This is a genomic window from Cohnella lupini (assembly GCF_003386205.1).
Classification (GTDB): Bacteria; Bacillota; Bacilli; order Paenibacillales; family Paenibacillaceae; genus Cohnella; species Cohnella lupini.
The window spans coordinates 57,672-173,014 of record NZ_QRDY01000009.1 but is presented as its reverse complement, the minus strand read 5'-3'; the positions used below and the strand labels follow the sequence as shown (position 1 = coordinate 173,014).

Here is a 115,343-nt window from a genome sequence, read left to right as displayed (position 1 = left end):
GGGTTGGTTAATTTGAATACGCGACTAAAGCTGTTGTACGGGGAAGAGGCGGAGCTGGCCATCCGCACGGACGACAAGGGAACGGAAATGGAAATGCGGTTACCGCGGGGGAGTGGCAGCTATGTATAACGTTCTGATCGTCGACGACGAAGAGCCCTTGCGCGAAGCCATACGCATCTTGGGAGATTGGACCGGATTGGGAGTAGGGAAAGTACTGGAGGCGACGGATGGTCAAATGTGCTTGACCGTTCTGGCGGAAAACAAGGTGGATGTCGTTATCGTCGATATGAAGATGCCCGTGTTGAACGGCGTCGAGCTTCTGCGGATCCTTGAACGGGATCATCCCGATTTACTGACGATCGTCATAAGCGGGTATAACGATTTCGAATATACGAGACAAGCCATTCACTCCAAGGTCGTGGATTATCTGTTAAAGCCGGTCAACCGCGCCGACCTGAACCAGGCGCTGGATAAGGCGTTTAATCTCATCGCTGCCAAACGCCTGGTGGATAACGATTTCATCAACAAAAACATAACGCTTAATATGTCTTTGCCTAAGCTGAAGGAAAAGATCTATTTGTCTATTATCGAGCGAAGCACGAAAAATCAACTAAGCGAAGCCATGATGCCGTTAATCGGGGCGGACGACAAAGAGAACCGGTTCGCGGTCATTGTGTTGCGTATCCTTAACCTCGAAGAGATCGGCAGGCGTCGGTTCCATGACGACGTGGACTTGCTTCATTTCGCGGTGGCCAACGTCATCAATGAAATCGCCGGCGACCATTTCCATTGCTTCAGCTTTCCGAATCCGAGAAGGGAGCGGGAGCTGATCACCGTCGTCACGATGAAAGGCGGATACAAGGAGGACATGGCTTACCGATCGATTCATCAGATGAATAAGGTCGCATCGACCTTGAACATGCTGTTCGGGGCCTTAATTCTGGTTGGAATCGGCGACATACGAAACGAGGTAATGGGAATATCGGGTTCCTACGAGTCGGCCAAGGCCGCGATCAAAGGCATCGATCTGCTGAAGCTGCACGGCTCGGTCGTGGTCGACGGCTCCGAGAAAAGCTTAAATGCGGACAATCATTCATGGGTGGGGCGAATTCCCATGATTCGAAGCGCTTTGGAAAGCGGAAATCTCCAACATGCTAGAAGCATCATATCCGACTACTCGAAAAAGTGGGGCTCTTCCGAGAGCTTCCGTATCGGCGAAGCAGACCGGACCCTTCATGATTTCGTTACGTTAATGAACGATATGGCAATGGATTTAAAGGCAAACCCCGAACGATTGCCCTTGACCGGCGAGAACGCGCTTCGAGAGATCGGAATCCTTACCGATTACACGACCTTCGGGCAATACGAGGAGCTGTTTCTTCGCTTGCTCGACTATTACGGCGAAGAGATTCGCAGGTCCCAAACGGCGAATAGACCGTTCGAGGTGGGAGATATTAAAGCGTATATCGACGATTACTATTACGAGGACATCAAAATATCGATGTTCACGGAGAAGTATTACTTAAGCAGGGAATACTTGATGAGGCTGTTCAAGCAGCAATTCGGATTCGGAATTCACGAATACGTGCAGAAGGTCCGAATGGACAAGGCTAAAGTTCTTCTGGATGACCCGGCCCTGAAGATTCAGGATATCTCTTCGATGCTCGGGTTCAAGGACAAAAATTACTTCAGCAAGGCGTTCCGGACTTATTACTCCGTCTCACCGTCCGAGTACCGGGAAAATCCCAAGAACGGTTAAAAAGCGCACAAACGGATCCCGCCGCTTTTTTACCCTTAACATTTCACTTATGTACATTCTTATCTTGCCGTCGATTCTTTAGAATGATCATCGTAGACGAATATTCAACTTACGAAACGGGGGCAATACCATGTTAAAAAGATTTGGGGCACTTTCCATTAGCTTGGTTCTGATGATTGGAATACTTGCCGCATGCGGTAGCAACAGCGATAACGCCGGCAACGGAAATGCCAGTCCGTCCGGAACGTCCGCGGCATCGGGCGAAGGCGATTCCTCGAAGCCGGTTACGATCAACATGTTCACCGCCTCGCCGGAATACACGGAAGCGTTCAATGCATACATCGCCGAATACAAGAAGGTTAAACCGAACGTTACGATCAACCTGGAAATCATGCAGGCGGATTACAACACGATTCTGAAATCCAAAATCGCTGCGGGTAGCACTCCTGACGTATTCCAAACGACGGCAGGCGGAGATATCGATACATTCGCCGAATACAGCGCGGATTTGACAGGCGAACCGCTTGCCGCAGCGATGACCGATGCCGTTCGTTCGAACATGAGCTCCACCGACGGCAAGGTGCTTGGCCTACCGGTTAAAGGAAACCTGTTCGTAATGATGTACAACAAGAAATTGCTTGCGGATGCGGGCATCGCGACTCCTCCGAAAACGACGGCGGAAATGGCGGACGCGGTAGCGAAGCTGGAAGCGAAAGGAATCACTCCATTCGCCAATGCTTATAAAGAATGGTGGGTATGGAAGCATATCGCTCAGCATTTCGTCGATGCGGCGGCTCAAGACGCCAACATTACTCCTAAAGAATTGGTCGATCAATTCATCGCGGGCGATACGACGTTCAAAGATCATCCCGTGTTGTACAATAACTTCTTCGACTTTATCGATCTAACCGTTAAACACGGTACGGACAAACCTCTGGAAAGAGACAGCAATGCGGAAGTCAGCGACTTCGCTTCCGGCAAAGCGGCTTTCATGACGGGTAAAGGCGCTTGGGACGAAGAAGCGATTAAGAAAATCAACCCCGATTTCCAATTGGGAATCATGGGTTATCCGGTTAGCGACAAAGCCGATCAATCGCTCATCATTACGGGTGCGGATCAAGCGCTTCGCATTAACAAGGATTCCAAGGTTGCCAAGGAAACGGTTGAATTCTTCAACTGGTTGTATACTTCCGACTACGGTAAATCTTGGTTCTCCAACGTAGCTAAGGTTATTCCTCCGATCAAAGACGCTCCGATGCCGAACCTTGACATGCCGAAGCAAATGGAGGAAATTCTGAAAACGGAAAAGTCCGGAGATCTTTCGGTTAACTATTCCCTCGACACTTTCCACCAGAAATTCGGCGAGTTGATGCAGTCCTATATCGGCGGCAGCAAATCGAAGGATCAAGCGGTCGATGAAATTCAGAAAGCTTGGATTCAATTCGGTTCCGCGCAATAAGCTACGCCATCGCTTCGAAGATGCTTTAGGGACGATAGAGCCTCCAAAACCACCTTACTAGTGGGGTTGGAGGCTCTCGTTATTTACCAATACCGAGCTGAAAGGCGGAATTCATACATGAGTAAACGTATTAACGTGGCAGAAAACGGGCTTCATTTGGTTTTCGAAGTAACGGAGGGCGGCGACGTAAGGCTGCTTCATTTCGGGACGGGGCCTCTTCGTGGCGAAACGATCAAGGATGGACAATTGCCGGGCTTTCGGCTGATGGAGCTTCAATTAACGGGGGAGGATCGGGCCGAATATCACGGGCGGACGCATAGGGCCTCTTATCCGGGTCTTCGAATGGCGTACGAAGGGCATACCGATTTTGTTAACGACTTAGGCCGAAAGCTTGAGATCGGACTGAAAGATCCGGTTACGGGATTACTGGCGGTTCAGCATTTTCAGTTTTACAACGGAATTCAAACCGTTCGCAGCTGGTCCGTTCTGAAGAACGCGGGAGATTCGACGGTCGGAGTGGAGTATGTATCATCTTTCGCGTTAACCGGATTGGACAAGGAGGGCGACCAAGACCGCGACGTGAAAATGGAGCTGTCGATCGCCCATAACGGCTGGCAAAGCGAGCTGCAATGGAGAACGTACAAGCTGCCCGAATTGGGCATGTCCCACGTCATCGATCGGGGATCCAAGCGAGTATCCTACAGCAATACGGGATCGTGGTCGGCCGCCGAGCATATTCCGATGGCGGTGCTCGAGAATAAGGAAGCGGGAACGAGCCTGTTCTGGCAAATCGAGCACAACGGCTCCTGGCATTGGGAGATCATCGAGCAGGTCGATTTATTGACCGTATTGATCAGCGGGCCGACGGAGCACGACAACCATTGGTGGAAAAGGCTGCAGCCGGGAGAAGAGTTCGTCTCCGTTCCGGTCGCTGTCGGAGCGGTACAAGGAGGCTTCGAACAGGCGATCGCGGATCTAACAGCATATCGTAGAAGAATCCGCCGGGAAAATGAAGACAACAGCAAGCTGCGGGTCATATTCAACGATTATATGAACTGTCTCTGGGGAGATCCGACGACGGCGAAGCTTCTTCCTCTGATCGATGCCGCGGCGGATGTGGGCTGCGAATATTTCTGCATAGACGCGGGCTGGTACGCTCCGGGCGAATGGTGGGACGGCGTCGGCGAATGGTTGCCTTCGGCGGAAAGATTTCCGGAAGGAATCAAATACGTGCTCGATTACATTCGCGGCAAAGGGATGATTCCTGGACTATGGCTGGAGCTCGAAGTCATGGGGATCAATAGCAAGAAGCTTGCGGATACCGATAACGGCTGGTTCTTCATGCGACATGGGGAACGGGTGAAGGATCGGAGCCGATACCAGCTGGATTATCGCAATCCCGCCGTTATCGCGCACGCGAACGAAGTGATTCGAAGGTTGGTGGAGGATTACGGCGTAGGCTACATTAAGATGGATTACAACATTAATGGCGGCATCGGCACGGAGACCGGAGCGGACAGCTTCGGAGACGGACTGCTGCAGCATAATCGCGCCTACCTGGGCTGGCTCGACGCGATATTCGAGCGTTACCCGGATTTGGTTATCGAGAATTGCTCGAGCGGGGGCATGCGGATGGATTACGCGATGCTCAGCCGGCACAGCATTCAATCTACGAGCGACCAAGAGGACTACGTGAATTACGCGGCCATCGCAGCGAGCTCTCCGGCTGCGCTAACGCCGGAGCAATCCGCGATCTGGTCTTACCCCTTGAGGGAAGGGGACGACGAGGAGGTCGTGTTCAACATGGTGAACGCGCTTCTGCTTCGGGTTCACCAAAGCGGCCATCTAGCGGAATTGAGCCCGCGGCGCAGGGAATTGGTCAAGGAAGCGCTGGATTATTATAAAACGATTCGGACTGATATTCCCGAAGCCGTACCTTTCTGGCCGATCGGGTTGCCGACGCAACAAGCGGACTGGATCAGCTTCGGGCTGCGCCGGGATAACCGGATATACTTGGCTGTGTGGAGAATCGCCGGCGAAACGTCGGAAATCAAGCTTCCGCTAGGGGGGTTGGTCAATCAAGAGTTAGACGTTAAACGCGCCTACCCGCACGAGAACGATAGCGAGGTTAGCTGGCATTCCGAGGAAGGTTATCTCGCCGTTCGAATGCCTAAGATCAGAACGGCGCGGCTGTTCGAGTTAAGTGTTCAGAAGATCTAAATGTGTAACCACCAAATCCCGGCGCATTCGGGCAAGCGCACGAGATTTTGTTCGACGACCCGGTCCGCGAGCTCGTCTCCGAAGAAGAAGCGGGTTAGCCGCTCGGCTTGTCCGATGCTCTCGAACTCGTAGTCGGCGCGGATCCAACGAAAAGAGAAGCCATACTTGTCTACTAAGGCAGCATAGTAGGGTAACAAGAAATCCGGAGGGTTAGGAGTCTCGAAGCCGGTGCCCATCGTCTCGAGTATGACAACCGTTCCGCCGGGGCGTAGAATGCGTTTGATCTCTCGAATGACCTCGTCCAGGTTGTGCTCCCATTCGGGAATGTTCTTGTTTGTTAAGTAGCAGATACTCCAGCCGGAGACGACGACATCCGCGCTTCGGTCCGGCAGAGGGAGTTTGCGGTGATCGGACACTTGAGTGGACCCATTGCGCAATCCGGCGACGCTTAACCGTTCTGCCGTGATTTCCAGCATGGCGGCGGAGGCATCGAGCGCGATAATGGAGAGGGATTCCGGGGCGAATACCATCGTTAGCCTACCCGTCCCAGCTCCCAAATCCACGATATCCAGTCCTTTTATTGGCCTGATTTCCTCGATGACTGTTTTTAAGTCCGGTTGTTTAGCGATTAATTCATGATATTGGGCTGCTTCTTGTCTATATACTTTCTCGTGATCAGGCATGCTGCCGACCCTCCTTATTGGCGTTGACGATATGGAGCAAGTCGTTAATTTGAATGGTTTCCACCCGATACCCGTTAACTTCGAACCAGCGGACCAACGTTCGGAGTTCCGGGTAGTGGGGATTATCGCTAGCGCTTCCGCTTCGAGCATCCGAATTTATTAAAGCCGCTATGCTGATTCGTCCGTTAGGCTTGGACACCCTGCGAATTTCTTCTAACGCAAGGAGCTGTTGGTCGGAGTTCAGATGGTGAAAGGCGAAGCTCGACGCGACGAAGTCGAATTGCTCTTCGAGGTAGGGCAAGGCCAGGAAATTGCCGATTCTCGTTTCCAGCGCGGGAAGCTTCCGTCGGCATTGCCGAAGCATTTCTTTGGATTGGTCGATCCCCGACATCGAGGCTCCCCGCTCCATAAACTTGGCCGCCAAATTTCCGGTTCCGGTGCCGATATCGAGCCCCTTTTCTCCGGCTTGCGGAGATACTGACCGGACGATCAGATCCAACGCATGATCGTAGTCGGCATACGTCCCCGAGTTTGCGGCTACCCGTTCATCGTGCGTAGGCGCTTGCTCATTGTAATTCCACTTGTCCTTCCAATTGCCGCGCTGTTCTCGCAGTTGCTTCGACTCCTCCGCCAACCGAAAAACGTGCCCGAGCGGCAACGTTTTTTTCGTTCCGAGCAATTCGATCATATGATCCGTCGTTTCGATAACTTGCTTAATCTGCAACCACTCCGACATCATGACGGATCTCTGCAGCTCCAGGTAATAACGGAGTTCCTCCGTATTGTCGTCATCGGACTGCTCCAGAGCCGGTCGAATATCCGCGACGGGCATTCCCGCCTCCCTAAGAGAAATAATGGTCTGAAGTCGCCAGATATCTTTCTCCGAGAATGACCGGTAGAGGTTACCCGGCTCTTTGGCAGGAGAGATCAACCCTTTCTCCTCGTAGAAGCGTATCGAACGCGGCGAGATTTTGAGCCTCTTCGCGACCTCATTGATTTTCATGTTCATCACCTCCGTTTGCTTATTGTAAACCTTCACGCAACGTGAATGTAAAGCGGGGAAAAGATAAAACCTTTGAATCTTAGGCGCACAATCAAAAAAACGGCAGCTCGAGTTTTCGCTCGGGTCTGCCGTTTCGATTCAAATATATAGCCTGCAAATTGCGCCGGAGATAGTCACCCATGGGCCCAATGCGCAGAATTAACGAAGAAAGCTCGATAACTCCGGCACCCACGGGCCCAATGCTCAGAATTAACAAAGAAAGCTCGATAACTTCGCCACTCACGGGCCCAATGCTCAGAATTAACAAAGAAAGCTCGATAACTCCGGCACTCGCGGGCCCAATGCTCAGAATTAACAAAGAAAGCTCGATAACTCCGGCACTCGCGGGCTCAATGCGCCGAAATAACGAAGAAAGCTCGTTAACTCCGCCATCCGCAGCTACCCAGCCCACTACCCGCCAGTTGCCCGCCGTCCGCCGTCTCTCTAACTAACCCCGTACAAAGAGCGGTACTCCTCTTCCAGCATAGCCATCATAATCATGTCGTGAAACTCCCCGTTCTGATACAGGGCGTCGCGCTCGACCCCTTCGCGGCGGAAGCCGAGCTTCTCGTACACGTGAATCGCGCGCGGATTGAAAGCATACACGCCCAAGTGGATACGGTGTAACCGTAGCGTTTCGAAACCGTGCCGAAGCATATGAATCATCGCTTGGGTCCCGTATCCTTTGCCTCGATGGGAATTCCCTTGGATGGCAATGCGAATGTTCGCGCTGCGGTTGTCGGAGTCGACCTCGTTCAGCACGACTTCGCCGATCACTTCATCCGTATCCGCAAGCGCGATTACGAAATCCGCCCGATCGTCATTGGGCACGCTAATTTTTCGAATCCATGCCGTTATCTGCTCGGTCGTGAATTCCGCTTGCGAGCCCGTTAACCGACTCATCTCGGGATCCCGCAGGAAAGCAAGGTAAGACTCCAGATCCGACTCCCGCGCATAGCGCAAAACAATGCCGTCTCCCTCGATTCGAGGTGCTCGATTCTTCAAGGTATGCGGGATTACATCGGCAAGACTAGCCACGATCCTAATCATCCCTCTCAGCGGAACATAGCCTAAGCTCTGGTTAATGCGCAGAATGGGAGCATTCGTAGAGTCGTTGTCCGTGCGGATATAGGCCGCGTCGCGTTGCCGGGCAAGGCGGATGGCTTTCAGCTTTAATGCCCGGGCGATTCCGCGTCCGCGGTAATTCCTGCCGACGCCGGTATACTCATGGTACATGCCGTTCGTCGTCTTGTTGTGCAGGACGTTGGTTACCCCTGCGTATTTGTCTCCGGCCACGGCGATGATCACCTGTTCGGGGGCATAACCATCCGCCTGCAGATACCATTTCCGCCATTCGTCGATCACCGGTACTTCGCCGGTAAATCCGGGAATGTCGACAAGCGTCCCCTTATAGAGCTCGTATAGCTTCAGCTCGCCGTCATCGGGTTCATCGGCCAATGTCGAGAACCGCACGCCGTCGCTCGCCAGCCGAGCGAAGAGCTGATCGTCGCCGATGTTCTCGAAGTCTATTTTCCCAAGATCCAGCACCGATTGGTAAGATTGCCGCTCCTCCGTGAATCCTCTGCGCTTGACGAATCCAAGAGAATCCGGACTGTCGTCCCAAATCTCGGCATAGAGCTTCGTCGCTCCAAGACCGGTTCCCCATTCCGCGGCATGCCGGAGCAGAAGCTGACCGACGCCTTGATTACGGTAAGACTCGGCGACAATAAGCGTATTGTTGAGAGCCCCGGGCTCCGTCCAGGGAGCTCGCCAAGACCAGACGAAGCCTACGATCTCGTCCTGTTCCGTCACCGCGACGTATCGGGTACGGTCATATCCGGCGAGTTGTCCGTTATCGTCCTTGTAAGTAACGCCAACCTCGTACAGCTTGGCGTCATCCTCTTCCAGCCTCTCCGCCGAAGTAGGCTCGGACCAATGGGTGTTCAATAATTTCGCCAACGCCGAGTAATCGTCCGGTAGCCGTAGCGGTCTTAATGTATTCGTCATGTCCAATCCCTCGTTTCTCCTGCAAGCTTCATGCCGAATCCGGATGATCGGACCTGCAAACCAACTGCCAATTTCACTCTTAGCTCTCGCAACCATTCGGGCTCGTTAGCCCATATTTCCGATGCCGATCTCAGAATACGAACGTAACCGTACAAGTTCGCGAACCTCCCGCATGCGGGAAGAATGGTCTCATAATCATCCATAACCTCATATTCCGCCAGATAGCCATCCATGAAGCATTGTTTTTTGCTAGGGAATCTTTCGTCTGAAAAATGCTCCCGGATGCAATCGAAAGCTTGCTCCAGATCCATCGCATACCAATGATACATGGAATCATCGAAATCGATCACGTTGCAGGCACCTTTTTCCGGATCATAAAAGACGTTGTCGAATTCGAAATCATAATGGATTAAACCGAAATTATGGCGGGTGACCGGAACGGTGGAGAAGTATTGCTTCAGCAGATGAATTTCCTCTAACGCTACCGTTTCCTCGGGGAAGCCAAGCAAAACTTCCTGCATCCAGCAAAGGGCATCGCTGTACGACCACCTTACATGGTGCGCAGGCGAGTACTCGCTTGATAGACGATGGAGTCGGCCTAATGCTTGCCCATAGCTGCGAATGACGGCATCGCCAAGATCGGTTTTGTCGAGCTGCTCGCCCGATACGCGCCGGAAAACGCTGGCGTAATACTCACCCCACGGAGTTCCTGTCTCAATCAGCTCCATACCTTCAAGGGAGGGAACCGATTCAAGCGCAGCATAGTTCCGCGAACGCAGATAAGCGGTGAATTCAAGCTCGGCCAGAATTTGATCCTTGCGCTTCTCCGACTTCGGGGCAAATCTTAGTAGCCGAGCGCTGCCCTTGCTCCGGAAGGGATATACGGCGTTGGACGAGATTCTGTAATAACGGAGAAGATCGATCGAAGCCTCGTCGAACTCCCAGTTCTTCAAAATCATTTTAGCTAGATCGGCATTGTCGAATAGGTACTTCAATTGTAGCACGCACCACGTCTCCTCGTTGTTTGCTGGTAAAATCCCCTTATTTGCGCACAAAAAAACCGCCAGGCTATGCCTGCGGTGAGCGGCTTATCCTTCAGGGGTCGCAGACGGATTCAACCCGCCCGCAGCATTCAGTTGTCGATCACCTTAATCGTAAAAGTCGAAACCGTAGACAAGCTTTGCATGCCGTTCACTCCCTTCAATGTAAGTAACTCCCATTTTATCTCGGAAGAGCAGATGATTGCAAGCGTTTTCTTGGTCTGAGTTTTTAAAATTGAGGATACCTGCTATTATGAGGATTGAGAGCGGGTATCCGTAGACGTATAATCGAACGATAAATAGATAGTTACCTGGAAAGAGCGGGGGAATGGGCATTGCAGGCTAATCCGTATCAGATATTGTCCATTCTGCTGATAGTGCTCGCGTTAGGGGCAGCCTTGTCCATCGTGTACTATAGTTGGAAGAACGGCATCTCGCCGATGCCTACGTCGAGGCGGGTTCGTCGAGCCGTCGCGGATGAGGTGAACCGGTTCTCCGGACCGGGCTTGCTCGTAGAGGCGGGCTCGGGTTGGGGAACGCTAGGCATCCATATTGCACGGTATTGCAAAGGCTGGCGGTTGGTCGGCCTCGAGAATTCGGCAATCCCCCTGCAGGCGTCGAAGATCCTGGTCTGGCTGACTTACGGGGTTTCGATGCGAGGGGCAGACAGGACGTCGGATTCACGGACAACGGTAGAGTTCCGTAAAGGAGACATTTACAAGTATTCTTACGAGGATGCGAGTATCGTCGTCTGCTATCTCTATCCGGGGGCAATGAAGAGGTTTGGCCCCATCCTGGAGGATCGGATGAGGACCGGCGCCCGCGTGATCAGCGTGTGCTTTGCTTTGCCCGGCTGGGAGCCGGAGCGGGTAGTGACCTGCAAGGATTTGTATCGGACTAAGGTTTACGTGTATGCAGTAGCGTAATGGATTGACATAGAAAGAAGAACTGGCAGACCCTAAAGGAATGAGGTCTGCCAGTTCATCTGTTTGCCGAATTCATAACGTTGCACCATCACTCTATTTTTCGAAACAGTAGGACTACGAGGTCGTTAGAGTGATGGGGTAACGTTATCTTGCCAATTCTCCGTTGCTTGCGAGTGCGATTGGGGCAATAGAGTGATGCCGTAACCTTAAGATCTCGAGAGTGCGCACATGAAGTCAAATAAAGTTCTACCGTAACGTTATTACTTAATGACCGAAGGATGGAATTGCTCGGACTCGATCAATTCCTCGACCGTGACGAATTCATACCCTTTGGCGGTAAGATCTTTAATTATGGACGGAAGCAGCTTAACCGTATGCTCGATCGCATGCTTGCGGCCGCCAAAGGAGTGCATAAGGATCACGCCGCCTTTGTGGGTATTGGACATCACGTTCTCGTGCATGTTCGATACGGAAGCTCCGTCCCAATCCAGCGTATCGACGGTCCAATACACATGCTTTAGATGCATCGAGTGAATGGCTTTCAGCACTTTATCGGAGATTGCGCCATAAGGAGCGCGAACGACCGCCGGGGTAACGCCGGTGGCGTCGAAGACGGCTTGTTGCGTTTTGTCTATTTCTACCGCGAGCTTCTTATCCGACAGCTTGGTCAGATCGCTATGACTCCAGGAATGATTGCCGATGGTGTGGCCTTCTTCGATGATGCGTTTCGCGATGTCCGGAAATTTCTTTACCTGAGGACCGACGACGAAGAAAGTGGCTTTTGCTTTGTATTCTTTCAAGATATCCAAAATTTGAGGCGTGTATTTCCCGTCGGGTCCGTCATCGAAGGTCAGCGCGATTAGCTTGCGGCCTTCGTACTTGTCGCCGTGCGTGCCGGTGTTCCCGGAATTCGGCTTAGGCGTTGGACTAGGATCAGGTTTAGGTGTTGGACTTGGTGGCGGGCTCGGGCTCGGCGTCGTGCTAGGACTAGGTTTAGGCGTCGGAGCCGTTACCTCGGGCTCAGGAGTCGTGCTCGGCGAAGGCGATTCGGTGGCCGGATTGGACTCCGTTGGTTCGGATGTCGCCGTCGGTGCGCCGGAATCGGCGTAAACCTCCCCGCCTATCAATCCGTTGATGTTCCATCCCTGCTGTACGGACAAGCCCCATAACCCCAATGCAAGCGCAATGAAGAAGAGCATACCCGATAAGGTACGTTTTTTAGTCTTTCTTTTCGGTTTTCCCCGCATTGCAAGTTCCTCCACAGCTCCGCTTTCCAATTCAGAAACGAGAGGCGCTTGGGGATGGTCCAAGCAGGAGGGATCCCCATCCCCGCCCGATTGGACCGATTTCGCTGTCTGTTCTCTTTGGTTAACTAATAGACGTTAGACGAAGGAATAAAGTTTGATGGTTTCCGTCGGTTTTTAAACATTTATGTCGGAGCTTCGCTGGGAATATCGTCAAGACTATGCGATAATATCCATTCCTCCCGGAATTCAGAAAAAAGACTTAAAGAAGCCGCGTTTTCTGGCTGGAGACGAAGCTTGTCCGAGGGGTTGACCGGGGGCGGGGAGACGGAATTCTTCTCGCGGCATGTCCGACTTGGAGCTTGTACCTTGGAGATTCTCCACGGATGCGGCGAGCTGGGCGACCATCTGGCGCAGTTCGTCCAACTCGGAGCGATGCTGCAATACTTGCGCGGAGACGACCTCGTCGGCTTTCTGGGTCAGCGAGCGCTCGACCTCGCGAATACGGGACAAGATTTCAGGCTCCTCGAGCTCGAACAAGTCGACCTCTGATCTGCGCGGCTCGCTGGCGGAGAGGGGGACGGGGAGCACGATCTGCTCCAAAGCGTTTCCTTGATCGACCTCGTCCTTGATATATAGAAGCAAGCTGATCTCCCGTTCGGAGAAGACGTAATGTCCCAGACGATCCTTAGGGAAGGAAGAGGGGTATTGGGAAGCCCAGCGTTTGACGGTCGTCTGGCTGACGCCCAACCGTTCGGAAGCTTCCTTGGTTTTGATAAGTCTCGCGTTCACGGCAATCACTCCATTCGCAAGTATTATTAATGTAATTCGAGACGGAATCGCGGCTCCCTGCGACGGTGACAAAGGTAGTGCCGATTCGCTAAACAAAGTGGTAAACCGGGGATGGAACCGCGCGATCCGCGCAAAAAGATTACAAATAACCGCTCATCGGATAATAGCGGCATGAAACTATTGGGTACAATAAAGATAAACGATCTTATAAAGGGGTCTATTTTTCTATGACAACCGATCAAATCTCTCAGTTCGAGAAGAAGATCATCATCCGCAACATTGAACGCAAAGACTTCAATAACATCATCGAGCTGCAAAATATTTGTTTTCCGAACATGGGACCATGGAAAATAGACCAGTTGGAGAGCCATATCCGCACGTTCCCAGACGGTCAAATCTGCGTCGAGCTGGACGGTGAGATTATCGGATCCTGTTCAAGCCTGATCGTGAACTTCGACGATTACTTGGAGCAGCATACCTATTCGGAGATCACGGACAAGGGCTATATCCGCAACCATAACCCGCGGGGCGGGAATCTGTACGGAATGGAAGTCATGGTGCATCCGGATTACCGGCGCATGAAGATCGGACGCAGGCTGTACGAGGCCAGGAAGCGGCTAGCGGAGAAGTTGAACCTGAAGAGCATCATCGTCGGCGGGCGCATCCCGGGTTACCATAATTACAGCGACAAGATGTCGCCGAGAGCCTATGCGGAGGAAGTGCTGCAGCAAAATATCTACGATTCTGTTCTCACTTTCCAGATGATGAACGGATTTACGCTGAAACGGATCATCACCAATTATTTGTCGGACGACGCGGATTCCAAGAACTTCGCGGCTTTGCTAGAATGGAATAACATCGAGTACAGGCCGAGCATCAACAAGACGCATTATAAAATGTCGTTCCCCGTACGGATTTGCGTGATCCAGTATATGATGAAGAAAATCGATTCCTTCGAGGAATTCGCCACGCAGTGCGAGCATTACGTGGATGTAGCGTCGGATTACAAATCGGATTTCGCGGTCTTTCCAGAGAACATTACGATGCAGTTGCTCTCCTTCCTGGACGAGCGCTCGCCGAGCTTGGCCGTACGGAAGCTGACGACGTTCACGACCAATTACGTGGAGCTGTTCACCGAGCTTGCGGTCAAGTATAACGTAAACATTATCGGCGGATCGCATTTCGTGGAGAACAATAACCGTATCTACAACGTGGCCCATTTGTTCCGTAGAGACGGCACGATCGAGCAGCAATACAAGCTTCATATCTCCCCGAACGAGCGCAAATGGTGGGGGATCAACGGCGGCTCGGAGCTGGGAGTGTTCGACACGGACTGCGGCAAAATATCGATCCAGCTCAGCAGCGATATCGAATATCCGGAGGTTTCCCGGATCGTCGCGGAGGAAGGGGCGCAGATCATTTTCGTGCCCTTCTGCGCGGAAGATAGGCAGACGTTCTTGCGGGTAAAATATTGCGCGCAGGCCCGGGCGATCGAGAACCAAGTGTTCATCGTGACGGCCGGGACGGTCGGGAACCTGACGCACGTGGATAACGTGGATATTCAGTACGCCCAGTCCGGAATTTACACGCCTGCGGATTTCGCGTTCTCCCGCGATGGAATAGCCGGGGAGTGCAGCGAAAATACGGAAACGGTCATCATGGCGGAGGTAGACATGGAGACTCTGGAGAGGTATCGTAAATCGAAGGATGCCTTGTCGTTCCAAGATCGGAGAACGGATATTTATTCCTTGCAAATTCGTTCCTAACATACAGAGGTGCATATGAAAAAACTAACGATCGCAACCGCCCAATACGGATTAGCGGATATCCTCACGCAGGAGCAATTCTGGACGGGAATATCGGCGAAAATCCGGGAAGCCGCCGAGAGCGGCGCCGCCATGATTATTTTTCCCGAATACATGACCGCGCATCTTCTAAGCGTCGTGCCGTCCATGCTTCACGATGACGCTTGCCACTTCCTGGACCAGCTGACGGACGAATACGTCCGGTTCTTCACGGAGCATAGCCGCGAGTCGAATATCGCGATACTCGCGGGAACTCACATTTGCAAAGAAGGCGAGGAGGAAGGCGAATACGCGAACAAGGCGTTCCTCTTCTTCCCCGACGGCCGAATCGAGACGCAGTGCAAGGTGCATCTGACGCCGGAGGAGCAGATTCGCTGGCCTCTGATCGCGGGCGACGAGCTGAACGTGTTCGATACGGAGTGGGGCAAGATGGCGATTCTCACTTGTTACGATATCGAATTCCCGGAGCTGGCAAGGGCGGCGGCGCTTAGAGGCGTAGAGCTGATCCTTTGCCCGTCGTACACCGATAGCGCATATGGATATTATCGCGTACGTCATTGCTGCCAAGCGAGGGCGATCGAGAATCAGCTGTTCGTCGCGCTGAGCGGGCTGGTCGGATCGTTGTCCGAGGATCGGCCGCAAGTGGATACGGGGTATTGCCAAGCAGGCGTGTTCACCCCATGCGACCTTCCCTTCGAGGCGGACGGCATCTTGCGCGTCGGCGAAGTGAACGAGGATATGACGGTACTTTCCGTAATCGACTTCCACAGGCTCCGCGAGAATCGCGAGCGCGGCGCGGTCGCGCCTTTCTACGACCGCCGGCCGGACGTATACGAGCACGAGCATGGGAAAACGCAGGTTTAAAAAGACGATTGCCCTTCTAAGATGAGGAGGCGATCGTTTTTTTATCCAGGAGCGACGTTCGAGCAAATAAGCCGCGAGGCGGTTACTACTTAGGTGCCCGCTATTCAGTACACTTCTCGGCGGTACTATTTGACTTAAAGTAGCCTAATGAAGTAAAAGCGCGCGACGATGAGCAATATGCCTGCCCAAAATTTAAAATCTGCTATTAATTGGCGTAGCAACGGTTGTGATTCTAGGTAAGTAGGATGGTAATCATCGTTATTCAAGCTAATGAGCCATATTGAAACCAAAGTAGTTTGAAGAACATCGCTATTGATCGAATATTCGGAGGGAATACACTAAATTTAGAACAATAGCGATAATAAACATCCTTATCCAGCTTATTTTTGGACCATGTATTGAAATTACATTGAATAGCATCACTATTGGATATCTACCCAAGAGAGCTGCCTTTTACAGACCTAAGTAGTAACCGCCAGGCCGGGACTAATCACTCACAGGAAGCGTCTTCCCGCTCCTTTTTGTAAGTTCGGGCTTCTACCACCTATGATCCGTATATGTAGTTGCCTCCCGGCGGATACATCCTCGATCGGCTAGGACTTCTCCTTTGCGGTAACCCCCTTCTTATAATAGATAGTCTCTTTCGTTACGTCGTAATAGTAATTGAACGACAAGAAGAAACATAGGAATACTCTCGCCAAGAACCGCGAAGATGGAGCCTCCATACTGCAACGCGATGTCATTAATCGGAATGGAGGAGATCAATGTACAGTTGCAGGTTTCCATCCTCAAACCAAGATACTCTGTTGTCAAAAATAATTAATAGATAAACAAGAATAATATATGGAAATGCTAACGCTACATACTTAAGTCCCGACCTTTCAACGGACTTAAGTGACCATCTCCATAAGAAATATATCGACACTTTTGCTGCAAGTATTACTAAGGGGAGAAGGAATATCCCAATCATGAAGTATATTAGCATCACGGAGAGAGTGTACGCCAAAGAGAAAAGTACAGACCCTATTGAGAAATATAGGATGTACCTAATGTAACTTTTAGCTTTATCTTTGCTATGAATTAAAGACACAGAACTCATCACCTTTCACCTTTCGTATTAACCGAATGATTACGAAAAGACAAACTATACCAATAAATTATTAATACCAACATACAGAAATTCCGCTGAGAACCGCCCGATTACTCCATAACCGGAGGAAACCAAATCGTCCGAAGATTGACCCAGCCCTGCGAGTTGAAGGTCACTCCACGCACGGACGGGAGATAAGCGGTAGGTAGCGGTCTTTCCGATAAAATGCACAGATGATGATCCCGGATAAGCGACTCTTCGACATGCTTAAGGTGGGCAGCCCGGACGCGCGCGTCGGGTTCTTTGACCGCAGCGGCGAGAATATTCCCGATATCGATCCGATTGTGGGCATCGACGTGCTCGGCGATCGTGAGATACAGGTCGAACAAGCGAAGCTGCTCGTCCTGATCGCGAATGAGCGAGAACACGATCAGGTCGGATTCCAGCCGGATATCCCCTTTGAATTCTTCGGGCGAGGGGGAGACGACCTTGCATGCATAACCGGAATGCTCGAGCGACTGAGCTAAAGCCTCCGCATCCTGCCGGTATTGGGGGATGGTCGCGATCTGAAGCACGCGATCGCCTTCGTTGTTCGGGGGAACGACTGCAGGCTGGTTCGTATCGCTTCCCCGAAGGCAATCCAATACGTGAGCCCGAACGGTCGGATCGTTTAACGGTCCGGCCTTTTTGGTGTTGCAGGTGACGAATTTCCGTATGGTCGTGCCGGAGTGGATCTGGCTCCAGTTGACTTCGGCGGCGGAGGGACTGTGGATGACGTGAAAAGGCGAAAGAACCTCTCCGTGCGAATTCTCCGTCTCCCACGGTACATGCACAATCTCGACCCGATCGAGGTGCGCCCTGGCTTGGAAGTAGGGAGCGAACACTTCCAGCACGCAGACGCTCTCGCTCATCTCCGTCACTTTGAATGGCCCGGTGCCCATCGGCATCGACCCGAAACGGCCGGTGCCCATTTGCCCGAGATCCTTGGGAACGATAGCGGCGCGGCTGGTGCATAGGAAGGGCAGGAATAGCTCGTTGGGCTCCTCCAGCTCGAAACGAACGGTGGTCGGAGTTAGGGCGCGCACGGATTTGATAGGTTTATAAATAAAGCTGTACAACGTTCTGCGAGAAGAGCGGATCAAGCGCTCGAACGAGTAGACGACATCTTCGGCCGTCATGATTTTGCCATGGTGGAAGAGAACTTCCTTGCGAAGATGGAAAGTCCAGACGGTCCGGCTTTCATCCGCTTCCCAAGCATGAGCGATGGCGGGGAGAATCTCGTCCGGCTTATCGGTTCTCCGCGCCAAACCATCGAACACGTGGCTGGAGACGAAGGATTCGGCGAGCAAATTCATGTATAGGGGATCGAACGTGTGCAGCTTCTGACGGATCGGAATTCGTAAAGTATCGATCTGCTTGTCGCTCTTGATCTCGGAGTGGTGGCCGAAGTAAGAGAGTAGCCAGCCTTGAAGGTGCTCTTGCAGCGTAGACGACCGCCTATGGGCTCGAATCTGCTCGATCGCTTGCGACATATCCTTTCGGTTGATCGCCTGCATCATAGATTGCACGGCGATTTCCTCGGGCTGCACGAGAAACCGCAACGTCGAGCGTCGTCCGCGTCCGCGATAAGCATCCCAAGCGATCCAGCCGTTGTCCGACATTTTCCGAATAATATTCGTCGCGTTGCGATGCGTGCATTCCAGTCGCCCGGCAAGCTCGTCCAAAGTGACGACGGCGGATTCCAAGCTCCCGTAAAGGGAGTGGAGCTTAAGGAATTGTTGGTTCAACTTCATGGGAAACGCGCCTCCTGGCGTAATCCGATTCACGAAACTTCGCACCGGACCTGCCTTCATTAAAATAGGAAATTAATCGCACGGTTGTTTCTCTTTATTTTCCTATTTTAACATCTACAATAGGCTTTAGGAATAACGGGAAACGGGGGTTATGGAAGTGGATCCAACAAGAAAATGGACTATAGGGCGTTCGTTGGTCGCGCTGATCGGCGCCTTCGTTCTGGCTATCGTTCACCAGTATCTGTTCTACGGCAACGTGCCTGGGGTATCTTATCCCCTATTCATGCTACTGTTATATGTCTATCTGTTCCACGATATCAGAAACCGATTAATGGAAATCCATTGGTTCGGGTGGTTCTTGTTCACGGTCGTTATGCTGCTCTCGATGACTTTCGTGCTGTACGACAACTTGGTTTTCTATCTGCTCAATATGCTGGTTATTCCGCCTCTCGTCTTCATTCATCTCGCTTTCGTCCGAGGGTCGAAGAAGTTCGATTGGTGGGACATCCGAATCGTGGGGAGCGCGCTGAACCACTTAATTCCCCAAAGCTTGCGGCATGTGCCGACGGTATTTCGGATCTTAAAGGTCCTAACCGCAAGAAGGTTGGGCGATCGTCAGAAGAGCATCATGAGCAAAGTGCTTATCGGCCTAGCGATCGCATTGCCGCTTCTGATCATCGTCGTGAACCTATTGGCCTCGGCTGACGGACTGTTTAATCGGTTTCTGGCCGGACTTCCGGAGTGGTGGAACGATCTATCGCTCGGGAATAGCTTTGCCCGTTTTATATGGATCGTTATCTTCGGAGTGCTGTTCTTCGGTTACTTCTGGGGCTTCGTGAAACCGAAGAACAGTCGTCCCGAAGTCGGAATTGTCGGGAAGGCGGTTCAAGAGGATAAAGGCTTTAAGATCGATCCGATCATTATGGCCACGCTATTGATTTCCGTGAACGTCGTTTACGTGCTTTTCGTGCTCGTTCAATTTACGTACCTCTTCGGGGCATGGGATGGAGCGCTGCCCGATGGCAAAACGTACGCGGAATATGCCAGAAGCGGGTTCTTGGAGCTCGTGACCGTTTCGATGATTAATTTTGCCATACTCATGACGACGTTGGTCTATGGAGGGGGCGAGGACGGGTTATTGAGGCGGATGAACGCGATCCTGCTCTATATATTGGTAGGGTGTTCGGGGGTCATGCTCTATTCCGCGTACATGAGGCTCATTCTGTATGAGGAGGTTTATGGCTATACGTATATTCGCTTCCTCGTTCATGCGTTCATGATCTATTTGGCCATTTTGCTTATCATCGCGGCTCTTCGGATACGCAGCATCAAGATCCCGCTGGCTCAATGTTACATCGTCATTAGCCTGGCTGCGTACGTGATGGTTAACTATGCGGGGATGGATCGCATCATCGCCGAGAAGAACATCGAACGCTACCGGGACAGCGGGAATATCGACGCTCCGTACTTGAGCACGCTGTCCGTCGACGCATTCCCGCTTCTGGTCGAGTTCAGCAAGAAGGAATATCCGGCTATGAAGCCGCTACTGGAGAAAAAACGGGTTTCTCTATCTAGCGAGGACCGGAGATGGCCTTCGTTCAACGCTTCTCGATACCGCGCGGAGAAGCAGTTATCTCGTTTGTTCGGAGAAGCGGAGAGAGTATCGCCTCGCCCAACCTCGTCCCCGTTCCCATAACCGTGTATAATAAACATTCATAGACGCAAGCGGACATAGGAAGGAATGACGAGCATGCTTACGATCGCGGAATACAGCGTGGAGCTGGTGAAGGATCCTTTTCAAATTCTATCGGGCAAACGGTACGAATTTCTGCTGGACCTGGAGCTCGACGAGGACGACGAGTTGTACTCCGTGCAGGGGATAACGATTAAGCTGGTGTATAAAGTGGACGGAGAAGAAGGAGCCATCGTGAATTACGATTTGATCGAGAAATCGACGGAGCGCTACTTGGATCTCGACTTGGAAGCCGAAGAAGAGGAAGCTCTGGCGGCTTTCTGCAAGGAGCATTACAACGAAGCGGAAGAATAGTCCGCGGAATAACCCCCCGATTCGCTCAACAGCAACGAAACGACAACAGGACCCTTCGATTATCGCGCACAGCGATCGTGGAAGGGTCTGTCATTCCGTCCTTAAAATTTCGGAAGCACGTATTGAGCCAAGAAATACAGAATACCTAAAGTAATCGCGACGTATGCGGCGTACTTAATGAAAGTGGAAGCAACTTGGCTGGAATCTATTCTTTTCTCCACGTGCCGCTCTTCGATTTCCATGTTGCGGTGCTGGACCGTCATCTGAACCACCCTCTCTCCCAAGATTAGGGAATAGTTTCGTTGACTATTGTTACCCGGAGCCAGTCGCGGTGAATCAGTCGCCAACGGGCGAGAGAGGAGTTCCGAACGATGTAAGTATATATACGGGTTACCCAAGGAACTGTAAAATCAGGAAGAATCTATTATGACGAATTTCGGATTCGTCTTTCGCAAAAAGGAGGAAAGCACTTGTCTTTCGTCATTCGATTAAAATGGTTTTTCAAGGATAGAGGTTGGAGCTACGCCGTTGCGATCGCGTTGATGGCTACGGTCAGCCTATTGTCGATGATCCCGCCCAAGCTGATCGGGGACACTATCGATTCGATCAAAACAGACACGCTAACCGCATCGGGGCTCAGTCAAACCGTTCTCTGGCTCGTTTGCCTCTCCGTGTTCTTATACGTGATGGTGTACACATGGATAACGACCCTGTTCGGCAACTCCGCGCTCATCGAGAAATTACTTAGAGGCCGCCTGCTGACTCATCTCTCCAAGATGAAGCCGTCATTCTTCCAACGCAACAGCACGGGGCAGTTGATGGCGCTTGCGACCAACGATATACTGGCGATCGGGCAAACGGCCGGGTACGGCGTCATGACTTTGGTCAATACGCTCGTGGGCGCTTCCGTCGTCATTGCTATGATGCTCGCATACATAAGCGCCAAGCTGATGATCGCGGCATTGCTTCCCTTACCTCTTCTCGTACTCGTCATAAGCAGACTGGGCAAGCAGGTGAGAAACCGATTCATATCCGCTCAGGAATCCTTCGGCAAAATGAACGATCACGTTCTGGAGTCCATCTCCGGGATCCGCGTCATTCGTTCTTACGTACAGGAGAATAAAGATCTTCGCGCTTTCGACGAGATGACTTCGGAAGTCATGAACAAGAACAAGCGGGTGTCTATTCTGAACGCGCTCTTCCAGCCTTTGATTTCGATCATCGTCGGAGTCAGCTACTGCATCGGAATCGGGTACGGCTCGTATCTCGTGTTCGAGAACGAAATATCGCTTGGACAGCTGATCTCCTTCAACATTTATTTGGGCATGCTTATCTGGCCCATGATCTCCTTCGGAGAGTTTATTAACGTGCTTCAGCGGGGAAGCGCCTCGGCGGACCGCTTGGAGACGGCGCTGACCCAGCAGCCGGATCTGCGGGATATCGAGAGTCCCATCCAGGTCCAGGCGCCGACGGTTATCGAGTTGAAGCGGTTGTCCTTCACGTACCCGACGGCTACTCGCCCGAGTCTAGAGGAGATTTCCTTTCGGCTGGAGCGCGGGGAGACGCTTGGCATCGTCGGCAGGACGGGGAGCGGAAAGAGCACGCTGCTTAAGCAGCTTTTGCGCCAATATCCGGTCGATCCGGAAATGCTCTATATCTCCGACATTTCCGTCGAGAATATCGCCCAGGAACAAGTGAAGCGCTGGGTGGCATACGTTCCGCAAGAGCATTTGCTGCTGTCCAAATCCATTCGCGATAACATCGCGCTCGGCAAGCCGGACGCGACGGCGGAGGAAATCGACCGCGCGGTGGAGATGGCTTCCTTCACCCAAGACATCGCCCAGATGCCGGAAGGGCTTGGGACGATCGTGGGCGAGAACGGCGTCATGCTATCGGGCGGGCAGAAGCAGCGGCTTGCGATAGCGCGGGCGCTGCTGATCGATTCGGAAATTCTGCTCCTCGACGATTCGTTGTCGGCCGTGGATGCCAGGACGGAAAGCCGCATCGTGCATCAGATCCGTCAGGAACGCGCAGGCAAGACGACGCTCATTACGACGCATCGCCTCTCCGCCGTTAGTCATGCCAACTGGATTCTGGTGCTGGACGAAGGCCGAATACGGGAGCAGGGAACGCATGAGCAATTGATGCTTCTCGGCGGCTGGTACAAGGAGCAGTGGGAACGCCAGCAAATGGAAGCGAGTTTGGATGAGTAAGGTTAGCGAGCAAGCTGCCCGCCACGATGCAACCGTTCCCTTTCACCGAAGGTGACTAGGGCGGATGTCACTCTATAGAAGGAGGCTATCGATCGACATGAAGCCCCAACCAACCACGGCGCGAAGGCTTCTCGCCTACGCGCTCGTCTACAAATACAGAATCCTCGGCTCGTTGCTCGTGTTGTGCTGCGCGGTAGGAGCCGAGCTCGGCGGTCCGTTCATTATCAAGACCATTATCGATAAGCATTTAACGCCCGATACGGGAAACCTTGCGCCGGTGTTCACATTGCTCGCGATCTATATCGGGCTGCTGCTGATAGCCGGAGTGAGTAACTTCACGCAATCGTATACGCTGCAATCGACGGCTTTACAGATCATCAAGAACATGCGGATGGACTTGATGCGGCACATCCAGCGAATTCCGCTGCGTTACTTCGACAATACGCCGATCGGTCAGGTCGTCTCGCGCATAGCGAACGACACCGAGGCGATTCGAGACTTGTTCATGAGCTTCATGGCGACCTTTATCGTGAGCTTCATTCAGTTGGCGGGCATATTCGTCGCTTTGTTCATTTTGGATGCGCGCTTGGCTTCTTATGTGCTAGTTCTGCCGCCATTGTTCGCAATTATCATGTACGTCCATCTGAAGTACTCGAAGAAGTACATCGCCGTCATGCGCGCACGGCTTAGCGACATGAACGCCATGATCAATGAATCCATTGTGGTTATGCCGATTATTCAGGCGTTCCGTCGGGAGAAGGTGACATTAGAGGAGTTCGGTGTCCTCAATGAAGATCGCTACGTAAACCAAGTGAAGCAATTCCGCGTATTCTCCTTGTCTTCCCGCAATATCGTAGGAACGATAGGAAGTCTGGTCACGGCTTACGTTATCTGGTACTTCGGTAACCAGTCGTTGCTCGAAGCTTCGATCTCTTTCGGAGTTTTCTATGCCTTCATCGATTATTTAGGGCGTATCTTCAATCCCATAATCGGGATCTTCGATCAGCTCACGAACGCGCAGAGAGCTTTCGTGTCCGCGGAGAAAGTATTCGTTATTCTTGATTTGGAAGGCAAGGAAGTCGAAGAAGCGGATAAGGTGAAGCGTCCTGAAGGTATCGTGAAGTTCGACGACGTCACGTTCGCCTACAATGATGGGGACAACGTCTTGAAGGGCATCAACTTCGAAGCGCGCAAGGGAGAGACGGTGGCGCTGGTCGGCCATACGGGCTCGGGCAAAAGCTCGATCATCAACTTGCTGCTCGGCTTCTACGAACCTGGAAGTGGCAGCATCACCGTGGACGGAACGGACATTCGGACAATATCCAAGCAGGCGCTGCGCAAGCATATGGGCATCGTCCTTCAGGATCCTTATCTCTTCGCCGGCGATATCAAATTTAACGTAAGCTTGTATAACAAAGACATTTCGCTGGAGCAGGTGAAAAAAGCGTTAAGCGACGTCGGAGCCTCAGCCTTCATCGAGCAGCTTCCGAATGGTTACGACGAGCAGGTGGTGGAGAGGGGAAGCACGTTATCTTCCGGTCAACGTCAACTCATCTCCTTCGCAAGGGCTCTTGCGTTCGATCCGTCCATCCTCATTCTCGACGAGGCGACGGCCAGCATCGACAGCGAGACGGAAGGCTTAATCCAGCAGGCGCTCAAGGTCGTCAGCGAAGGCCGGACGACGTTAATCATCGCGCATAGGCTCTCCACGATCAGGGATGCGAACCAGATTCTCGTGCTCCATCGAGGAGAGATCGTCGAACGTGGCAATCACGATCAATTGATGGCGCTCGGGGGACGCTACTTCAAGATGTATCAGCTGCAAAAAGGAGAAAAAGCATCTTTGCCTGTTTAGGCGAAGATGCTTTTCTTTATCGGCAACCGTTATTTGGCGTCCTTGATGATTCCTTCGATCGTTTCCAACCCTTTGAATTGGCCCATCGCCAGCGGGCCGACGATCTCGGTGTCCACGATGAAGAGTTTACCGTTCTTCACGGCCTTCAGATTGTTCCAGACGGGGTTGGTCTTGAGATCCTCGACCTTCATTTCAGCGGTGTTCGTAAAGTCCTCTCCAAGGAAAATATAGTCGGGATCCACGCTGCTGACGCTTTCCAAGCTAAGCTCGCCCCAATCCTCCATGTCTTTGAATTTGCCGAAGCCTAGCTTCTCGTAGTATGGCGCCATCCGTTCTCCGCCGTAATAGTTAAATCCTTTACCCCACGTCATCATGAAAATGGCGGTTTTGCCTTTTTCGCCGGTTTGGTCCATTTGACTCGCAAGCTCTACAAGCTTGTTATTATAGTCGTCCATATATTGCTGCGCTTTGTCTTCCTCGTTAATCAGAGCGGCGACTTTGGCGATCGTGTCCTGCCAATTCTCGGTTTGATTGATGAGGACTGTCGGAGCGATTTTGGACAGCTGGTCGTAGATTTTCTCGTCATCCTGCCATGCGATGATCACATCGGGATTAAGCGCCGTAATTTTCTCTAAATTGGGCGTATCGCCGAGATCGGCGATCCTTCCGTCCTTCGTGAACGGGTCATACACGGGGAAGTTTTTCAACGAGCTTAAGCCTACGACTCCGCCGACAACGGCTTGCTCGCCGATTGCGAAGAGATGCTCGGCGAACGGGAAGTAAGTAATGGCGATAGTCTTCGGCTTCGCCTCCAGCACGGTTTCGCCTTTATCGTGCACGATCGTCTTGGGATAAGCGGATGCTTGCTCGGATGACGGACTAGTTTGTTCCGTTTCCGTAGCCGGAGAGCTAGCGGAGTTCTCGGATGCGTTGTTGTTCCCGCATGCGGAGAAGATGGCGATCAACAATATAGCGATGATACTTACTGAAAGGCTTCGATAAACGCGGTTGCTAGCGAACATTCTATTTTCCTCCACAAGTTATAATTGATAATGATTTTCATTGTCATTAAAAATTATAAACAAGAGGTATCCTTTTGCAAATAGACAATTCCTAAATAGAGGGTGGATAATTACCCTGCGTTTGACGGAACAGGGTCGGGGAGCAACCGACGTGTATCTTAAACAATCTGCTGAAATAATGAGCATCGGAGTAGCCGACGCGGGTGGAGATATCGCGAATGGTGCAGCTGCTCATGGCTAGCAATTGCTTGGCGTGCTTCATCCTCTGCTGGATGAGATAATCGATCGGGAATATCCCGCAATACTTGCTGAAGTGATACGAGAAAGGCTTTATTTCCATTCCGGCTATGCCGGCAAGCTCGTTCAAGGAAAAAGAATTCATGTAGTGGCTATGAATATAGTCGATGACGCGTTCGATGGCATGCTTGCTGTCCCTATTCGATTGGCTCCGGGCGGAAGAGAGCATCTCGTGGAGGATGGAGTAGAACAGCCCCTTCGCTTCGAAAGCTTCGATATTGCCGGGAGTGGCCGACGTCTGATTCAATCGGTGCAGCAGCTCCACGATGATCGGGTTTTCGCCAGTATCTAGCGCGTAGTGATGCATGGAATACCCTGCGCTCGCGCCGGATGAGGGGATTAACGCATAGTGAATAAGAATATATTCGAATCCGTGAGGACCGACCTTTAGATTCAAGGTCATGTTCTTGGCACCATGCGCGACTCGTCCCGGCGAAAGCTCGTAAGAAATTCCGTCGAACTCGAATACGGCTTGTCCCCGAAGGGCGAATACGAAGCTGGTATTCTCGGTAGGGTAGGCTTTGGTATGCCCTATATAATCTCCCGGCTCCCATCGCGCCTTGTAGACTCCGCGCACGGAAAGGGAACCGTTATTCAACTGCTTGGCCAATTCGTTAAGATCGATCATTTGCATCACCTATGTTCAATAAAACAATACGGAAGCCTTCGGGTCAAGTGTAGAAAAATATAGACTTTACAATAACTAACACATGTAATATTATTATTACAGGTGATAGAAAATAAAAACATGGAGCAATGGCTTATGGAAACGCCCGGAAACAAATGGTTGCAGGTGTTCGAAGCCTTGGCCAATCCCCACCGTCTGCGTATAGTCGCTTGCTTGAGAGTGAACCGGATGTACGTAAGCGAGCTGGCGAGAGAAGTAAGGATGAGCAGGCCGTTACTGTACATGCATTTGCAGAGACTGGAAGCCGCCGGATTGATAACGGGAAATCTGGAGCTGTCCGATGACGGCAAAGCGATGAAGTATTACGAATTGACGGAGTTCGAGTATGTCGTAACACCCGAGTCGATCACGGAGGCGGTCCGGACATTAACGGACAAAGCCGCTCCGGAGACTCCCCATACGAAGGAGGATAATTGAATGGATGAGCATTTTTACGGGTATTTGGGAATGGGCTTCACGTTTATGATTTTACTGGGCGGCATAACGGCCTACAGCATTACGATTCAGCAGCGCAACAAGACGAAGCAAATGCAATTTGCTAGCGACGAGCATTACGCCAAGCTGGTGGAATCCTCCATGGATCTTCAGCGGCAGGTCGTGGAAGGTCAAGACAGATTGTTAGGCGAGTTAGAGGAGATACGGGGAAGGCTAACGTCGGTCGAGAAGCTCCTGAGGGAAGTCGAATAAGAAAAGAAACGTCCGTCATCCATGAAATCCATGGATGACGGACGTTTCTTTTTTGAGGGGACGCGTCAACGCCGAATTAACGAAGGAAGTTAGCTAATTATGATCGCGGCGAGGAGAAAGCGGCGAATTAGCGAAGGAAGTTAGCTAACTATGATCGCAGCGAGGAGGAAGCGGCGAATTAACGAAGGAAGTTAGCTAATTATGATCCCAGCGTGGAGAGAGCGCCACTCGTCGCAGTCGAATCGAGCCGAGATAGTAACGAAATCGGACTAACTCCGCCCGCCGCGGTCGAATCGAGCCGAGATAGTAACGAAATCGGACTATCTCCGCCCGCCGCAGTCGAATCGAGCCGAGATAGTAACGAAATCGGACTAACTCCGCCCGCCGCGGTCGAATGGAGCCGAGATAGTAACCAAATCGAACTATCTCCACCAGCCGCGGTCGAATGGAGCCGAGATAGTAACGAAATAGGACTATCTCCGCCCGCCGCGGTCGAATGGAGCCGAGAAAGTAACGAAATCGGACTAACTCCATCTCCCTCTATCCACCCACTCCGCCCAGCTCCACTATTAACGAGGTAACGGATACCTCGATCCTAGAAGATTGGCCGCATTCCGAATAACATCGGGATGAGGTAGCCGCACTCTCACAAGTTCATCGTTGGAGGAATTAGCCGCGATCGACGAAATGTCGGCGAAGGTCCGGTGCAACGCTAGCTTAAACCTCTCAGTCGCTTCACCATCCTGATCTTCGAAAATGCGCCGTTCCTCCAAACTGGACATCGTAGAGGGAACGACGAGCGGATAAGCGCCGGGCTTGGCGCCTATTCCCGCGCGGTCATAGAACGCTTTGACCAGCTCGGCCCGGGCGATCCCCGATCCGCCCGCTAGAACGAAAGCCTGAATAATCATGGCCTTGACCTGCCTACGTTGGGCAATTCCGCAAAACTTCAAGCCGTCGATATGCAAATCATAATCGCCGGGGCAATAAGAGCCTTCTACTTCTCCTCTATTAACCGTGGCGCCGAATCCGCCAAGCGTCCGACTAATCAATGCGTACATTCGCTCGAAGTCGTCGCGAAACCCGCCGTAAACGGATTTGACGGCCACGGGCATAATCAACGAAAGATTAACCACGCCCGAATCCAGCGGAACGGCCGCTCCCCCTGAATGGCGAACGAGCACCTCGTAGCCTTCGGATTCCAACCAGCGACAAGCGTCCGCGGCTCCCGGTAGCCGGCTATCCCTCGTCCCCATTACGAAGGCGCGCGGATGACGCCAAATATGGCATATCGGCTGACCGCCTTCGCCGACCTGCTTGCACAGCAACTCGTCTATCGCGAATGAATAGCTAACATCCCGGTCGGAAGCCTCGTTCGCGCGGTCCAGCAGAAGCATATTTTCAGCCCAAGTAAAATCATGATCTCTCATCTCATACGCTCCAAATCCGGTTTCAATTACCTGCTATTGTAGAATGGCCGAGGCTTCGCGCGCAAGAACTTGTCTCGGTATGTGCTAGTTTTCCCGCGGAGTGGTACACTAGGGGGGAGCCTTTATCATGAAATACCTAGGAGGGAATAAGAGCATGAACGCTTTTGAATTGTACAACCCGACCAAGCTTGTGTTCGGAGCGGACAAGGTTAACCAGCTAGGAGAACTGATCAAACCTTACGGTAAGCGGATCTTGCTCGTATATGGCGGAGGAAGCATCAAGAAGTCGGGGCTTTACGACGACGTATTATTCCAACTGAACGGAATCGGAGCGACCGTGCGCGAGCTGTCCGGCATCGAGCCGAATCCAAGGCTTACGACGGTGAACAAAGGGATCGATATCTGTCGGACCGAGAAAATCGAGTTCGTGCTCGCGGTCGGGGGAGGCAGCGTTCTAGACGCGGCGAAGGCGATTGCGGCAGGAGCGCTATACGACGGAGACGTCTGGGATTTCACGGTTCACAAGGCGATCATTCAAGAGGCGTTGCCTATCGGAACGGTGCTGACGCTTGCGGCAACGGGATCCGAGATGAACGGAAACGCCGTTATCTCCAATTGGGAAACGAAGCAGAAGCGTGCCTTGGGCAGCAAGCACGTCTATCCGAAGTTTTCGATCCTCGATCCGAAACTTACATATTCGGTGCCCGTCGACCAGACGGTTAACGGCATTGTCGATATTATGTCGCACGTGTTCGAACAATATTTTAGCTTAACGACGGATATTCCGCTGCAGGAGCGGTTCGCGGAGTCGATCCTGCTTACGGTGATCGAGAACGGCGAGAAGGCTCTTGCCGACGGCAGCGATTACGACGCAAGGGCTAACTTACTTCTGGCGGGGACGTACGCATTGAACGGAACGTTGCCCAACGGCGTAACGACGGATTGGGCTACGCACGGAATCGAGCATGAAGTTAGCGCCATCTACGATATCGCGCACGGAGCCGGATTGGCGATTATTTTCCCGAACTGGATGAAACACGTCTACAAAGAACGGGTCGGCAAGTTCGTGCAATACGCGGTGCGGGTGTGGAAAATCGATCCTGCCGGCAAAAACGATAACGAAATCGCGCTGGCGGGCATCGAGGCGACTCGCGAGTATTTTACGCGCATCGGCGCTCCCGCCACGCTCGGAGAGCTCGGCATTAACGGCGAGCAGTTGGAACGGATGGCCGAGGAGGCGACTCAGTTCGGGTCGATCGGTACGTTCAAGCAGTTGGCGAAGGATGACATCGTTAGCATCCTCGCGGCCAGCCTATAACCTGGCATCAACTAAATAAGTCCCGCTCGGATTCGCTCGAAGAATCCGGGCGGGACTTTTTGTTTGCTCATAAGAATAGGAGGCGATACCCATGTTCTGTACGGAATCATCGTCGTTAGAAAGGAAACCGCGAGCCGGGGAGAGAATTAAGCAGTATGAAATCATTCGTATTCGTAATATAAATGGCATAACCTCAAGGAGGAGCTTATGACGATAACGCTAGAGGAAGTCATGGTCGAGCTGGAGGAGATGGGAAACGAGCAGACGAAGAATACGTTTCTTCGCCATGGAGCTTTGGAGCCTATTTTTGGCGTACGCGTGGGGGATATGAAGAGGTTGGTCAAGGACGTGAAGAAAGACCAGGAGCTGGCACGAGCTCTTTACGCTACGGGAAACAGCGACGCGATGTATTTAGCCGGTTTGACCGTGAATCCGAAGACGGCGACGAAAGAAATGCTTCAGGAGTGGGTAACCCAAGCATGCTGGTATATGATCTCTGAATATACCGTCGCTTGGATCGCAGCGGAAAGTCCATACGCGGTTGAACTATCCAGGGAGTGGATCGAGTCTCCCGAAGAACAAATCGCGACTTGCGGGTGGAGCGCGTACGCGAATTATGTATCCATAACCCAAGACCGTCAATTGGATTTGGATGAGATTCGCGCGCTGTTGCTCCGCATAGAAGAAAGCATCCACGAGGAACGGAATCGGGTGCGTTACACGATGAACGCTTTTGTCATCGCCGTCGGCGCTTATGTGGTTCCGCTATTCGAGAATGCTCATAAAGTCGCCGGGAAAATCGGTAAAGTGGATGTCCATATGGGGCAGACCGCTTGTAAAGTACCCCTCGCAACCGAATATATCGAGAAAATCGAACGGATGGGCAAAACGGGCAAGAAGAAAAAAACGTGCATTTGCTAGCGTTGAATTCACCGAAATTGATGGCAATCGATCTTCCGAATAGACGATATGCGGAGGTTATTCCATGAGACAAAGGTTTCTCAATTCCCCGATGATGTACGCGTTCGGGATGCTGGCGATGATGATTCCAAGCCAGGCTTTCAGCTCCTTCTATAGTTATTATTACGTAGACAAGCTGGGACTGAGCATTGGCCTGGCCACGCTGGCTCGCACGATTTTCCTCATTTGGGATGCGGTCAATCAACCGCTCTTCGGTTATTGGTCGGATAGGACCAACACGAAGTATGGGCGACGTCGTCCATGGATCTTCGGTGCGATCCCATTCTTCATGCTGTCTTTCATTCTCGTATTCTCGCCGCCTCAAGGATTGTCCGAAATGGGCTTGTTCACTTGGTTTCTCATAGCCTTGGTCATATACGAGGCGGTGGCGACCGTTATCTGGGTTAATTACGGAGCGTTATTCCCGGAACTGTTCAAGGGGGACCGACTTCGAGCCAAAGCTTCGGCGGTGCAGCAAGGCTATCAGATCGTCGCCTTGCTGATAGGTACGGCGCTAACGCCTATCTTGTTCGATGCTATGGGCTTCGGCAAGATGTCCATCATCTACGCGTTAGTATTCGGCGTTCTAATGCTGATCTTCCTGAGAAACGTGAAGGAAGACGAGCAGGCCATGTTATCCCCGCAGCTGGGATTCAAAGAGGCATTCCGTGAAACGTTCAAGAACAAGACGTTCTGGCTCGTCAATATCGCCAACTCTTTCGCCCAAACCGTCAATGGATTGCTGAGCTCGATGATTCCCTTTTACGCGAAATACGTGTTGAAAGTTCCCGAAGCCCAGAATGCTATTCTTCTAGGCTCGATATTCGTCTCGGTCATTCCGCTCGTCGCCGTCTGGTTCTGGTTAATTCGTAGATTGGACCCGGTAAAGGGTTGGAGATTGTCGTTCGTCGCGTATGCATTATCGGTTATTCCCTTATGGTTCGGCACAAGTCTTGTAAGCGGAATCATTGCGGGGGTGTTGGTAGGCTTCGGACTGGCCGGCTTCCTCGTTACGCCGCCGATCGTGAATAGTATCATCATCGATCAGGATTTCGCGAAGACCGGTAGCAGGAGGGAAGGGATATATACTGCTGTCAGCGGATTCATCACGCGTTCGAGCGGGTTGATTTCCGCCTTGGCCTTCTTGATAGTCGGCATCATATTCGGTTACGAGGACGGGGACAACCCGGGTCCTGATCCTGAATCCACGTTCCGCTACTTAATAAGCGTCGTTCCGTTCGGCCTGCTTGTCGTCTCTATCTTCCTATCCTTCTTCGTCAAAATAGAAAGGAAACCCGCCGATGAATCCTAGGTATCTGATTATTAACTGCGATGATTTCGGACAAAGCAAGCCGATGAATGAAGCAATCATGCAGCTGTTGGAGGAACGAAGGGTTTCGTCGGCGACTTTGATGGCCCCGGCTCCCGGTTTCGAGGAAGCCGCGGACTGGTGCAAGAGAAAAGGGCAGACGAATGTCGGATTGCACCTTACGCTGACTAGCGAGTTCGACGCCGTAAGGTGGGCGAGCCTGACCGGGCATCCATCGCTTCACGACGAGAGCGGACATATGCACAAGACGGTCGAGGCGTTCGAAAGACATGCCGATACGGGAGCCGTCATGAAGGAGCTGGCCGCCCAATATGAGGCGCTTAGGCGATTCGGCATTCAACCGACTCATGCCGATAATCACATGGGGAGCTTATATGGGATGGCTACGGGGAGAAGCCATATTCCTCAAGTATTGCGGCAATGCGCGAAGTGGAAGCTGCCCTTCCGATTGTTTCGGAAGGTACACCCTGCGGATCCGCTGTTGTCATCCATTCCCGGAGTCGAAAGAATCGTCGCGAAAGCTTCTTCCCTGGCCGGAGTGATGGGCGTTGCCATTCCCGACTATCTCTTGTCCCATCCTTTTCACATCGAGGAGGGCGAAACCTACGAACTATTTAAACAATCCATGATTGGGAAAATGTACGATCTTCCGGAGGGGATCAGCGAAACCTATATCCATCCGGCCGTCGAGGACAGCTTCATGCTGGAACGGGTGCCTCATTGGGAGAAAAGGGTATGGGAGCATAAACTGATGTTGGACGACGATTTTTCCTACGCGGTTAAAGACGCTGGCATCGTATTGACCGACTATGACTATATTCGCAAGTATGGCCGGGCTTCGAGAATCGGGTCGGCTTTCATTTTGATTCGCGAGCTGTTGAGAAAATAGCACAAGAAAGGCATATCGAATTTTGTAAAATTTTGTGGAAATTTGTCGCGGTTTGAGGTATATTCTGTAAAACGAACCTAGATTGATGTTGATAACGGAGCGGAGCTGACGGGGGAATTGTCTCTTGATCGATTACTTGGCAAAAAGTCGAAGCACGATGTTCTGAATTCGGTAGGACTCCTACTTCTACCAGCGCGGGTAACCATTGACGCGGGATTCATTCGTCTTCTTGAACAGCATCACATCCATGAATCCGATATCCTGGTTATGGACGAAAGATCGGACGGCTTTCCCGTCGAAGCGCCGACGGATATCGTGCGCGAAGCCGCAAGCCAATCCAAGCAGTTGTTCGACCAAGCGAGAATCACGAAGAGACTTCCTTTGAACGAGATCACGAACGAGCTGCTTCCCATCGTTCGGCAAGTGTCGTCGCATCCGGACATCTATCAGTTGTTCGAGTCGGTAAAGGCGAAGGACGAATATACGCACCAGCATAATATAGGAGTCGGCGTGCTGTCGACGCTGATCGGCAGGTGGATGAAGCTCGGCGAAGAGGACCTAGCCCTACTGTCCTTGGCGGCAACGCTTCACGATGTCGGTAAAATCAACATATCGGACGATATCCTGCTTAAGCCAGGCAAGCTCTCGGAGGCCGAGTACGAGGAGATCAAGCGACATACGACGTATGGTCATGAGATCTTGAAGGGAACCGAGGGATTGGACCCGAGGATTGCCTTGGTCGCCCTGCAGCATCATGAACGGATCGACGGACGAGGATATCCCTTTAAGTTATTGGGCCACGAGGTGGATCCGTTCAGCAGAATCGTGGCCGTGGCCGACATTTTTCATGCCATGTCCTCCAAACGGCCCTATCATGAGCCCCTTCCGTTTCACGAGATTGTCAATGAAATGCGCAAAGGCTCCTTCGGAGAGCTCGACCCGGAAGTCGTCTCGGTATTTCTTAAGATGATGATTCGTCACCTCATCGGGAGCAAGGTAAAGCTTACGGATGGCAGATGGGGAGAAGTCGTGTACATTAATCCGCACGACGACGTTCATCCTCTGGTCAGAATCGATGAAACGTTTCTCGACTTGAGCCAAGAACGCCATATTCATATTCAAGAAATCGTCGTCGTATGATCGAGAATTAACGATAAAATGAGTTGGTCGAACAACCCTCGGAGTATTCCGCCCAAGCGTTCAGGACGCGTCTCTTGAGGGTTTTTTTGGCGTGTTCGAGCGAGGTGCTGCGGTTCGCATAACTTTTCCGTGCATAGGAAAACGTAGAGGAGTCGATATACATAGCTTCTCTGCAAGTCAGAAGCGAGTATGGAGAAAGTCGCAAGGAAGTCCGGATAGAAATGAAAATATGGAGATAGTAAGATCGGTGGAAAAAAGCAAAACGACTACGAGGAGGATTTTCGAGCATATGGAAAAAGGAAATAAAAGCGGCGCTTCGCATCGTTCACGGTTCTTATTAACGGCTGGTAAATGGTTCGGCGTAGCCGTACTCGCTATCGCGTTGATGGTAAGCTTGCCGAAAGTCAGCTTGGCGGTAGGTAAAGGCGCGCATGGTCCGGACGTATACGTCATTCAAGGGATGTTGAAATCGCTGGGAAGCTATTCCGGTCCGATTAACGGTTATTACGACACCGCAACGGTTCGAGGCGTGAAATATTTTCAGAAGAAGCATGGCATGAAGGCTACCGGCAACGTGGACAAAAAAACCTTCACGTCGCTCGTATATGCCTATTCGAACAAAAAAATAGGCGTTAGCGGCGGTGGACGAAGCGGCGCTAAGAGTATTGGACGAGCAAAAGGCATCGGCGGCGGCGGTCAAGGCGGCGGTCAAGGTGGAGGAATGGGCAAAGGCGGAGGAATGGGTAACGGTGGCGGTCAAGGCGGCGGTATGGGCAACGGCGGAGGAATGGGTAACGGTGGCGGTCAAGGCAACGGTGCGGGCAACGGCGGGGGAATGGGTAATGGCGGAGGAATGGGTAATGGTGGCGGTCAAGGGCAAGGAATAGAGGAAGAAGATCAAGAAGGTCAAGACAAAGCCAGAGAAGAAGATCAAGGCAAAGCCAAAGAAGAAGATCAAGGCAAGGCTAAAGAGGAAGAAAAAGGCGAGATCAAAGAAGAAGCTCCGGAGAAGGTCAAAGAAGACAAAGGCAATGGCGGCGGTGGCGGCGGCAATCTGCAGCCTCAATCGACCCCGGAAAAATCCGAAGGGTCCGATATTGGCGGCGGCAAAGGCAAAGATTCGGACTAACGCGAACGAGAAATTAAAGAACGCTTCGTCTCTTTATGGGACGGGGCGTTTTTTGACGTGTTTGGTGAATGAGGCACTTTTGGAGGAAATAGAGCAGCGCCGCCGCTTTAAATCGATGAACGAGGCACTTTTGGAGGAAATAGAGCAGCGCCGCCGCTTTAAATCGATGAACGAGGCACTTTTGGAGGAAATAGAGCGGCGCCGCCGCTTTAAATCGATGAACAAGGCACTTTTGGAGGAAATAGAGCGGCACCGCCGCTTTAAATCGATGAACGAGGCACTTTTGGAGGAAATAGAGCGGCACCGCCGCTTTAAATCGATGAACGAGGCACTTTTGGAGGAAATAGAGCGGCGCCGCCGCTTTAAATCGATGAACAATGCCCCGCCGAGCCCCCATCGAGCATGTTCCCATTTGCAATTTGGCGTTAAATTTCATAGTGTTAAGTCGTACAAGAATGTTGCCGAACGATGGCCGTGAAAAGAGGAAGAGAGCCCTTGTTAATCGCAATTATTATCTTAGCAGCCATCCTGTTGACCGGATATCTGGTGCTGAAGTATTATCCCGCCCTTGGGGGCAGGCAGTCAGAAGCGAGTGTACGCCGCATGGAAGCTTCGCCCAATCGTTCGCAAGGAAAGTTCTTGAACCAAATTCCGACGAGCATGAACATGGGCGTTAGTCAGACGGTTAATGTTCTGATCGAGATGATTAAAGGGAACCCGAAAGGAAAGCCGAGCTCTCCTCTGCAGGCCGTGCCGTTAGAACTCGACAGCTTGCTTTCCGCGGATATAGATTCCGTGACCTGGTTCGGCCATTCTGCGATTCTCATGCGCTTAGACGGCAAAACGCTATTCATCGACCCGATGCTGGGCCGTACCCCGTCTCCTTTTCCCATCTTCGGCGGCCGTCGTTACAGCGATCGCTTGCCTGACGAGATCAACGAATTGCCTTCCATCGACGCGGTTATTCTCTCCCACGACCATTACGATCATTTGGATTACGGTTCCATTAAAGCGTTGATGCCGAAGGTGAAAAGGTTTATCGTCCCGCTGGGTGTCGCGGCCCATTTGATTAGATGGGGAGTTAATCCAGGCATCATCACGGAGCACGATTGGTGGGATGACGTAGAGTTCGAAGGGATTCATTTAACTTCCGCTCCGGCGCGCCATTTCTCGGGTAGAAGCATGGGGGATAGGAACTCGACGTTATGGTGCTCGTGGATTATTCAAGGTCGCAAGGCTAAGATTTTCTACAGCGGCGATAGCGGTTATGGACCTCACTTCAAGGAAATCGGCCATAAATACGGCCCGTTCGATCTCACGCTCATGGAATGCGGGCAATACGACGAGCGCTGGCAGGCGATTCACATGCTGCCCGAGGAAACGGTGCAAGCCAATCAGGACGTCGGCGGCCGCGTGATGATTCCCGTCCACTGGGGTGCTTTTACGCTTGCGATGCATGATTGGACGGACCCGGTCGAACGCGCGACTAAAGCCGCGAAGGATCGAAATGCGGCGATAGCCACTCCGAGAATAGGGGAGACCGTCGTCATTGGAGCGACGTCCTTCCCAACGCTGTCCTGGTGGAAGTAGGGGGAGCCGAGGTATATCGCCCATAAATATGCTAGAATGAGCTTACATGTCTGTCAATTGGAGGAGTACGCGATGAATGATTTTTCCAGCACGGAAAATGGGCTTCAAGCGACCTTGCAGAGCGACGACAACAAGAGAATTAGCCATTACGAAAGCATAAGGCAGGATATAAGAGAAGAGATAAAGCTGCGAATACGCCAGAGGGACAAGTTCGCCGCGCAAATGGTCGCGCTGCTAACGCTGATATTCGCATTCTCGTTCACGGAAAGAAGCGGCGCTCTGGCGCTGGCCGTCGCTCCGTTCCCTTCCGTGTTCTACACGTGGATGATTCTGCACAGCTACAGAAAGCAAGATTGGCTGAACCGTTACATGCGAGAGGTAGTCGAACCTGAATTAACGAGATTGTGCCGATTGGATCCTGCGCGGGAATGGGAAACTTATCACCATGCGGCAAGGGGAAGATCCGGAACCCGGAGATCCTTCTTCCTCTGGGCGATGTGGGTCGTTAACGCCGGATCGATGACCTATCTCTGGTTTCAAGCGGAAACCGGGTTCCGGCCGGTCTTCTATGCGATCGCGGGGGTTTACTTAACGGCGACGATTTGCGCGACCGCAATCTTCGCGTTCGATACGCCGGGGCGGAGACATAGCAGGCACAAAGGAACAAACGCGGCCTATGCTTCGGCTACGGGAGCATATTTATCTTAGAAAGCAGGGCAGAGGAATGAACCCGTTTACGGAACGAGTCGTCGAGATTATCAAGAGCATACCGGAGGGCTTCGTCATGACGTACGGGCAAATCGCGGAATGCGCGGGAAGCCCGAGAGGGGCCAGGCAGGTCGTGAGAATCTTGCATTCGCTAAGCGCGAAGCACGGGCTACCTTGGCATAGAGTCGTTAACGCTAGAGGAGAGATCGCGATTCAAGAGGGAGAGGGGAAGTATATGCAAACCCTGTATCTGGAGAACGAGAACGTCGAGATCGGATTAGGCGGACGCATCGACCTCGACGTCTATCGGTTTACTCCGCCGCCCGACTCTCGAAAAGCTTAATGATCTCGATGATCACGTTCGTAGCCTTGATCATGGTATCTACGGATATGTATTCGTATCGGCCGTGGTAATTCTCGCCGCCCGTAAAGATGTTCGGCGTCGGCAATCCCATGTAGGATAGCTGAGAGCCGTCGGTACCCCCGCGAATCGGGCGAATGATCGGCTCGATCCCCAGACTTACCATCGCTTGATGGGCAATATCGACGATTTCCTTCACCGGCTCGATTTTCTCGCGCATATTGAAGTACTGGTCCTTAATCTCGAGCAAGATTCGCTGTTCCCCGTAAGTTTCCTGCAATTCCTCGACGATAGCCGTCAGTTCGGTTTTCCTCGCCTCGAATCTTTCCCGATCGAAGTCCCGGATGATGAAGTGCAGTTTAGTCTCTTCCACGTCCCCTTGAATGGAAATGAGGTGGAAGAAGCCTTCGTAACCGTCAGTGTATTCCGGAGCTTCTTCAGCCGGAAGCCGGTTGCTGATTTCCATCGCGATCTTGGCGGAGTTGATCATTTTTCCCTTGGCGGTACCCGGATGAACGATTTTGCCCGTGCAAGTGACTCGCGCCACCGCCGCATTGAAGCTCTCGTATTGAAGCTCGCCTAGAGGTCCCCCATCCATCGTATAAGCATAGCTGGCATCAAAGGCTTTCACGTCGAAACGGTGAGGCCCTCTTCCTATTTCTTCGTCCGGAGTGAACGCGACCCTGACCCGTCCGTGCTTGATTTCCGGGTGCTTGATCAAGTAAGCCATGGCGGTCATGATCTCCGTTATTCCGGCTTTGTCGTCGGCTCCGAGCAAGGTCGTTCCGTCCGTCGTGATGAGAGTCTGTCCCTTGTATTCGGCCAGCTCGGGAAACTCCCGTGGAGACAGTACGACGTCTTGCTCCCGGTTAAGAACGATATCCTGACCGTCGTAGTCTTCCACAACCCGGGGTTTAACGTCTTTGCCCGAAATTTCGGTAGCCGTATCGATATGAGCCAGGAACCCGATAGTGGGGATGGATTTATTCGTGTTGGATGGAAGGGTGGCCATGACGTATCCGTTGGCATCCATGGTAACTTCCTGCATTCCGATTTGCTTCAGCTCGTCAACCAGCATCCGTCCAAGGGCAAGCTGACCTTCGGTCGTCGGACAGGTTTGGCTGCTTTCGTTGGATTGCGTATCGACTTGCGCGTAGGTTTTGAATCTTTCTATAATCTCGTTCTTCATTTCGGTCATTATCGTCAGCTCCTTGATGCTATTTTACCAAAGATCCGGTCGGGATTGAAATGATGTTCGAAAGTTTGCCGCGGTTGGGAGCGGGGTTGGATGGCGGCCGAAGCGGGGAGGGGGTATACTATTCCATATCCACGCTTAGAAAGAAGGATCACCATTGCCGCGTCTCGCCTATATCGCACTTATACTGCTCAGCCTTATTTGGGGCGGATCTTTTTATTTTATGAAAATATTGCTGAACGACTTCGGACCGTGGACGATCTCCTTCCTGCGCTCGGGCTGCGGGTTGATCGTCGTTACCGCCGTCATGCTTGCGTTCAGGAAGCCGTTCGGATTCCGGACGATTCCGTGGTTGTCGGTGATCGTAATGGCTTCGATCAATACCGCCATCCCGTGGACTCTGATCGCTTACAGCGAAACGCATTTGAGCAGCAGTCTGGCTTCCATCCTGAATGCCGCGACTCCGGTATGGACGATCGTCGTCGGAATCGCTTTGTTCAGACATAAGTCTACCCGCAATCAGTGGATCGGTGTAGGAGTGGCCACCATAGGGCTGCTCGTCTTGCTCGGGATCAAACCGGGATCGTTCATCTCCGTAGATCCTGTCGGTCTGGTCTGCATGATAGGCGCGACGATCTGTTATGCTATCGGTTCCCAATTGTCCAAGAAGCTTCTAACGGGATATTCGATGTACCAGATTAGCTTCGGCACCTTGCTCACGAGTATGGTCGGTAGCGGTAGCTTCGCCTTTGCCACCGAATCGATCGATGCGGCGGATCTCGTATCCGCGTCGAACCTCCCGATGATTATCGGTTTGGGGGCTTTCGGATCCGGATTCGCTTATATCTTGTTCTATTACATGGTGCAGAAGGGGAGCGCCGAGTTTGCCTCCATGGTCACGTATTTGGTCCCGGGAACGGCTTTGATTTGGGGATTCACGCTGCTTGACGAAGAGATTAAATGGAACATGCTGTTAGGTCTGTTTATCATTCTGGGAGGCGTGTTCTTGGCCGGCAGGAAGAGCAGGAAAATGGCGGGATAGCGGGCGGGAGGTTCCGTTGTATTGATCTTGATTCCTTTGGGGTAGTTTAATACGGTGTTTCGAACAAAGCCGTACCTAAAGGAGAAGCGCATGGGCAACGATTACAAACCGGCTCGCATAGGAGAAAATCGCAAGCTAGACCGACAGACCGTGCTCTTGCTGGCGGTTAACGTATTGTTCTTAACGGCAACGGCATTATCGGCTACCTTTCTCGGGGTATATATTTGGAAAGCGACGAACGATTTCGTCGTGATCGGTTGGTTTACGTTGCTAACCCATCTTTCCGCGGCATTGACTTTCTGGATCGCCGGCAACGGCGTCAAGGAAGGGAACAAGATGATTTGCCTAAGGATCGGAATAGGCGTATCCGCGCTGTTCTACGCTATCGTGCTCTTGCTTGGCAAGAACGCTTTTCATTACATAGAATTGCTGGGGGTCGTGCAAGGAATAGCGAACGGTTTATTTTGGATCGCTTTTAACGTGATTTATTTCGAATTGACGAATGCGGATAACCGGGATCGGTTTAACGGTCTGATCGGCGTATTCGGTTCGCTTGTCGGAATGGTCGTTCCGTGGTGCTCGGGCGTCCTCATCTCTTCGATAGGCGGCGAGAAAGGATATCGCCTAATCTTCCTGATCTCGTTCGTTATTTTCATAGCGGGGATGGGCTTGAGCTTCCTTGTTCGCAATCGCCGCACCGACGGCAGCTATGATTGGTTCTTGACCCCGCGCGTCTTGCGCAAGCCTAAGACCCCGTGGTTGCCCGTCTTCGCCGCGCTTGCCGGACAAGGGGTTCGCGAGAGCGTATTCGGCTTGATGATCGGTTTGTTGGTCTATATCAGCACGGGCAGCGAACGGCGGCTAGGAAGCTTTACGTTGATCGTATCCGCGGTGGCGTTCATCGGCTTCTACGCGGTCGGCAAATGGTTGAAGCCGGTATGGCGAAGCAAGGGGATGCTGATAGGCACGATCGTCATGACGGCTGTTATCGTTCCTTTCTTTACCGGCGTGACCTATACGACATTGTTGATATTCGGCATCGGTGCTTCGTTGTTCTTCCCGTTGTTCGCGATACCTATGACATCGGCGGTGTTCGATTTAATCGGCTCGAACGAAGATAGCGTTCGTCAACGGGTTGAATACGTGGTGATGAGGGAACTGGCCCTCAACGCCGGACGAATCGTCGGAATGGTATTGTTCATCGCGACGTTGTCCTGCAGCCGTGCCCCGCTGGCCATCCATATTCTGCTGCTCGTGACGGGCAGCGCTCCGCTGCTGAGTTGGCGGTTCATTCGTAATTTGCTTATTCCTCAGCACAAGCAGGGTTGATCGCTCAGTCAATCGTCGCTTGATTGCAGTTCGCGAGAATAGGTTGGTATGAAGCGGAATATAATGTAAGCGCAATCATATTGAGGCCTATTCCATGACATAGGGGGCGATAGCGATGGGAACGCGTTTACTATCGGAATATTTAATCAAGAAGCATCATCCTCAGCTCAGATACGTAAGAGTTCATACAAGTGGAAAGAACCAGGCCACTTTATATGCGTGGAATGACGATTTACAGTTGCCGGAGAGGGACGTCGATACCTTGAAAAGGTTCGTGTCCGGTTATTTGCCGCCGCATGTGTGTTTTCAAATCAAGGCGTATTCGATGGTTCAGATGGACGGTGTGCCAAGGGAGTACGATCTGCCGGAATCGATCGTTCGAACGGCGATGAAGCGGGAATTGGACCAATACGGCATCGTCGCCAGCATCAACACCATGCTGGATAGCGGAGGAATGGCGTTCAGCAGGTACGATTTCAATTCGGGGACGCTGTATTTCAACATTCACATGACGACCGTATTGATGGATATCGAGAAGGAGCTCATTCGCATGTACTTGTCGGAGATTATTCCGCTGGGCTCCAAATGCAACGTGCAATTCGAGTATAGCTTGGCAGCGCGATAAGGCGTTCGGAGCGTCTGGAATGTACAAGCTTGGATGAAGCTGAAGAAGAGACTGCCCGTTAAGCTCGGATGAGCTTGCGGGCAGTCTCTTCTGTTCGCAACGGTGGAGTTAGCGTATGCGTCGTGGCCGCGCTAATTCGGCTGAAAGCGGCTTGTTCGTCGATTTAAAGCGGTATCGCCGCGCTAATCCGGTCCGAAGCGGCTTGTTCGTCGATTTAAAGCGGTATCGCCGCGCTAATCCGGTCCGAAGCGGCTTGTTCGTCGATTTAAAGCGGCATGGCCGCTCTAATTCAGTCTAGGCAACTATAGAGGCGAAGGTAACGGCGATGGGAACTGCGCGGGAAGCGGATACTTGACGACCGGCCACTTCTGCTTGCGAAGGGCTCCCATCAACTCGGGACCTACGTGCAGATTGTTGGCCACGAGCGGATACGGAGTTAACGCCATCCATTGGTTTAACGACACGTCCGCGAAGCGGTTGCTCTTGAACATCTCCAGAAACCATACGCTCGTATTCCCCGTGTTCTGCACGTAGTGACCGAATGCGAACGGTACGTAACCCACGTCTCCGGCCCGATAATCGAAGGTGCGGGCGGTGCCTTCGCCCCCGAATACGGTCATGCGCGCCGTCCCGGACAAGTAATATTGCCATTCGTCGTTATTGGGATGCCAGTGCATTTCCCTCATCCCGCCGGGTTTAATCTCCACGAGCGCGGCGGCTATCGAGGTAGACGCCGGGAAGTTGGACGAGTCGACGATCCGGACGGTTCCCCCGGGCGTGACGATCGGTTCCTGAGCCAGCAAACGATGGGTCAAGCTCAGGGGAACCGTTCCCATCGGGTCTTCGACCTTCTGGCTCTCGATCGGACCGGGAACGCTATCCTGATAGATGTAGCGCTGATGATTCGGAATTCTCGCAAAGGCGCTCTCTGGGACTCCGAAATTGGCCGAAAGCACTTCCTTCGGCGTATGCGCGAACCAGTCGGAGAGAGTGAGGGTGTTGAGATCGGAGAATGCGCCATCGTCGAATACGAGCAGGAATTCGCAACCTTCCTCGAGGCCTTGAATGGAATGCGGAATTCCCGGCGGGAAAAACCAAAGATCTCCCACGCCGATATCCCCGATAAAGTTTTTGCCGTTCTGATCGACCGCGGTAACGCGAGCCCGACCCAAGATCACGAATGCCCACTCCGCTTGCTGATGCCAATGCATCTCGCGGACTCCTCCGGGAGTCAGCTTCATGTTCACCCCGGCTAACGTCGTGGCGATAGGCAGTTCCCTTTCCGTGATCTCCCGCGACCAGCCCCCGTGATTTAATTGCATATGGGTGTCCGAGAAGGAAAATCTCATATTCGGCATGGATCCGGCATCGGTCGTCGGGGAAACCAACAAATCGGGGTTCTCGAGATCCCGCATGACGTCGCGGGGACCTTCGTCCGTCGCTCCCGCGCCGTCTTTGCGGATGGGCTGCGGAACGACGCCGTTCCAAAAGGGAATCCGAGGGTCGTTTGACATAACACCATACTCCTCTCAACGAGATCGATGAAGAGAAATCTCCATCATCATTGTAGTAAGGTATGAACGAGATCCGGCGCTAATGTCTGATTTACCTTTATGCGAATCTCTGCCGGTATTGCCGGGGCGAGATCCCTTCCGTTCTGAGAAAGCAAGAACTGAAATAGGCGGCTTGGTTAAAGCCGACCTCCTCGGCGATTCGCGCTATCGTGTAATCGGTTTGCATGAGGAGCAGCTTGCTTTGCTCGATCCGATAGCGAAGCAAATAATCCATCGGCGACAGTCCGTACTCCTTGTTCATGCATCGCGCGATGTAGACCGGATGGAAATTCAGATTTTCCCCAAGGGCGTGGGCTGTGATATTCTGCTGATAATGGCTACGTAAATAGGCTGCGGCTTGTTCGGCGCAAATCGTTGCGGGAGTGGAGCGACCGGAATCGATGCTGGAGGATAATTGCCCGATCGTCTCTTGGAAGAGGATCTGCTGTTTAAGCCGGGAAGCGCTCAAATGACCCTCGGGGCCGAGAGCTTTAATCTGCATTAATGTTTCCTCCAGCTTGCCCGGCTGTGCAACCTGCGTGAATTGAGGCAAGCCCAGGGGGAACGTCCTTGCATCGAACTGCTGCGATTCGACGATAGCGTCGTAGGGCTCCGGCGTTCGCCGAGGCGGCACGGTATCCGTCACCTTCCAATGTCCGGTCGTCTGGAAATGGAGCCAGTAGTATTCGGTCGGCTCTCTGCAAGCTTCCGTCGAGTAGTGGTAACAATCGGGACGAAGGACGAGAGCGGAGCCTGCCTTCACCTCGTATCGCCGCTCTTCCTCTCCCATGTAGAGACAGCCCCGGGTGACCGCCAGAAGATCGAATACCCGAATGTTGCGTCTGCTCACATGCCTTTCGCCGGCACTGAACCCATTGTGTCCGCAGGCAATGAAATGGAGCAACGGAGGTACGGTGAATTCAAGTAAATTCAAATGCCAGCACTCCTCGATTAAGTTTGTAAATTGAAAGTTTCGGTTTGAAAACTAACACATCATTTTCGATATTCCTACTATAATTTGTTTTGGATATGAAGTCGAACCTGAGCATTAATGTAAAATATAGAAGTCGCATCTTGTAACGACCGGGAGTTGGAATTATGAAATCCGAAATTAATAAATTCGGTTTATGGGCTTTGGCGTGGCCGATATTCATCGAAGTTTTCCTCCAGACTCTACTAGGAACCGTCGATACGATCATGGTCAGCCGAATATCGGATGATGCGGTCGCCGTCGTCGGATTGGCCGGACAGCTGCTTAACGCGCTAACAACCGTCTTCATGACGATCGCGGGCGGAGCGGGTATTCTCATCGCCCAGAAGATAGGGGCCAAGAAAGGCGAGGATGCCCGAACGATCGCCATTATGGGCTTAACCGTTAGCACGGCCATTGGAATCGGGATTAGCATTCTTTTGATCGTCCAATCCCATGCGATAGCCGGGCTGCTCAATTTGTCCGAGGAGCTGCTGCCGTTGTGGGATGTATACGTATCGCATATCGGCGGAGGGATGTTCCTCACGGCCATGATAGCCGCGATGAGCACGGCCATAAGAAATACAGGCAATACGACAGCGCCGATGTACACGGGAATCGCCATGAACATCCTGCATATCGCGTTGAATTACGTACTCATATTCGGAGCGTTCGGATTCCCGGAATGGGGGCTGTTCGGAGTAACGGTGTCGGGCAACATTTCCAAGTTCCTTGCCGCTCTAGTTTTATTTTACGTATTCGCCTATTCTTTCGAACGTAAAATCCAATTCCGCGATCTGCGGATATTCGATCCGAAGCTGTTCAATGAAATCATTCGTATCGGATGGCCGCTCGGCGTCAACATGTCGGGCTGGGTTTTCTCGCAGTTGGCTATTTACTCCTTCCTGGCTATGCTCGGAGCCAAAGAATTGGCCGCAAGAACGTACATGAACACGATGGAATCGTTCTGTTTCATGCTCGGATACGCGTTGGCTTTGGCCACGCAAATCCAAGTCGCTCACCTCTATGGAGCATCCAAGACGCACGAGGCGTATTCGGGAGCTTTCCGCGCGCTTTACATCGGGCTCGCCGTCGTGACGGCAAACGCGTTGCTGCTCTTCCTTCTTGGAAGTCATATGCTCCGCATGTTTACGACCGATCCGGCCATACTGGCGATGGGACAGTCGTTGCTAGCCTTGAATCTGATCCTGCAGCCGGCCAAGGAACTGAATATGGCGATGAATAACGCGCTCAATGCGGTCGGCGACACCCGATACCCGATGGTCATAGCCATCCTGTCGATGTCGATCATTGCCACAGGGTGTTCCTATTGGTTCGGGACGCAAGCGGGTTGGGGGTTGATCGGAATCTATTGCTGCATGATCGCGGACGAGCTCATCCGAGGAATTCTGGTTCTGCAACGTTGGCGGGGGAAGAAGTATTTGCTTAAAGCGGAGAAGGGAGCGAACCATAAAACGGGCGGCGAGGCGTTACAAGATACCGCGCTCCCGATCTAAAGAAGTCCCCTTCATCCAATCTTCATCGAACCTTCATGTTATGTTCATGATGGGAACTGATCCTCGTGTTAATATTAATTTATATTTAGATTAAATATAAATTAATAAGGAGGAACAACCCATGACCGCAAACTCAAACGTAATTACGAACGAGAACACGGCGAAGATTAGCGCGGTGCTCAATCAACAGATCGCCAATTGGAACATCCTTCATATGAAGCTGCACAACTTCCATTGGTATGTAAGAGGGCCTCAATTTTTCACGTTACACGTGAAATTCGAGGAATTGTACACGGAAGCAGCCTCGCATATCGACATATTGGCGGAAAGGCTTCTGGCAGTGGGGGGAAATCCGGTCGCCACGCACTTGGAAACTCTCCGCTTGTCTAGCGTCAAAGAAGCCGTCGGCGATGAAGGCGCGGAGCAAATGGCGGAATCCGTTGCCCGAGATTTCAAGCAAGTGGCTTCGGAGCTAGGGGAAGGCATTAAGGTCGCGATTTCGTGCGATGACGAGGATACGGCGGATTTGCTTCTTGGCATCAAAACGGGCTTGGAAAAACACGCTTGGATGCTGAATGCCTTCATTGGAAAATAAGGGATTGACATCGATAAGGGTAGACTATAATATGTGCTTTAAGCAGGCGCAGTTAACCGAATCGTTAACTGCGCCATATTAAGGCTTAATACTGTGCTTAAACAAGCTCAGTTACATGGAGGAGATCCCGAAATGGATGTCGTAGCGATCGTTTTGCAGGGGCTGTTAGGTCTAGTTTTTGTGATGGCTGGTTTCAGTAAAATCTCGGGTACGAAAATGCAAGTCGATTCGTTTAATCACTACGGATATCCGCAATGGTTTCGGGTAGTTACCGGTCTTGTGCAATGGGTCGGCGTCGCGGCGCTCGTCATCGGCTTCTGGGAACCAAGCTGGGCCGCAGTTGGTGCCTTATGGTTAGGCGTTACGATGCTCGGAGGCGTATTGACGCACGTTCGGATAAGGGATACCTTCAAACAAACGCTTGCCGCCATCGTTTTTTTGTTACTGCTAGTCATCCTCTTCATCATTGAATTGCCCGAGTTATCCGATTTTCCCGGCTTCTGACGGGTCGGCAAAGAGAAGGCACCTCACTATCGAGGTGTCTTCTCTTTTAGCTGTTGACAATTGTCTCGATTTATATTATCTTAATATCAAGACATTCGAATTCAAGATAAAAAGGCCGCCGAAGGAGGTGCTGACGATGACGGATAAACCTTATAACCAAGATTCCTTAGACCTCTACATCGCCTTGAACAGGGCGAGTCAATGGATCAACGCCCACGCGGACCGGGACATTCGCCGTTACGGGTTGAACAGAACGGAGTTCGGAGTGCTTGAAATGCTTTACCATAAAGGCTCGCAGCCCTTGCAGCAAATCGGCGGAAAAGTGTTGATGAGCAGCGGCAATATCACGTACGTCGTGGATAAGCTGGAACAGAAGAACTTGGTTAAGCGCAAGGCATCGCAAGAGGATCGGCGCCTCATCTATGCGGAAATCACGGACGAGGGCAATCGGCTGATCGAAGAAGTGTTCCCTAAGCACGCGGACATCATTCGAGAAGCCGTGGGCGGGCTAAGCGAGGAAGAGAAGAAGATCGCAAGCCAACTCTTGAAGAAGCTTGGCAAATACGCCGAGAAGGGCTTTAAATAGCCCGGTAACAGTGTAAGCTGGTTGCGAGAGAATTTCTTCTTTCCGGCATGGATATCTTAACTTAAAGATTCTTTAATTTCATTTAACATAAAAACAGCATTCAAGGGAGATGGATAGAAATGAGACAACAAACGACGGGTATTCACCATGTTACGGCTTTCGTAAGGGACGCGCAGGCAACGGTCGACTTTTATTCAGGCGTATTGGGATTAAGACTTGTGAAAAAGACGATCAATTTCGACGCGCCGGAAGTGTACCACTTGTATTTCGGTAATGAAGGGGGAAGCCCCGGCACGATCATTACATTCTTCCCGTGGCCGACCTCCCGGCAAGGACGCATCGGCGCCGGACAAGTGGGAATAACCACTTACGTCATCCCGGTCGGCACCATGGATTTCTGGCAAGAGAGACTGGAGAAGCTGAACGTATCCGCGACCGTAGCGACGAGATTCGGCGAAACCTTTCTTCAAGCCTCCGACCCTGACGGCCTGCGTCTGGAAATCGTAGAGCGCGAGGAAGGATCTCTTAGTCGCTGGTCCTTCGGAGGAGTACCCGCGGATAAAGCGATCAAAGGTTTCGGAGGTGCCGTATTGTTCAGCTCGGCTCCCGCTAAGACGGCCGAAGTGCTTGAACGGGTAATGGGTCTTGAACCGATCGCCAATGATGGTGAGTTCGCACGGTTCAAGGCTAGCGGAGATCTAGGCAACGTGATCGACGTGAACGTGGAGGCTATGGAGCCCGGAATCGGCGGGGCGGGTACGGTTCATCATATCGCTTGGCGCGCCAAAGACGACGAAGACCATGCGAGATGGAGAAGCCTAGTAGAGGAGAACCAGTTGCATCCTACTCCGATCATTGACCGCCAATATTTCAATGCGATATATTTTCGGGAAGAGGGCGGAATACTTTTCGAAATCGCGACTGATCCTCCGGGCTTCGCGCGCGATGAACCGGCGGATTCGATCGGAGAACGCCTGATGCTGCCGGAATGGTTCGAAGAGCACCGCGAGCAGATCGAAGGGCTGTTGCCGCCTATTCAAGTCAGAGTGCTGGAGGCTGATCGAGGATGAAACATATTTTCAAGCAAGGGTCTGACGTAAAGGCTCCCGTGCTCGTTCTCTTGCACGGGACCGGCGGAACCGAGAACGACTTGCTCCCGCTAGCCGATGCCGTGTCGCCGGAATCTTCGGTAATCAGCATACGAGGCAATGTATTGGAGAACGGCATGCCGCGTTATTTCCGCAGGCTGGCCGAGGGAGTATTCGACTTGGAGGATCTCGTCTTCCGGACTCGCGAGCTTCGCGACTTCCTGGATCAGGTGGCCGTTCAATACGGCTTCGACCGCCATAACCTGGTGGCTATCGGTTACTCGAACGGAGCCAATATCGCCGGAAGCTTGCTTTTCCACTACGAGGGTTCGTTTAAAGGCGCGATACTCCATCACCCGATGGTTCCGATCCGGAACGTGGCTTTGCCCGACTTAACGGGAGTGCCGATCTTCATCGGCGCGGGAGAGAACGATCCGATCTGCGTTCCGCAGGAAACGGAGGAGCTTAGCGGACTACTAACAGACGCAGGCGCATCGGTAACCCTGCATTGGGAACGGTTCGGCCATCGTCTGACCGGCTCCGAGGTAGAGGCGGCCGCGGCTTGGTTCAAGGCTCGATTCGAGGAGCAATTATGAGAATGATCGATCCGGATAGTCAGAGCGAGCAGGACAATTATAAGCTGCTAATCGGGAGCATCGTGCCGCGTCCAATCGCTTTCGTTACGACTTTGTCTAGCGACGGCGTTCTGAACGCGGCGCCCTACAGCTACTTTAATATCGTTGCGGCTAATCCGCCGATGGTGTCCGTTTCCGTGCAAAGGAGAAACGGTGCCCCGAAGGACACCGCGAGGAACGCCATCCAGAACGGAGCCTTCGTCGTCCATATTTCCGACGAATCTTATATCGGACAGATTAACGCTACGGCCGCTAATCTGCCGCCCGAGGAAAGCGAGGTCGCCCTCGCCGGGCTTACTCCGATCGCAAGCGAGAAGATCGCGATTCCAGGCATCGCGGAAGCGAAGATCCGAATGGAATGCGTGCTGGAACGTTCCATTCCGCTCGGTGGCGTAGAAGGCTCCCCGGCATGCGATCTGCTTATCGGACGAATCGTATGCTTTCACGTGGATGAGGCGGTGTCCGACGATAAGCTGCACATCGACGTTCAAGCTTTGAAGCCGGTCAGCCGACTAGCGGGTAAAGCTTATGCAAAGCTGGGCGACATCTTCGAGATCGATCGTCCTAGGTAAGTGAAGATCAGACTATTCGAATGCTCGTTCAATAGAAAAGCCAGCCGCAGAAGGAATTATTCCTTCTCGGTTGGCTTTTTCTCGTTCGGAAGAGGCTAGTCCGAATTAAGCGTAAACGCTAGCCCTAATCTCGATAGGGCCGATGACGGATGCGGATAGCGCAGCGGTGATCTTCTCCACGGATAAAGTGTAAGCGTGAGATCCAGGAGTCGCATTGGCATCTATATGCTGAATGGAGTTGAGTGCGAATTCTTCTACTGCGCTTTCTATTCCTACACGCGAATAATAAATCTCCGTCGTGCCGCGGAAAATACGGAACAAGTAACTGCCGGTGCCCGCGATGCCTTGTATTCCGACTGTGGCAATGATTTCGACGAATCTAGGCACGATATTGGGAACGTCCACGATAACCGTAGCAACACCGAGTCCGGTGGGGGTCTGAGGAATCGGTATGAGTACGCCGCCTGTTATTGGAGTGACTACGGTTGCGTTATAAAAAACGGATTTGGTCATGGTTTTCACCTCGCTTCATGGTTTTGTTTATTTTATGAAAATTCAAGGAGAGGTGATTGGACAAACTATCCGCAGTTTCCCTTATTAGAAAAATTGGCGTTGACATGAAACTATTTGGTTTCCTATAATGAATTGGAAACCAAAAAGTTTCCTATCAGGGAGGAAGTTCTCGCATGTCAGATCAAGCACAAATCCATACTTTACCCGATATTCGTCAGACATCTCTATTTAATGCTCCGGTGCAGAAGGTATGGGCAGCCGTTTCCACGACCGAAGGCATAGCCGCATGGTTTATGCCGCCGATCGGTTTCATTCCGGAAGTCGGGAATGAATTTCACCTCGACGCCGGCCCTTACGGTAAATCGCCTTGCAAGGTAACCGTAGTCGATCCGCCCAACCGGCTCTCTTTTACGTGGGGCAAAGACTGGACGCTTACCTTCGAATTGGAGGAGAAAGGCGATCAAACCGAGTTTACCTTGATTCATAGCGGATGGAATGCGGATATGCAGACCGAATTCGGAGAGCCGCATGACTTGGTCCGCGAGCGGATGAACGGCGGTTGGGTAGGCTTAGTGCGGAAGCTGGGCACTTATGTCGAAGCGTAATCAAGCGGCTTCCTTGCCCAAGCACGACGTGTTTCAAGCGATAGCGGATCCTACCAGACGCGGCCTGCTTCGCTTGCTGGTCGATCAAGAGATGCCGGTGAACGCGATCAGCGGGCACTTCCCGATGACGCGCACGGCCGTCTCCAAGCATCTGCGCATATTAGCGGATGCCGGACTCGTCAAGGAAAGGAAAGTCGGCAGGGAGACGCGGTATCGGTTGGACGCCGATCCCTTGCTGGAATTAAAACGCTGGCTAGCCTTTTACGAGCGTTATTGGGAGAACAAGCTGGAAGCACTCAAGCGTTACGTGGAGTCGGAGGATTAAATCGGGACGGAAAAGGTACCGAACCTTGCATTGGAAGGGCGCGAGTTGTTACAATGTAAGCAATAGAATACAAAATCCGGGAGCGCGGAGGCTTATGGCTGTATGCGACTCGGGAGAGGTTCTAGACACACCCTCTATAAAAAACTAAGGAAGAAGCGGTATCTCCTTGTGACTTGAAGGACGATATCGCTTTTTTCTATTGCCCGGGAGGCATTATCATTAATCAAACGAAATCAGGAAAAGCCGTCGTGGTATTCAGCGGCGGACAGGATAGTACGACTTGCCTGTTCTGGGCATTGCAGAGGTTCGAAGAAGTGGAAGCCGTCACGTTCGATTACGGTCAGCGACACAAGCTGGAGTTGGAGTGCGCGGCGCGAATCGCCGCTGAATTAAAAGTTAGACATCACGTGCTCGATATGTCGCTGCTGGGGCAATTAACGCCGAATGCGTTAACGAGACACGACAGGGCGATCGAGCACAACGAAGGAGAGCTGCCTTCGACTTTCGTCGATGGCCGTAATTTGTTGTTCATGTCCTTCGCGGGCGTATTGGCGAAGCAAGTCGGAGCACGGAATATCGTGACCGGCGTCTGCCAGACCGATTTCAGCGGATATCCGGACTGCCGCGACATCTTCGTCAAGTCGCTGAACGTAACGCTGAACTTATCGATGGACTATGAGTTCGTCATCGATACTCCGTTGATGTGGCTAACTAAAGCGCAAACTTGGCAACTGGCGGACGATCTTGGAGCCTATGAATACGTTCGCGACAACACGCTGACGTGTTACGAAGGAATCATGGCCGATGGCTGCGGGGAATGCCCGGCATGTTTGCTTCGTTCGCGCGGTCTCCGCGAGTTCGAAGCGGCCAGCAAGGAGGGGCGCCGCTTATGATTCAGCAAATCTATCCGTCCGTTCCCCATCCTTATCGGTATGAGCTGAACAAGGATATGCATTTCGCCGCTGCGCATTATATCCCGGATGAACGCGCGGGAAATTGCTCCGAGCTCCACGGCCATACGTATTTCGCGAACTTGACGATCGTGGGCAACGAGCTGGACGAGTGCGGTTTCCTCGTGAATTTCTCGCTGGTCAAGAAGCTGATCCACGACCGATTCGACCATTCTTTGCTGAACGGACACGCGGACTTTACCGGAGATAAGCAACCGGAACGGTATCCGACGACGGAAAACGTCGCCAGGACGTTATGCGAGCTCGTGCAGAGCCACTTAGACGGTATGGCGAATAAGCCGATATGCTCGCAAGTGTTTCTAAGAGAGACGCCGTCTAGCTACGTCGTGTACCGCCCGGCCGCGGGAGCCGTTATATGACGGTGGTCAGTCGGTTTCCCGTCATCGAAATCTTCGGTCCGACCGTGCAAGGCGAAGGAATGGTCATCGGCCAGAAAACGATGTTCATCCGGACGGCCGGTTGCGACTATAGCTGCGTCTGGTGCGATTCCGCTTTTACTTGGGATGGATCCGGCAAGAAGGAAACACGCATGCTCACCGCGGAGGAAATCGTGGACGAACTCCGCGCGGTCGGGGGTAACGCCTATTCGCACGTCACGATATCCGGCGGCAATCCGGCGCTGTTGCCCCGATTGGAGCAATTGATCGAGCGGTTGCACGACGACGGCATCCGCGTCGCGCTGGAAACCCAGGGTAGCAAATGGCAGGACTGGTTCTTGCTCGTGGATGAGCTGACCCTGTCGCCTAAGCCGCCGAGCTCGACGATGACTACCGATTGGGTGGCGCTTGATGCAATCGTAAGTAAGCTGACGGCCGGCGAACGCGACTTCAGCCTGAAGGTCGTCGTATTCGACGAGGCGGATTTACGCTACGCGATCTCGGTCCATCGGCGTTACGGGAATGTCGCGTTCTTCCTGCAAGCAGGCAACGATGACGTCAAGGAGTCCGATACGACGACGCTGTTACACCGACTCATGCGGAAGTATGTTTGGCTGGTGGAAACGGTCATGGCTTCGGAAGAGCTGACGAACGTGCGCGTGCTCCCCCAGCTTCATGCATGGTTGTGGGGAAATAAGCGCGGATATTAGCTTTAGCGGAATAAGTTGCAAACCCGGGCCATTGCCCGGTTGCCAGCCCATCCCGGCCTGTGGTATCGTTATAGACATTGAAGCAAAGGAGGTGAAGGTAGGATGAATCGAGAGTTCGTGAACAACCAAGTTAGCCGGCTGCCCATCGCGATGGCTGGCATCGTTCATGGCGTGCGCGTAGACGGGAGAAGTCTGTCCAAACGCAACCATACGATGTCACAACTCGAGAAAAGGCTCCTACCTTGACCGCGGCGGATCGATCCGAACGGACGTAGGGAATTTTCCCTACGTCCTTTTTGTATTTTCGGAAAGGGAGAGGGGCCTTCTAATTACAGGAGGAATCACCCATGTTAACGATAAATTGCCAAAACGTAAAAAAATATAACGGCGCGCAGTTGGTTCTGGAAAACGTAACCTTCGAGCTTCATCACGGAGAGAAAGCGGGACTCGTCGGCCGCAACGGAAGCGGCAAGTCGACTTTGCTGCGAATGGTTTCCAAGCTCGACGTACCGGACGAGGGGCTGTTGACCGTCCGCAAGGACGCGCGAATCGGCTATCTGGAGCAAATTCCGACCGAAGGACCCGAGCGAACCGTGTACGACGCGTTAGCGTTAGGCTACAGCGAGTTGTTCGCCTGCAGGACGGAAATGACGGAGATCGAGCGACTGATGTCGGAGCCGGAACAGCAAAGTCTCGAAACGCTGATTAAACGATATTCGGAGCTGCAGGAACGCTTCGAAAACGGAGGCGGTTACGAGATAGACGCCCGTATCGACCAAGTGGCTACCGGTCTAGGGATCGATCGGGAATGGTACGGAAGAGCTTATTTCTCGCTTTCTGGGGGAGAGAAGACCAAGGTCGGGTTGGCGTCCCAGCTTATCCGCAAGCCGGACATCCTGCTGCTCGACGAACCTACGAACCATTTGGACTTAGACGGGGTCGAGTGGCTGGAGGAATATTTGCTGAAATTCGAGGGCGCCTGCCTGATCGTATCTCACGATCGGTATTTTCTTGACCGGGTCGTTACCAAGATCATTGAAATCGAGGATGGAGAATCCTCGATCTACCATGCAAATTACTCGAAATACGTCGCGGAGAAGGAAGTTCGGCTGCTTCAGGAATTCGCCCATTATCAGGAACAACAAAAACGGATTAAGAAGATGAAAGAGACGATCAAGCAATTGCTCGAATGGGGAAGGATCGGCAGCAACGAGAAGTTTTTCAGAAGAGCGGCGTCCATGCAGAAGGCGCTCGACCGTATGGAGAAGCTGAAAAGACCGGCCGTCGACCGAAGAGAAGCAGAGTACGAGTTGAAGCCGTCGGATCGTTCGGGCAAACGGGTGATCGAATTTTCCGGAGTAAGCAAGAGATTCGGGAAGTCCGTCATATTGAACCAAGCGGCGGGGGTGCTGGAATACGGCGAGAAGGTTATGCTCGTCGGGCGCAACGGCTCCGGCAAGACGACGCTGCTCAAGCTCATCCTCGGAGAGGACGACGCTGACTCGGGAGAGCTTGCGCTGGGCTCGCGAGTAGACGTCGGATACTTGGCGCAGCAGAAATACCCGGAGGAACCCAAGAAGAGCGTGTTGGCGTATTTTCGCGAAGAGGCGAATATGGAAGAGGGGGAAGCTAGGTCTCGCTTGGCCGCGTACCTGTTCTACGGAGCGGACGTATTCAAGCCGGTGAGTTTGCTGTCAGGAGGAGAGTGGACCCGGCTCAGGCTGGCGTTGTTGGTGCTGCGCAAACCGAACCTGCTTGTTCTCGACGAACCGACGAACCATATGGACATCGCATCACGGGAAGCGTTGGAAGAAGCGCTCGAGGATTTTCCCGGAACGATTCTTGCGGTAACCCACGATCGGTACTTCATCAACCGGCTGTCGCAGAAGATCTGGGAGCTCGACGAAGGGCGTATTCAGGTTTACCTTGGAGACTTCGACGCTTATAAAGCTAAGAGTAAACGAGTGGCGGCTACGAAAGAGGAAGGTACATCGCACGCGAAGGCGATTACTCCGCGAGCTTCTTCCGAAAGGCGGAAACCGCCGCGCACCTCCGAGGAAAACGCGGAACCCGACATGATATCGTTGGAGCGAAAGATAGCCGAAACGGAACGGGTATTGGGCCGGTACGATATAGAGCTTATCGAATTGGGGAACAACGGGGGCAACTCGGAGATGGAGCGAAAATGGCAGGAACGGGAAAACGTCCGGCGTCAGCTCGACGAGCTTTACGAACGGTGGATAAGGAACGATATTCCTGAATAAATAAGGGTCATCCGGGTACGATAGGTTCGAACGAATCTGAATCGATCGGAAGCGGGGGATGATCGGATGGCAAGAAGAAGGAAAATTCTCGTGCCGGGGGCGGAACGGGGCTTAACGAATTTCAAGGCGGAGGTCATGAGCCGGGAAGGGTACGCGGTTAACCCTGCAAGACCGGACGACGTGAAGTACGAGGTGGCGGAAGAGTTGGGCGTTCCTCTCAGCCCGGGAAACAACGGCAATCTAACGACAGAGGAAGCCGGTCAGGTCGGAGGCAAGATCGGCGGGACGATGGTCCGCGAAATGATAAGACTCGCTCAGGAGCGGCTGTCGAAACGGGATTGAAGAGGCGGCGTTATCGCCGCGGAGATTCGCTACAATCGAAATAGAGGTTGCCCGAGTTTACGACACGCGGGCAACCTCTATTTACATAATCAAGCGTTTATTTTCAAGGCGATGGATTTCAAGGAAACCATGCACTTCTGCAATTCGATTAAATCGTCGTGCTCCAAGGAGTCGAGCTTGGATTTGATTTGATTCATGAGGCGCTCGTGCATCTCCTTGCATAGTCTATCTCCCGCGTCCGTGATTCGGATCTGAATAACCCTCCGGTCCTCGTTGCTGGTCCTTCTGTCTACAAGCTCGTGCTGAACTAGCTTGTCCACGAGAGGAGTCATATTCGGACGTGAGATGTGCATGAGATTGCTAAGCTCGGAAACGGTAGACGTCCGGGACTCGTATAACGCGAACAGGACCTCCAGATTGGAGCGAGATAATTGGTAAGGCATGTTGTCTATTGGAAATGTCCGAAACAGCTTCTTCTTAAGCAACGGCACGACCGTTACGAAAGATTCGGAAATCGTATCCATTATCTCGGCGTTCATTCGGTCACCTCATCGGAGAAACTAGGAATTCATCGCCATTATAACATGGGAAATCGCAAATTGATATTGACTTATAATAATTATGAGTATATAACTAATTATGCCGTCCCGAGCTTCCGCTGTTGAAGTAATCGGGTAATTTTTGCAGACTATAGTATATTTATGAAAAAATTAAGAAACTCTTTGGAGGTTTAATAGTAAATTATAGAGAGTAGTAGGGTTATCGGAAAGGGTGAGACTGGGTGGGTTTATTGATTAAAATGGGGAATAGGCGTTTTCTCCTGTTTACGTTGCTCCTGTTGTTCAAATGTTGCTTGGCTTGGTTCGTGGTGTTCGAAGATGGGCCTTCATGGATGACGATGCTGACGGAGATTCCGTTCTTCTGGCTCGTATTCTGTTTAATAGAATGGTTCGCAACGAAGAGGAAGTTGCTTTACTATACCATCGCGAATTTATTGTTCACGCTCCTCTATTTCACGGTATTGATGTACTACAAATATTACGGCATCATCGTGACTTACCATGCGATCAGTCAAGCCGATAAAGTGGCGGCGGTCGGTAACAGCACGTATTCGCTAATGGATCCTTATTATTTGCTCATTTTCGTGGATATTATCGTATTGATCGTCATCCCTCTAAGTTTAAGGAAGAAGTACAAGGGAATTCAACTGAACTTGAAGCCGATCAGCAGGACCGCGTTGTCCGTGATGTTCATCATATCGGTTACCTTGTGCTACTTCAGCATCTGGCCGAACCGGGCAAGCATGAACGAGAACAAGCAAGCGGAAGAAATGGGCATACTGAACTACGAAGTGTTCACCATATTCGCCGACAGCACGGAGGACGCGGAGATGGTGGAGATGGAGGATATCACCCAGCCCGTAATCGATACGCTGAAAGGCATCAAGCCGCTTCCGAATCCTCAGTACTTCGGAGCGAACAAAGGCAAGAACGTCATTATCCTTCAGATGGAATCGTTCCAGAACTTCCTGATCGGGCTGAAGGTCGGCGGCAAGGAAGTTACGCCGAATATGAATAAGCTGGCCAAGGAAAATTTCCATTACGATAATTTCTACACGATGGTCGGGCAAGGAACGACTTCCGATGCCGAGTACGTTGTAAATACTTCGCTTTACGTGCCGAAGCATCAACCGGCGACGCAGGACAACGTGAAAAAAGCATTGCCGAGCTTACCGAAATTAATGGCCGCGAACGGATATACGACTGCAACGTTCCATACGAACGAGGTCCAATTCTGGAATCGCAAGGAGCTCTACAGCGCGATAGGTTGGGAAAAGTATTACGACAAGAGCTTCTACGGAGACGATGACCACGTGGCTTTCGGGGCTTCCGACGAGGTCCTTTACGCGAAAACCCTTGATGAGTTGAAGAAAATCAGCAAGCGCGGCAAGCCGTTCTATTCGCAAATAATCAGCATGAGCTCGCATCATCCGTACAACATTCCGGAATCGAAGATTCGGATGGACCTTCCGGAAGAGCTGAAAGATACGTTGGTCGGGCGTTACATCCAAGCGCAGAACTATGCGGATTATGCTCTGGGAGCGTTCATCGACGGATTGAAACAAAGCGGATTGTGGGATAATAGCATCGTTCTTTTCTATGGAGATCATCAAGGATTGCCCGTCTATTCGTTGGATAGCGACGAACAGGAACAAATGAAAAATCTTCTTGGACACGAATACGGTTATACCGATATGTTCAAGATTCCTCTGATCATGCATGCTCCGGGCGTTACCTACCCGGCTCTAATCAAGAAAACCGGCGGACAGATCGATATTCTGCCGACGGTTGCGAATTTAACCGGCATATCGATCGCCAACCAAATTCATTTCGGGCAGGATTTGCTTAACCAAAGCTCCAACGTCTTGCCTATGAGGCATTTCCTCCCTTCGGGTTCGATCGTGACGGATTCCGAGGTGTTCGTTCCGGGTATCGGATTCGAAGACGGAACGAATTACCCGCTCGATATCTTGGCGGGCAGCACCGGGGCGACTTTGCCGAAATACGAGAATGCGCTGGAATTGCTCAATCTGTCGGATAGCTACGTGAAGCAGCTTCCGGATAAGGCGCCTGCGGAAAAGGAATAATCATTCGATATAGAAGCCCTCGGCCACTTTAATGTGCCGGGGGCTTTCTTTGACATATAACAAGGACGGCGGAGCCGGTTTACTTGTAAACGATGAGACTTACATGCCGCTTACCGTCCAAAAGCCGACGAGACCATATAATTGCCGTGATCAGAAGTTAATACTCCCTCTGGTAGGTAGTTGGAAGTGAGATGGGGTGTGAGTCATCCCGATCAAATACGATGCTTTTCAATGTATTTTTGAAGCTTGTTCAAGAATTAAGCTGGATAAAGATGCTTTTTATTCCTATTGGTCTGCGTTTGTCTTAATTCTTTCATATATTCGATCTATAGTGATGTTCTTCATCCTACTTTGATTGCAAAAGCGCTTGATAACTCCAATAGCGATGATTACCATTTTACTTTTGATCAAGCATGCATTACTCTCGAAGTGATGGACGGCGAAGCCGTTTTTCTTGTATGGCGGTCGGTTAAAATCGCAATATAGCCCCCGCAGCATCTGCGGAAGCACGCTTAGGGGGCTTTTTTCCGACGTGGGAATGCCGGCTCTGCCTTAGCTCTTCGGTTCTACGACCTCGTCCTTCGTGTCGGCTACGAGGTCCTTGGCCGAGGACTTGAATTCGTGCAGGGTGCGGCCGACCGCTCTGCCTAACTCGGGCAGCTTGGACGGTCCGAATAGAATGAGCACGACGATCAGAATCATGAGAAGTCCGGGAAAACCGATGCTTTGCAACATAAGATCAGCTCCGTTCGTGTAGGATGGATCTTGCTATTTTTTCGGCATAGGGTAGGTAGCGAACGCTTCGATCTCGATTAACCAATCGGCGTTGACGAGACTCTGGACGCCGACGGTGGAACGGGCCGGCTTCGTCGGGTTGCCCTTCGTGTTGAAGTATTTCGCGTACGCGTCGAACCAGCCTTGATAGTCTGGCTTCCCGCCAAGCTCCGCATCCGGCGCGACGTACACGCGAAGGTACGTGACGTCTTTCAGCGACAGTCCTTGTTCCTTCAACTGCGCTTCCAGACCCTTCAGTATGCCTTCCCCCTGCGCTTGCGTATTCCCGTATCTCTCGTAGACCGTTTGACCGTCCTTGTTCAGCACCGGAGGTACGGTGCCGCTCGTCCAGAACGACGCTACGTCCTTAGGGATGGCTACCGCGCTGGATATGGCGGACGTCTTCGTGCCGAAGTAAGTGACTTTGGTAATGGGCTTGTAGGTGGCCGCGAATACGCTTGCCCCCACGAAGCAAGACAACAACGATGCTGCGATCATCACTTTAGCTTTATGGCCGATTTTCATACGGAACCCCCTCGACGGATAAAAGACGGATAGTTTAAGCGGCGATTATAAAAATCTAGGATTGCATAACTCTTTGGTGAATGGCGGTAACGACTTCTCGGGCGGATTCGATCGCTCCCGCCTGCCAAGCCGTAATGTAGCTCATGTGCTCGCCGGCGAGGTACACGTTGCGATCCGGCTTGCAGAGCGTCGGGTAAACCGTTTTGCGCTGGTCGCCCGTATAAGACACCCAACCCCCGAGATTGTACTTGATCTTCTTCCAATCGATGGAGAATGAAGCCTCGAATTCCTTGAGATACTGCGGATGGATTTTGGCGCCTTGCGCCAGCGCACGCGCTTCCCGTTGCTGGTAGGTCATAGCCCCTAACGCATCCGCGTTCCCTCCGAAGGCGTAGTAGCCGAGCAGAAGTCCCTTCTTATCGTTGTACCGGGTCGGGGGATAGTAGATCGATGAGATATCCATGTTCGTTAGAGAGTTGCCCCCATAGATTTGCTCGTCCTCTTCCCAGAACCGGCGCTTGAATTGCAAGCCGATTTTGCCCGCCGATGCATAGCCGATGCTGTCGATGGCGCTCTTCATCTCCGGGGAGAAGTCGGCTTTGATCGATTTCAGCACGGTCAGGGGAATGGTGCAGATACAGAAATCTCCTTTAGCCTGCTTCATCCTGCCCGACGCGAGGTCCTTATACTCAATGGAGACGCTGTTGTTAGACTGTTTGATCTCGGTTACTTCGGCGTTAAACTGGATTTTGCCCTTCAACCGGCTCTCGAACGCGTTCGTTACGGCGTCCATACCCCCGACCGGATGGAACATCATCATCTGCTGGTCGTAGCCGTATTCGCTGCTTAGGAAGTTTCCGAAGCCGGAATTGAGTATCGCGTTCATGCTGAACGGATCGCGGATGACGCCGGCATCAAGCCCGGAACCCGGTTCGTCCTTGTATCCTCCTCTGGAAGAGCCCTTATAGAACAGATCCTTGTCGAGGTCCCCTTCCGAGCGCAGGTAGTTAACGAGCTTCTCCTTCTCCTCCGGCGACAGCGGCAGATCGAGCGACTGCTGGTTGACCGCTTTGGCCATCAACTCGCTGACGTAGCCGCGGACGTCCGCTTTGGCCGCGCGCTTGCGGATTTTCTGGCCGGACAGCTCGCCGACGTTCTCGTTGTAGTAATAGGCGTGATCGTTCACGTTGTTGAACGGCTCGATGGGAACGCCGAATTTCTTGATGTATTCCATGGTGACGTGGAACTGGGGAATTCGCATGGGGCCGGCATTCAGATACATGCCGTTGTCGAATCGCGCGGTCTGTTTCGTTCCTCCGACTTCCGTATTCGACGTTCCTTTGCGTACCGACCAGACCCGCCCGCCCGAACGCGTCCTCGCTTCAAGGATGGTGCAATCGTAGCCGGCGAGACCGAGCTCGTAGGCCGCGGTCATGCCGGCGATGCCCGCCCCCAGGATGACGACTTTCTTGCCGTTGCGGTTCGTTTGCTTCAGGTCGTTCATCCCGGGCGGCTCGTATTCGGCCGCTTTCATCGTCTCCGGGGATAGCAGGCCCAGCGTTCCCATTACGCTGAAGACGGCCGCGCCTCCGCCGATCTTGCCCACCGTGGTCAGGAATTGCCTTCTCGTGATTTCGTTCGGCGGTGCATCTTTCGTTTCCATACCCCTCACTCCCATCCGAATGGTAAGTTGACTTCGCACCGACAATGTAGCACGGGGGCATACGATGCATCTATTATCGGGTAAGAAATCCTCACATCATCGTTTTCTATCAAAACCATTATTGCGATAAAAAATGGAAATACATGTCTTGAGACCTGGTCATTTAGTGGAATAACTTTACATCCCTGTTAACTAGATGGTTCTAGGCGACCATTGTCATTTATATGCGCACTTGGTAGAATCACGTCCAAAGCCTGTTTGTGTTACGTAATGTGACATATACGGTTCGATGGATTTCCCATTCTACTGGATAAAGGGAGGCGTCATGATGAATGAGAAGGTCATTAGCATTGGCACCGTACGCGAATTGACCGGACTAACCGAGCGACAAATTCGGTATTACGAGGAGAAGCAATTGATCTTTCCGTACCGATCGAGGGGCGGCGCAAGGAAATTCTCGTTCGAAGATGTCGAAAGATTGAAAGTGATCCACACGAAGATGAAGGACGGATTCCGTACTTACGATTTGCGCAGATCGGCCGCAAGCTTGCTGAAGTTCGATTCCGGAAGGAGCTAACGGAGGATGAGCCAATTTTTCAAGATGCCCGTCATGAGTCACGTAAGCGAACTGCGCAAACGTCTGATTGCCGTAGCGGTCGTCTTCGCGATCGGCATGATCGGAGGGATGATCGTGTCGCCACGGCTTTTTGGTTATTTGAAAAGCGTCCCTCCGGCCTCCGGCATGACATGGAACGCTTTCTCTCCTTGGGATGGCATTCAGATGTACATGACTCTTTCCGTCGTGTTAGCCATGGTCGTCACGCTTCCGTTTGCGTTGCAACAGTTATGGGCGTTCGTGAAAAAGGGACTAAGCGCGCATGAGCAAGCGGCCACTCTCCGCTACATCCCTTTTAGCCTGGGCTGCTTGATCGTGGGATTGTCGTTCGGTTACTATGTCGTTTTTCCGCTGAGCTTTTCCTTCGTCACGTCCGTCTCCGAGCGGATGAGTCTGGTCGAAACCTACGGAGTGAGCCATTATTTTAGATTCATGTTCAATATCGTCATCCCGGTAGCCGTCGCGTTCGAGCTTCCGATTGTCGTCATGTTCCTGACCGGCATCGGAATTCTGACGCCGCAAAAGCTCCATAAGATGCGTCGCGTCGCTTACTTGATCCTGGTTATCGTATCGACCGCCATCACGCCGCCCGATTTTCTGTCGGCCTTCATCGTGTTGATTCCGCTGGTCATTCTGTATGAAGGAAGCGTATGGCTTTCCCGGGGCGTGTTTCGCAGGCGGGAAGCTCGGATGGGACTCGCCAACGCGCATGCGAATCCGAGTTGAAGTGGAATCGTGCTGCTAGCGGTTAGCGCAAGACATATTCGTACGCCATTCTCAATATGAGGTTGTCTCTCCGGGATATTGGATCCTTGGAGAGGCAACCTTTTGTCATGAAACCTTACTTAGAGATGGTGATCGCCTAGACATATTGGCCAATAAATGAGGGTACGGTTTTACTTATTGTCTAATGAAACCTATGTATTCAAGGTGTAACATGGGATGAAAAGTAACATTAACTGAAAATTTTCAATTATTAGACTATTCGCGTCATATATTCTTACTGAACGGCTTGCGGGGAGGAGAGACGACAATGGAAACGGCGAAGAGATATCCCGAAATCGAGCTTGCGAACGTGGGCATGCGTTATTCGTCGGATGCTTCCGAGGTGAATGCCCTGCAGGAGATTAGCCTCGATATTGCCAAGGGAGAGTTCGTATCCCTGCTCGGACCTTCCGGGTGCGGCAAGACGACGCTGCTGCGGTTGATGGCCGATCTGATCCAACCGACGAGCGGGTCGATCAAGGTGTCCGGGAAGTCGGCCAAAGAAGCGAGGCTGGCGCGAAAATACGGCATCGTCTTCCAGAACCCCGTCCTATACGACTGGAGAAGGGTAGAAGAGAACATCGCTCTGCCTCTGGAGATGATGGGAGTCAAGAAGTCGGAACGAAAGAGGAAGGTCGCGGAGCTTCTGGAGTTAGTGAGGCTGCAAGGCTTCGGGGATAAGTATCCTTGGCAATTAAGCGGCGGAATGCAGCAGCGCGTGGCTATTGCCCGCGCACTGTCGATGGAGCCGGAAATTCTGCTCATGGATGAGCCCTTCTCGGCTCTTGACGAATTCACGAGGGAGCGATTGAACGAGGAATTGTTATCCATATGGGGCCAAGTCAATAATACGGTAGTCTTCGTCACGCATAGCATTTCCGAATCCATTTTTCTCTCCGATAGGGTTTACGTGCTGTCGCCCCATCCGGGTCGGCTTTCTTCCGTCGTGGATATTCCGCTTCCGAGGCCGCGTAACCGGGAAACGAGGAACAGCCCGGAGTTCTTTAACCTTATTGCGCGCATTCGCGGAAGCTTCGAAGGGGTGTAGCGATGAAGGGACTCAGGTTTCTGAGATATGGACGATTATTGCCCGCGATGGCGTGGGGACTCGGATTGCTCATCCTTTGGGAAGCGGCATCCTGGTATTTGCTGCAGGTTCGGCAAGTACCGCTCGCTCAATCCAAGCTACCCTATATTCACGAAGTGCTGAGCGCTTTCGCGGAGTATGGCGACACGCTTGTTCAAGAAGGAGCTGTGACCTTCGGCAACGCCGGTCTCGGTTTTCTTCTCGGGGCGGCAGCCGGAGCGCTGCTGGCGATCTTGATGAGCTTGTCCAAGTGGATAGAGCACCTCGCGTTTCCTTACGCGGTAGCTTCGCAGATGATTCCAATTCTCGGCCTTGCGCCCATCCTATACGGTATTGTGCACGACGAACGGGTAGCACGGGTTCTGATCGCCGGATACATTACCTTTTTCCCGGTTTCCATTAACATGCTTAGGGGACTTCGCGGCGTGGAACCGTCCGCATTGGAGCTCTTGTACTCCTACGCGGCCAAACCTTGGAACATTTACTTCAAGCTTCGATTGCCGGCATCGTTGCCGGGGTTGTTCAGCGGACTCAAGATTGCCGCGCCTCTCGCGGTAACCGGCGCGATTCTCGTCGAGCTGATGGGAGCGCGGCACGGAATCGGAGTCATTATGCTTCGCAATCTATACTACGGTCCTTCCCATACTTACATGTTCTGGTCGACGGTTATCGTAGGGGCGTTGCTCGGGGTGGCTAGCTATGCGCTCATTGGCGGGCTCGAGAGGCTGATAGCCCCGTGGCAGCCGGAATTCCGCGACAAGGGAGGCGACCGTCTATGAATGGAAATGAATCGGGCCCAACTCCCCTATCGTTGCCTGCGGCGAACCGAACAGCCCGATTGCCGAGCAAGAGCAGTCTGGGTAAATGGTCAAGCTCGACCATCCGCATAATCCTTCCTTTGATAGCGGGCATCGTATTCCTCTTTGCCTGGGAGAAACAGCTATTCCATCGACTGCTGGATCTGAAGCTCTATCAGCTGCCGCTCCCGTCGGCTATCGCCGAAGCGATCTGGAACAACCGGGAACTGTTGCTCTCCTACACGCGTTACACGCTTACCGAGGCGATCGGGGGAATGCTTGCGGGTTCTCTCGCCGGTTTCGTCATCGCGCTGATCGCCACGGCCTGGCCGAGATGGGGTGCCGGAAGCTTGCTGCTGGTCGCATCCCTGAACGCGGTGCCGATCGTAGCTCTGGCCCCGACGATGAATCTTTGGTTCGGCGACGGAATGCTATCCAGAGCGGCAATCGTGATGGCGACGACGATAGCGGCCATGGCGATCAACGCGCATAAGGGCATGCGTATGGTGAGTCCGTTATCGTTGGATCTCATGCATTCGTACGCTGCCTCCAAACGCAGGTTATTCCTGAACTTAAGAATTCCCAATAGTCTGCCCTACGTGTTCGCTGCGCTCAAGATCAATACGACGGCAAGCATGATCGGGGCAATCGTCGGAGAATTCTTCTTTTCTTCCCGAGGCTTGGGCTATTTGCTCTCCAACTCCATCAAGGTTGCCAAGATGCCGCTTGGTTGGTCTTGCATCGTAGTGGCCGCTATCGCGGGAATTCTCTTCTATCTCGTCGTGGAAGGATTGGAAAGGACGTTTCTGAGTTGGCATCCTTCCAGACGATCCTGACCGGCTACCGTAAACGAATTCGTAATATCCGTTACATCCGGACGCGGCGGCAATAAAACAAGAGAGCCGCCAAGCCGATTGCATATGACCCGCGTTGATCGTAGCCATACTGCGTAACACTTCTTAAAGACTAAACAAAGGGAGAGAAGATCAATGAAGGTACAAAGCAGGATTTACCGCATTTCGTTAGGGACGGTGGCCGTAATGCTGTTCGCGATCGTGCTCGCGGCTTGCGGGGGAAACAATAACGACGAGCCGGCATCGGCGTCGCCTTCGCCGAGCGAGTCCTCGGCGGCTCCGGCCTCAAGCGCTGCGGCCAGCGAATCCCCTTCGCCGTCGGAATCGGCGTCGGCGGATCCGATCAAGGTGAAGCTACAGCTGAAGTGGGTGCCGCAAGCCCAGTTTGCGGGTTACTTCGTCGCGATGGACAAAGGGTACTACGCCGCGGAAGGTCTGGACGTCGAAATACTGCCCGGCGGACCGGATATCGTGCCGGAGCAGCAAGTGGCCAACGGAGCCGCGGATATCGGGATCGATTGGGTAGCCAGCTTGCTCGCCCATCAGGAGCAAGGGTTGCCGCTGGTCGAGATATCGCAGATCTACCAAAGGAGCGGACTCGTGCTCGTCTCCAAGAAGTCTGCCGGGATCGCAACGCCCGCGGACATGAAGGGCAAGAAGATCGGCAACTGGATGGGCGGCAACGAGTTCGAGGTTCTTGCTCTTTTCGATAAATACAAGCTCGATCCGAACAAAGATTTGAACTTCACGAAGCAAGGTTTCACGATGGATCAATTCCTTACGGGTGAAATCGATGCCGCTTCCGCCATGACCTATAACGAGTATCAGGTCGTTCTCGAGCAAGGTATTCCGGCTACGGATCTTAACGTAATCGACATGAACGCGGAGGGAGTAGCGATGCTGGAGGATAACCTTTTCGCCAACAAGGAATGGCTTGCCGACAATAAGGAAACGGCGGCGAAGTTCGTTCGCGCTTCCTTGAAGGGGTGGAAGGATGCGATCGCCGACCCGGCCGCGGCCGTGGATAGCGTCATGAAGGAGACGGAGGAAGGCAGCACGTCCAAGGAGCATCAGTTGAAAATGATGGAAGAGGTATCCAAGCTGATCTTGCCGGAAGGCTTCGACGCTTCGAAGATGGGTTACATCGACGATGCCATGTTCAAGCAAACCGCGGATATCGCGTTCAAATTCGGCGTCATCCAAAAAGAATCCGATCTTACGCAAGCTTATACGAATGAAATCGTGGAAATGGCCATGAAATAAGAAGAGGGAACAACGCGGAGGGGTGGCTTCGGGCAAGCGGAGGCCATCCTTTCCTACAACGGGGAGGGAAACGCATGGACACCGTAACGATCGGCCTTATTCAAACGATGCATGGCGTGCACGGCGACGAGCCGGTGGAGGTTCACAAATCGGAAGCCATCGAGAAGCACGTGAAGCTCGTCCGCGAAGCGAGCGGACAAGGCGCGCAGATCGTCTCGCTTCAGGAAATCTTCTACGGCCCGTACTTCTGCGCGGAACAGACGACGAAGTGGTACGATGCGGCCGAAGAGGTGCCGGGCGGGCCTACGACCCGTCTATTCCAAGAGCTGGCCAAGGAGCTCGGCATCGTCATCGTGCTTCCGGTCTACGAGCGCGAAGGCATTGCAGCATACTACAATACGGCGGCCGTAATCGATGCGGACGGAGCTTATTTGGGCAAATACCGCAAGCACCATATTCCGCATGTAGGCGCGGGGAACAACGGCTGCGGTTTCTGGGAGAAGTATTACTTCAAGCCCGGCAACTTGGGTTATCCGGTATTCGATACCGCGTTCGCGAAAGTCGGAGTTTACATTTGCTACGATCGCCATTTTCCGGAGGGAGCTCGGGCTCTCGGGTTAAACGGCGCGGAAATCGTATTCAACCCGTCGGCGACCGTGTCGGGAACTTCGGAGTACTTGTGGGAGCTAGAGCAACCGGCCCATGCGGTGGCGAACGGCTACTACGTGGCGGCGATCAACCGGGTCGGCTTCGAAGCGCCTTGGAACATGGGCGAGTTCTACGGTCAGTCCTACTTGGTGGATCCGCGGGGAAGCTTCGTGGCCATGGGTAGCAGGGATAAGGACGAGGTCGTCATCGGGCAAATGAACAAATCCCTTATCCGCGAAGTGCGGGAGAGCTGGCAGTTTTATCGCGACCGCAGACCCGAAACCTACGAGGAGCTCACTCGGCTATAGAGACCCTTCGGAGTCGAATTTTACTCGTAAAGGGGAGCGCTCTTGGGTAGAAATCCAATACGATGTTATTCAATGTAATTTCGATGCATGATCAAAATATAAGTTGGATAAGGATGTTTATTATCGCTATTGTTCTAAATTTATTGTCTTCCTTTCGAATATTCGATCAATAGCGATGTTCTGCAACCTACTTTGTTTCCAATATGGCTCTTTAGCTTGAATAACGATGATTACCATCCTACTTACCTAGAATCACAACCTGTGCTACTTGCTACGCCACTTAAAAAGCAGATTATAAATTTTGGGATCAAATAGTACCGCATGCACGCTTTTATCCAGAAGTGTACTGAACAGCGGGTACCTAAGTAGTAACAATGGTGCCAGCCCAATGCTAACGATTGCGATAGATTGTGGTTGTAGGAAAGGAGCTGTAAGTTATGCCCGAAGGAACTCCGGCTACGGCTGGGTTGGTGGAAAAGGATTTGAAATACGTGTGGCATAGCATGGCCTCTTATAGTTCGGTAAGTCAGCCCATGATCGTGACGGGCGGCGAAGGCTCTTGGATCGTCGATTCCGAAGGCAATCGGTACTTGGACGCGATGTCGGGATTGTGGTGCGTCAACGTCGGCTACGGGAGAAAAGAGTTGGCCGATGCGGCCTACGAGCAAATGATGAATCTGGCTTATTATCCGTTAACGCAGAGCCATCTGCCGGGCATCCGGCTAGCGGAGAAGCTTAACGAGTGGTTGGAGGGGGAGTACGTTATCTTCTTCTCCAACAGCGGTTCGGAGGCTAACGAGGTCGCATTCAAGATCGCGCGGCAATATCAACAGCAAATCGGCCAGAGCGGCCGATTTAAATTCATTTCGAGATACCGCGCGTATCACGGTAATTCCATGGGGGCTTTATCGGCGACGGGCCAAGCGCAAAGAAAATACAAATACGAGCCGCTGAGCGCCGGATTCCTGCACGTTGCCCCGCCCGATAGCTACCGCCGGCCGGCCGGCCAAACGGTAGAGCAATTCAACCTCCTATGCGCCCAAGCCATCGAGGATACGATCGTCTGGGAAGGCGTGGAGTCCGTAGCGGGGGTCATCATGGAGCCCGTCATTACGGGCGGCGGAATCATCGTTCCCGATCGGGCGTACCTCGATAAGGTTCAGGAAATATGCAACAAACACGGAGTGCTGCTGATCATCGACGAGGTGATCTGCGGCTTCGGACGCTCCGGTCGCAAGTTCGGCCACCAGAACTTCGGCATGAAGCCGGATATCGTCACGATGGCCAAGGGTTTAACGAGCGGATATTTGCCGCTGTCGGCAACGGCGGTTCGCAAGGAAATCTACGACAGCTTCAAGGACGTTAGCGACGAGTACGGCCATCTCAGGCACGTGAATACGTTCGGAGGCAATCCCACTTCGTGCGCCCTCGCGCTGAGAAACTTGGAAGTCATGGAGCGGGAATCCCTTGTAGATAGAGCGCGAGTGCTGGGCGAAAGGCTGGAAGAGGGAATGAGGGCTCTTTCGGAGCATCCGCTAGTAGGAGATATCCGGGGCTTCGGATTCCTGCTGGGAGTAGAGCTCGTGGCGGACAAGGAAACGAAAGAGCCGGCATCCTTGGATACGGTTAAAACAATCATCGGGCAATGCAAAGCCCGAGGATTGATCATCGGGAAGAACGGGGATACGGTCGCCGGATTTAATAACGTGCTGACGTTCTCGCCTCCGTTATCTTCGACGGATGAAGATTTGGATTTTATTCTATCTACTTTTTGCGAAGTCATGAAGCTGCACCTATAGGTGAGGTGAGGATATAGCGGACGTAAGGTTCGGTTACCTATCGGGCGACTGCAGAAGAGCAGAGTGAGGGTGAAGGTCGCGCTCGCGCGAGTATATATTCTGCGACGCGCGGTTAAGGGATTGAGGATCGCCGAACGAGTCGGGATACAACAGTTGGTAGGCGCGCAAAGCGACTTGTATGGAAATCCGATTTTCCGCGGACAGGAAGTCCTCTCCGAGCAGCTCGGCCATTTTTTCCAGCCTGTAATAGAGGGATTGCCTTACGATGAATAACTTCTGCGCCGCGATCTGCTTGGAGCCTTCGTGATCGAGATATACCTTGAGCGTGAGCAACAATTCGCTGCCTTTGGTTTTGTCGTGGTCGATCAACGGTCCAAGATAGTGCCGGATGAACGTTTGCAGGGTGGTGCCGTCGTTTAAGCCGAGCAGCAATTGGAACACGCCGAGCTCTTCGTAGAATAGAACCGGTTTCCCGTAGCAGGAGAAGAGGGATAACGCTTGGAGGGCTTCCTGATAGCTGGCATACGCGTTCTTTAACTGCACGTAACACTTGCCGACACCGGTTATAAGTTGAAGGTCTTGGAGTCGATTGTCGCCCGCGGTGCCGGAGTTGCCGTTCATGTCCCGAAGAGACTCCAATGCTTGCGATATTCGAGTTTTTGCAGGAATCTTGGATTTAAGATCGAGGGCGATGATGGCTAGGCGATTGTTCTTCAAAGTAATGAGCGGGCGAAATCCGAACTTCTCGAAGGTCGAGCGCACGATTAAGGACAAGTGCAGACGCGCGGATTCCCGCTCGTTCTCCGAGGGAGTCTCGTTGTAAAGGTTCCCGATCTCGATGAGACAGACTCGGAAGCTAAGCTCGTTCATACCTTTGAAATCCGGACCGATCAGATCCTTGATCTGTTGCTCCTCGGACTGCCTGCCGCTGACGAGCTCGTCGACCCATAGGTTTTCCGAGAAAAGCTTCCGCTCCTCGAAGTAACGGGTACGAAGAAGCTCTTGCGCGATGGAGAGCGAGGCGGATTCCATAAGGAGGTACTCGTACTCCTGGGGTATTCTCGGACAGGACATGATCAAGTAGGCCCATGTTTGCTCCGATGCGCCGATCGGCTTCAATACCAACGTCTGGTTTTCATACTCTCTAAGTTCGGGAGCGTTGCCAGGTTTGAGGTTAGGCGAATCGTCCATGGGTGGCCTCTCCCGAAGATGACGCAGCAAGGTTTCCTGTTGAACGGCGGGTAACGCGGGGTAGAAAAGCGGTTGGCCCTGTAGCGGGAGGTAGAGGATTTGGTTCTGCGAGCTGCGGTGCAGGAGCTTGAGTACGTTGGCCGTGCCTTGGGATTGCAGGGTTAGGCGGTTGAATTCCCTGGAGATGCTCTCGAGCTCCTGCAGCATTTTATGGTGACGGTTGATGATGAGCGAGTGAAGGTCTTGCGTAATATCGACATATCGAACGGTACTCGGAAATAAAATAAGCGGGAAACCGGCTGCGTTGGCAAGCTCGATAAGCTCGGGAGATACCCGCTCGAAATAAGGGCCGATTTCGATGCATAGGCAAGAGGCGTTCTGCGATATTAATTTCTCCATGAAGTGCACGGAGGAGACGGCATCGAGATTGAAGCCGAGACCCGTCGTCAGAATCATTTCTTGACCGTGGATAAGTTTCTCGAAGTGGGTGACTTCCAGGATGTGCACCCAGCGGATTTGACGGCCGAGCCCTTTGTCTCCCGCCGCTAGCTGCGCATTGCGGAATAGAGGGCGGCTAAGCGCTTCGCTAACCGTTAAGATCAATTCGGAATCGATGGTCATCGCCTCCTAGTTAGGTTCAATGGGAAACCGGTCGGGCTGGTTATTTCCGGCAATCGAATTAACTCCATTATGGGCCGTGCCTGAATATATACAAGATTACGGCGTCATTTTCAGCACGATGCACAAACCTTTATCAGAATATTCCGCTTATTATGTAGCGTTTAGTAACATCGAGGTAATAGATGCAGGGAAAAGCCGGTTAGTTAAGAGAGGTGAGGATAGGATGAGCGGGTTGGCGATCAATGCGGATAGAGTGGGACGGAGAATCGAGAGGCTAGCGCAGATCGGGAAGATCGGCGAGACGGGGGTGTGCCGGTTGGCGATGTCGCCCGAAGACCGGGAAGCGGTCGAGGTCGTGCGCGGCTGGATGGAAGAGGCGGGTATGACGGTTCGGCTGGACGGCTTCGGAAATCTGATCGGCAGATTGCCCGGGAGCAATCCGAGCAAGCCCGCCTTGATGCTCGGCTCCCATATCGATACGCAGCCTTATGCGGGCAGATTCGACGGGATTGTCGGCGTCGTCGGGGCGATAGAGGTCGTTCAGACGTTGAAGGATTTCGCAATTGAGCTTGATGTTCCTATCGAGGTTGCGTCATTTTGCGACGAGGAGGGCTGCCGGTTCAACAAGGGTTTATTCGGAGTTAGGGGCATCCTTGGCCGGCTCGAAGAAGGAGAGTTGGAGAGGACGGACAAGAACGGGGTGACCCGCGGAGAGGCTTTGCTGGCATTCGGGGGAGATCCCGCGAAATTCGAGGAGTCCCGTTACGAGCCGGGACGAGTTAGCGCGTTCCTCGAGCTTCATATCGAGCAAGGGCCCGTGCTCGAGAATCTCGGTCATCCTATCGGAATCGTGACGGGAATATCGGGTCCACTGTGGTGGACGGTGGATTTGCACGGCTTCGCCGGGCATGCCGGATCGGTTCCCATGGGACTCCGTAAAGACGCTCTTGTCGGCGCCGCCAACATCGTCGTTGGCCTCCAGGCTTTGGCCGCGAGCGAGCCCGGCGCGCCGACGGTAGGGACGGTCGGATCGCTGCAGGTATTCCCAGACTCCCGCAACATCATTCCGGAGCACGTGCGCCTTACGATCGATTTGCGGGATATCGACCTTCCGCGCAGAGACCGGATAGAGCGGCAATTGCGCTCGTTGATTAGCGAAGTAGCGGAGACGCACGGTCTCCGGGTAGACATTCGCGAGGACACGAACAGCGAGCCTCGTTATTGCGCCCCGAGAATCATGGATACGATTCGCGATTCCGCGACGGAAATGGGATTGCGACCGCCGGAGCTGATGAGCGGCCCTTTCCATGATTCGTTGGCGATGTCGTATTACTGCGATTACGGCATGATTTTCGTCCGCTGCGAGAATGGGATAAGCCATAATCCCAAGGAGTTTTCTTCGTTGGAAGATATCGCTTTAGGAACGGAGTTGCTGTACCGAACGACTCTGAGAATGTGCGGCCTTTAACCGAGAAGGGATGAGAGAGATGAACGATCCAACTGTTCCGACGAGGCTTGCTCCGGAAGCTTTCGCGAAAAGTTTTGCGGAGACCGTACCGGGTCTGACCCGCAAAGCGGCCATGGAAGAATCGAATCGATGTCTGTATTGCTACGACGCGCCGTGCATTAAAGCATGCCCGACCAGCATCAATATTCCCTCCTTCATCAAGCGGATCGCAACGGATAATATGAAGGGCTCCGCCATCGCCATCATGGACGCGAATCCCGTCGGGGCAAGCTGCGCGCGCGTATGCCCGACGGAGGAGCTATGCGAGGGCGCTTGCGTGCTTAACGATGAATCCGACCCGATCAAGATCGGGCTGCTTCAGCGGTACGCAACGGACTGGGCGGTGGAAAGCGGGCAAACGCTGTTCAAAGCGGGTTCTCCGAACGGCCGCAAAGTCGCGGTTATAGGAGGCGGGCCGGCAGGGCTTTCCGCCGCTAGGGAGCTCGCGAGAGACGGGTTCGCCGTCGTCATCTACGAAGCAAAGTCATTGGCCGGAGGACTCGATACGTACGGCATCGTCTCGTTCCGCTTGCCGCAATCGATCTCCCTATGGGAAGTCGATCAAGTTAGGAAGCTCGGCGTAGAGATTCGCACCGGCGTTAAAGTCGGAGTTGACGTGACGACCGAAGAACTTCTAGCCGACTACGACGCCGTAATCCTAGCCGCGGGAATGGGTAACGTATCGAATCTGGGTATCGAGGGAGAGCAATTGGAGGGCGTGTACGACGCGATCGAGTACGTGGAAGCGACGAAAACGGATGTCCCCCCGTATCCGATCGTCGGAGCGCGGGTGGCGGTCATCGGAGCCGGGAATACGGCTATCGATGCGGCTACCTGCTCTGCAAGACTCGGAGCAAGCAACGTGAAAATGATCTATAGGCGGACGATGGACGAAATGACGGCTTACGACTTTGAATACGAATTCGCTAAACAAGAAGGCGTTGAATTCAGCTGGCTCACTGCTCCGAAGCGGATAATAGGCGATGAATCGGGGCGGGTGACGCATCTTGAGTGCGTGAGGATGGAACTGTCGGACGCGGTCGGCCAAGACGGCCGAAGGATCCCCGCTCAGGTGGAAAGCTCGGAATTTCTGCTGCCGGTGGATGCGGTCATTCTGGCGATCGGGCAGAAGCGGCACCAGAGTCTGATCGACCATCTCGGTTTGAAGCACGACCGCGGCGTCGTGCTCATCGAAGAAGAGACGAGGCGTACCTCGAATCCGCGGATTTATGCCGCGGGAGATATCGTCTTCGGCAACGGCAAAGGGGAAGCGATGGTCGTCTCGGCGGCGGAGCAAGGGAAGCAAGCGGCGTACGCCGTAAGCAGGCATTATTCTTCGAATTCGTTTCAAGCGAACGATTCCGTCGCGATCTAAATCATCTGGGAGGCTGATCTCATGGCAGACTTGCGTACGAAGCTGGCGGGCATCTCGTCCCCGAATCCGTTCTGGCTCGCTTCCGCGCCTCCGACGAACACCGGTTATCAGGTGCAGAGGGCATTCGAAGCGGGTTGGGGCGGCGCGGTGTGGAAAACGTTGGGCGATCCGATCATCAACACTTCGTCGCGCTTCGCCGCCGTTCATTTTAACGGGCAGCGGGTTGCGGGGTTCAATAATATCGAGCTCATCACGGACCGGCCGCTCGAGGTCAACCTGAAGGAAATTTACGAGACGAAGAAACGGTTCCCTAACCATGCCGTCGTCGTTTCCTTAATGGTCGAGCCGAAGCGGGAGAAGTGGCACGAAATCGTGAAAAAGGTCGAAGCGGTCGGAGTAGACGGTCTGGAGCTCAACTTCGGGTGCCCTCACGGGATGGCCGAGCGCGGGATGGGCTCGGCTTCCGGTCAGCAGCCTGATCTCGTCGAGATGCAGACGATGTGGGCGAAGGAAGCGGCGCAAACCCCGGTCATCGTGAAGCTGACGCCGAATATTACGGACATCACCGTGGTCGCCCGTCACGCCGTCATGGGCGGTGCCGATGCGATCAGTCTTATCAATACGATCAATAGCTTGGCGGGCGTGGACATCCACACTTGGAATACGGTTCCCCACGTGGGCGGCAAAGGAGCGCACGGCGGGTACTGCGGGCCGGCGGTCAAACCTATCGCCTTAAGCATGGTCGCGGAGTGCGCGAAGGACCCGAAGGTAAGCGTTCCGATCTCCGGTATCGGAGGTATCTCCTCGTGGCAGGATACCGTGGAATTCATGCTCATGGGCGCGACCAACGTCCAGATTTGCACGGCCGCGATGCACCATGGCTTCCGCATCGTCGAGGAGATGATCGACGGGCTCAACAATTACCTCGACGACAAGGGGATCGCGGCGGCGTCCGACCTCGTCGGACAGACGGTCCCGAAATATTCGACTTGGGGCGAATTGGATTTGAACTACCAGGTCGTAGCCCGAATCGACACGGAGACGTGCATTAATTGCAATAAGTGCCATATCGCCTGCGAGGATACCTCTCATCAGTGCATCGATCGCCTGACGGACGCGAACGGCAAAGCGTATTTGAAGGTGCGCGAAGAAGATTGCGTCGGCTGTAACCTATGCGCGATCGTCTGTCCGGTGGACGGCGTTATCGACATGGTGGAAATTCAAAGCAGGCATGCCCCGATGACTTGGAACGACAGGCAGAAGGCGCTGGCGCGAATGAATTCTGAATCCTCTGAGACGGAGGCGGTCTAACGATGCGGAAAATCATTAAGAACGGAACGATCGTAACGGCGGCGGACACGTATTTCGGCGATATTCTGATCGACGACGGCATTATCGTCATGATAGGCGTGGATTTGGAGGATGACGGAGCGGAGATCGTGGACGCTTCGGGCTGTTACGTTTTCCCGGGCGGCGTCGATCCGCATACCCATCTGGATATGCCTTTCGGAGGCACGGTGACCGTGGACGATTTCGAATCCGGTACGATCGCGGCCGCGTTCGGCGGTACGACGACGGTCATCGATTTTTGCTTGACGACTAAAGGCGCTCCTCTCGCCCAAGCGGTCGAAACCTGGCATAACAAATCCAGGGATCTGGCGGTCATCGATTACGGCTTCCATCTGATGGTGTCGGAAGTGACGGATGAGGTATTGGCAGAGCTTCCTCGGATGATCGAGGAGGAGGGAATTACTTCCCTTAAAGTGTTCATGGCTTATAAGAACGTGCTGCAAGCGGACGACGGCACGTTGTACAGAACGCTGCTCATGGCTAAAGAGCAGGGCGCGCTCGTTATGGTTCATGCGGAGAATGGCGACGTTATCGACTTCTTGGTGCGCAAAGCGTTGGAGGAAGGAAACACGGAACCGATCTATCACGCGTTAACGAGGCCGGCGATTCTGGAGGGAGAAGCGACGGGAAGAGCCGCGGATTTAACGGAATTGGCGGATTCCCAGCTGTACGTCGTTCATGTGACGTGCGCGGAGGCGGTTTGGAAAATCGCGGAGGCCCGTAACAAAGGGCTGCGCATTTTCGGCGAAACGTGTCCGCAATACCTTATGCTCGACCAATCCTCGTTGGAAAAACCGGATTTCGAAGGGGCTAAGTACGTATGGTCTCCGCCTCTGAGGGAGCAATGGAATCAGGACGTGCTATGGGATTCCCTGCGCAACGGGCAGCTTCAGACGGTCGGTTCGGATCAATGCTCCTTCAATTTCAAAGGGCAGAAGGAATTGGGTCTGGGCGACTTCTCCAAAATTCCGAACGGCGGTCCGATGATCGAAGATCGCTTTAGCATTCTCTATTCGGAAGGCGTTCACAAGGGCAGGCTGTCCATCAACAAGTTCGTGGACGTCGTCTCTACCGCAAGCGCGAAGCTGTTCGGTCTCTTTCCGCGGAAAGGGACGATCGCGATCGGCAGCGACGCGGACATCGTCATTTTCGATCCTTCGGTCGAAAGGACGATATCGGCGGAAACCCACCACATGAAGGTGGATTACAACGCATTCGAGGGGATGCGGGTGACTGGCGAGCCGGTATCCGTGCTCAGCCGGGGGGAGTTCGTCATTCGCGACCGCGAGTTCGTGGGCAAGCCTGGCTACGGCCAATATTTGCATCGCGGCCGGTTCGGAGCTTCTGATAAGCCAGCGGTCAAGAAGCTTCCGATCGGAGGCGCTTACTGATGTCGGCTTACGAAGAGTACGTAAGGGAAAAACGCGCCGTGGATGCGCTGCTTCATGAAGGTTACGTCATCGTCGGCTCCGAGGAAGAGTTGGAGGGAATGAAGCTGAAGCTTCGTAAGGAGCCTGAGCCTGAGGAAACCCAAGAGCCGGTTTATGCCCAGCTTCTCCTGTTGACCGCCGATGCCCGGAAATACGTCTCCAATCTTATTGTCGAAGATCTGTGGAAGCGGGCCTAATTATGTAGGCCGGCGAAGGTAATAGCCTTCGCCGGCCGAGGGGGGGGACTCGGAGTAACCCGTCCAACCCGACTAATTCTCGCCACAGCAGCCGTTTCGCCCGGAGATAGCCGTCTAAACCGGCTAATTCTCGCCACAGCAGCCGTTTCGCACGGAGATAGCCGTTGAAACCGGCTAATTCTCGCCACGATGGGCTTTTCACTCGGAGTAACCCGTCCAAACCGACTAACTCTAGCGTCAGCGTCTGTTTCGCACCGAAATAGCCGTCCAAACCGACTAATTCTCGCCACGATGGGCTTTTCACTCGGAGTAACCCGTCCCAACCGACTAATTTTCGCCACAGCCGGCGTTTCACTCGAAGATAGCAGTCCAAACCGGCTAATTCAGGCGACCGCTAGCCATAGTCTCCCCCATAACCGGTCTCGAAGAGAAACCGGTTATTTCCCATGTAATTCGCGTCCGCGCCCATAGTGAGCCTGAACAAATGGTATAATACACGCATCGACTTAAAATGGAACGGAAATAGGGGCATGCGGAACAATGAGCATATCGGATATTATAGCGAGCTTGACCGAGGAAAACCTTAAGGGTGTATTGGAGCAATACTGGGCTTTCGGCCCCCTGCCGGGCATCGCCTTGACGTTCCTGAAGTCTTTTATCCCGCCTCTGCCTACGATTCTAATCGTCGGAGTAAATGCAGCCGTATACGGATTGTGGCTTGGATTTCTATATTCGTGGTTAGGTATAGTCAGCGGATGTCTCGTTACCTTCTTAGTCGTTCGCAGAATTGCCGGGCACCCGTATTTCGTTCGTTACGCGCAGAAGCCGAAGGTGCAGAAGAGCTTGGTCTGGGTCCGCCGGAATGCGTTTAGTTACGTGTTTCTCCTCAGTCTTTTCCCGGTCGGACCGTTCGTGGTCATTAACATCGCGGCTGCCGTCGCTCAGATGCGGTTGAGATCGTTCTTCATCGCGATCGTATTCGGCAAGGCGATCATGGTCATGTCGGTATCGATCATCGGTCATGATTTCGGTCGATTCATCGAGCGCCCGCTCGAGCTTCTGTACGTGGTTTTGTTCGTAGGGGCATCTCTGTGGATCAGCAAGAAAATCGAATCGAGGTTCACGGGCGAATCGAAGACTCCCCTAGTCAAGTCCGAGGAACCGAGTCTAATACAAACAGAAGAGACCACCCGCTAACGGGCAGTCCCTCTCCTTACCTTATATGCAATCAAGAATGAAGCGCTTTGGTTAGCGGATATTGGAGGACCAGTCGGTATACTCTTGCTCGGCTCTGTCTTTCGCATAGCCGTAACGTTCCTGGAGCTTGCCGACGAGCTTCTCGCGTTCGCCGTCTATGACGTCCAGATCGTCATTGGTCAGCTTTCCCCATTGCTTCTGAGTCTCGCCTTTGAGCTGCTTCCATTTTCCTTTGAAAATATTGCTATCCATCGTAATCACTCCTTTGTTCGATTTACCGCTACTAGTCATTACCCCGGGCGAAGGCCTTCAAACCATCCCCGAGTATGTTATAATCACTAGCGACAATAAACCGTGAGGCGGATGCAACTATGTTGAGTTTTCAAGAAAAACTGGCGATAATGGAGTCGTTTCCCCAGTTAGAGCGCAGGGACGTATCCCTTGGACGCGTGAATTTCCACTACGAGAAAAGCGTTATCGAGAAGAAAAACGTCGGCTTTCACTTCCATCCCAACGGCAACGGTTACGTTTTCGCCGGAGAAGTAGAAGGTTACGAAACGGACGAGAAGGGCTTCGTGAACGTTCGGGACTATACCGAGGAGGAGCTTCGTTCGATCGTCGAGCAATCCATCCAGTCGTTGACCGGGGATGCTTATTGGGAAGAAGGCCAAGAGGAGAAATGGTTCGATTCGGACCGCAACGAATTGGCACTGAAATACGAGGATGACATGTGGTATTTATTCTCGGGCTTGAATCTCGAGATGGCTTTCGAGACGTACGAGGAAGCCCGGGAGTACTTGAGAGAAGAAGGCTTTCACCGGTTATAGGTTTATCTAGAGGGGCGGCCCATGAAGAGGGGGCGCTCTTTTTTTTCGGTTGTTCGAAATACCGATGAAGACGATTTAAAAGAATATTTGAATCTGAAGCAGTAATCGTTACGTATATAGTTAATAGGTAAAGTACAATCCAACCGTTTTCAATCCAATCTTGGGAGGAAGAAAACCATGAAACGCATATTGTTGTTTATTTTAACTAACTTACTCGTAATGGCGACGATCGGTATCATCCTGTCCGTCTTCGGAGTCGGATCTTACCTGAACGAATCCGGCGGCGTTGATATGATGTCCCTGTTGATCTTTAGCGTTATCGTAGGTTTTACCGGAGCTTTCATCTCGCTTGGGATGTCCCGCATCATGGCCAAATGGATGATGAGGGTTCGCGTTCTGAAGCCGGAAGCGAACTTGTCGCAAGGCGAGCGTCAACTGGTCGATATGGTCCATCGACTATCCCGTTCGGCTGGGCTAATGCATATGCCGCAAGTCGGCATCTACGAATCGAACGAAGTGAATGCGTTCGCGACGGGGCCGTCGAAGAAAAGATCGCTTGTCGCCGTATCCACGGCTATGCTTCAGGAAATGGACGCCGATGCGGTAGAAGGAATCGTCGGACACGAGGTAGCCCATATCGTGAATGGCGATATGGTCACGATGACGCTGCTCCAGGGCGTAGTCAACACGTTCGTCGTGTTCCTGTCCCGTCTGGCAGCTTGGGCGGTATCTCGTTTCGTTAAGGAAGAAATCGCGCCGATCGTTCATATTATCGCGGTTATCGTATTCCAGATCGTTTTCTCCATTCTCGGCAGCATGGTCGTACTCGCGTTCTCCAGATACCGCGAATTCCATGCCGATGCGGGCGGCGCCCATCTGGCCGGCAAAGACAAGATGATTCATGCGTTACGCGGTCTTCAAGCGTATACGAGCCGCATGCGGGATAGCCAACAAAATTCGATCTCGACGTTGCAAATCAGCGGAAAGAAACGCAGCAAGCTGTTCTCCACGCATCCGGATCTCGAAGAGCGTATCCGCCGTTTGCAAGCTAGCTAAACCAGAATCGTTTAAACCTCTTTACTCAATAAAGGGCCGTTTCCTATGGGGGAGTTTCCATAAGGAAATGGCCCTTTTTTTGCGCGATTAGCGCTCCGTGGTCGCTGATTTAGCACATATTCACATGCGGAAAAATGTTCTTGTCATCGTTGAAGGTCCATATTATAATACATATAAAGTTTAACCGCTTTAACTTTTATAACCCGACTTGATCTATTAAACGCACCACAAGAAAATTCCGAATTTACCGGCAGGATAAACAAATTTTTTTGAAATAAAAGTTTAATCGCTTTAACTTTTGGAGGTATTCGACAAAACGGAAGCTAGCGAAAGGGGGGGTTCATGGAGTGAAGTCGACAAGAGAAAGCCGCCGCGAAGGCAGATTGTTTTACTTCTTTGTTTCCCCGTGGTTGATCGGATTTATCGTTTTCGCCCTCATTCCGGTTCTTGCTTCGTTGTACTACAGCTTTACGGAGTACGATATCATCCACGCTCCCGAGTTTATCGGATTCGGCAATTACACGGAGCTGTTTCGCGACGAGCAGTTCTGGAACTCGATCAACGTCACGCTGAAGTACACGTTCATCAGCGTTCCTCTAACTTTGCTCCTGTCGCTCATCTTCGCGATACTCATCAATCAGAAGATACCGTTCCGCGGCTTGTTCCGCACGGCGATGTATTTTCCCAGCATGATCTCGGGTGTGTCGATGGCCTTGCTGTGGTTCTGGGTGTTTAATCCGCAAGCGGGGCTTTTCAATTACGGACTATCCATCTTCGGAATCGATCCGATCCACTGGTTCCTGGACGAGAAGTACGCGATGTGGGCGCTCATTATCATGTCCTTCTGGGGGCTGGGCGGCGGAATGCTTATCTTCCTGGCCGGCTTGCAGGGGATTCCCGCTCATTTGTTGGAGGCTGCGAAGCTGGACGGCGCGGGTCGCCTGCGGACTTTCTGGAACGTCACGTTTCCGCTTCTGTCCCCCGTGTTCCTTTTTCAGCTTATCATCGGCCTTATCGATTCCTTCCAGGTGTTCACGCAAGCCTATACGATTACGCAGGGCGGACCTAACTATTCCACGTGGTTCTATGTATACAACATTTACATCAATGCCTTCAAAAATTTCCGTTACGGGTATGCCTCGGCGATGTCCTGGATCTTATTGATCGCGGTGACGGCGATTACGTTCATTATCATGAAACTATCGAATAGGTACGTTTATTACGAGGGGGGGAGAGAGCGATGAGCGATATCACTCTGGCCAAACCGTTTCCCGACAAGCGAAACAAGACCAAGGTCGACTTGGCGCGAATCATCGGATTCGCGATCCTTCTTATCGTAACGATTGCCATGATCTTGCCCTTAGGCTTCATGTTATCGACGTCGCTCAAGACGACGAAGGAGATGCTGGTCTTCCCGCCTACGGTCATTCCCGAGCATTTCGCTTGGGAGAATTTCAAGGAGCTGTTCGTTAACGAAGAGATCAAATTCGGACGCCAATACGCGAATAGTTTGATCGTGGCTATTATGACGGTTATCGGAACCGTATTCTCGTCTTCGTTCGTCGCGTTCGGTTTCGCGCGTTACCGGGCTAAGGGAAGCCAATTCCTCTTCGTGCTCGTGCTTAGCACGCTGATGCTTCCGTATCCCGCCATCATGATTCCCCAGTTCCTGTTATTCACGAAGCTGGGGCTGCACGATTCCTTGCTCCCGCTTATTCTGCCTTCGTTCTTCGCATCGGCTTATATGATCTTCCTGCTGAAGCAGTTTTTCTCGACGCTCCCTAACGAGCTCTACGACGCGGGAAGGATCGACGGCTGCAGGGAGGTTCGGCTTTACTGGAGCCTAACGCTTCCTTTGTCGGGTCCGGTTCTGGCTACGGTGGCGATCTTCTCCTTCATCTGGAGCTGGAACGATCTTCTCGCGCCCGTGCTGTACTTGGATTCGCAGGAAAATTTCACGCTTCCGATCGGGATGGCGGCCATGCTTTCCTCGAAGTTCCGTATTGCTCCGTGGAACTTGATGATGGCGGCTTCGCTGCTGTCCGTGCTGCCTATCGTCGTTCTTTTCGCGATTGCGCAGAGGCGGTTCGTCCAAGGGATCGTACTTACCGGCATCAAGTAGTCGCTCTCATATACAACCATTATTAAGGGGGATACACATGAGTAAGAAGATGGGGAAAACGATTCTTAGCTCCGCTTTGGTTTTCGGATTGGTCGCGACGGCCTGTTCCAACGGAGGCAGCAAGGACGGAGATACCGTTACGATTACGCATTATACGATCGATTCGCCGGACCGCACGTTCGTGGAGAAGCTGATTCCGGAATTCGAGGAGAGTCATCCGAATATCAAAATCAAGGTCACCAAGGCGCCGTACGAGCAATTCGACTCCAAGCTTCAATCCTCGATCGCGGCGAAGAACGCCCCGGACGTCACGTCCCATTGGGGCTACGGCGGATTCATGGAATACTATAACAAAGGCATGCTGATGGATATGACTCCGTATCTGGAGGATTTCAACGCGGCCGACTATAACATCCCGGAAGACGTCATGAATATCTATAAGGTCGATGATAAAACTTACGGCATCCCGCTTAATAGCTACGTAACAGTTATGCTCTACAATAAGGATCTGTTCGACAAGGCGGGGCTCGAGTATCCTCCGACGGACTACGAAGACAAGAGCTGGACGTTCGATAAGATGGTCGACTACGCGAAAAAGATGACCGTGGATACTCCGAATCTGGCGGAAGCGCAGTACGGCGTCGATTTCGGATTCGGCGAGCGCGACCAACGGCCGCAATACTTCGGAGCGAACGTATACTCCGACGATACGTGGACGAACGGGGGCAAGCCTTCCGAGATTAATCTGACCAAACCGGAAGTCGTCGAAGCGTACAAGAAAATATACGGCCTGATCTGGGATCAGAAGGTATCCCCGACGCCGGCGTTCTCCAAGTCCGTATCCGGTCAGTTCGGGGATCCGTTCCTCTCCGGCAAGATCGGAATGTCCGTCGTCGGTTCGTGGAGCCTTGCGGCTTCAAGCGACTTTAACTTCAAGATCGGCGTAGCAGCCGTTCCGCAAGGTCCTAACGAGAAGGTCAGAAGCGTATTGTACGTCGATCCCCTGTTCATCCTGAAGGATTCCAAACATCCGAAGGAAGCATTGGAATGGATTAAATTCTTGATTACGACCGAAGTACAGGAGAAATCGATCGAGCTGAGCGGTGGCAATCCGCCGGTGAACCAGAAAGCCGCGGAGAAGTATTACTCCAACTTCGAAGGCATCGATCCGGAGCAGATCAAGCAGGTGTTCGAAGGAGCTTATAAGTACGGCTTCGAATCCTACAATCATTTGATCTCTAATTATTCGCAGATCAACGAATTGTTCATCAACGAGTTGGCGAGCGTCGAGAACGGGGATGCAAAGGTAGAAGAAGCGCTCCCGGGCATCCAGGAGAAACTGAAAGCTTTGCTGGAACGCGTCAATAAGTAGAAGTCCATACGGAGAAGGGAGGCGAAGAGCCGTCTCTTCTCCGTTTATCCGCTATTAACCGACAGCCCTTGCATGAATATTCGCTCCAACTATGGTACGTTAATTACAAAATCAATATTATTCGTACAGGAGCCAAGTCTATGAAGGTCAGTATCTTTGATGTCGCCAAGAAATCGGGGTTATCGGTCGTTACCGTATCGAGGGTACTCAATAATTCTTCCTCCGTACGTCATCATAATCGGGAAAAAGTGCTTAAAGCGATGAAGGAGCTCGACTATCATCCGAACGCTTCCGCGCGGAGTCTGGCTCGGGGGAAAACGGGGATCATCGGGTTAACCTTAACGACTCTCCACGACTCGTTCTTGGATGCCGTCGTGAAAGAAATCAACGATCGGCTCGCGGAGCAGGGGTATTTCCTGGCGCTGTCCATCTCTACCGGTTACGAGGATACGTTTCATCGCTCCTTGTTTCAGGAAGACCGCGTAGACGGGGTTATTCTGCTCTCCCCGGTCGACGAAGACGATTACGTGATGGAGTTGAAGAAGAAAAAGATCCCTTTCGTCATGATCGATAATTCCCGGAGGAGTTCATCCGTTACTTCTATTATCGTGGATAACTTCAAGGGCGGCTATGACGCGACGAAACACTTGATAGAGCTCGGGCATACCGAGATCGCGCATATCGGCGGTCCGGATCCTTTTCTAAGCAGCCGGGAACGGGAAAGAGGTTATCTCCTGGCGCTGGAGGAAGCGGGGCTGCAGCCATTCGGCATCGAACGCGGCACATTCGAAATCTCCTCGGGATATGCGATAGCCAAAAGGTGGATCCAATCCGGAAATCTGCCGTCGGCGATCTTCGCCTCCGATGACTATATGGCAATCGGCGTAATTAACGCCTGTATGATCGAAGGAGTACGGGTTCCCGACGACTTGTCGATTATCGGCTTCGACGATCAGAACCTCGCTACGGAAATGCACCCTAAGCTTACGACGATCCGGCAGCCCTCCGACAAAATCGGCGCCGCCGGCGTCGAGCTTCTCCTAGCGGCCATTAACGATCCGGGCAAACGGAACGTCACGTTTCAAATCGAACCGGAACTTATTATTAGAGAAACTACGGCACGTAAAACATAAGCGGTATCAGGCAGGAGTGAGTGCTTTGAAATATTATTTGGGCGTGGACGGCGGAGGCAGCAAAACCTACACTCTCATTATCGACGAATCGGGAACGATCGTAGGCAAAGGAAGCAGCGGGAACGGGAACCACCAGGTCGGCTACGATAGAGCAAAAACCAACATAAGGGAATCGGTCGAAATGGCCCTTGCGCAGGCAGGACTTACGCGCGAGGAGATCGAATTCGCCTATTTCGGCTTGGCCGGTGCGGATAGAGAGATCGACTACCGAATTCTGCGTCCGATGATCGCCGAGATGGGTTTCCCTAGGCACGATATCAATTGCGATACGATGATCGCTCTCAGGGCGGGCACGGATCGTCCGTACGGAGTCGTCTTGATCTGCGGCACGGGAACGAACAGCGCGGGCGTGAATCCGGAGGGGAGGTTTCATCAGTGCGGCGGATTCTCTTATACGTACGGGGATTACGGCGGCGGCGGTTCGCTATGCGTCGAGGCTTTCCGGGCGGTTATTCGGGCATGGGACGGGCGGGAAAGTCCGACTCTGCTGACTCAGCTCGTATTGGATGATCTGGGATATGCTAGCGTGCAGGAAATGTATGACGACTATCTAGATCATAATAAAGTGCCTCCGTTGCGGTTGACGAAGCTATTGTTCCTGGCAGCCGGACAAGGGGACGAAGTAGCCAAGGGGATATTGCGAAGCCAAGGCGTGGAGCTTGGGAAATCGGCACGGGCGGTGATTCGGACGCTGGGCATGGGGAACATGGGCTTCGATGTCGTCTTGGCCGGAAGCGTAATCGCGCGGGGGGAAGGCGACTTCGTGACGGCTTATATCGAGGAAGCGGTCAAGCAAGCGGCTCCGGGAGCGAATATCGTGAAGCTTCAGGTGGAGCCCGTCGTCGGAGCGGTATGGCTTGCCGTAGAATCGACCGGGATTCCCCTGCCCGAGACTATTTTCAATAAGCTTCGAGCGGTTTCGGACTATAGCTTGGTTTAGTCGGTGCCAAGAAACAAGACGGGAAATTCGATATAAGCGGTTTCTTTGACATAGAGGTTTCTTTAAGGAGATGGATTCTAATGGTAAAGGAAAAGGGTTTGAAAATCGCGGTCATAGGCGGAGGCTCGTCGTACACGCCGGAAATCGTGGAAGGATTCATTCAGAGATACGATCGGCTGCCGATTAGGGAGCTGTGGCTAGTCGATATCGAAGAGGGCAAGCATAAGCTGGATATCGTCGGCGAGTTGGCTAAACGCATGGTGGCTAAGTCGGGTCTTGCTATAGAAGTACATCTGACTTTGGACCGTCGCAAGGCCATCGAAGGAGCGGACTTCGTATCAACGCAGATGCGGGTCGGGCTGCTCGAAGCTCGCAAATGGGATGAGCATATTCCTAATAAGTACGGGGTTATCGGGCAAGAAACGACGGGGCCGGGCGGCATGATGAAAGCGTTGCGGACGATTCCGGTATTGCTCGACATTTGCAAGGATATCGAGGAGCTCGCTCCCGAAGCGTGGTTGCTGAACTTCACGAATCCGGCCGGCATGGTCACCGAGGCGATCACCCGTCATTCCAAGGTGAAGAGCATCGGATTGTGCAACGCTCCGATCGGCCTTCATAAGTGGCTGAGCAAGAAGTACGAGACGACGCCCGAGCGCTTATATACCGAGTTCGTCGGGCTTAACCATCTTCACTGGGTTACCCGGATCGAAGTCGACGGCGAAGACAAGCTGACGGAGCTGCTGGACAAGAGAGAAGAATATTCGGGGAAAAACGTTCCCGCGTCGGAATGGGATCTCGATTTCTTGCGCGGTCTCGGCGGATTTCCGTCCTATTATTTGAAGTACTTCTACATGACCGACGCCATGCTGGAGGAGCAACTGGAGTCCTTGAAGGCGAACGGCACGCGCGCCGAGGTCGTGAAGCGAGTGGAAGACGAGCTGTTCGAGCTGTACAAGGATCCGGATCTTCGGGAAAAGCCGAAGCAGTTGGAGAAACGCGGAGGGGCGTATTATTCCGAGGCGGCCGTAAACCTGATGGACTCGCTGTACAACGACAAGAGGGATATCCAAGCCTTGAACGTCGCGAACGGCAGAACGCTGGATTTCCTGCCGGCGGACGCCTCTATCGAGGTCAACTGCGTCGTGACGGGCAAAGGGCCGATCGTGCTCCCGGTGTCGGTCGTTCCCGAGCAGGCTAAAGGCTTGATCGCAGCCGTTAAGACCTATGAACGGTTGACCATCGAAGCCGCGATTACGGGCGATCGGGGCATAGCCCTTCAGGCTATGGCGAGTCACCCGCTGGTGCCGTCCGTGTCGGTGGCCAAGGCGATGCTGGACGAGATGCTGGAGAAGAACAAAGCTTACTTGCCCGCGTTTTTTCAGTAAAGCATTAAGAAAAGCCGAGTTTTGCCTATAAGAAATGAAGAAAAAGCGGAGATGCCGAATGTGGCGTTTCCGCTTATTTTTATGGATTTTTTCCGTTTTACCGCTATTTTACCGGCGGTTGCTACGATGGAGAACAGAAGCGGTGACCGTCATCCTGAGGGTATTGGAAACCAGAAAGGTAGAGGTGAAATCAAGAAATGGCAGTCGTGGCAATCGAGAGCGTACGCGTGAAGATGAGGGTGGGAAGAGACGTGTATTCCGCCGCGGGAGTTAAGCTGTTCACATCGGGGACGGTCTTGACCAAGGAAAATCTTCTTATGCTTAAGAGGCATAACGTCAAGCGGATCGAAGTGGACGAAAGCTCCGGCCAGCTCCCGGAAAGAAAATTGTACAGTCCCGCTATGCCTTCGAGCGTCAGGGCGAGGGAAGAGACGGCGCTCAGCCGCTATCATTCGCTTGTTAAGAACGTTTCGCTGTTCGCGAACGTATCGGACAAACAGTTGGGAACTCTCGCGTCGAATTTTCGCTTGGAACGGCATGCGGCGAACACGACTTTATTCCGGGAAAGGGATCCCGGAAACTATCTGTTCCTTGTTCTTAGCGGCTCGATTAGGACGTTCACGCAAAGCCCATTCGGTCGAATAGAGAGCGAAGCCTTGTATTTGCAAGCAGGAGATAGCTTCGGAGAATTGTCTATTCTGGATGCCAAGCCGAGGGCTGTTTCCGCGCTGACGCTGGAAGAGACGGAAATCTTCGTGCTGTCACGGGAAAATATTCTGAAGGTTATGAAAAGCGATTTCGAGATCGCGAAGCGGATCATGAAAGAGATGAATAACCTGACCTACTCGACGAAGCAGCACCTGGAGGAACTGTCCGGGTTGGACTCCCGTTCCCGCGTCGTACGGTGCTTGGTGAATCTAACGAATCATTTCGGGAAAAGGACGGATTATTCGGTAGAGGTGGATTTACCTTTGGAATTAAACGAATTGGCGCAGATGGCGGGAGTGGGGCTGAACGAGCTGCATGACGTTATCGACCAGTTGGAGCAAAAAAGGATGCTAAAAATGCATGCCCACTACTTTGCGTTAAATTTGCAGCAAATGAGAATTTGAGAAGGGGGAATTAACAAAATGGCCAAAGCGATATCGGCCAAAGCCGCCAATCCGGGAGACGTCCTCGCCAGAGAGGTGATCACGGCCGCCGGGATCGTGCTTCTTCCTTCGGGAGTTACGCTGACGAGAGAAATTCTGGACAAGCTTAAGCAGTTCGGCGTCTATACCTTGATCATAGAGTGACTATTTCGCTATCGCCGAGCCATAGGGGTTGAATTTATAACCTAATCTACCGACCGTGAGGATATAACGGGGGAGTGCCGGGTTAGGCTCAATTTTTCTGCGAAGATTGAAAATATGGACTTTGACCGTGTCCTTGGAATAATTGACGTCGTTGTTCCAGACTTGCCGGTAAAGCTGCTCGGGATGGAATACTTGGTTGGGCTGTTTGGCAAGGGTAATCAACAGCTGGATATCCTTAGCCAGCAATTGGACGGGCTGGTGATTCACCGAGACGGTCATTCGCTCCAGATCGATTGCGAGACCGGGAAATTCCAGCGTCTGCTTCTTGGAAGCGGGTTGATCCAAGAGGTTGCCCCACCGAAGGTTGGCTTTCACCCGGAGCATGAGCTCTTCGGGATCGAACGGCTTGCTTATGTAATCGTCCCCGCCGGATCGAAGGGACTTGGCTTTGTCCTCTTGCTGCTGGGTACCCGATACGAAGAGGATCGGCCGGCGATACTGTTTCCTTATATTGTTGCAGAGGGTAATTCCGTCCATGTCGGGCATCTGGATATCCAACAGGATCAAATCCGGCTCTTCTACCGCCAACAGTTCGAGGGCGCGGGCGGCGCTAAGAGCGTTGCGCACGATATAGCCTTCATGAACGAGGAACGCGGTAACCAGACTCTGGATATCGGGATCGTCGTCTACGACGAATATGACATTGGTCTTCATGTCCATAACTCCCTTTTTGCGATTTTGCGCCACCGAATGCGAGTCTCTCTATTTTATCACTTCTTATACGACAAATAACGAGCGTTTTTAACAATTTTTGAAAAAATCCCGAAGATTAAGAGGGATTTCCCATGAGAAAATCTTTGACGGACCATAATCGGCTGTTTCTTCTTGCCATCCTCCTTTTCGTCGCGGGCGTCGCCTACGTCTGGTATTATTTTGCCCCGGAGAAAGAAGTCGCGTCATCCAAGAACGAGATCAGGCTGACGGATGAGATCGACCGTTACAATGTGAATAGCAAGATGGATATCCTCCCGGATCCGGATGGGAATTGGTCGTTGGATCAAGTGCGAAATTTTCCGATTTCCGATGGATTTAAGCCCGCATTCGGGCAATCGGCATTCGGCCTGACCGCCAACACCTATTGGATTCGAACGACGTTGGTGAACGGTTCCGCAGCGGAATTGTGGACTATCCGGTTATCCAATTCCATCGTCGATGAGTTGGACGTGTATGCGGATGGAACGCTTCTTAATGGCGTACGGGATTCCAATGTGGGGTACAAGCTAGAGGATCATTATTGGTCTTACGAGCTTAGCCTTCCCGCGGGTAAATCGGTATCCTTGTATTTAAGGGCGGTGACCGACGGGTCGATGATCCTGCCTATAGAGGTATTGAGCGATACGGCCTATCATGCCAAGATCAGGAACGAATACATTCTCTTCGGCTTGTATTACGGTTTCGTTCTGTTGATGGCCGCCTACATGTTCTCTTTATACATCTTCATGCGGAATATCGCTTATATTTTCTACTCCTTATACATCGTCTGTTTCTCTATTTCGCAGTTGATCTGGAATGGACTATTTCGAGAAATATTAGGAGACCATCATTGGATAGCGAGGACATTATTGAGGACGTTGGACAACTATGAGGGCATATTTCTGTTTTTCTTCATTTTGTGCCTCTGGTTCGCGGTATTCTTTCTTTGTACGGTTCTCGAACTCGATAAATACGCGCCTAAGCTGCATTACGCGGCTATCGGACTAAAGTGGTTATCTCCCCTCGTCATCGTAGCTTTGTTATTTCATTGGCCGGGATTTTCCGCGATCGCGATTTGGTACGAGTTTATCGTCGTGGTGCTTCTCGGCTTCGCCATCTTCCGGAGCGTGTACAAGGGCAACCTGGCAGCGAGATATGTCGTATTAGCATCGATCGCGATTATCGGCTTGTCGATCCCGTCCATTCTGTATACGTTCAGCCTAATGGAATACAGCTTATTAACGCATTACGGCTATCAGATGGGCTCGGTGGCGGAGTTCGTTGTATTGGCATTCGCTATATCTTATCAATCCAGGCAAAACCAGGTCGACAAAGAGAAAGCCCAAGCGCAAATGATCGTAAACCAAGAGAAGCTGGTCAGGACGCTCGAGCATTGGAACGAGGAACTGGAGAATACCGTCGCGGAACGTACCGAGAGGCTCGTCCAAGCGCAACGGAAACGGAACGAGCTGCTGCAGAATATTTCTCATGACATTCGTTCTCCGCTCGCTATCGTTCAAGGCGGAATCCGGGCAATGGCGCTCGGCATTCAGGTCGAGCCGGGCGAACGAAACAAGTACTTGGAGAAGCTTTACGAGAAAATGCTCTATATCACGAGATTCATCGACGATCTGTTCAAGTTAAGCTTGGCGGAACAAGAGACGCTGCCTTACGAGTCGGTAGAAGAGCTAAGTCTGAAGGAATGGCTGGAGAGCGAATTTATATTTCTGGCGGAAAATATCCGGATCGCGGGTTTAAGGTGCGAAACGAGGATAGTAGCCGACGCGAATCCCGCGGTGATTTTCGACTCGCACGGGATCAGGAGAGCGTTGTCCAATCTCGTGCACAATGCTTGCAAGTTTTCATCCGCCGACTCCTTGATTAAGCTGGAAGCCTCGATTCAGGGAAGCGAAGCCCGGATTATCGTCGAGGATGAAGGCCAAGGAATCGAATCGGAGTACTTGGGCGGAATATTCGATCGGACTAATCGGGGAGCGCACGTCGATCCGGCGACGGGGAGCGGGTTGGGACTTGCTATCGCGAAGGAAATCGTGGAGCAACATGGCGGTTCGATAGGGGTGGAGAGCGAGTTCGGGAAGGGGAGCCGGTTTACGATTTGCCTTCCGCTATTCAGGGAGGTTGAAAGTTCGGCGAGTTAACCGTTACAATAGAAGAACAAATGTTCTTCTAGGAGACTCGAGCCCATGCCGAATACGGTAGCTCTGTCAGTAAGAGGCCTTGTCGAGTACGCGTTCCTGAGCGGGAGCATCGATTCGGGGTTTCGTTCGATGAGCACGCTGGCGGAGGGAACGAAAGCCCATCAGAAAATACAGAAGCAATACGGCGAACAGGACCGGAAGGAAGTTTATTTAAGCGCGGAGATTCCTCACGAGGATCTCTTGTTCGTCGTTGACGGAAGATGCGACGGGCTGTTAATCGGCGAGGATGGCGGGATCACGATCGACGAGATCAAGTCGACGGCAAGGGATGTCGGTGCCATGACGGAAGAGGAATCGTATCCGGTTCATTGGGCTCAGGCATACGTCTACGCTTATATGTATGCATTAGAGAGCGGGGCGCGGCGCTTGCGCGTTCGGTTGACCTACGTTCAAGTGGATACGGAGGAGCAGCGGCGGTTCGAGCGGGAAGTGACCATGGAGGAATTGGTGCCGTACGTAGAACGGGTCGTAGAACGGTACGCGCCTTACGCGCGAATGCTTCTGCGCAACAAAAGCGAGAGGGACGAGAGTATTGCGGGGCTGAGGTTTCCGTTCGCCGCTTATCGCGAAGGTCAGAAGAGGTTGGTAGGTTCCGTCTACAAGGCGATCGAAGAAGGGCGGAAGCTGTTCGCAAAGGCTCCGACCGGCATCGGGAAGACGATCTCGACGTTGTATCCAGCGATTAAGGCAATCGGATTAGGTAAAATTCAGCATATCTTCTACTTAACCGCGCGGACGATTACTAGAACGGCCGCGGAGGACGCATTGTCGCTAATGAATTCGCAGGGGTTGAAGCTGCGTTCGGTGACGGTGACCGCGAAGGACAAGATTTGCTTCCGGGACGAGGTGGATTGCCGGAAGGAGATGTGTCCATACGCAGACGGTTACTATGATCGGATTAATGACGCGATACTGGATTTGTTGGACAACGAAACGCTGATTCGACGGGAAGAGATCGAGAAGTATGCCCGGAAGCATATGGTATGCCCGTTCGAGATGTCCCTCGACGCGGCCTACGGAGCGGATGCCGTTATCTGCGACTACAATTATCTCTTTGATCCTCGGGTTTCCTTGAAGCGGTTGACCGGCGAGCGCAAGCACGAGACCGTTCTGTTGGTGGACGAAGCGCATAACCTGATCGACCGTGCTAGGGAGATGTACTCGGCCGAGCTGAACAAGAAGGACTTTCTTGAGCTGGAGCGCGAGTTTAAGGGAATGCGGAAAGACGTTCATGCGACGGCGAGAGCGATCAATAAGTGGTTCATAGAGGAGAGGAAGCGGGCGGAAGGCGGGGACGTTGTAAGCAAAGGTTCTCCCGGCGACCTGCTGGATATCGCTGAAGCTTTCGTTGTTCAAGCGGAGAGGGAGTTGACCGCCGGGTCTTCGAGCTTGAAGCTGCTTGAGGCGTATTTCGCGACTCTAAGCTTTATTAGGATCGGCAAGCTATACGATGCTAGCTACGTAACTTATACAGAGGTCGAGCGCAACGATGTCCGGCTGAAAATGTTTTGCATGAATCCCGCGCAGCTGTTAAAGCAGATGGGTAAAGGCTTCCGCGCGCACGTGTTCTTCTCGGCGACGCTGTCGCCGTTGAATTACTTCATGGACATGCTAGGCGCGGAAGAAGAGGATTATTCGGTCACGCTCGGTTCCCCGTTCGCGAAGGAGCAGTGGGAAGTATCGATAGCTCCTATCTCGACGAGGTATGTTGATCGCGAGGAGACGCAGGGGCGACTGGTAGATTTGCTTTGCGGGCTTGTTGCGAAAAGATCGGGCAATTACCTGTTCTTTTTTCCTTCGTATGCATATATGAACGGGGTTTACGAGGTTTTCATGGCGAATAACGATTATGCGCGCATACGGGTTCTTCTGCAAACGTCGAATATGGCGGAGGAGGAGCGGGAGAGCTTTCTCGCCGCGTTCTCCGCGGATAACACGCAGAGTTTGGTTGGATTCGCCGTTATGGGCGGTATTTTCTCCGAAGGCATCGACCTGGTAGGCGATCGGCTGACGGGAGTCGCCGTCGTCGGGGTGGGCATGCCCCAGTTGGGGCTGGAGAGAAATTTAATCAAGAGCTACTTCGATGACGAAGGTCGCAACGGCTTCGACTACGCCTATGTCTACCCGGGAATAAACAAGGTGCTGCAAGCCGGAGGCAGGCTCATCCGTTCGGAACGGGACCGCGGCGTACTAGCGCTTATCGACGATCGCTACTTACAGTCGAAGTATAATAGGTTGTTGCCGGAAGAGTGGCGGGAGCCCTATCGTTAACTGTATACAAGCGGGCAGCTTCGTCCCGTGAGGTGGTTCTGCTCTAGTCCCGCAGGAACGAAGAAAACCGCGAGCTCGCGCCGAAGCGCGAGGTTCGCGGTTTTCTCTTTAGTAAAGGGATGAGTTCGAAACCTGTTATTCCGCCGAGCTGGCGGAAGGACTTGGGCTTTCCGAGCCCGTATCCGGAACGACGACATCGACGTCGGGGGTATTATCTTCGACGACGACATCCGTGCCGTCATTATTATTGTCGTTGCAAGCCGTGGCGCCGAATAACAGCGTAACGCTCATCGTGGCGGTCAGTAGCAAAGTGATCCATTTCTTTTTGTTTGTTTTGGATTCCATTGTGGAAGTCCCCTCTCTGCGTTCGGAATATTTTTGCGTTGCTGAGAGATTAATACCCCATGTCGGCCGGAAGCTAAACATTAGAATTGTTAGAGAACCTGTTTTTCTTTCGCTTGCCGTTAAGCGTTGAGCTCATTCTTGACCTATGCTATATTAGGTATTACCTAAGTAAATTAGGCGTTACTTTATATTAAGAGGGCGAGGTGGACTTAAAGTGTTGGAATGGGCGTTACGCAAAGTGATGGCGGATAGAGGCATTTGGACGGGGGCGGAGTTGGCTCGGTTATTGAAGCGGAAAGCCGGCTACAGTTTATCGGCTCCTTCCGTGAGCGCTCTGTTGAATAGTCAACCGAAGCAGATGAAAGGCGATACGCTAGATGCCTTATGCACGGCTTTGGAGTGCGTCCCCGGCGACCTCTGGGTCTATACCGCGCCTCATCAGACGAAAGGGGCATAATCATCTATGTCCGTATTGAATATAGTGCCGTTCGGAGAATCGATATTGCGCAAAAAAGCAAAGCCGGTCGAGGAGCTAACGCCGAAGATTCTTAAACTGCTGGACGATATGGCTCAAACGCTCTACGCAACGGAGGGCAGGGCCGGTCTGGCCGCGCCTCAGGCGGGTATCCTGAGAAGGATCGTAGTCATGGATTGCGGCGACGGTTTAATCGAACTTATCAATCCGGAGATCATAGAGACCAGCGGCGAGCAAGAAGGATCCGAGGCTTGCCTGTCCTTTCCCGGTTACCACGGGTACGTCAAGCGGGCCAACCATGTGAAGATCACGACCCTAAATCGGCAAGGAGAGCGGATCGAGCTTGAAGGAGAGGGCTTCTTGGCTCGTTGCATGCTGCATGAAATCGATCATTTGAACGGAATTTTGTTCGTCGACCATGTTCAGGAGCCATGGCTTTACGACGATCAGACCCAACGCAGGATCAGTCTTCTGGAAGTCGTGAAAATGACGAATAGGGGATTGTAGGGATTTCGGCGGAGGGAAGGTACGGCCGAGTCGGTTGTTCCTATTGTCCATAAAGACGCAATATCAGGCATTCGCCGCGATACGATATTGCGTCTTTTCGACGCGTTTACTTGTATTGGCCCAGGGTTCAACTTCGGATGTCGGGGTTAAAATGATAAGGCATCAACAAATCGAGCGAGGAGGAAATCAAATGTCCGAGTACAACCATGTCGTGGATAAGGACGGGGACATCGATCCGAGCAAGGTAGACCGCGCGATCTCCAATATCGACGCGGGCGAGAGGGACCGTATTCTCAGAGATTTCGACGAGTTCAAAGGATATCTGGGCAAACGCATTAAGATGGCGGAAAGCATCGGTTTAGGCGAAGAGCAAATGGCGGTTATCGCCCAGAAGGTGGCCGATTATTTGGCTAGCCACGAGGATGCCCGCAACAGCGAAGAGAAGCTGCTTCAGGAGCTGTGGAAGGTCGGCACGGAAGAGGAGCGTCACAAGCTGGCTCATATGCTTGTGCGACTGGCTCAAACCAATCGTAAACATTAAGTCGGCGCGAGGACGTTGATCGCGCGTATGCGCTACTCTGAGCGTTCTATCTCCATAACAGAAGAGACAGCCTTAGCTGGCTGTCTCTTTCTCCATGTGAGTATATAAATTTATTGTTGAGGTTTAATGCGTACGACTCCGATATCGACTGCGTTAATGGAAATGGCGTTACCGCCTTGATTAATGGATGCATGCGCTTTTTGGCCGACATTGACGTGCGTCTGGCCGTTTTTCCATTTCTTGATGTTCTCCGAAGATTTGCGTGCCATCGTTTACCACCTCCTTCCATGAGAAGTAGGTCGGCCGTTAACGGCGGCGGCCTTTGCTTTCCTTCAGGATTTTAACGTTGAGGGCATTGCTCGCTAATGCGTTGCCGGCATCGGCGTGGGCGTTGGCAAGCTGGTAAATGTGAATGACGAGATATTGGTTTTTGCCGATGCGATGGCGGTACGACTTCACTCGGGTACGAGTCACGATGGAACCCCCTTGTCCAGTATTCCTTCACATCGTATGAACGTTTTCAAGCAGTCGTCACGGCAAATGCGCTTTATCGCGAATGAATCCGCAAAAGACACGAAGCCCCTTCGAATGAAGGGGCTTCGTGTTTTATTTGTTCGTGCTATGCTGCTTGCCGGGGAGCTTCTGTCCGGCGTTCTCGCCGGAGTCTCCGCGCCCTTGGCGTCGTTTGTTTTGCTTATCCTTCTTCTGGGTCTCATGCAATTTCTCCACGAATTGATGCGTATCGTCCATTGTAAAGCAGGCCCTCCTCAAGTTGGGTTCACCTACATACTATTCCCAATCGGACGTGTTAGGCATGCATCGGAGGTTTATTTGAAATCGATGAAGCTTGCAGGTTCATTTAGTTTGCCTAGTTTGCCAAACTCGCACGCCGAAGCGATGCGTTAGGCTTAGAGTATGAAGGAAGAGGTGGCTTTTTGCGGCCAGCTTCCGGTGGCGCGGGCAAGAGTCGGAACCATAAGCGCATGGGAGCGCGGATTGTCAATGGGGACCAATGTGCACGACGAAGACTCGTTCCGGATTTTGCATGGGGGAGATACACGAAATATTCGAGTAACGGCGCCGTTACGGGAGGTTAGTCATTTTTCTTGTCGTCCAACGACCGTTGCGCATCAAATAAGGATAGAGCAGGATTAATCCGGCAACGTATAGCGCGACGGCGATATAAGCAGGCAGCAGATGCACGAAGTCGGTGTAGGAGATATCGTAATGGACGCTTAAGCCTGCAATAAAAGCCGGCGATCCGCCCGCGAGCAGCGTCCACCAAAGCCAACGCTCCCCTTGCTGAAGTCCCCATAACGAGAGAACGAGTAGCATGACCGCATTGGAGAAGAGGGCGCCGCCGAAGCCGGCCCGGTCGTGGGCGATAAGCGGAATTAGCTTGGGATTGGCTTGCTCAAGCTGCTCCCTGCTCATTTCCATGAAGGTTAAATCCTGAGGGACGAATACATGGGTGACGCCTACGCCGGCGATCACGATCCCGCCTACGCTCAAGGCGATGCCCAATGCGACGAAGCAGAGCTGGCCCCACATGGCTAAACGCCATGTCTTGCTATTGATTAAGTTGACCGGTTTGCGGAATGGTTGATCGGGATTCCGGCGCATCGCGAGTAGAAACATAGGGAAAAGAACGGCGGCCGCGGCGGCATGGATGGGATCGAAAAACCCGTAGCCCAAGTACAGGAAGAAACTCGGGAAACCGACGACTCCCGAGACCATGAGTGCGGTCCTCGCCCAATGAAGGCCATGCCGCAGGCCGTTCTTCGCTAATTGATAATATAGAATGCCGATCGATATCATCGTTCCCGCTAACGTGATTCGGTCATGGGACATGAAATGAAGCAGATGATCGTTGATTTGCTGCAACTCCGCGCGGGTCATGCCCAGGAATTCCTCGTCGTAAGGAAGAACGACGGAAGAGGCCGCGATCAGCCATGCAATCATGCCGCCGACGATCATGCTGAGGCCGAGCAAGCACATCCATCCCCAATGCTTCCAGAAGGAGGGCGACTCTGGTAGCGGGTCGGACTTTATTTTATCGTAGATAATCGCTTCGTTAACTCGTTTGGGGAAACCGGGGCCGGAGAAAACGAGGCCGCTGTTAAGCAGAACGTTATCCGCTCCCGCTCGGAACATATCGAGAGCGTCTTGAGGCTCGTGGATGGCTGCGCTTGCGATGATGGCGGTATCGCCGCTTACTGCGCTTCTCAAGCTTTGGATTCGAGATATAGCAAGCTCTTTGCTTCTTGCGCTTAGCTCAATTCCTCGGCCAATCTCAAGGGAATGGCCGAGGACATAGCCGGACCATATCGCGGGATCGGATCGGTTGATCGTTTGACTAAGCAAAGCTTCGGGATATTCCAAAGGGATGTGCAGGAACAGAGGTTTCGTGGTTATGGAGGGAACGGACTCCCGAATCATCGAATTTACTCGGTCCATAAAGTCGAAATTAGCTTGACTATCTCCGGCGACCGTTAAAAAGTCCAAGTAAAACCCCGCGACCGACGGACCGGATAATGCTTGTATCAAGGATTTAAGTTCGTCGACGGCTTGCTCCGGTGAGCTCCCCGGCATCGGTGCGATACGGACGAATTGGGGCAAGGAATGATCGGGGCGTTCTATTCGAGCCAGGGTCTTGGCTAAACCCTCGTTCTCGTGCGCACATGGGTAGATGATCGTCTCCCGTCGCCGATCATGGAGGACGGGCTCCGAACAGTCAATCGGATGCAAGGTGACAGGGCCGACCTCGATAAAGCCGAATCCGAATTGCGATAGGGCTTTGAGCGCAATGCCCTGTGGATCAACGATGCCCGACAATCCGACGGGAGTAGGAATCGGGATGCCGGCGATTCGACCTTGCAGCATGGGCGAAGGCTCCATATGTCCTAACGTCTTTATCAGCAGGGTACCGCCCGGAAGACGGCTTATCCTTCTCATGGCATGTAACGTTGCGCCACGGGCGACTCTGGACGGCAGACGGAACAATAAAGGACGAAAAATGGTTTGATAAGACCAATCCGGCACGCGCTCAACTCCCTGGAACTATTTTCAGAAAGAGTATATCACAGGATGGTAGCGATAATATTGGGTTGTTGAGTGGGAACGAACCTGATAAGATTCGTTTAGGTTTAGAATTCATCCGAGCAAGCGGGGAGTCAGACATGAAATTCGCCGTACAATATTTATCGTTCTTCGTTATCCAGAGTGAGGGGTCCGATCCGGACGGCCCTAAGAAATACAAGCACTATCAGACTTTAACGCACGAGGAATACCAAGATAGCGAGCTTAAGCTATTCCTGGACGGGGAGTTCAAGCGAATCGCCAAGAGGAAAGCGGACGTGAATCCGGCTTCGGAACAGGTGCCGACCAAGATCGGCCGTTTTCTCGTCGAGCCGGGGCACGATCTGACTAGCAATCCCAACTATAATTTGTTCCAGCGCCTCAGAACGGCGTCGGACAAGGCGGAATTCCACAATTGCGGGGATGATTTGCTTCGAATCTACATGGACACGCAATCCGTGAGGGGCGGCGCGTTCGTGCTGGCTACGGCTAAGCTTAACGAGCTGTACGACGATCCTTTCCTTTTCCTGTTCAAGTGCGACTTCGAATCGAAGATCGCGCGGGTATCCGACGAGAAAAGCTTGATCTCCCAAGTAGAGATGGCGATCAACGCGAAGAACATCAAATCGATCCAATATCCGCACATGCCGGAAGAAGGAATGCTCGAGGAGTGGGAGCTGAAGATTCATCAAGCTTCGCATGCCAGATATTTCGAGGATTTCTTGAAGTACGTCAGCTACGAGAAGTCCAAGCCGGAGATCGTCGCCGACCAAGTGATGGAGCTTGTCCACAATTACATGGAGACGAAGTGGCAAGGCGCGGATATCCCGTATTACGATGCGGTGGCGGATTTGGCGGCTGAAGTTCCGGAGACGGAAGAAACGGTTGCGATGCGGCAGGAGAAGCAACAGTTCGATATTTGGGCTGCCGGAGAGAAGCGCGAGCTTCAGGAGAAGTGGACCCATGAGCACGTCGTGGAAGCGACCAAGCAGATCGTGGAAATTCAACCCGATCTGGAGCTGAAGTTTCGATTGGACGATGTGATGATCAAGGGCCATATGGACGACTACGGGAACAATATCCACATCGCCCGCATGAACGGAAGGTACGTGGTTCTGATCGAAGGGGATTCCTTTCAATTCGATAAGGGCGTATCTCCGATCGAGCTGCTCCATCCGGAGGAGATGGACGAGGTGCTGCGCAGAGTCGGCAACGGGATTCGCCGAACGCCTCCCGGCGAGGCGCCGGCATTGGATTAACGGTTACGGTTAAGGGAAAAGGCTGTCGCTCGGTCGGTCATTATCGACCCGGGTGACAGCCTTTTTTCTGGTTGCGGCGAGCTGTAGCCATACATTTTATGCTTAGAGTTCCGACTGACGGGCCGGATCGAGCTGCGGGTATTTGGTCTAGGCCCGGCCCATCAGCTTGATCGTTCTCTTGATCATTTTGGCGGCGGATATCTTTAAGCCGATGATCGGGGAAACTTCGATCGCGTAATCGCCCGCTAGAATGCAGCTCCGGATATCGTCGATCGTCCGGCAGTCCCGATGGAACTTGTTCCGCACGGAGCCGAATTGGATCGGATGGTGGGAGTCGCTTCCGGCGACGATCGGCTTGCCCAGCTTCCGCGCGAACTCTTCGAGCTGAGCGCGGCTGCGCGTTTCCCGACCGTTCAGGTCGAGAAATTCTAAGCGGTTCAGCAAAGATTCGTCGAGGTGGGTAAGGGGCGTAGAGCGCCGGGTCGGGTGCGCGCCGATCTTAATCACGTTATATTGGTCCGCGAAGTCGAATAGTTCCTTGGCGTGCGGGAAGTTGCCTTTATCTTTATTGTGCGCGAATTTCTGCTGAATCGAACGAATCTCGGTACGCTCCCCGATCAACAGGATGTGTCCCGTCTCCCGGATATCCATCTCGATTCCGCAAAATACCCGAAAGCCGTCCACGTCGTAATAATGGTCCCGGTAAGGCAGCTCGCGATCCAAAGTATCGTAGATTTCGTGGAAATTGCGGGTGTTGAAATGCTCGGTCAAAGCGGTCGCTTGCAGTCCGGCCCGGCGAGCAGCGCCGATCATCCGATAGAAATAGCTTAGGGAGAAATCCCTCTTCTTGCTCAGTTTCGTATGAGTGTGAAAATCGATGTACATATATCGTCTTCCTTTCCGATATTCCGATTGGTCTTATAAAGCGAGTTGATGGCCAGCCCACACGGCCGCGGCGACGTACAGAATCGAGAGACCGCAGAAAATGCCGTCGATCGGGCGAATCGACATCCTGGACAGCTTAAGCCTGCGGGCGTCTCCGCTGACTAACGTATAGGTAAACCCGCGCATCTCGAGCGCCTCGACGGTCGTACGAACCCGCTTGGCGGTATTGAGCAGCGTAGGGTAGAAGGCCAGCACGCAAATTTTGCAGAAATAATAGCCGATACGCCAGGACAAGATTCCTTTGCGGGCCGGCGGACATCCCCGCATCCGATAGGAAGCGAATACGTCCTGGTACTGCTCGACGAGAATCGGAATCATCCGATAGCCGTAGGAAATGCCGAAGCTGAAGGGCGCTGGCAGCCTTAAAGCTAGCAACGCGTCGCTCAGCTTCTCCGGATCGATGCTCGTAAATACCGCCACGCTGGCGAGCCCCATAATGAGGAGCTTCAACGTCAACGTAATCAGCGCCAAGAACGCATCCCCGCTACCGCCGAGAAACAAGGCCAATACCCCGATATACACCAAGTTCATGAAGGTGCTGACCCCCATGAGGAAGAGGATCAGGCCGCTGACCCTCGAGGTTAGCGCAAGCGTAAGAGAGACGGCGAACAGAGCGACAAGCACCGTCCGATCGTAGAAAAACCAAGGGCTTACGGTGAAGAATACATACCATATCAGCAGAACGCGCGGGTCGAGCCGGCTAAGGAAAGTATCCTTGTTCCCGTAAGCGGTCCGCCATAACGTCATCTTCAATTGTTCTAAGGAAAAGCGGGACATCCATCTTTCAATAAGAGACAACTTGGTTCACCTCGGCAATCTCCGTCCGATTCGATCGGGCTTGTTCGAGAAAACGTTCAGGACTAAGGGCGGCCTGTTTCCAGCCTAAACCTAGCGAAAGCTCGACGACCTGCGGTGCCATTAACCCCCACGAACTCCAACCGGCTTCATTCGAAAACAGCTCCGATGGGCTCACGTCCGCGACGAGCTTACCGTGGTGCATGACGAGGACGCGATTCGCCCATTCCGCGACGAGCTGCATATCGTGAGTAGCAACTACGACGGCTTCGATCGTGTCGCCGATCTTCTCGAGCATGCCTATCGTTTCCTTGCGGCTAACGACATCGAGGCTTGCGGTCGGTTCATCCAGGAGTAGCAGCTTGGGGCGCATGGAGAGGCCGATGGCCAGAGACGCCCTTCGTTGCTGTCCCCCGCTGAGCAGTCTTCCGTCCCTGTCTTTCAACTCGTTCAAGTGGAGCCGGCTCATCAATTGCTCGGTCAATTTCTCCGCGATATCCGTTCTCCGGGCTTTCTGGAAGTAGGCGATGTCGTCCCGGATGTTGTCGCAGATGAACATGTTCTCCGGCTTCTGATAGACATAGGAAACCTGTCCGGCCGTTTGCTCCGGCGACATCTTCCTCAGCGGCTTGCCGGCAAGGGAAAGCTCGCCTTGCTGCGGTTTCACGAGTCCGGTCATCATGCGCAGGAGAGTCGTCTTCCCTGCTCCATTGCCGCCGACGATCGCTACTCGGTCGCCGGCACGAATGGAAAGGCTTAGCTTGTCGAATACGCAATGGCCCTTCTTATCCAGAGTGGGGTACACGTAGCCTACGTTGTCGTAACGCATAAGAACCTCGCCTTCGGAGGCGGGAGATGCGGGCATCTCGGCGTTGTTCGTAGGAGCCCGAACCCCAACATTCCTAAGATAAGTTATGCCTTCCTCCAAGGTAATCGGATAGCGCTCTTCCAGCCTCCCGACATCCAGGGAATGAGCGATTTGCGTCACTTGCGGAGGGTAAATCTGATGCGCCTGCAACTCCTCCACGTTAGATAAAGCTTCGGCTACCGGCTTGTGCCATACGGTCTTGCCTCCGGATAGGAGAACGACGTCCCTGCAATACTTGGCCACCCATTCCGTATGATGCTCGATGACGATGATCGTCTTGCCTTCGCGTTCGTTCAACTGCTTCAGCAAGGCGTAGATGCTCTCGGCGTGAAAAGGGTCGAGCTCCGCGGCCGGTTCGTCGACGATAATGATGTCGGGTTCCAAGGAGAGAGCGGCGGCAATCGCCGTAATATGCTTCTGTCCGCCGCTAAGCTGCCAGATGAACCGATCCTTCAGATGGAAGATGCCGAGCCGCTCCAATATTCGCGTCGCTCTCTCCTCGTAATCCGCATGGCCGAAGTTCATCGGGGCGAAGATCGTTTCCTCCCAGACGGTCGGGCGGACGAGCTGATTCTCGAAATCCTGGCATACGTATCCGATGCGATAAGCCAGTTGCGAGACGGACGACGATTGCGTCTCGACTCCGGCCACCTTCACGCTGCCCTCCAAATCCCCCGAATAATAATGGGGGATGAGTCCTGTCAGCGCTTTGCATAGCGAGGATTTGCCGCTACCGTTACTTCCGATCACGGCGGTGAATCCTCCCCGCTCCACTCGAAAATCCATCCCGTCGAGGGAGGCGCGATCCGCCCCCGGATAACGGAAGGTCGCGCCAAGAATTTCGACGGCGGCTTGCGGGTTGACGCTACCGGGGCTCAAGCGAATGTCAGACATGACGGGAAATGCTCGTCCCGCCCGTCGGTTTATTCCGGCGGGAAAGCAGAATGACGATAAGAGCGACGACTGCCGCAATGCCGATTCCGATCCAGATGAAGCTTTGGCCGAATTGATCCACGAAGTCGGGAGCCCATTCGCCCGTGCCGTCCATAACCTCGCTCATATAAGCGAACACCGCCGCAAAGGCGAGAACGATGACCGCGACTAACGCCAGTCTGCCTACCGCTCCGCCGATAGTAACGTCGCGCGGTTCCCGAGGGCGGATGCCCATGAGGGGTTCGATCTTGCCGTACATCCGAGGTACCATGTAGATGGCGGGAATGATGCCGAATAGAATTCCCGCGACCAACCACTCCACGCCGTTCTCGATTAATTCAAGGATGACGATGCTTTCCGGCAAGCCTTCGACCGCTTCCAAATCCGCAACTCCGAAGCCCACCTTCATGACGTCCAGCGCGCCGCTCATGAATTGGTCAAGACCGATGCCGATCATCCCGGCGATCGCGATCATTTTGCGATTAGAAGGATTTTTCACGAGAAGACCCGCAATCCATAATCCGATGAACAAGACAAGGAAGCCGTCGATCTCCCCGATTCCGCCGAAGTCGCCCATCAGCAAGTCTCCGAATACCAATTCTCCGAACGATGCTCCGAGCGCGGCGTAAAGGGGGTTGAACAGCATGACCAGAATGAGGCCGACGAAACCGAAATAAGGAATTCCGATCTCCACGGGTCCGATGGATACATCGGGGATGAGCTCCGTAACCAAATCCGATAAACCGAATACCGCCATAGACAGAACGAACACCATAATATTGTGGGTTTGCTTCAAGACGATTGCCTCCTTTGTTTTTGGCACTCCTGATCTTAGTTATAAAGGTCGATTGTTAGGGGAGGATTAGAGCAAAATATAGATTTGTAAAAAATATTACATAAAATTAGTTTATGTAATTAAACTTACATAGTAACTTGTGCGACGAAAACCAGCGGTGTTATGATTGGTAAAATGCTGGCGGGGAAACGGAGAGACTAGGATGAGAGAATGGCTGAATCGGAAAAACAACTTCACTCCGAGCGATCGGATCATCGCGGATTTCATCGTCAAGAACGAGGATAAGCTCGTATTTCTGACGGAGAGCGAGATCGGGGAGCTTCTGCAGGTGAGCGTGGCCACGGTATCGCGGTTCTGGAGGAAAATCGGCTATAAAAATTTCAAGAGCTACAAGATAGAGCTGGCGGGAAATCTGGAGGTTACTCCGGCGGATAAAATGAAAAACATTATAACGGAGGTCGGAGTACAGGATATCGCGGGAATGATGCTGTCCCGGGAGATCGATTACATGCAGCAAACCTTCCAGCGACTGGACCGCAACCATTTCGACAAAGCGGTTCGACTCATCGAAGGAGCGCCTCGCGTTCATATCCATGGAGCGGGGCCGTCGGCCAGCTTGTCCGAGCTATTGAGGTTTAGGCTAAACCGATACGGAAAGCAAGCTGTCGTATTGCCTAGAAGCGGCTCGGAGCTGTTCGAGAATCTGGTTAACGTTCGTACGGGGGAACTATTTGTTGTATTCGGATTTTTTCGGTCGTCGCCGGAGATCGAGGTCATTCAACAGTTTGCCAAGGAGCGAGGCTGCCCGATTATTCTGTTCACGGACCTCACCGTTTCGGAGATGATAGACGCTTCAAGCTGCGTGCTCTATGCCTGCAGGGGAGAAACGAAGCAATTTCATTCGATCGTCGCGCCTGCGGCCTTGGTCGACGCCTTGTTCGTCGCCCTTACGACGAAGAACGAGCCGGACTCCGTCGCGCGGCTTAACGAGCTGTACGAGATGCGGAAACAATACAGGCATCTATTGATTAAATGATTTGCTAGACTTTGGAGTACGTAGACGGCCTCGATTGGGTTTATAATCAAGGTAGAGAGAAAGTCAGAAACTACCGAGGCGAAATTCATGAATCTCGAATATATCGAATTGAGCAAGGGGAAGAGAATCGGATCATGGCTGAGACGCCGGTTATCCGATACTTATGGTCTGGATACGACGTTATGGAGAACCGTCACGTTAACCATGTGGCTGCTGACTTGCGCGGCGGTCGGCGTTGCGGCGTTAGGGATGCCCACGGGCTTCGGCACTCTATTCGACGTCGTGACGGGCGTCGCGCTTAACACGATCGCGATGGCTTTATCCTCTGCCGTGCTGGCGGCGGCGCTCGCGATCAGCGGAGCGAGAATTCCCCGGTTTACGACGGGGGGCTTCGTCTATATGGGCGTCGTCGTCTATTTTATTTTGTACTTCTCCGAGTTTGGATGGAAAGGCGCGATCGTGTTTTCTGCGATCTTCGCTTTGTTTGCCGTGGGACTAGGTATGCTTGTCGGCTTGCTGGCGCGTCTGCGCGGAAATCGGAGGAAGCTATCGCTCCTAGCGGTTTTCGCGATTGCATTAATCGTTATCTATGCAGCCGCCGGATTTCCGCGGCTGCTTCCTTCCTTGTCCGGCAGCGTGTACGATGCGGACGCGGATGTCTCCGATAAAGGGGAAGTTAGCTCGCTGGCTTCAAAGCTGGCCGATCCGGCCGTCCCCGGGGCTTACGGGTATACGACATTCACCTATGGCAGCGGGGAGGACAAGCATCGCTCCGAATTCGGAGCGCAAACGGGCGAGCTCTCATCGCCCGTCGATGCGACCGCTTATCTGCAGAACTGGTCTTGGCTGCGGGAACGATTCTGGGACTTCGATGAGAAGCGCCTTCCGCTGAACGGCAGGGTATGGATGCCGGATGGCGCGGGACCCTTCCCTCTCGTGCTCATGGTGCACGGCAACCACCTGATGGAGAAGTTTTCGGATGAGGGCTATGGATATTTGGGCGAGCTGTTGGCGAGCAGAGGCATGATCGCGGTGTCGGTCGACGAGAATTTCCTGAACTATTCCGTATGGTCCGGCATTCCCAAACGGGATATGGAGCTGCGCGCATGGCTGTTATTGAAGCATGTCCAGCAGATTCAATCTTTCAATCAACTGCCCGGTTCGGCATTTTACGAACGGGTCGACTTCGACAAGGTCGCATTGCTGGGGCATTCCCGCGGAGGACAAGCGGCGGCGATGGCCGCGGATAGAAGCCTCTGGTTTCCCGAGGATTCCGCGTTGCCCGAAGCTTCAAGCTACGCGATAAAAGCGGTCATTGCGCTTGCGCCGACCGATACGGTCGTAGACGGTAAATCCACCAAGCTTCGTGACGTGTCCTATTTGACGCTGCAAGGAGCGAAGGACGCGGACTTGGTCAATTTCTACGGCGACAGGCAATACGGGCGAGTCTCGTTCTCGCCGAATTCGGAGGCCTTCAAATCCTCGCTCTATATAGAGGATGCCAATCACAGTCAATTTAATACGGAGTGGGGCAGTTCTGATAATGCCTTGCCGACCGGTTTGTTCATTCGTCCGGAGCATTTGCTCAAGCCGGAGCAACAGAGACAAGTGGCGAAAGCGTACGTGTCGGCTTTTCTGGAAACGGTGATGCACGACAAGGAAGAATACGACCGGTTTTTCCGCGATTATCGGTTAGGATTAGGATTTCTCCCCGCTACCCGGTACTTCAATCAGTATGAAGGCGGCGGTTTCCGGCAAATCGCCGATTTCGCGGGCGCGAATCGCACGGTACCGACTTCCGGGGTCACTGCGGAAGCCTCGGAAATGACGGGATGGCAGCATAAAGACGCTTTGAACCGGCAAGGAAACGGCAAGGGAGATCAAGGCGTAGAGTTGGAATGGAAAGACCGGGGTTCTTATACAATAAATCTGACTCCCGAAGCCGTAAGCGACATTCGGCAAGACGATATTCTGATGTTCTCCCTAGCCAACATGGTCAGAGACATGGAAGACGACGAGGAATTCGAGGAAGCCGGCGAGCTCGAGGCATGGGAGCGGATGGCCGACTCCGATATGCGGATCGATGTTGAACTGGAGGACCGTTCGGGAAGAACGTCAAGGATGCCGTTAAGTCGTTTCATGGCGACGGAGCCGCAGGTCGAAACTCGATTTACCTGGCTCCCGGGTATGGAATCGGTGTTATCCAAAGGGAAGTTCGAGGATGCGGAGGAACCCGTCTATCAGACGTATGAGCTTCCGTTGAAGGATTTCGCGGAGGAGAACCCCGAATTCGATCCGTCCGAATGGTCCCGGATCACGTTTCATTTCATCGAAGGACCGGGCCGGGTAATGCTGGACGACCTAGGGTTGATGCCTAATTGAATATCGGCGCTCGGAGGTTAGCGGCAGGATTGGCTTGCTCTCCGAGCGATCGGTTACACCAGCGATTTCTCGAACACGATTACGTTAAAGCCGTCGACGATCGTCGGGCCTTTCTCGATGTAGTCGTTTTTCCGGAATAGCTTATGGGCGCCATATTGGTTATAGAGCGCATCCATGTAAATTTGCTTGTATCCGAGCTCTCTTGCGCGATGTTCGAGTTTGCTGAGCAGCAGTTGGCCGTATCCGCTTTGCTGATGATCGGGATGAACGCGCAGCCGTTTGATTTCCGCGGTCTGATCATCCAATTTCTTGAGCCCGCCCATGGCCAGAATATTTCCTTTGTAGTTGGTGCCGACCAGGAATTCCCCGCCGTCTTGAATATATTGCTCGTCAATGTGGAAAATATCGTGGTAATGCTTGTGCGTAGGCTCAACCCCTGCCTCGGAAATAACGAGCAAATGGATTCTCCATACGTGATCGTGATCCGCAGTTGAATAACGCCGTATACGTATCATATCGATCTCTCCTTTACAATCTCTATATGTAATATAAACTAACATAATATTGGGTGTAATCCAATACGAATTGATAGATTCGTAAAATTCATTAAAATTATGTCATGAATTGTAACGCGAGCGAATCGACGACTCGTTCGTTCGAGAGACTACGTCTTTTATGTTATGATCGAGGTAATGGAAAATACGGCAATACGGAACGATATACCGGAGCGGGAGGAGATTGAATCATGGCGATCAATACGAAGCTGGTAATCAAAAGCGGGGTCGGCAGAGCGTTGCTGGATACCTCGAAGCTAGGGTGCAAATTCGCGTTGGAGCCGTCCGATCGCGGATGGATGGTGCGGATCGAAGGCGTGAACGCGGAATTGGCCGCGTCGATCGAAAATTTGGTACAGGAAATTCATTTTTTCTATTACGAGGACGACGCGGAGCGGGAGCATCATAAGAAATGGTGGCTAAGCGATCTGAGTTGCCCTGTATTGTCATACGACGCGCAAGACGAACGGTTGTCGATCGAAGTGTCGGAGCGGGTAGGGTTTACGGTGGATAGTTCGGAGCATGTCGTGAAATAAGCATAGGAACGGCAAGTCGATGTCGCAGCAGCGGTACTTCATTCAAAAAAAGTTAACTTAATACTTTAACAGCCTTAAAAGCGCATGCCGACATCGGCATGCGCTTTTCTATTTACGCGCCCGGCAATGGGCGAATCTCTTCGCAAGCGGATTGTCTATCTTTCTTAGATTAATAGCTATAAGTTCTAAAATTTGGATATTAAATCAATAATTTGCTTGTCAGAAACGCTTACACAAAAGTGTATAAGTCCCTTTTTTTACCTTATACTCATCACAAGCCCCCATCTAAGATGACATTATCTCTAATTTGGACTCGCATTTTGTATTTAAAAACCTCACTACAATCGCATATTTCGCCTTAAAGGAGGTGGGAATCAAAAAAAGACAAGCCAGATTGGGCGTGTGCTACTCGTCGGATAAATGGTTTATTTCGGCTTCCGAAAATTCGGATAAGATCCTATCATTTTCTATTCCATTTTAAAGGAGTGTAGTAGACTTGGACACAGCGAAAAAAACGAAAAAAACTTTCTCACTAGGGATGGCTTTCCTCCTTGCAGTGTCTATCGTTATTCCGGTTGGCGCTGCTCCTGCAACGGCGGTATCAGACAAAGTCGATTTGAGATCCACTTCCCCGAATTTGATTACGGCGAAAGTGGATACCAAGCTAAACAAACTTTTTGAAAAAGACAAGTACGTGACTTATCTCGTCAAATTAAGCGAGCAAGCAGATACCGGACTTGCGGCTCGGAAGGCATTCGAACTCGCAACGGCTCAAAAGGCAACGCCTGCGGCCGCGAAGAAGTCGGCAAGGACATCAGTCGTAAATACGCTTCGAGAGGCTGCGACTCGTACTCAAATCCCGATTCAAAATTATTTGGATGCGCAGCAAGTTTCAGGAGGAGTTAAGGAATACAAGAGCTTCTTTATCGTCAACTCCTTGGCTGTTACCAGTACGAAGAAAGTAATGGAAGAACTCGCTCTTCAGCCCGGAGTTGATAAAATTCTTCCGAACGAAGAACGCTTTCTCCAGGAAGTTACCGTGGACAAGAAGGTTTCCACGCCGAAGTCAAGCGTTATAGCTGGCGAGTCTTCTACTGCCGTTAAAGGCTCCAAGGCAAAAACTTCAGATTTTGACCCTGAGAACATCGAGTGGAACATTGCCCAAGTCAATGCACCTCAAATATGGGAACAGGGAATCGATGGTTCCGGTATTGTTGTTGCTAACTTGGATACTGGCGTTGAATATACGCATCCTGCATTGGCAAGCAAGTGGCGCGGTTTGGATGCGAATGGCAATGTCGTGGACCCAGAGCTCAGCTGGTACGATCCGTACGGCGGCTCTTCGATGCCGACGGATGCTCAAGGTCACGGTACGCATACGATGGGTACGATGGTCGGTGCCGAAGAGGATGGCACCAATATGATTGGCGTTGCTCCTGGCGCGAAATGGATGGCTGTTCGGATTTTTAATCCATCTACAACGGACGCCATCATCCTCGACGGTGCGCAGTGGCTGCTTGCTCCTGTGGATGAAGAAGGAAATCTTCACCCTGAGCTTGCGCCGGATGTTGTAAACAACTCCTGGGGCGGAGGTCCGGGCATCGACGAGTGGTTCCGTCCGATCGTACAAGCCTGGCGGGATGCTCAGATTTTCCCTGAATTTTCAGCAGGTAACACTTCAATATCGAATCCCGGCGGACCTGGATCTGTAGCAAACCCGGCGAACTATCCGGAATCTTTCGCTACAGGGGCTACGGACATTAACGGCAACCTGGCAGATTTTTCACTTCAAGGACCTTCTCCTTATGGCGAGATCAAACCTGAGGTTTCTGCGCCAGGCGCAAACATCCGTTCATCTGTTCCCGGCGGCGGTTATGAAGGCGGCTGGAACGGAACGTCAATGGCTGGCCCTCATACAACAGCGATAGCAGCGCTCTTGCTGCAAGCCAACAATTCGCTCACTGTCGACGATCTGGAAAATATTTTAACGGAAACGGCGACGGTAAGAACCGATAGCCAATTTCCGGATGCGCCTAACAACGGTTATGGTCATGGTATCGTAAATGCGCTTGACGCGGTTGGTTCAGTCCTTCAAGGCGTTGGATCCGTATCGGGCCGCGTAACCATTAATGGAGATGATCTGACAGCACCGGAGCTCGAGCACACGGCAGTCGAAAGCGTATATGCGGGACTGGATACCGCGATTACAATTGGTGCGAGCGATAATGTTGGAGTAACGGATGTCAGCGTATTTGCAAGAGTTAAAGGAACGAGTCTCTATGGTTACATACCAGCGGAGCTCACTTCCGGAGATAGGTTAAACGGTAATTACCGTGCGGTTATTCTTGGTTCGCTCGTTAAAGAACCGGGACTTGAATATTACATTCGTGTCAACGATTACGGCAATAACGGTTATGATACGAAGATATATTCCGTACCCGTACTGGAAGGGATCGAACCTGGTTATTTCCAAGATTTCGAAAGCAGTGATGGTGGATTTTTACCGGACTTTGAAAACCCATGGGTATGGGGAGCTCCCGAAAGCGGTCCTGGAAGCGCATATTCCGGAGAAAGCGTAATGGCAACGAATTTAACGGGCACTTATGCACCGGGTTCCAGCACGGCGTTAATGGCGCCGCCAATCAACCTGGTAGATGTGCCGGAGGGTGGACTGTTATCCTTTAGACAATGGTACGACCTTGAAGATAACGGTGATTTTGGTAGTGTTTATATCGCAACGGAAGACAGCGACTATGAGTTCGAACAGCTGCTTACTTTTACCGGCAGCAGCGAGGCATGGGTAAACCAATATATCGATTTGACGGAATATGCGGGTCAAAAAGTATATATCGCTTTCTTGCTGACTTCCAATGGTTCGATAGAAGGCGAAGGGTGGTATATTGACGATTTCTCCTTGCAGCTGCCAGATGAAGAGGCTCCTGCTTTCCCAACAGAATTGACGGGAACATCTTCTATTCTCGGTGATGTAACCCTGACCTGGACGGCTCCTGCAGAGGAAGATTTGAAAGAGTACAATGTTTACCGTTCTAATGTTTCAGGTTCAGATTATGAACTTATCGGAACGACTGCTGACATGAACTATGTTGACAGCATCGCGATTGAAGGAGACGCAACTTATTATTATGTAGTCAAAGCACAAGATTACAGCGGTAACGAAAGCGCGGCTTCCAACGAAATTTCCGTAGATGTTCAAGTGCCTGAAACGATCTTCAGTGATTCGTTTGACGGTGCGGACGATAACGGCTGGACGCATTCGGGTACGATTGATGAATGGGAACGAGGAGTCCCGTCCGCACCTGGGCCGGCTGCCGCTGTGAGTCCGCCTAATGTATGGGGAACGGATCTCGACAATACTTACGAGAATGGCGCCGACTTCTCCTTGGTATCGCCCGTCATTGATTTGACTGCGAACGGCAATGCAGCTCTAACCTTTAACCACTGGTATGAAATCGAGAGAAACTATGATGATGCATACGTAGAAATAACGGCTGACGGTGGCTCCACTTGGACGGAGATCGCTTATTTCTCCGATGCGACTGAAGGAAAGCAATGGTCCCCTGTATTCATTGATTTAGATGACTACGTTGGAGGCGAGGTTCAGGTACGGTTCAGATTCACGACAGACGGCAGTGTGATAAATGCAGGATGGTATGTGGATGATTTCCGGGTACTTGCGGTCGAAGCTCCTGAATCTACAGCAAGCGATACAAACTCCGAAACGGTCAAAGATAAGGTTGTAGAGAAAGCTCCGGTACTGAGAGACGGTTCTTCTCCAGCATTAAGTGTCGTTGCTGCAAATAAAAGCATTGACGCACAAGGCGATTCGGCATCCAAAGAAGATGAGGTCGGTCTGTTCAGTCTTCCCGTTCCGGCGACGGTGACCGTGGTTGAAACCGGACGTTCCGTACGTACGGATCCATACACGGGCCGATACGGCTTTAATCATGTAGCGGGCGATTACAATCTGAAGGTAGAATCCTATGGATACTATCCGCAAACGGTTCCGGTAACGATTGCCGATGGGGGGACGCGTTCGGTTAACTTCCAATTGGCTGCTATCCCTCAGGGCACAATTACGGGTATGGTTAGGAATGAACGTACTGGAGAACCGATTGCCGACGCGGTTATCATGGTGATGGAGGATGCGCAGGTAGCTCCGGTTCGTAGCGGGGAAGACGGAACATTCGCGCTTACCGTATACGAAGGAGAATATACCCTATCCATCTCCGCATTGGATTACTACAGTAAATCGATAACGGTCGATGTTCCTGCAAACGGCACCGTAACGCAAAATGTTGATCTGAAGCCGTTTATCGGCCATGCAGGCGAAATTGCCTACGACGATGGCACGGCGGAAAATGCACATGCGTTCTATGCTGCGGGAAATGGATGGGCGGTTCGGATGACGCCGGAATCCGAAATGGCTCAAGTGACCGGAGCTTCCTTCCGTTTCTGGAATACGGAATGGCCTACACCGGGAGGGACGGAATTCAAGTATGCCGTCTATGATGCTTCGGGACCGGATGGAACCCCTGGACGTCAGCTCGCTGGACCGTTTGAGGGTACAGCTCTTCGCAATGACGAGTGGACGGCGGTCGAGTTTGCCGAACCGGTATCCGTTGAAGGAGATTTCTACATCGTCTACATCCAAACGCGGGCGGATCCGAATGCGCCAGGACTGGGTACGGACGAGAGCAGTACCGTCTCGGGGAGAAGCTGGCAATGGGTCAGCGGGGCATGGTCGCTATCCCCTGTAGATGAAGGAAATTATATGATCCGCGCGGCTGTACAGTATCCGGTCTTCGCTCCGGTTTTCACATCACCGGCTGAGGATACGTATACAAATGAAGAAAGCATTAGCATTACCGGCACTTCTTCTGCCAATGGATCTACCGTTGTCATTTATAACGGGGAAGAAGAGGCGGGGACAGCAGTAATAGAAGACAATCGGTTTGAAACGACGATTGACTTAAATATCGGTGAGAATGCTCTGACCGCTGAGGTAGTGGTCGATGAAGAGGTAACCGATCGCTCTGCACCAGTGACCGTAACACTGGATCAATCAGCACCTGAACTGGCAGTAAATTCTCCTGAGGAAGGAGAGAAAACGAATGCGGAGGCGTATGCCGTTAGCGGTACGGTAACGGATGAATTCCTCGACGAACTTACCGTTAACGGTGAGGCTGCCGAGGTTGCCGAAGACGGCAGCTTTGTTCACCGGATCTTGATTAATCCGGGCGAGAATGTCATTGTCGTAACCGCCACGGATTTGGCAGGCAATGAAACGACGATTTCCCGTACGGTGATCGCAGACTGGAATGCACCGGTGATCACGAACTTGAATCCGCTCACGGATATGCATGTTTCAGTAGGGGAAGCGGTCTATGTATCCTTCGACAGCGATCCCGGACTTTCCGCTTCCTTCCGTATTGAATTGCCAGGAAATGCTTTGTCCAGCTTCAACGAAACCACGATGACGGAAACGACACCCGGTCATTATGAAGGAGCCTATATAA

General features: G+C 52.5%; 109 protein-coding genes and 1 riboswitch (2 of these 110 cut by a window edge). Of the genes, 77 read left to right on the top strand and 32 right to left on the bottom strand.

Going from position 1 to position 115,343, the window contains the following annotated elements:
• From DFP95_RS16725 to DFP95_RS16710, 4 genes are all read left to right on the top strand, one after another.
• Positions 1-129, top strand: partial view of a cache domain-containing sensor histidine kinase gene (locus DFP95_RS16725; protein WP_115993788.1) — the end only. It extends 1,713 nt beyond the left edge of the window; only the last 129 of its 1,842 coding nucleotides appear in the window; its start codon lies beyond the left edge, outside the window; it ends in the stop codon at positions 127-129.
• Positions 122-1,759, top strand: a complete 1,638-nt coding sequence (locus tag DFP95_RS16720; RefSeq protein WP_115993787.1) for a response regulator transcription factor — start codon at positions 122-124, stop codon at positions 1,757-1,759. The genes DFP95_RS16725 and DFP95_RS16720 overlap by 8 nt, the downstream gene beginning before the upstream one ends.
• A 130-nt stretch (positions 1,760-1,889) precedes the next feature.
• The gene (locus tag DFP95_RS16715; RefSeq protein ID WP_115993786.1) at positions 1,890-3,218 is read left to right on the top strand and encodes an ABC transporter substrate-binding protein; all 1,329 of its coding nucleotides are present in this window, start codon (positions 1,890-1,892) and stop codon (positions 3,216-3,218) included.
• A gap of 117 nt (positions 3,219-3,335) precedes the next feature.
• The gene (locus DFP95_RS16710) at positions 3,336-5,438 is read left to right on the top strand and encodes a glycoside hydrolase family 36 protein (RefSeq protein ID WP_115993785.1); all 2,103 of its coding nucleotides are present in this window, start codon (positions 3,336-3,338) and stop codon (positions 5,436-5,438) included.
• Here DFP95_RS16710 and DFP95_RS16705 read toward each other — a convergent pair.
• The 4 genes from DFP95_RS16705 to DFP95_RS16685 form a co-directional block, all read right to left on the bottom strand.
• On the bottom strand, positions 5,435-6,121 hold the full coding sequence (locus DFP95_RS16705) for a class I SAM-dependent methyltransferase (protein ID WP_115993784.1): 687 nt from the start codon (positions 6,119-6,121) through the stop codon (positions 5,435-5,437). The genes DFP95_RS16710 and DFP95_RS16705 overlap by 4 nt on opposite strands.
• The gene (locus DFP95_RS16700; protein ID WP_115993783.1) at positions 6,114-7,124 is read right to left on the bottom strand and encodes a MerR family transcriptional regulator; all 1,011 of its coding nucleotides are present in this window, start codon (positions 7,122-7,124) and stop codon (positions 6,114-6,116) included. Before DFP95_RS16700 ends, DFP95_RS16705 begins: the two co-directional genes overlap by 8 nt.
• Before the next feature lie 483 nt (positions 7,125-7,607).
• Entirely contained in the window at positions 7,608-9,170 is a 1,563-nt protein-coding gene (locus DFP95_RS16690) for a GNAT family N-acetyltransferase (RefSeq protein WP_181907471.1), read from the bottom strand.
• Positions 9,167-10,174, bottom strand: a complete 1,008-nt coding sequence (locus DFP95_RS16685) for a phosphotransferase enzyme family protein (protein WP_115993780.1) — start codon at positions 10,172-10,174, stop codon at positions 9,167-9,169. Before DFP95_RS16685 ends, DFP95_RS16690 begins: the two co-directional genes overlap by 4 nt.
• Before the next feature lie 75 nt (positions 10,175-10,249).
• Here DFP95_RS16685 and DFP95_RS28675 point away from each other — a divergent pair, with 75 nt between their 5' ends.
• Together DFP95_RS28675 and DFP95_RS16675 are read left to right on the top strand one after the other, a co-directional pair.
• Positions 10,250-10,435, top strand: coding sequence for a hypothetical protein (locus DFP95_RS28675; RefSeq protein ID WP_147304173.1), 186 nt, complete (start codon positions 10,250-10,252; stop codon positions 10,433-10,435).
• A gap of 110 nt (positions 10,436-10,545) precedes the next feature.
• Positions 10,546-11,136: a class I SAM-dependent methyltransferase gene (locus tag DFP95_RS16675; protein WP_115993778.1), complete on the top strand. Its 591-nt coding sequence runs from the start codon at positions 10,546-10,548 to the stop codon at positions 11,134-11,136.
• Between the two features lie 260 nt (positions 11,137-11,396).
• On the opposite strand, the gene DFP95_RS28670 is transcribed toward DFP95_RS16675, so the two are convergent.
• Both DFP95_RS28670 and DFP95_RS16660 read right to left on the bottom strand, forming a co-directional pair.
• The gene (locus tag DFP95_RS28670; protein ID WP_147304172.1) at positions 11,397-12,383 is read right to left on the bottom strand and encodes a polysaccharide deacetylase family protein; all 987 of its coding nucleotides are present in this window, start codon (positions 12,381-12,383) and stop codon (positions 11,397-11,399) included.
• 246 nt (positions 12,384-12,629) lie between these two features.
• Positions 12,630-13,172, bottom strand: coding sequence for a MerR family transcriptional regulator (locus DFP95_RS16660; protein ID WP_181907470.1), 543 nt, complete (start codon positions 13,170-13,172; stop codon positions 12,630-12,632).
• Between the two features lie 227 nt (positions 13,173-13,399).
• Between DFP95_RS16660 and DFP95_RS16655 the strand changes: the two genes are divergently transcribed.
• Both DFP95_RS16655 and DFP95_RS16650 read left to right on the top strand, forming a co-directional pair.
• Positions 13,400-14,938, top strand: a complete 1,539-nt coding sequence (locus DFP95_RS16655; protein WP_115993776.1) for a bifunctional GNAT family N-acetyltransferase/carbon-nitrogen hydrolase family protein — start codon at positions 13,400-13,402, stop codon at positions 14,936-14,938.
• A 15-nt stretch (positions 14,939-14,953) separates the two neighbouring features.
• Entirely contained in the window at positions 14,954-15,841 is an 888-nt protein-coding gene (locus DFP95_RS16650) for a carbon-nitrogen hydrolase family protein (protein ID WP_115993775.1), read from the top strand.
• Positions 15,842-17,041: 1,200 nt separating this feature from the next.
• On the opposite strand, the gene DFP95_RS16640 is transcribed toward DFP95_RS16650, so the two are convergent.
• Positions 17,042-18,724 carry an ABC transporter substrate-binding protein gene (locus tag DFP95_RS16640; RefSeq protein WP_115993773.1) on the bottom strand — a complete coding sequence of 561 codons (1,683 nt, stop codon included), beginning with the start codon at positions 18,722-18,724 and terminating at the stop codon, positions 17,042-17,044.
• A gap of 157 nt (positions 18,725-18,881) precedes the next feature.
• On the opposite strand from DFP95_RS16640, the gene DFP95_RS16635 reads away from it, so the two are divergent.
• On the top strand, positions 18,882-20,420 hold the full coding sequence (locus DFP95_RS16635) for a DUF4153 domain-containing protein (RefSeq protein WP_115993830.1): 1,539 nt from the start codon (positions 18,882-18,884) through the stop codon (positions 20,418-20,420).
• Positions 20,421-20,465: 45 nt separating this feature from the next.
• Positions 20,466-20,771 (top strand): DUF6509 family protein, encoded by a 306-nt coding sequence (locus DFP95_RS16630; RefSeq protein WP_425453295.1) that lies wholly within the window; start codon positions 20,466-20,468, stop codon positions 20,769-20,771.
• A gap of 101 nt (positions 20,772-20,872) precedes the next feature.
• On the opposite strand, the gene DFP95_RS28945 is transcribed toward DFP95_RS16630, so the two are convergent.
• On the bottom strand, positions 20,873-21,034 hold the full coding sequence (locus tag DFP95_RS28945) for a hypothetical protein (RefSeq protein ID WP_181907468.1): 162 nt from the start codon (positions 21,032-21,034) through the stop codon (positions 20,873-20,875).
• Positions 21,035-21,241: 207 nt separating this feature from the next.
• Here DFP95_RS28945 and DFP95_RS16625 point away from each other — a divergent pair, with 207 nt between their 5' ends.
• The gene (locus tag DFP95_RS16625; protein WP_115993771.1) at positions 21,242-22,984 is read left to right on the top strand and encodes an ABC transporter ATP-binding protein; all 1,743 of its coding nucleotides are present in this window, start codon (positions 21,242-21,244) and stop codon (positions 22,982-22,984) included.
• 97 nt (positions 22,985-23,081) lie between these two features.
• Positions 23,082-24,839 (top strand): ABC transporter ATP-binding protein, encoded by a 1,758-nt coding sequence (locus DFP95_RS16620; RefSeq protein WP_115993770.1) that lies wholly within the window; start codon positions 23,082-23,084, stop codon positions 24,837-24,839.
• Positions 24,840-24,868: 29 nt separating this feature from the next.
• On the opposite strand, the gene DFP95_RS16615 is transcribed toward DFP95_RS16620, so the two are convergent.
• Together DFP95_RS16615 and DFP95_RS16610 are read right to left on the bottom strand one after the other, a co-directional pair.
• Positions 24,869-25,861, bottom strand: a complete 993-nt coding sequence (locus DFP95_RS16615; protein WP_115993769.1) for an ABC transporter substrate-binding protein — start codon at positions 25,859-25,861, stop codon at positions 24,869-24,871.
• Positions 25,862-25,952: 91 nt separating this feature from the next.
• Complete coding sequence (locus DFP95_RS16610; RefSeq protein ID WP_181907467.1) at positions 25,953-26,786, bottom strand: helix-turn-helix domain-containing protein; 834 nt, start codon at positions 26,784-26,786, stop codon at positions 25,953-25,955.
• 135 nt (positions 26,787-26,921) lie between these two features.
• Here DFP95_RS16610 and DFP95_RS16605 point away from each other — a divergent pair, with 135 nt between their 5' ends.
• Together DFP95_RS16605 and DFP95_RS16600 are read left to right on the top strand one after the other, a co-directional pair.
• Positions 26,922-27,263, top strand: coding sequence for an ArsR/SmtB family transcription factor (locus DFP95_RS16605; RefSeq protein ID WP_115993767.1), 342 nt, complete (start codon positions 26,922-26,924; stop codon positions 27,261-27,263).
• On the top strand, positions 27,264-27,533 hold the full coding sequence (locus DFP95_RS16600) for a hypothetical protein (RefSeq protein WP_115993766.1): 270 nt from the start codon (positions 27,264-27,266) through the stop codon (positions 27,531-27,533).
• A 569-nt stretch (positions 27,534-28,102) separates the two neighbouring features.
• Here the strand turns inward: DFP95_RS16600 and DFP95_RS16595 are convergent.
• The gene (locus tag DFP95_RS16595; protein WP_115993765.1) at positions 28,103-28,963 is read right to left on the bottom strand and encodes a lipoyl protein ligase domain-containing protein; all 861 of its coding nucleotides are present in this window, start codon (positions 28,961-28,963) and stop codon (positions 28,103-28,105) included.
• A gap of 154 nt (positions 28,964-29,117) precedes the next feature.
• Between DFP95_RS16595 and DFP95_RS16590 the strand changes: the two genes are divergently transcribed.
• The 10 genes from DFP95_RS16590 (at position 29,118) to DFP95_RS16545 (ending at position 38,370) form a co-directional block, all read left to right on the top strand.
• A complete protein-coding gene (locus DFP95_RS16590) occupies positions 29,118-30,281 on the top strand; it encodes an iron-containing alcohol dehydrogenase (protein ID WP_115993764.1) in 1,164 nt (387 codons plus the stop codon).
• Positions 30,282-30,494: 213 nt separating this feature from the next.
• Positions 30,495-31,202 carry a DNA alkylation repair protein gene (locus DFP95_RS16585; RefSeq protein ID WP_115993829.1) on the top strand — a complete coding sequence of 236 codons (708 nt, stop codon included), beginning with the start codon at positions 30,495-30,497 and terminating at the stop codon, positions 31,200-31,202.
• 64 nt (positions 31,203-31,266) lie between these two features.
• Positions 31,267-32,553 carry an MFS transporter gene (locus DFP95_RS16580; protein WP_115993763.1) on the top strand — a complete coding sequence of 429 codons (1,287 nt, stop codon included), beginning with the start codon at positions 31,267-31,269 and terminating at the stop codon, positions 32,551-32,553.
• A complete protein-coding gene (locus DFP95_RS16575) occupies positions 32,543-33,460 on the top strand; it encodes a polysaccharide deacetylase family protein (RefSeq protein ID WP_115993762.1) in 918 nt (305 codons plus the stop codon). Before DFP95_RS16580 ends, DFP95_RS16575 begins: the two co-directional genes overlap by 11 nt.
• 117 nt (positions 33,461-33,577) lie before the next feature.
• Entirely contained in the window at positions 33,578-34,600 is a 1,023-nt protein-coding gene (locus tag DFP95_RS16570) for an HD-GYP domain-containing protein (RefSeq protein ID WP_115993761.1), read from the top strand.
• Positions 34,601-34,889: 289 nt separating this feature from the next.
• Positions 34,890-35,729: a peptidoglycan-binding domain-containing protein gene (locus DFP95_RS16565; protein ID WP_220376399.1), complete on the top strand. Its 840-nt coding sequence runs from the start codon at positions 34,890-34,892 to the stop codon at positions 35,727-35,729.
• Entirely contained in the window at positions 35,698-36,207 is a 510-nt protein-coding gene (locus DFP95_RS16560; protein ID WP_115993759.1) for a hypothetical protein, read from the top strand. The genes DFP95_RS16565 and DFP95_RS16560 overlap by 32 nt, the downstream gene beginning before the upstream one ends.
• A gap of 17 nt (positions 36,208-36,224) precedes the next feature.
• Positions 36,225-37,319 (top strand): MBL fold metallo-hydrolase, encoded by a 1,095-nt coding sequence (locus tag DFP95_RS16555; protein ID WP_245987702.1) that lies wholly within the window; start codon positions 36,225-36,227, stop codon positions 37,317-37,319.
• Between the two features lie 72 nt (positions 37,320-37,391).
• Positions 37,392-38,027: a hypothetical protein gene (locus tag DFP95_RS16550; RefSeq protein WP_115993757.1), complete on the top strand. Its 636-nt coding sequence runs from the start codon at positions 37,392-37,394 to the stop codon at positions 38,025-38,027.
• Positions 38,028-38,043: 16 nt separating this feature from the next.
• Positions 38,044-38,370, top strand: a complete 327-nt coding sequence (locus DFP95_RS16545; protein WP_115993756.1) for an MGMT family protein — start codon at positions 38,044-38,046, stop codon at positions 38,368-38,370.
• On the opposite strand, the gene pepT is transcribed toward DFP95_RS16545, so the two are convergent.
• Positions 38,339-39,577 carry a peptidase T gene (pepT, locus tag DFP95_RS16540; RefSeq protein ID WP_115993828.1) on the bottom strand — a complete coding sequence of 413 codons (1,239 nt, stop codon included), beginning with the start codon at positions 39,575-39,577 and terminating at the stop codon, positions 38,339-38,341. The genes DFP95_RS16545 and pepT overlap by 32 nt on opposite strands.
• Before the next feature lie 163 nt (positions 39,578-39,740).
• On the opposite strand from pepT, the gene DFP95_RS16535 reads away from it, so the two are divergent.
• From DFP95_RS16535 to DFP95_RS16525, 3 genes are all read left to right on the top strand, one after another.
• Positions 39,741-40,625: a DMT family transporter gene (locus DFP95_RS16535; protein ID WP_115993755.1), complete on the top strand. Its 885-nt coding sequence runs from the start codon at positions 39,741-39,743 to the stop codon at positions 40,623-40,625.
• Positions 40,626-40,715: 90 nt separating this feature from the next.
• The gene (locus tag DFP95_RS16530) at positions 40,716-41,954 is read left to right on the top strand and encodes an MFS transporter (protein ID WP_115993754.1); all 1,239 of its coding nucleotides are present in this window, start codon (positions 40,716-40,718) and stop codon (positions 41,952-41,954) included.
• Between the two features lie 115 nt (positions 41,955-42,069).
• Entirely contained in the window at positions 42,070-42,579 is a 510-nt protein-coding gene (locus DFP95_RS16525; RefSeq protein ID WP_115993753.1) for a hypothetical protein, read from the top strand.
• 302 nt (positions 42,580-42,881) lie between these two features.
• Here the strand turns inward: DFP95_RS16525 and DFP95_RS16515 are convergent, their stop codons facing one another.
• Both DFP95_RS16515 and DFP95_RS16510 read right to left on the bottom strand, forming a co-directional pair.
• The gene (locus DFP95_RS16515; protein WP_115993751.1) at positions 42,882-44,093 is read right to left on the bottom strand and encodes an oxalate decarboxylase family bicupin; all 1,212 of its coding nucleotides are present in this window, start codon (positions 44,091-44,093) and stop codon (positions 42,882-42,884) included.
• A gap of 97 nt (positions 44,094-44,190) precedes the next feature.
• Positions 44,191-45,066, bottom strand: a complete 876-nt coding sequence (locus DFP95_RS16510; RefSeq protein ID WP_115993750.1) for an AraC family transcriptional regulator — start codon at positions 45,064-45,066, stop codon at positions 44,191-44,193.
• 164 nt (positions 45,067-45,230) lie between these two features.
• Between DFP95_RS16510 and DFP95_RS16505 the strand changes: the two genes are divergently transcribed.
• The 7 genes from DFP95_RS16505 (at position 45,231) to DFP95_RS16475 (ending at position 50,599) form a co-directional block, all read left to right on the top strand.
• Positions 45,231-46,619: an MATE family efflux transporter gene (locus tag DFP95_RS16505; protein WP_115993749.1), complete on the top strand. Its 1,389-nt coding sequence runs from the start codon at positions 45,231-45,233 to the stop codon at positions 46,617-46,619.
• A gap of 121 nt (positions 46,620-46,740) precedes the next feature.
• Positions 46,741-47,214: a Dps family protein gene (locus tag DFP95_RS16500; RefSeq protein ID WP_115993748.1), complete on the top strand. Its 474-nt coding sequence runs from the start codon at positions 46,741-46,743 to the stop codon at positions 47,212-47,214.
• Between the two features lie 132 nt (positions 47,215-47,346).
• Complete coding sequence (locus DFP95_RS16495) at positions 47,347-47,718, top strand: DoxX family protein (RefSeq protein WP_115993747.1); 372 nt, start codon at positions 47,347-47,349, stop codon at positions 47,716-47,718.
• Between the two features lie 136 nt (positions 47,719-47,854).
• The gene (locus tag DFP95_RS16490; RefSeq protein WP_115993746.1) at positions 47,855-48,304 is read left to right on the top strand and encodes a MarR family winged helix-turn-helix transcriptional regulator; all 450 of its coding nucleotides are present in this window, start codon (positions 47,855-47,857) and stop codon (positions 48,302-48,304) included.
• 119 nt (positions 48,305-48,423) lie between these two features.
• Positions 48,424-49,374 carry a ring-cleaving dioxygenase gene (locus DFP95_RS16485; RefSeq protein WP_115993745.1) on the top strand — a complete coding sequence of 317 codons (951 nt, stop codon included), beginning with the start codon at positions 48,424-48,426 and terminating at the stop codon, positions 49,372-49,374.
• The gene (locus DFP95_RS16480) at positions 49,371-49,988 is read left to right on the top strand and encodes an alpha/beta hydrolase (protein ID WP_115993744.1); all 618 of its coding nucleotides are present in this window, start codon (positions 49,371-49,373) and stop codon (positions 49,986-49,988) included. The genes DFP95_RS16485 and DFP95_RS16480 overlap by 4 nt, the downstream gene beginning before the upstream one ends.
• Positions 49,985-50,599 (top strand): flavin reductase family protein, encoded by a 615-nt coding sequence (locus DFP95_RS16475; RefSeq protein ID WP_115993743.1) that lies wholly within the window; start codon positions 49,985-49,987, stop codon positions 50,597-50,599. The genes DFP95_RS16480 and DFP95_RS16475 overlap by 4 nt, the downstream gene beginning before the upstream one ends.
• Before the next feature lie 105 nt (positions 50,600-50,704).
• Here the strand turns inward: DFP95_RS16475 and DFP95_RS16470 are convergent, their stop codons facing one another.
• The gene (locus DFP95_RS16470) at positions 50,705-51,112 is read right to left on the bottom strand and encodes an exosporium protein C (protein WP_115993742.1); all 408 of its coding nucleotides are present in this window, start codon (positions 51,110-51,112) and stop codon (positions 50,705-50,707) included.
• A 173-nt stretch (positions 51,113-51,285) separates the two neighbouring features.
• On the opposite strand from DFP95_RS16470, the gene DFP95_RS16465 reads away from it, so the two are divergent.
• From DFP95_RS16465 to DFP95_RS16435, 8 genes are all read left to right on the top strand, one after another.
• Positions 51,286-51,717: an SRPBCC family protein gene (locus DFP95_RS16465; protein WP_115993741.1), complete on the top strand. Its 432-nt coding sequence runs from the start codon at positions 51,286-51,288 to the stop codon at positions 51,715-51,717.
• Positions 51,704-52,042 (top strand): ArsR/SmtB family transcription factor, encoded by a 339-nt coding sequence (locus DFP95_RS16460; protein WP_115993740.1) that lies wholly within the window; start codon positions 51,704-51,706, stop codon positions 52,040-52,042. The genes DFP95_RS16465 and DFP95_RS16460 overlap by 14 nt, the downstream gene beginning before the upstream one ends.
• A gap of 109 nt (positions 52,043-52,151) precedes the next feature.
• Positions 52,152-52,196: riboswitch (PreQ1 riboswitch) on the top strand.
• A 64-nt stretch (positions 52,197-52,260) separates the two neighbouring features.
• Positions 52,261-52,935 (top strand): 7-cyano-7-deazaguanine synthase QueC, encoded by a 675-nt coding sequence (queC, locus tag DFP95_RS16455; RefSeq protein ID WP_115993827.1) that lies wholly within the window; start codon positions 52,261-52,263, stop codon positions 52,933-52,935.
• Positions 52,932-53,372: a 6-carboxytetrahydropterin synthase gene (locus DFP95_RS16450; RefSeq protein ID WP_115993739.1), complete on the top strand. Its 441-nt coding sequence runs from the start codon at positions 52,932-52,934 to the stop codon at positions 53,370-53,372. Before queC ends, DFP95_RS16450 begins: the two co-directional genes overlap by 4 nt.
• Complete coding sequence (gene queE, locus DFP95_RS16445; RefSeq protein WP_115993738.1) at positions 53,369-54,100, top strand: 7-carboxy-7-deazaguanine synthase QueE; 732 nt, start codon at positions 53,369-53,371, stop codon at positions 54,098-54,100. Before DFP95_RS16450 ends, queE begins: the two co-directional genes overlap by 4 nt.
• A 102-nt stretch (positions 54,101-54,202) precedes the next feature.
• Positions 54,203-54,346, top strand: a complete 144-nt coding sequence (locus DFP95_RS28940; RefSeq protein WP_181907466.1) for a hypothetical protein — start codon at positions 54,203-54,205, stop codon at positions 54,344-54,346.
• Positions 54,347-54,447: 101 nt separating this feature from the next.
• The gene (gene abc-f, locus DFP95_RS16440; RefSeq protein WP_115993737.1) at positions 54,448-56,364 is read left to right on the top strand and encodes a ribosomal protection-like ABC-F family protein; all 1,917 of its coding nucleotides are present in this window, start codon (positions 54,448-54,450) and stop codon (positions 56,362-56,364) included.
• Positions 56,365-56,430: 66 nt separating this feature from the next.
• Positions 56,431-56,706, top strand: a complete 276-nt coding sequence (locus DFP95_RS16435) for an alpha/beta-type small acid-soluble spore protein (protein WP_115993736.1) — start codon at positions 56,431-56,433, stop codon at positions 56,704-56,706.
• Between the two features lie 89 nt (positions 56,707-56,795).
• Here DFP95_RS16435 and DFP95_RS16430 read toward each other — a convergent pair whose 3' ends face one another.
• The gene (locus DFP95_RS16430) at positions 56,796-57,245 is read right to left on the bottom strand and encodes a MarR family transcriptional regulator (RefSeq protein ID WP_115993735.1); all 450 of its coding nucleotides are present in this window, start codon (positions 57,243-57,245) and stop codon (positions 56,796-56,798) included.
• Between the two features lie 242 nt (positions 57,246-57,487).
• Between DFP95_RS16430 and DFP95_RS16425 the strand changes: the two genes are divergently transcribed.
• On the top strand, positions 57,488-59,353 hold the full coding sequence (locus DFP95_RS16425; RefSeq protein WP_115993734.1) for a sulfatase-like hydrolase/transferase: 1,866 nt from the start codon (positions 57,488-57,490) through the stop codon (positions 59,351-59,353).
• Positions 59,354-59,905: 552 nt separating this feature from the next.
• Here DFP95_RS16425 and DFP95_RS16420 read toward each other — a convergent pair.
• From DFP95_RS16420 to DFP95_RS16410, 3 genes are read right to left on the bottom strand one after another with little or no spacing between them, the layout of a single operon-like run.
• A complete protein-coding gene (locus DFP95_RS16420) occupies positions 59,906-60,088 on the bottom strand; it encodes a twin-arginine translocase TatA/TatE family subunit (protein WP_115993733.1) in 183 nt (60 codons plus the stop codon).
• A gap of 33 nt (positions 60,089-60,121) precedes the next feature.
• Positions 60,122-60,652 carry a RidA family protein gene (locus DFP95_RS16415; protein WP_115993732.1) on the bottom strand — a complete coding sequence of 177 codons (531 nt, stop codon included), beginning with the start codon at positions 60,650-60,652 and terminating at the stop codon, positions 60,122-60,124.
• 55 nt (positions 60,653-60,707) lie between these two features.
• Positions 60,708-62,315 carry a flavin monoamine oxidase family protein gene (locus DFP95_RS16410; protein WP_115993731.1) on the bottom strand — a complete coding sequence of 536 codons (1,608 nt, stop codon included), beginning with the start codon at positions 62,313-62,315 and terminating at the stop codon, positions 60,708-60,710.
• Between the two features lie 325 nt (positions 62,316-62,640).
• On the opposite strand from DFP95_RS16410, the gene DFP95_RS16405 reads away from it, so the two are divergent.
• The 8 genes from DFP95_RS16405 (at position 62,641) to DFP95_RS16370 (ending at position 70,452) form a co-directional block, all read left to right on the top strand.
• On the top strand, positions 62,641-62,892 hold the full coding sequence (locus DFP95_RS16405; RefSeq protein WP_425453294.1) for a MerR family transcriptional regulator: 252 nt from the start codon (positions 62,641-62,643) through the stop codon (positions 62,890-62,892).
• A gap of 6 nt (positions 62,893-62,898) precedes the next feature.
• Entirely contained in the window at positions 62,899-63,657 is a 759-nt protein-coding gene (gene tatC, locus DFP95_RS16400) for a twin-arginine translocase subunit TatC (RefSeq protein WP_115993729.1), read from the top strand.
• A 307-nt stretch (positions 63,658-63,964) separates the two neighbouring features.
• Entirely contained in the window at positions 63,965-64,744 is a 780-nt protein-coding gene (locus DFP95_RS16395) for an ABC transporter ATP-binding protein (RefSeq protein WP_115993728.1), read from the top strand.
• Between the two features lie 2 nt (positions 64,745-64,746).
• Entirely contained in the window at positions 64,747-65,562 is an 816-nt protein-coding gene (locus DFP95_RS16390; RefSeq protein ID WP_115993727.1) for an ABC transporter permease, read from the top strand.
• The gene (locus tag DFP95_RS16385) at positions 65,559-66,416 is read left to right on the top strand and encodes an ABC transporter permease (RefSeq protein ID WP_115993726.1); all 858 of its coding nucleotides are present in this window, start codon (positions 65,559-65,561) and stop codon (positions 66,414-66,416) included. Before DFP95_RS16390 ends, DFP95_RS16385 begins: the two co-directional genes overlap by 4 nt.
• A 153-nt stretch (positions 66,417-66,569) precedes the next feature.
• Positions 66,570-67,697, top strand: coding sequence for an ABC transporter substrate-binding protein (locus DFP95_RS16380; RefSeq protein ID WP_115993725.1), 1,128 nt, complete (start codon positions 66,570-66,572; stop codon positions 67,695-67,697).
• 74 nt (positions 67,698-67,771) lie between these two features.
• Positions 67,772-68,653, top strand: coding sequence for a nitrilase-related carbon-nitrogen hydrolase (locus DFP95_RS16375; RefSeq protein ID WP_115993724.1), 882 nt, complete (start codon positions 67,772-67,774; stop codon positions 68,651-68,653).
• Between the two features lie 437 nt (positions 68,654-69,090).
• The gene (locus DFP95_RS16370; RefSeq protein ID WP_115993723.1) at positions 69,091-70,452 is read left to right on the top strand and encodes an aspartate aminotransferase family protein; all 1,362 of its coding nucleotides are present in this window, start codon (positions 69,091-69,093) and stop codon (positions 70,450-70,452) included.
• 33 nt (positions 70,453-70,485) lie between these two features.
• Here DFP95_RS16370 and DFP95_RS16365 read toward each other — a convergent pair whose 3' ends face one another.
• A complete protein-coding gene (locus DFP95_RS16365; protein WP_245987701.1) occupies positions 70,486-72,264 on the bottom strand; it encodes a PucR family transcriptional regulator in 1,779 nt (592 codons plus the stop codon).
• 223 nt (positions 72,265-72,487) lie between these two features.
• On the opposite strand from DFP95_RS16365, the gene DFP95_RS16360 reads away from it, so the two are divergent.
• The 6 genes from DFP95_RS16360 to DFP95_RS16335 all read left to right on the top strand — a co-directional run bounded on the left by DFP95_RS16360 (position 72,488) and on the right by DFP95_RS16335 (position 79,320).
• The gene (locus DFP95_RS16360; RefSeq protein WP_115993722.1) at positions 72,488-73,732 is read left to right on the top strand and encodes a M20 family metallo-hydrolase; all 1,245 of its coding nucleotides are present in this window, start codon (positions 72,488-72,490) and stop codon (positions 73,730-73,732) included.
• Between the two features lie 19 nt (positions 73,733-73,751).
• Positions 73,752-75,146 carry an NAD(P)-dependent oxidoreductase gene (locus DFP95_RS16355; protein ID WP_115993721.1) on the top strand — a complete coding sequence of 465 codons (1,395 nt, stop codon included), beginning with the start codon at positions 73,752-73,754 and terminating at the stop codon, positions 75,144-75,146.
• Between the two features lie 21 nt (positions 75,147-75,167).
• Positions 75,168-76,457, top strand: a complete 1,290-nt coding sequence (gene preA / locus DFP95_RS16350; RefSeq protein WP_115993720.1) for an NAD-dependent dihydropyrimidine dehydrogenase subunit PreA — start codon at positions 75,168-75,170, stop codon at positions 76,455-76,457.
• A gap of 2 nt (positions 76,458-76,459) precedes the next feature.
• Positions 76,460-77,887 (top strand): dihydropyrimidinase, encoded by a 1,428-nt coding sequence (gene hydA, locus DFP95_RS16345; RefSeq protein ID WP_115993719.1) that lies wholly within the window; start codon positions 76,460-76,462, stop codon positions 77,885-77,887.
• Entirely contained in the window at positions 77,887-78,123 is a 237-nt protein-coding gene (locus tag DFP95_RS16340; protein WP_115993718.1) for a hypothetical protein, read from the top strand. The genes hydA and DFP95_RS16340 overlap by 1 nt, the downstream gene beginning before the upstream one ends.
• Before the next feature lie 540 nt (positions 78,124-78,663).
• Positions 78,664-79,320, top strand: coding sequence for a TVP38/TMEM64 family protein (locus DFP95_RS16335; protein ID WP_115993717.1), 657 nt, complete (start codon positions 78,664-78,666; stop codon positions 79,318-79,320).
• A 51-nt stretch (positions 79,321-79,371) separates the two neighbouring features.
• Here DFP95_RS16335 and DFP95_RS16330 read toward each other — a convergent pair whose 3' ends face one another.
• On the bottom strand, positions 79,372-79,572 hold the full coding sequence (locus tag DFP95_RS16330) for a CsbD family protein (protein ID WP_115993716.1): 201 nt from the start codon (positions 79,570-79,572) through the stop codon (positions 79,372-79,374).
• 119 nt (positions 79,573-79,691) lie between these two features.
• Here DFP95_RS16330 and DFP95_RS16325 point away from each other — a divergent pair, with 119 nt between their 5' ends.
• The 10 genes from DFP95_RS16325 to DFP95_RS28935 all read left to right on the top strand — a co-directional run bounded on the left by DFP95_RS16325 (position 79,692) and on the right by DFP95_RS28935 (position 89,513).
• Positions 79,692-80,147, top strand: a complete 456-nt coding sequence (locus DFP95_RS16325; protein WP_115993715.1) for a hypothetical protein — start codon at positions 79,692-79,694, stop codon at positions 80,145-80,147.
• Between the two features lie 177 nt (positions 80,148-80,324).
• Complete coding sequence (gene htpX, locus DFP95_RS16320; protein ID WP_115993714.1) at positions 80,325-81,203, top strand: protease HtpX; 879 nt, start codon at positions 80,325-80,327, stop codon at positions 81,201-81,203.
• Between the two features lie 347 nt (positions 81,204-81,550).
• Positions 81,551-82,447, top strand: coding sequence for a carbohydrate ABC transporter permease (locus tag DFP95_RS16315; RefSeq protein WP_115993713.1), 897 nt, complete (start codon positions 81,551-81,553; stop codon positions 82,445-82,447).
• Entirely contained in the window at positions 82,444-83,325 is an 882-nt protein-coding gene (locus tag DFP95_RS16310; protein WP_115993712.1) for a carbohydrate ABC transporter permease, read from the top strand. Before DFP95_RS16315 ends, DFP95_RS16310 begins: the two co-directional genes overlap by 4 nt.
• 37 nt (positions 83,326-83,362) lie before the next feature.
• Positions 83,363-84,697: an ABC transporter substrate-binding protein gene (locus DFP95_RS16305; protein WP_115993711.1), complete on the top strand. Its 1,335-nt coding sequence runs from the start codon at positions 83,363-83,365 to the stop codon at positions 84,695-84,697.
• 140 nt (positions 84,698-84,837) lie between these two features.
• Positions 84,838-85,830, top strand: coding sequence for a LacI family DNA-binding transcriptional regulator (locus DFP95_RS16300; RefSeq protein WP_115993710.1), 993 nt, complete (start codon positions 84,838-84,840; stop codon positions 85,828-85,830).
• 25 nt (positions 85,831-85,855) lie between these two features.
• Positions 85,856-86,830, top strand: a complete 975-nt coding sequence (locus DFP95_RS16295; RefSeq protein ID WP_115993709.1) for an N-acetylglucosamine kinase — start codon at positions 85,856-85,858, stop codon at positions 86,828-86,830.
• 80 nt (positions 86,831-86,910) lie between these two features.
• Positions 86,911-88,218, top strand: coding sequence for a 6-phospho-beta-glucosidase (locus DFP95_RS16290; protein WP_115993708.1), 1,308 nt, complete (start codon positions 86,911-86,913; stop codon positions 88,216-88,218).
• Between the two features lie 197 nt (positions 88,219-88,415).
• Positions 88,416-89,330 (top strand): Crp/Fnr family transcriptional regulator, encoded by a 915-nt coding sequence (locus tag DFP95_RS16285; RefSeq protein ID WP_115993707.1) that lies wholly within the window; start codon positions 88,416-88,418, stop codon positions 89,328-89,330.
• Positions 89,331-89,348: 18 nt separating this feature from the next.
• Entirely contained in the window at positions 89,349-89,513 is a 165-nt protein-coding gene (locus DFP95_RS28935; RefSeq protein ID WP_181907465.1) for a hypothetical protein, read from the top strand.
• On the opposite strand, the gene DFP95_RS16280 is transcribed toward DFP95_RS28935, so the two are convergent.
• Positions 89,514-90,227: a response regulator transcription factor gene (locus DFP95_RS16280; protein WP_181907464.1), complete on the bottom strand. Its 714-nt coding sequence runs from the start codon at positions 90,225-90,227 to the stop codon at positions 89,514-89,516. It abuts the gene before it with no gap.
• A 131-nt stretch (positions 90,228-90,358) separates the two neighbouring features.
• On the opposite strand from DFP95_RS16280, the gene DFP95_RS16275 reads away from it, so the two are divergent.
• Both DFP95_RS16275 and DFP95_RS16270 read left to right on the top strand, forming a co-directional pair.
• Positions 90,359-92,425, top strand: a complete 2,067-nt coding sequence (locus DFP95_RS16275) for a sensor histidine kinase (protein ID WP_115993705.1) — start codon at positions 90,359-90,361, stop codon at positions 92,423-92,425.
• A 45-nt stretch (positions 92,426-92,470) separates the two neighbouring features.
• Positions 92,471-94,756, top strand: coding sequence for a helicase C-terminal domain-containing protein (locus DFP95_RS16270; RefSeq protein WP_115993704.1), 2,286 nt, complete (start codon positions 92,471-92,473; stop codon positions 94,754-94,756).
• Positions 94,757-94,891: 135 nt separating this feature from the next.
• Here DFP95_RS16270 and DFP95_RS16265 read toward each other — a convergent pair whose 3' ends face one another.
• Positions 94,892-95,101 (bottom strand): hypothetical protein, encoded by a 210-nt coding sequence (locus DFP95_RS16265; RefSeq protein ID WP_115993703.1) that lies wholly within the window; start codon positions 95,099-95,101, stop codon positions 94,892-94,894.
• Between the two features lie 214 nt (positions 95,102-95,315).
• On the opposite strand from DFP95_RS16265, the gene DFP95_RS16260 reads away from it, so the two are divergent.
• The 3 genes from DFP95_RS16260 (at position 95,316) to DFP95_RS16250 (ending at position 96,624) form a co-directional block, all read left to right on the top strand.
• Positions 95,316-95,558 carry a helix-turn-helix domain-containing protein gene (locus DFP95_RS16260; RefSeq protein WP_115993702.1) on the top strand — a complete coding sequence of 81 codons (243 nt, stop codon included), beginning with the start codon at positions 95,316-95,318 and terminating at the stop codon, positions 95,556-95,558.
• A 6-nt stretch (positions 95,559-95,564) separates the two neighbouring features.
• Positions 95,565-96,083, top strand: coding sequence for a peptide deformylase (gene def, locus DFP95_RS16255; RefSeq protein WP_115993701.1), 519 nt, complete (start codon positions 95,565-95,567; stop codon positions 96,081-96,083).
• Between the two features lie 190 nt (positions 96,084-96,273).
• A complete protein-coding gene (locus tag DFP95_RS16250) occupies positions 96,274-96,624 on the top strand; it encodes a DUF3243 domain-containing protein (protein WP_115993700.1) in 351 nt (116 codons plus the stop codon).
• Positions 96,625-96,734: 110 nt separating this feature from the next.
• Here the strand turns inward: DFP95_RS16250 and DFP95_RS28930 are convergent, their stop codons facing one another.
• From DFP95_RS28930 to DFP95_RS16240, 4 genes are all read right to left on the bottom strand, one after another.
• Positions 96,735-96,893 carry a hypothetical protein gene (locus DFP95_RS28930; protein ID WP_181907463.1) on the bottom strand — a complete coding sequence of 53 codons (159 nt, stop codon included), beginning with the start codon at positions 96,891-96,893 and terminating at the stop codon, positions 96,735-96,737.
• 37 nt (positions 96,894-96,930) lie between these two features.
• Positions 96,931-97,098 (bottom strand): hypothetical protein, encoded by a 168-nt coding sequence (locus DFP95_RS28925; protein WP_181907462.1) that lies wholly within the window; start codon positions 97,096-97,098, stop codon positions 96,931-96,933.
• 132 nt (positions 97,099-97,230) lie between these two features.
• Positions 97,231-97,374, bottom strand: a complete 144-nt coding sequence (locus DFP95_RS16245; RefSeq protein WP_115993699.1) for a DUF4023 family protein — start codon at positions 97,372-97,374, stop codon at positions 97,231-97,233.
• A gap of 333 nt (positions 97,375-97,707) precedes the next feature.
• Positions 97,708-99,666 (bottom strand): dihydroorotate dehydrogenase, encoded by a 1,959-nt coding sequence (locus tag DFP95_RS16240; protein WP_115993698.1) that lies wholly within the window; start codon positions 99,664-99,666, stop codon positions 97,708-97,710.
• A 137-nt stretch (positions 99,667-99,803) separates the two neighbouring features.
• Here DFP95_RS16240 and DFP95_RS16235 point away from each other — a divergent pair, with 137 nt between their 5' ends.
• On the top strand, positions 99,804-100,961 hold the full coding sequence (locus DFP95_RS16235) for a DUF3900 domain-containing protein (protein WP_115993697.1): 1,158 nt from the start codon (positions 99,804-99,806) through the stop codon (positions 100,959-100,961).
• Between the two features lie 147 nt (positions 100,962-101,108).
• Here the strand turns inward: DFP95_RS16235 and DFP95_RS16230 are convergent, their stop codons facing one another.
• From DFP95_RS16230 to DFP95_RS16215, 4 genes are read right to left on the bottom strand one after another with little or no spacing between them, the layout of a single operon-like run.
• On the bottom strand, positions 101,109-101,846 hold the full coding sequence (locus tag DFP95_RS16230) for a PHP-associated domain-containing protein (protein WP_115993696.1): 738 nt from the start codon (positions 101,844-101,846) through the stop codon (positions 101,109-101,111).
• A 33-nt stretch (positions 101,847-101,879) separates the two neighbouring features.
• Positions 101,880-102,704 (bottom strand): energy-coupling factor transporter transmembrane component T family protein, encoded by an 825-nt coding sequence (locus tag DFP95_RS16225; protein ID WP_245987700.1) that lies wholly within the window; start codon positions 102,702-102,704, stop codon positions 101,880-101,882.
• Positions 102,691-104,463 carry an ABC transporter ATP-binding protein gene (locus DFP95_RS16220; RefSeq protein WP_115993695.1) on the bottom strand — a complete coding sequence of 591 codons (1,773 nt, stop codon included), beginning with the start codon at positions 104,461-104,463 and terminating at the stop codon, positions 102,691-102,693. The genes DFP95_RS16225 and DFP95_RS16220 overlap by 14 nt, the downstream gene beginning before the upstream one ends.
• Positions 104,456-105,298 (bottom strand): DUF8171 family membrane protein, encoded by an 843-nt coding sequence (locus DFP95_RS16215; protein WP_220376397.1) that lies wholly within the window; start codon positions 105,296-105,298, stop codon positions 104,456-104,458. The genes DFP95_RS16220 and DFP95_RS16215 overlap by 8 nt, the downstream gene beginning before the upstream one ends.
• A gap of 202 nt (positions 105,299-105,500) precedes the next feature.
• Here DFP95_RS16215 and DFP95_RS16210 point away from each other — a divergent pair, with 202 nt between their 5' ends.
• Positions 105,501-106,334: a MurR/RpiR family transcriptional regulator gene (locus DFP95_RS16210; protein ID WP_115993694.1), complete on the top strand. Its 834-nt coding sequence runs from the start codon at positions 105,501-105,503 to the stop codon at positions 106,332-106,334.
• 87 nt (positions 106,335-106,421) lie between these two features.
• Positions 106,422-108,716: an alpha/beta hydrolase gene (locus tag DFP95_RS16205; RefSeq protein ID WP_115993693.1), complete on the top strand. Its 2,295-nt coding sequence runs from the start codon at positions 106,422-106,424 to the stop codon at positions 108,714-108,716.
• Positions 108,717-108,769: 53 nt separating this feature from the next.
• Here the strand turns inward: DFP95_RS16205 and DFP95_RS16200 are convergent, their stop codons facing one another.
• Entirely contained in the window at positions 108,770-109,231 is a 462-nt protein-coding gene (locus tag DFP95_RS16200) for a GNAT family N-acetyltransferase (RefSeq protein WP_181907461.1), read from the bottom strand.
• 230 nt (positions 109,232-109,461) lie between these two features.
• Between DFP95_RS16200 and DFP95_RS16195 the strand changes: the two genes are divergently transcribed.
• Together DFP95_RS16195 and DFP95_RS16190 are read left to right on the top strand one after the other, a co-directional pair.
• On the top strand, positions 109,462-109,806 hold the full coding sequence (locus DFP95_RS16195) for a hypothetical protein (protein ID WP_115993691.1): 345 nt from the start codon (positions 109,462-109,464) through the stop codon (positions 109,804-109,806).
• A gap of 496 nt (positions 109,807-110,302) precedes the next feature.
• Positions 110,303-115,343, top strand: partial view of a S8 family serine peptidase gene (locus DFP95_RS16190; RefSeq protein WP_115993690.1) — the 5' portion only. It continues 389 nt past the right edge of the window; the window shows 5,041 of its 5,430 coding nt (coding positions 1-5,041); the start codon lies at positions 110,303-110,305; its stop codon lies beyond the right edge, outside the window.

Coding starts and splice junctions, on each gene's coding strand:
- DFP95_RS16720 (WP_115993787.1), top strand. CDS start 122: ATGTATAACGTTCTGATCGTCGACGACGAAGAGCCCTTGCGCGAAGCC.
- DFP95_RS16715 (WP_115993786.1), top strand. CDS start 1,890: ATGTTAAAAAGATTTGGGGCACTTTCCATTAGCTTGGTTCTGATGATT.
- DFP95_RS16710 (WP_115993785.1), top strand. CDS start 3,336: ATGAGTAAACGTATTAACGTGGCAGAAAACGGGCTTCATTTGGTTTTC.
- DFP95_RS16705 (WP_115993784.1), bottom strand. CDS start 6,121: ATGCCTGATCACGAGAAAGTATATAGACAAGAAGCAGCCCAATATCAT.
- DFP95_RS16700 (WP_115993783.1), bottom strand. CDS start 7,124: ATGAAAATCAATGAGGTCGCGAAGAGGCTCAAAATCTCGCCGCGTTCG.
- DFP95_RS16690 (WP_181907471.1), bottom strand. CDS start 9,170: ATGACGAATACATTAAGACCGCTACGGCTACCGGACGATTACTCGGCG.
- DFP95_RS28670 (WP_147304172.1), bottom strand. CDS start 12,383: ATGCGGGGAAAACCGAAAAGAAAGACTAAAAAACGTACCTTATCGGGT.
- DFP95_RS16655 (WP_115993776.1), top strand. CDS start 13,400: ATGACAACCGATCAAATCTCTCAGTTCGAGAAGAAGATCATCATCCGC.
- DFP95_RS16650 (WP_115993775.1), top strand. CDS start 14,954: ATGAAAAAACTAACGATCGCAACCGCCCAATACGGATTAGCGGATATC.
- DFP95_RS16640 (WP_115993773.1), bottom strand. CDS start 18,724: ATGAAGTTGAACCAACAATTCCTTAAGCTCCACTCCCTTTACGGGAGC.
- DFP95_RS16630 (WP_425453295.1), top strand. CDS start 20,466: ATGACGAGCATGCTTACGATCGCGGAATACAGCGTGGAGCTGGTGAAG.
- DFP95_RS28945 (WP_181907468.1), bottom strand. CDS start 21,034: ATGACGGTCCAGCACCGCAACATGGAAATCGAAGAGCGGCACGTGGAG.
- DFP95_RS16620 (WP_115993770.1), top strand. CDS start 23,082: ATGAAGCCCCAACCAACCACGGCGCGAAGGCTTCTCGCCTACGCGCTC.
- DFP95_RS16615 (WP_115993769.1), bottom strand. CDS start 25,861: ATGTTCGCTAGCAACCGCGTTTATCGAAGCCTTTCAGTAAGTATCATC.
- DFP95_RS16610 (WP_181907467.1), bottom strand. CDS start 26,786: ATGATCGATCTTAACGAATTGGCCAAGCAGTTGAATAACGGTTCCCTT.
- DFP95_RS16605 (WP_115993767.1), top strand. CDS start 26,922: ATGGAAACGCCCGGAAACAAATGGTTGCAGGTGTTCGAAGCCTTGGCC.
- DFP95_RS16600 (WP_115993766.1), top strand. CDS start 27,264: ATGGATGAGCATTTTTACGGGTATTTGGGAATGGGCTTCACGTTTATG.
- DFP95_RS16595 (WP_115993765.1), bottom strand. CDS start 28,963: ATGAGAGATCATGATTTTACTTGGGCTGAAAATATGCTTCTGCTGGAC.
- DFP95_RS16590 (WP_115993764.1), top strand. CDS start 29,118: ATGAACGCTTTTGAATTGTACAACCCGACCAAGCTTGTGTTCGGAGCG.
- DFP95_RS16580 (WP_115993763.1), top strand. CDS start 31,267: ATGAGACAAAGGTTTCTCAATTCCCCGATGATGTACGCGTTCGGGATG.
- DFP95_RS16575 (WP_115993762.1), top strand. CDS start 32,543: ATGAATCCTAGGTATCTGATTATTAACTGCGATGATTTCGGACAAAGC.
- DFP95_RS16565 (WP_220376399.1), top strand. CDS start 34,890: ATGGAAAAAGGAAATAAAAGCGGCGCTTCGCATCGTTCACGGTTCTTA.
- DFP95_RS16550 (WP_115993757.1), top strand. CDS start 37,392: ATGAATGATTTTTCCAGCACGGAAAATGGGCTTCAAGCGACCTTGCAG.
- DFP95_RS16545 (WP_115993756.1), top strand. CDS start 38,044: ATGAACCCGTTTACGGAACGAGTCGTCGAGATTATCAAGAGCATACCG.
- pepT (WP_115993828.1), bottom strand. CDS start 39,577: ATGAAGAACGAGATTATAGAAAGATTCAAAACCTACGCGCAAGTCGAT.
- DFP95_RS16530 (WP_115993754.1), top strand. CDS start 40,716: ATGGGCAACGATTACAAACCGGCTCGCATAGGAGAAAATCGCAAGCTA.
- DFP95_RS16525 (WP_115993753.1), top strand. CDS start 42,070: ATGGGAACGCGTTTACTATCGGAATATTTAATCAAGAAGCATCATCCT.
- DFP95_RS16515 (WP_115993751.1), bottom strand. CDS start 44,093: ATGTCAAACGACCCTCGGATTCCCTTTTGGAACGGCGTCGTTCCGCAG.
- DFP95_RS16505 (WP_115993749.1), top strand. CDS start 45,231: ATGAAATCCGAAATTAATAAATTCGGTTTATGGGCTTTGGCGTGGCCG.
- DFP95_RS16500 (WP_115993748.1), top strand. CDS start 46,741: ATGACCGCAAACTCAAACGTAATTACGAACGAGAACACGGCGAAGATT.
- DFP95_RS16495 (WP_115993747.1), top strand. CDS start 47,347: ATGGATGTCGTAGCGATCGTTTTGCAGGGGCTGTTAGGTCTAGTTTTT.
- DFP95_RS16490 (WP_115993746.1), top strand. CDS start 47,855: ATGACGGATAAACCTTATAACCAAGATTCCTTAGACCTCTACATCGCC.
- DFP95_RS16485 (WP_115993745.1), top strand. CDS start 48,424: ATGAGACAACAAACGACGGGTATTCACCATGTTACGGCTTTCGTAAGG.
- DFP95_RS16480 (WP_115993744.1), top strand. CDS start 49,371: ATGAAACATATTTTCAAGCAAGGGTCTGACGTAAAGGCTCCCGTGCTC.
- DFP95_RS16475 (WP_115993743.1), top strand. CDS start 49,985: ATGAGAATGATCGATCCGGATAGTCAGAGCGAGCAGGACAATTATAAG.
- DFP95_RS16470 (WP_115993742.1), bottom strand. CDS start 51,112: ATGACCAAATCCGTTTTTTATAACGCAACCGTAGTCACTCCAATAACA.
- DFP95_RS16465 (WP_115993741.1), top strand. CDS start 51,286: ATGTCAGATCAAGCACAAATCCATACTTTACCCGATATTCGTCAGACA.
- DFP95_RS16460 (WP_115993740.1), top strand. CDS start 51,704: ATGTCGAAGCGTAATCAAGCGGCTTCCTTGCCCAAGCACGACGTGTTT.
- DFP95_RS16450 (WP_115993739.1), top strand. CDS start 52,932: ATGATTCAGCAAATCTATCCGTCCGTTCCCCATCCTTATCGGTATGAG.
- queE (WP_115993738.1), top strand. CDS start 53,369: ATGACGGTGGTCAGTCGGTTTCCCGTCATCGAAATCTTCGGTCCGACC.
- DFP95_RS28940 (WP_181907466.1), top strand. CDS start 54,203: ATGAATCGAGAGTTCGTGAACAACCAAGTTAGCCGGCTGCCCATCGCG.
- abc-f (WP_115993737.1), top strand. CDS start 54,448: ATGTTAACGATAAATTGCCAAAACGTAAAAAAATATAACGGCGCGCAG.
- DFP95_RS16435 (WP_115993736.1), top strand. CDS start 56,431: ATGGCAAGAAGAAGGAAAATTCTCGTGCCGGGGGCGGAACGGGGCTTA.
- DFP95_RS16430 (WP_115993735.1), bottom strand. CDS start 57,245: ATGAACGCCGAGATAATGGATACGATTTCCGAATCTTTCGTAACGGTC.
- DFP95_RS16420 (WP_115993733.1), bottom strand. CDS start 60,088: ATGTTGCAAAGCATCGGTTTTCCCGGACTTCTCATGATTCTGATCGTC.
- DFP95_RS16415 (WP_115993732.1), bottom strand. CDS start 60,652: ATGAAAATCGGCCATAAAGCTAAAGTGATGATCGCAGCATCGTTGTTG.
- DFP95_RS16410 (WP_115993731.1), bottom strand. CDS start 62,315: ATGGAAACGAAAGATGCACCGCCGAACGAAATCACGAGAAGGCAATTC.
- DFP95_RS16405 (WP_425453294.1), top strand. CDS start 62,641: ATGATGAATGAGAAGGTCATTAGCATTGGCACCGTACGCGAATTGACC.
- tatC (WP_115993729.1), top strand. CDS start 62,899: ATGAGCCAATTTTTCAAGATGCCCGTCATGAGTCACGTAAGCGAACTG.
- DFP95_RS16395 (WP_115993728.1), top strand. CDS start 63,965: ATGGAAACGGCGAAGAGATATCCCGAAATCGAGCTTGCGAACGTGGGC.
- DFP95_RS16390 (WP_115993727.1), top strand. CDS start 64,747: ATGAAGGGACTCAGGTTTCTGAGATATGGACGATTATTGCCCGCGATG.
- DFP95_RS16385 (WP_115993726.1), top strand. CDS start 65,559: ATGAATGGAAATGAATCGGGCCCAACTCCCCTATCGTTGCCTGCGGCG.
- DFP95_RS16380 (WP_115993725.1), top strand. CDS start 66,570: ATGAAGGTACAAAGCAGGATTTACCGCATTTCGTTAGGGACGGTGGCC.
- DFP95_RS16375 (WP_115993724.1), top strand. CDS start 67,772: ATGGACACCGTAACGATCGGCCTTATTCAAACGATGCATGGCGTGCAC.
- DFP95_RS16370 (WP_115993723.1), top strand. CDS start 69,091: ATGCCCGAAGGAACTCCGGCTACGGCTGGGTTGGTGGAAAAGGATTTG.
- DFP95_RS16365 (WP_245987701.1), bottom strand. CDS start 72,264: ATGACCATCGATTCCGAATTGATCTTAACGGTTAGCGAAGCGCTTAGC.
- DFP95_RS16360 (WP_115993722.1), top strand. CDS start 72,488: ATGAGCGGGTTGGCGATCAATGCGGATAGAGTGGGACGGAGAATCGAG.
- DFP95_RS16355 (WP_115993721.1), top strand. CDS start 73,752: ATGAACGATCCAACTGTTCCGACGAGGCTTGCTCCGGAAGCTTTCGCG.
- preA (WP_115993720.1), top strand. CDS start 75,168: ATGGCAGACTTGCGTACGAAGCTGGCGGGCATCTCGTCCCCGAATCCG.
- hydA (WP_115993719.1), top strand. CDS start 76,460: ATGCGGAAAATCATTAAGAACGGAACGATCGTAACGGCGGCGGACACG.
- DFP95_RS16340 (WP_115993718.1), top strand. CDS start 77,887: ATGTCGGCTTACGAAGAGTACGTAAGGGAAAAACGCGCCGTGGATGCG.
- DFP95_RS16335 (WP_115993717.1), top strand. CDS start 78,664: ATGAGCATATCGGATATTATAGCGAGCTTGACCGAGGAAAACCTTAAG.
- DFP95_RS16330 (WP_115993716.1), bottom strand. CDS start 79,572: ATGGATAGCAATATTTTCAAAGGAAAATGGAAGCAGCTCAAAGGCGAG.
- DFP95_RS16325 (WP_115993715.1), top strand. CDS start 79,692: ATGTTGAGTTTTCAAGAAAAACTGGCGATAATGGAGTCGTTTCCCCAG.
- htpX (WP_115993714.1), top strand. CDS start 80,325: ATGAAACGCATATTGTTGTTTATTTTAACTAACTTACTCGTAATGGCG.
- DFP95_RS16310 (WP_115993712.1), top strand. CDS start 82,444: ATGAGCGATATCACTCTGGCCAAACCGTTTCCCGACAAGCGAAACAAG.
- DFP95_RS16305 (WP_115993711.1), top strand. CDS start 83,363: ATGAGTAAGAAGATGGGGAAAACGATTCTTAGCTCCGCTTTGGTTTTC.
- DFP95_RS16300 (WP_115993710.1), top strand. CDS start 84,838: ATGAAGGTCAGTATCTTTGATGTCGCCAAGAAATCGGGGTTATCGGTC.
- DFP95_RS16290 (WP_115993708.1), top strand. CDS start 86,911: ATGGTAAAGGAAAAGGGTTTGAAAATCGCGGTCATAGGCGGAGGCTCG.
- DFP95_RS16285 (WP_115993707.1), top strand. CDS start 88,416: ATGGCAGTCGTGGCAATCGAGAGCGTACGCGTGAAGATGAGGGTGGGA.
- DFP95_RS28935 (WP_181907465.1), top strand. CDS start 89,349: ATGGCCAAAGCGATATCGGCCAAAGCCGCCAATCCGGGAGACGTCCTC.
- DFP95_RS16280 (WP_181907464.1), bottom strand. CDS start 90,227: ATGAAGACCAATGTCATATTCGTCGTAGACGACGATCCCGATATCCAG.
- DFP95_RS16275 (WP_115993705.1), top strand. CDS start 90,359: ATGAGAAAATCTTTGACGGACCATAATCGGCTGTTTCTTCTTGCCATC.
- DFP95_RS16270 (WP_115993704.1), top strand. CDS start 92,471: ATGCCGAATACGGTAGCTCTGTCAGTAAGAGGCCTTGTCGAGTACGCG.
- DFP95_RS16265 (WP_115993703.1), bottom strand. CDS start 95,101: ATGGAATCCAAAACAAACAAAAAGAAATGGATCACTTTGCTACTGACC.
- def (WP_115993701.1), top strand. CDS start 95,565: ATGTCCGTATTGAATATAGTGCCGTTCGGAGAATCGATATTGCGCAAA.
- DFP95_RS16250 (WP_115993700.1), top strand. CDS start 96,274: ATGTCCGAGTACAACCATGTCGTGGATAAGGACGGGGACATCGATCCG.
- DFP95_RS28930 (WP_181907463.1), bottom strand. CDS start 96,893: ATGGCACGCAAATCTTCGGAGAACATCAAGAAATGGAAAAACGGCCAG.
- DFP95_RS16245 (WP_115993699.1), bottom strand. CDS start 97,374: ATGGACGATACGCATCAATTCGTGGAGAAATTGCATGAGACCCAGAAG.
- DFP95_RS16235 (WP_115993697.1), top strand. CDS start 99,804: ATGAAATTCGCCGTACAATATTTATCGTTCTTCGTTATCCAGAGTGAG.
- DFP95_RS16230 (WP_115993696.1), bottom strand. CDS start 101,846: ATGTACATCGATTTTCACACTCATACGAAACTGAGCAAGAAGAGGGAT.
- DFP95_RS16220 (WP_115993695.1), bottom strand. CDS start 104,463: ATGTCTGACATTCGCTTGAGCCCCGGTAGCGTCAACCCGCAAGCCGCC.
- DFP95_RS16210 (WP_115993694.1), top strand. CDS start 105,501: ATGAGAGAATGGCTGAATCGGAAAAACAACTTCACTCCGAGCGATCGG.
- DFP95_RS16205 (WP_115993693.1), top strand. CDS start 106,422: ATGAATCTCGAATATATCGAATTGAGCAAGGGGAAGAGAATCGGATCA.
- DFP95_RS16200 (WP_181907461.1), bottom strand. CDS start 109,231: ATGATACGTATACGGCGTTATTCAACTGCGGATCACGATCACGTATGG.
- DFP95_RS16195 (WP_115993691.1), top strand. CDS start 109,462: ATGGCGATCAATACGAAGCTGGTAATCAAAAGCGGGGTCGGCAGAGCG.